Origin of the sequence: Polaribacter septentrionalilitoris (assembly GCF_009832745.1) — a bacterium.
In the GTDB taxonomy this organism is placed as follows: domain Bacteria; phylum Bacteroidota; class Bacteroidia; order Flavobacteriales; family Flavobacteriaceae; genus Polaribacter; species Polaribacter septentrionalilitoris.
Genome location: NZ_VRMJ01000014.1, coordinates 346,030 through 438,313, shown reverse-complemented (window position 1 = coordinate 438,313; position 92,284 = coordinate 346,030). Strand labels below are relative to the sequence as shown.

At 28.6% G+C, this 92,284-nt stretch carries 89 protein-coding genes, 1 tRNA gene and 1 other RNA gene (1 of these 91 cut by a window edge); 57 read left to right on the top strand and 34 right to left on the bottom strand.

Features of this window, described 5'->3' with window-relative positions; translation table 11 throughout:
* Positions 1–302: 302 nt before the first annotated feature.
* Positions 303–1,244: a hydrogen peroxide-inducible genes activator gene (locus tag FP421_RS04110; protein ID WP_159947859.1), complete on the bottom strand. Its 942-nt coding sequence runs from the start codon at positions 1,242–1,244 to the stop codon at positions 303–305.
* A 104-nt stretch (positions 1,245–1,348) separates the two neighbouring features.
* Between FP421_RS04110 and FP421_RS04105 the strand changes: the two genes are divergently transcribed.
* Positions 1,349–1,822, top strand: coding sequence for a Dps family protein (locus FP421_RS04105; RefSeq protein ID WP_159947857.1), 474 nt, complete (start codon positions 1,349–1,351; stop codon positions 1,820–1,822).
* A gap of 60 nt (positions 1,823–1,882) precedes the next feature.
* Here the strand turns inward: FP421_RS04105 and FP421_RS15185 are convergent, their stop codons facing one another.
* From FP421_RS15185 to FP421_RS04085, 3 genes are all read right to left on the bottom strand, one after another.
* Positions 1,883–2,518: an acyloxyacyl hydrolase gene (locus tag FP421_RS15185; protein ID WP_236548025.1), complete on the bottom strand. Its 636-nt coding sequence runs from the start codon at positions 2,516–2,518 to the stop codon at positions 1,883–1,885.
* A gap of 22 nt (positions 2,519–2,540) precedes the next feature.
* A complete protein-coding gene (locus FP421_RS04090; RefSeq protein ID WP_159947855.1) occupies positions 2,541–3,428 on the bottom strand; it encodes a 3-hydroxyacyl-CoA dehydrogenase family protein in 888 nt (295 codons plus the stop codon).
* Between the two features lie 175 nt (positions 3,429–3,603).
* The gene (locus FP421_RS04085; protein WP_159947853.1) at positions 3,604–4,563 is read right to left on the bottom strand and encodes a Gfo/Idh/MocA family protein; all 960 of its coding nucleotides are present in this window, start codon (positions 4,561–4,563) and stop codon (positions 3,604–3,606) included.
* Between the two features lie 117 nt (positions 4,564–4,680).
* On the opposite strand from FP421_RS04085, the gene FP421_RS04080 reads away from it, so the two are divergent.
* Positions 4,681–5,322 carry a protein-L-isoaspartate(D-aspartate) O-methyltransferase gene (locus FP421_RS04080; RefSeq protein WP_159947851.1) on the top strand — a complete coding sequence of 214 codons (642 nt, stop codon included), beginning with the start codon at positions 4,681–4,683 and terminating at the stop codon, positions 5,320–5,322.
* A gap of 6 nt (positions 5,323–5,328) precedes the next feature.
* Here the strand turns inward: FP421_RS04080 and FP421_RS04075 are convergent, their stop codons facing one another.
* From FP421_RS04075 to FP421_RS04060, 4 genes are read right to left on the bottom strand one after another with little or no spacing between them, the layout of a single operon-like run.
* Positions 5,329–5,871: a DinB family protein gene (locus FP421_RS04075; protein WP_159947849.1), complete on the bottom strand. Its 543-nt coding sequence runs from the start codon at positions 5,869–5,871 to the stop codon at positions 5,329–5,331.
* 18 nt (positions 5,872–5,889) lie between these two features.
* Positions 5,890–6,315, bottom strand: coding sequence for a DUF2147 domain-containing protein (locus FP421_RS04070; RefSeq protein WP_236548024.1), 426 nt, complete (start codon positions 6,313–6,315; stop codon positions 5,890–5,892).
* Positions 6,316–6,341: 26 nt separating this feature from the next.
* On the bottom strand, positions 6,342–6,872 hold the full coding sequence (locus FP421_RS04065; RefSeq protein ID WP_159947847.1) for a KdsC family phosphatase: 531 nt from the start codon (positions 6,870–6,872) through the stop codon (positions 6,342–6,344).
* A complete protein-coding gene (locus tag FP421_RS04060) occupies positions 6,862–7,557 on the bottom strand; it encodes a Rossmann-like and DUF2520 domain-containing protein (RefSeq protein WP_159947845.1) in 696 nt (231 codons plus the stop codon). Before FP421_RS04060 ends, FP421_RS04065 begins: the two co-directional genes overlap by 11 nt.
* Before the next feature lie 72 nt (positions 7,558–7,629).
* Here FP421_RS04060 and FP421_RS04055 point away from each other — a divergent pair, with 72 nt between their 5' ends.
* The gene (locus FP421_RS04055) at positions 7,630–8,787 is read left to right on the top strand and encodes a trans-sulfuration enzyme family protein (RefSeq protein ID WP_159947843.1); all 1,158 of its coding nucleotides are present in this window, start codon (positions 7,630–7,632) and stop codon (positions 8,785–8,787) included.
* Positions 8,788–8,829: 42 nt separating this feature from the next.
* Here the strand turns inward: FP421_RS04055 and FP421_RS04050 are convergent, their stop codons facing one another.
* Positions 8,830–10,668 carry an SLC13 family permease gene (locus FP421_RS04050; protein ID WP_159947841.1) on the bottom strand — a complete coding sequence of 613 codons (1,839 nt, stop codon included), beginning with the start codon at positions 10,666–10,668 and terminating at the stop codon, positions 8,830–8,832.
* A gap of 287 nt (positions 10,669–10,955) precedes the next feature.
* Between FP421_RS04050 and bshB1 the strand changes: the two genes are divergently transcribed.
* Positions 10,956–11,672 carry a bacillithiol biosynthesis deacetylase BshB1 gene (gene bshB1, locus FP421_RS04045; RefSeq protein WP_159947839.1) on the top strand — a complete coding sequence of 239 codons (717 nt, stop codon included), beginning with the start codon at positions 10,956–10,958 and terminating at the stop codon, positions 11,670–11,672.
* Between the two features lie 56 nt (positions 11,673–11,728).
* A tRNA-His gene (locus tag FP421_RS04040) sits at positions 11,729–11,804 on the top strand.
* A 221-nt stretch (positions 11,805–12,025) separates the two neighbouring features.
* Here FP421_RS04040 and FP421_RS04035 read toward each other — a convergent pair.
* The 6 genes from FP421_RS04035 to uvrA form a co-directional block, all read right to left on the bottom strand.
* Positions 12,026–12,394: a helix-turn-helix domain-containing protein gene (locus tag FP421_RS04035; RefSeq protein WP_159947837.1), complete on the bottom strand. Its 369-nt coding sequence runs from the start codon at positions 12,392–12,394 to the stop codon at positions 12,026–12,028.
* A gap of 65 nt (positions 12,395–12,459) precedes the next feature.
* Entirely contained in the window at positions 12,460–13,209 is a 750-nt protein-coding gene (locus tag FP421_RS04030; protein WP_159947835.1) for a LytR/AlgR family response regulator transcription factor, read from the bottom strand.
* An 8-nt stretch (positions 13,210–13,217) separates the two neighbouring features.
* Positions 13,218–15,182, bottom strand: a complete 1,965-nt coding sequence (locus FP421_RS04025) for a sensor histidine kinase (protein WP_159947833.1) — start codon at positions 15,180–15,182, stop codon at positions 13,218–13,220.
* An 85-nt stretch (positions 15,183–15,267) separates the two neighbouring features.
* On the bottom strand, positions 15,268–16,362 hold the full coding sequence (locus tag FP421_RS04020) for a hypothetical protein (protein WP_159947831.1): 1,095 nt from the start codon (positions 16,360–16,362) through the stop codon (positions 15,268–15,270).
* Positions 16,363–16,483: 121 nt separating this feature from the next.
* Positions 16,484–17,638 (bottom strand): MauE/DoxX family redox-associated membrane protein, encoded by a 1,155-nt coding sequence (locus FP421_RS04015; RefSeq protein ID WP_159947829.1) that lies wholly within the window; start codon positions 17,636–17,638, stop codon positions 16,484–16,486.
* A gap of 16 nt (positions 17,639–17,654) precedes the next feature.
* On the bottom strand, positions 17,655–20,447 hold the full coding sequence (gene uvrA / locus FP421_RS04010; protein ID WP_159947827.1) for an excinuclease ABC subunit UvrA: 2,793 nt from the start codon (positions 20,445–20,447) through the stop codon (positions 17,655–17,657).
* Between the two features lie 218 nt (positions 20,448–20,665).
* Between uvrA and FP421_RS04005 the strand changes: the two genes are divergently transcribed.
* On the top strand, positions 20,666–21,253 hold the full coding sequence (locus FP421_RS04005; RefSeq protein WP_159947825.1) for an RNA polymerase sigma factor: 588 nt from the start codon (positions 20,666–20,668) through the stop codon (positions 21,251–21,253).
* 461 nt (positions 21,254–21,714) lie between these two features.
* On the opposite strand, the gene FP421_RS04000 is transcribed toward FP421_RS04005, so the two are convergent.
* Positions 21,715–22,377: an endonuclease III domain-containing protein gene (locus FP421_RS04000; RefSeq protein ID WP_159947823.1), complete on the bottom strand. Its 663-nt coding sequence runs from the start codon at positions 22,375–22,377 to the stop codon at positions 21,715–21,717.
* A 123-nt stretch (positions 22,378–22,500) separates the two neighbouring features.
* On the opposite strand from FP421_RS04000, the gene bcp reads away from it, so the two are divergent.
* A complete protein-coding gene (bcp, locus tag FP421_RS03995) occupies positions 22,501–22,950 on the top strand; it encodes a thioredoxin-dependent thiol peroxidase (protein ID WP_159947821.1) in 450 nt (149 codons plus the stop codon).
* A gap of 56 nt (positions 22,951–23,006) precedes the next feature.
* On the opposite strand, the gene FP421_RS03990 is transcribed toward bcp, so the two are convergent.
* Together FP421_RS03990 and FP421_RS03985 are read right to left on the bottom strand one after the other, a co-directional pair.
* Positions 23,007–25,454, bottom strand: coding sequence for a TonB-dependent receptor (locus FP421_RS03990; protein WP_159947819.1), 2,448 nt, complete (start codon positions 25,452–25,454; stop codon positions 23,007–23,009).
* A gap of 8 nt (positions 25,455–25,462) precedes the next feature.
* Positions 25,463–27,166: a M23 family metallopeptidase gene (locus FP421_RS03985; protein WP_159947817.1), complete on the bottom strand. Its 1,704-nt coding sequence runs from the start codon at positions 27,164–27,166 to the stop codon at positions 25,463–25,465.
* Between the two features lie 146 nt (positions 27,167–27,312).
* Between FP421_RS03985 and FP421_RS03980 the strand changes: the two genes are divergently transcribed.
* The 4 genes from FP421_RS03980 (at position 27,313) to rny (ending at position 29,684) form a co-directional block, all read left to right on the top strand.
* Complete coding sequence (locus FP421_RS03980) at positions 27,313–27,603, top strand: hypothetical protein (RefSeq protein ID WP_159947815.1); 291 nt, start codon at positions 27,313–27,315, stop codon at positions 27,601–27,603.
* A 12-nt stretch (positions 27,604–27,615) separates the two neighbouring features.
* Complete coding sequence (locus FP421_RS03975) at positions 27,616–27,906, top strand: cell division protein ZapA (RefSeq protein WP_159947813.1); 291 nt, start codon at positions 27,616–27,618, stop codon at positions 27,904–27,906.
* 56 nt (positions 27,907–27,962) lie between these two features.
* Positions 27,963–28,070: non-coding RNA, 6S RNA (ssrS, locus tag FP421_RS03970), on the top strand.
* Between the two features lie 48 nt (positions 28,071–28,118).
* Positions 28,119–29,684 (top strand): ribonuclease Y, encoded by a 1,566-nt coding sequence (rny, locus tag FP421_RS03965; RefSeq protein ID WP_159947811.1) that lies wholly within the window; start codon positions 28,119–28,121, stop codon positions 29,682–29,684.
* A 46-nt stretch (positions 29,685–29,730) separates the two neighbouring features.
* Here the strand turns inward: rny and xerD are convergent, their stop codons facing one another.
* Positions 29,731–30,627 (bottom strand): site-specific tyrosine recombinase XerD, encoded by an 897-nt coding sequence (gene xerD / locus FP421_RS03960; protein WP_159947809.1) that lies wholly within the window; start codon positions 30,625–30,627, stop codon positions 29,731–29,733.
* Positions 30,628–30,668: 41 nt separating this feature from the next.
* On the opposite strand from xerD, the gene aroQ reads away from it, so the two are divergent.
* On the top strand, positions 30,669–31,082 hold the full coding sequence (aroQ, locus tag FP421_RS03955; protein ID WP_159947807.1) for a type II 3-dehydroquinate dehydratase: 414 nt from the start codon (positions 30,669–30,671) through the stop codon (positions 31,080–31,082).
* On the opposite strand, the gene FP421_RS03950 is transcribed toward aroQ, so the two are convergent.
* Positions 31,077–31,544, bottom strand: a complete 468-nt coding sequence (locus FP421_RS03950; protein ID WP_159947805.1) for a GNAT family N-acetyltransferase — start codon at positions 31,542–31,544, stop codon at positions 31,077–31,079. The two genes, aroQ and FP421_RS03950, sit on opposite strands and share 6 nt — an antisense overlap.
* 119 nt (positions 31,545–31,663) lie before the next feature.
* Here FP421_RS03950 and FP421_RS03945 point away from each other — a divergent pair, with 119 nt between their 5' ends.
* From FP421_RS03945 to FP421_RS03790, 32 genes are all read left to right on the top strand, one after another.
* A complete protein-coding gene (locus FP421_RS03945) occupies positions 31,664–32,512 on the top strand; it encodes an ABC transporter permease (RefSeq protein ID WP_159947803.1) in 849 nt (282 codons plus the stop codon).
* A 1-nt stretch (position 32,513) separates the two neighbouring features.
* Positions 32,514–33,764 (top strand): ABC transporter ATP-binding protein, encoded by a 1,251-nt coding sequence (locus tag FP421_RS03940; protein ID WP_159947801.1) that lies wholly within the window; start codon positions 32,514–32,516, stop codon positions 33,762–33,764.
* The gene (gene glf, locus FP421_RS03935; protein WP_159947799.1) at positions 33,743–34,900 is read left to right on the top strand and encodes a UDP-galactopyranose mutase; all 1,158 of its coding nucleotides are present in this window, start codon (positions 33,743–33,745) and stop codon (positions 34,898–34,900) included. Before FP421_RS03940 ends, glf begins: the two co-directional genes overlap by 22 nt.
* Complete coding sequence (locus FP421_RS03930; protein WP_159947797.1) at positions 34,900–35,982, top strand: glycosyltransferase; 1,083 nt, start codon at positions 34,900–34,902, stop codon at positions 35,980–35,982. Before glf ends, FP421_RS03930 begins: the two co-directional genes overlap by 1 nt.
* Before the next feature lie 65 nt (positions 35,983–36,047).
* The gene (locus tag FP421_RS03925; protein WP_159947795.1) at positions 36,048–36,872 is read left to right on the top strand and encodes a glycosyltransferase family 2 protein; all 825 of its coding nucleotides are present in this window, start codon (positions 36,048–36,050) and stop codon (positions 36,870–36,872) included.
* A gap of 14 nt (positions 36,873–36,886) precedes the next feature.
* A complete protein-coding gene (locus FP421_RS03920) occupies positions 36,887–37,786 on the top strand; it encodes a glycosyltransferase family 2 protein (protein ID WP_159947793.1) in 900 nt (299 codons plus the stop codon).
* Positions 37,783–38,922, top strand: a complete 1,140-nt coding sequence (locus FP421_RS03915; RefSeq protein WP_159947792.1) for a glycosyltransferase — start codon at positions 37,783–37,785, stop codon at positions 38,920–38,922. Before FP421_RS03920 ends, FP421_RS03915 begins: the two co-directional genes overlap by 4 nt.
* A gap of 47 nt (positions 38,923–38,969) precedes the next feature.
* Positions 38,970–39,863, top strand: a complete 894-nt coding sequence (locus tag FP421_RS03910; RefSeq protein ID WP_159947791.1) for an alpha-1,2-fucosyltransferase — start codon at positions 38,970–38,972, stop codon at positions 39,861–39,863.
* 39 nt (positions 39,864–39,902) lie between these two features.
* On the top strand, positions 39,903–40,751 hold the full coding sequence (locus FP421_RS03905; RefSeq protein ID WP_236548023.1) for a glycosyltransferase: 849 nt from the start codon (positions 39,903–39,905) through the stop codon (positions 40,749–40,751).
* Complete coding sequence (locus tag FP421_RS03900) at positions 40,744–41,655, top strand: glycosyltransferase family 2 protein (RefSeq protein WP_159947790.1); 912 nt, start codon at positions 40,744–40,746, stop codon at positions 41,653–41,655. Before FP421_RS03905 ends, FP421_RS03900 begins: the two co-directional genes overlap by 8 nt.
* Positions 41,656–41,739: 84 nt before the next feature.
* A complete protein-coding gene (locus FP421_RS03895) occupies positions 41,740–42,666 on the top strand; it encodes a beta-1,6-N-acetylglucosaminyltransferase (protein ID WP_159947789.1) in 927 nt (308 codons plus the stop codon).
* Between the two features lie 2 nt (positions 42,667–42,668).
* On the top strand, positions 42,669–43,904 hold the full coding sequence (locus FP421_RS03890) for a glycosyltransferase family protein (protein WP_236548022.1): 1,236 nt from the start codon (positions 42,669–42,671) through the stop codon (positions 43,902–43,904).
* Positions 43,904–44,806 carry a glycosyltransferase family 2 protein gene (locus FP421_RS03885; RefSeq protein ID WP_159947788.1) on the top strand — a complete coding sequence of 301 codons (903 nt, stop codon included), beginning with the start codon at positions 43,904–43,906 and terminating at the stop codon, positions 44,804–44,806. The genes FP421_RS03890 and FP421_RS03885 overlap by 1 nt, the downstream gene beginning before the upstream one ends.
* Before the next feature lies 1 nt (position 44,807).
* Entirely contained in the window at positions 44,808–45,803 is a 996-nt protein-coding gene (locus tag FP421_RS03880) for an N-acetylneuraminate synthase family protein (RefSeq protein WP_159947787.1), read from the top strand.
* A gap of 5 nt (positions 45,804–45,808) precedes the next feature.
* On the top strand, positions 45,809–46,441 hold the full coding sequence (locus FP421_RS03875) for a hypothetical protein (RefSeq protein WP_159947786.1): 633 nt from the start codon (positions 45,809–45,811) through the stop codon (positions 46,439–46,441).
* A 3-nt stretch (positions 46,442–46,444) separates the two neighbouring features.
* The gene (gene neuC, locus FP421_RS03870; RefSeq protein WP_159947784.1) at positions 46,445–47,602 is read left to right on the top strand and encodes a UDP-N-acetylglucosamine 2-epimerase; all 1,158 of its coding nucleotides are present in this window, start codon (positions 46,445–46,447) and stop codon (positions 47,600–47,602) included.
* Positions 47,602–48,300 carry an acylneuraminate cytidylyltransferase family protein gene (locus tag FP421_RS03865; RefSeq protein ID WP_159947782.1) on the top strand — a complete coding sequence of 233 codons (699 nt, stop codon included), beginning with the start codon at positions 47,602–47,604 and terminating at the stop codon, positions 48,298–48,300. Before neuC ends, FP421_RS03865 begins: the two co-directional genes overlap by 1 nt.
* Positions 48,301–48,303: 3 nt before the next feature.
* Complete coding sequence (gene asnB / locus FP421_RS03860; protein ID WP_159947780.1) at positions 48,304–50,010, top strand: asparagine synthase (glutamine-hydrolyzing); 1,707 nt, start codon at positions 48,304–48,306, stop codon at positions 50,008–50,010.
* Entirely contained in the window at positions 50,010–51,404 is a 1,395-nt protein-coding gene (locus tag FP421_RS03855; protein WP_159947778.1) for a CDP-glycerol glycerophosphotransferase family protein, read from the top strand. Before asnB ends, FP421_RS03855 begins: the two co-directional genes overlap by 1 nt.
* A complete protein-coding gene (locus FP421_RS03850; RefSeq protein ID WP_159947776.1) occupies positions 51,401–51,994 on the top strand; it encodes an acyltransferase in 594 nt (197 codons plus the stop codon). Before FP421_RS03855 ends, FP421_RS03850 begins: the two co-directional genes overlap by 4 nt.
* A 2-nt stretch (positions 51,995–51,996) precedes the next feature.
* Complete coding sequence (gene wecB / locus FP421_RS03845) at positions 51,997–53,106, top strand: non-hydrolyzing UDP-N-acetylglucosamine 2-epimerase (RefSeq protein ID WP_159947774.1); 1,110 nt, start codon at positions 51,997–51,999, stop codon at positions 53,104–53,106.
* Positions 53,107–54,168 (top strand): glycosyltransferase family 4 protein, encoded by a 1,062-nt coding sequence (locus FP421_RS03840; protein WP_159947772.1) that lies wholly within the window; start codon positions 53,107–53,109, stop codon positions 54,166–54,168. It begins immediately after the preceding gene.
* On the top strand, positions 54,168–55,304 hold the full coding sequence (locus FP421_RS03835) for a glycosyltransferase family 4 protein (RefSeq protein ID WP_159947770.1): 1,137 nt from the start codon (positions 54,168–54,170) through the stop codon (positions 55,302–55,304). The genes FP421_RS03840 and FP421_RS03835 overlap by 1 nt, the downstream gene beginning before the upstream one ends.
* Positions 55,301–56,854 (top strand): glycosyltransferase family 2 protein, encoded by a 1,554-nt coding sequence (locus tag FP421_RS03830; RefSeq protein WP_159947768.1) that lies wholly within the window; start codon positions 55,301–55,303, stop codon positions 56,852–56,854. The genes FP421_RS03835 and FP421_RS03830 overlap by 4 nt, the downstream gene beginning before the upstream one ends.
* The gene (locus FP421_RS03825; RefSeq protein WP_159947766.1) at positions 56,844–57,836 is read left to right on the top strand and encodes a glycosyltransferase family 2 protein; all 993 of its coding nucleotides are present in this window, start codon (positions 56,844–56,846) and stop codon (positions 57,834–57,836) included. Before FP421_RS03830 ends, FP421_RS03825 begins: the two co-directional genes overlap by 11 nt.
* Positions 57,833–58,960: a glycosyltransferase gene (locus FP421_RS03820; RefSeq protein WP_159947764.1), complete on the top strand. Its 1,128-nt coding sequence runs from the start codon at positions 57,833–57,835 to the stop codon at positions 58,958–58,960. Before FP421_RS03825 ends, FP421_RS03820 begins: the two co-directional genes overlap by 4 nt.
* Positions 58,953–60,029 carry a glycosyltransferase gene (locus tag FP421_RS03815; RefSeq protein WP_159947762.1) on the top strand — a complete coding sequence of 359 codons (1,077 nt, stop codon included), beginning with the start codon at positions 58,953–58,955 and terminating at the stop codon, positions 60,027–60,029. Before FP421_RS03820 ends, FP421_RS03815 begins: the two co-directional genes overlap by 8 nt.
* A 2-nt stretch (positions 60,030–60,031) precedes the next feature.
* Entirely contained in the window at positions 60,032–61,354 is a 1,323-nt protein-coding gene (locus tag FP421_RS03810) for an O-antigen ligase family protein (RefSeq protein ID WP_159947760.1), read from the top strand.
* A complete protein-coding gene (locus FP421_RS03805; RefSeq protein WP_236548020.1) occupies positions 61,344–62,360 on the top strand; it encodes a glycosyltransferase family 4 protein in 1,017 nt (338 codons plus the stop codon). Before FP421_RS03810 ends, FP421_RS03805 begins: the two co-directional genes overlap by 11 nt.
* Positions 62,360–63,649, top strand: a complete 1,290-nt coding sequence (locus tag FP421_RS03800; RefSeq protein WP_159947758.1) for a phenylacetate--CoA ligase family protein — start codon at positions 62,360–62,362, stop codon at positions 63,647–63,649. Before FP421_RS03805 ends, FP421_RS03800 begins: the two co-directional genes overlap by 1 nt.
* Positions 63,642–64,397, top strand: a complete 756-nt coding sequence (locus FP421_RS03795; RefSeq protein WP_159947756.1) for a glycosyltransferase family 2 protein — start codon at positions 63,642–63,644, stop codon at positions 64,395–64,397. Before FP421_RS03800 ends, FP421_RS03795 begins: the two co-directional genes overlap by 8 nt.
* Positions 64,387–65,769, top strand: a complete 1,383-nt coding sequence (locus FP421_RS03790) for an exopolysaccharide biosynthesis polyprenyl glycosylphosphotransferase (protein ID WP_159947754.1) — start codon at positions 64,387–64,389, stop codon at positions 65,767–65,769. The genes FP421_RS03795 and FP421_RS03790 overlap by 11 nt, the downstream gene beginning before the upstream one ends.
* Here FP421_RS03790 and FP421_RS03785 read toward each other — a convergent pair.
* The 3 genes from FP421_RS03785 to FP421_RS03775 form a co-directional block, all read right to left on the bottom strand.
* Positions 65,749–66,933: a lipoprotein N-acyltransferase Lnb domain-containing protein gene (locus FP421_RS03785; RefSeq protein WP_159947743.1), complete on the bottom strand. Its 1,185-nt coding sequence runs from the start codon at positions 66,931–66,933 to the stop codon at positions 65,749–65,751. The two genes, FP421_RS03790 and FP421_RS03785, sit on opposite strands and share 21 nt — an antisense overlap.
* 5 nt (positions 66,934–66,938) lie before the next feature.
* A complete protein-coding gene (locus tag FP421_RS03780; protein ID WP_201288784.1) occupies positions 66,939–68,009 on the bottom strand; it encodes a putative type IX sorting system protein PorV2 in 1,071 nt (356 codons plus the stop codon).
* Positions 68,010–68,083: 74 nt separating this feature from the next.
* The gene (locus FP421_RS03775) at positions 68,084–69,064 is read right to left on the bottom strand and encodes a YheT family hydrolase (RefSeq protein ID WP_159947739.1); all 981 of its coding nucleotides are present in this window, start codon (positions 69,062–69,064) and stop codon (positions 68,084–68,086) included.
* 98 nt (positions 69,065–69,162) lie between these two features.
* On the opposite strand from FP421_RS03775, the gene FP421_RS03770 reads away from it, so the two are divergent.
* Complete coding sequence (locus tag FP421_RS03770) at positions 69,163–69,900, top strand: CDP-alcohol phosphatidyltransferase family protein (RefSeq protein ID WP_159947737.1); 738 nt, start codon at positions 69,163–69,165, stop codon at positions 69,898–69,900.
* Positions 69,878–70,249, top strand: coding sequence for a VOC family protein (locus FP421_RS03765; RefSeq protein WP_159947735.1), 372 nt, complete (start codon positions 69,878–69,880; stop codon positions 70,247–70,249). The genes FP421_RS03770 and FP421_RS03765 overlap by 23 nt, the downstream gene beginning before the upstream one ends.
* Here the strand turns inward: FP421_RS03765 and lptB are convergent.
* Genes lptB through FP421_RS03745 form a run of 4 tightly spaced genes read right to left on the bottom strand, consistent with a single transcriptional unit; the run spans position 70,243 to position 73,150 of the window.
* Positions 70,243–70,983: an LPS export ABC transporter ATP-binding protein gene (gene lptB, locus FP421_RS03760; protein ID WP_159947733.1), complete on the bottom strand. Its 741-nt coding sequence runs from the start codon at positions 70,981–70,983 to the stop codon at positions 70,243–70,245. The two genes, FP421_RS03765 and lptB, sit on opposite strands and share 7 nt — an antisense overlap.
* 43 nt (positions 70,984–71,026) lie before the next feature.
* The gene (locus tag FP421_RS03755) at positions 71,027–71,377 is read right to left on the bottom strand and encodes a carboxymuconolactone decarboxylase family protein (RefSeq protein WP_159947731.1); all 351 of its coding nucleotides are present in this window, start codon (positions 71,375–71,377) and stop codon (positions 71,027–71,029) included.
* Positions 71,367–72,182 carry a twin-arginine translocase subunit TatC gene (tatC, locus tag FP421_RS03750; RefSeq protein ID WP_159947729.1) on the bottom strand — a complete coding sequence of 272 codons (816 nt, stop codon included), beginning with the start codon at positions 72,180–72,182 and terminating at the stop codon, positions 71,367–71,369. The genes FP421_RS03755 and tatC overlap by 11 nt, the downstream gene beginning before the upstream one ends.
* On the bottom strand, positions 72,182–73,150 hold the full coding sequence (locus FP421_RS03745; RefSeq protein WP_159947727.1) for a KpsF/GutQ family sugar-phosphate isomerase: 969 nt from the start codon (positions 73,148–73,150) through the stop codon (positions 72,182–72,184). Before FP421_RS03745 ends, tatC begins: the two co-directional genes overlap by 1 nt.
* 140 nt (positions 73,151–73,290) lie before the next feature.
* Here FP421_RS03745 and FP421_RS03740 point away from each other — a divergent pair, with 140 nt between their 5' ends.
* Complete coding sequence (locus FP421_RS03740) at positions 73,291–75,474, top strand: ATP-dependent DNA helicase RecQ (protein WP_159947725.1); 2,184 nt, start codon at positions 73,291–73,293, stop codon at positions 75,472–75,474.
* On the opposite strand, the gene FP421_RS03735 is transcribed toward FP421_RS03740, so the two are convergent.
* The 5 genes from FP421_RS03735 to FP421_RS03715 form a co-directional block, all read right to left on the bottom strand.
* On the bottom strand, positions 75,471–76,112 hold the full coding sequence (locus tag FP421_RS03735) for a response regulator (RefSeq protein ID WP_201288783.1): 642 nt from the start codon (positions 76,110–76,112) through the stop codon (positions 75,471–75,473). The genes FP421_RS03740 and FP421_RS03735 overlap by 4 nt on opposite strands.
* Positions 76,113–76,173: 61 nt before the next feature.
* The gene (locus tag FP421_RS03730) at positions 76,174–77,865 is read right to left on the bottom strand and encodes a sensor histidine kinase (protein ID WP_159947723.1); all 1,692 of its coding nucleotides are present in this window, start codon (positions 77,863–77,865) and stop codon (positions 76,174–76,176) included.
* 1 nt (position 77,866) lies between these two features.
* On the bottom strand, positions 77,867–78,349 hold the full coding sequence (locus FP421_RS03725) for a hypothetical protein (RefSeq protein WP_159947721.1): 483 nt from the start codon (positions 78,347–78,349) through the stop codon (positions 77,867–77,869).
* Between the two features lie 96 nt (positions 78,350–78,445).
* Positions 78,446–79,123, bottom strand: coding sequence for a ZIP family metal transporter (locus tag FP421_RS03720; protein WP_159947719.1), 678 nt, complete (start codon positions 79,121–79,123; stop codon positions 78,446–78,448).
* Entirely contained in the window at positions 79,120–79,845 is a 726-nt protein-coding gene (locus FP421_RS03715) for a class I SAM-dependent methyltransferase (RefSeq protein ID WP_159947717.1), read from the bottom strand. Before FP421_RS03715 ends, FP421_RS03720 begins: the two co-directional genes overlap by 4 nt.
* A gap of 110 nt (positions 79,846–79,955) precedes the next feature.
* Here FP421_RS03715 and FP421_RS03710 point away from each other — a divergent pair, with 110 nt between their 5' ends.
* The 9 genes from FP421_RS03710 to hisIE all read left to right on the top strand — a co-directional run bounded on the left by FP421_RS03710 (position 79,956) and on the right by hisIE (position 88,920).
* Positions 79,956–81,131, top strand: coding sequence for a THUMP domain-containing class I SAM-dependent RNA methyltransferase (locus FP421_RS03710; protein WP_159947715.1), 1,176 nt, complete (start codon positions 79,956–79,958; stop codon positions 81,129–81,131).
* Positions 81,132–81,548: 417 nt separating this feature from the next.
* Positions 81,549–82,406, top strand: a complete 858-nt coding sequence (gene hisG / locus FP421_RS03705; protein ID WP_159947713.1) for an ATP phosphoribosyltransferase — start codon at positions 81,549–81,551, stop codon at positions 82,404–82,406.
* 1 nt (position 82,407) lies between these two features.
* Entirely contained in the window at positions 82,408–83,691 is a 1,284-nt protein-coding gene (hisD, locus tag FP421_RS03700) for a histidinol dehydrogenase (RefSeq protein WP_159947711.1), read from the top strand.
* A 36-nt stretch (positions 83,692–83,727) separates the two neighbouring features.
* Positions 83,728–84,783, top strand: a complete 1,056-nt coding sequence (hisC, locus tag FP421_RS03695; RefSeq protein ID WP_159947709.1) for a histidinol-phosphate transaminase — start codon at positions 83,728–83,730, stop codon at positions 84,781–84,783.
* A complete protein-coding gene (gene hisB / locus FP421_RS03690; RefSeq protein ID WP_159947707.1) occupies positions 84,783–85,919 on the top strand; it encodes a bifunctional histidinol-phosphatase/imidazoleglycerol-phosphate dehydratase HisB in 1,137 nt (378 codons plus the stop codon). The genes hisC and hisB overlap by 1 nt, the downstream gene beginning before the upstream one ends.
* A 77-nt stretch (positions 85,920–85,996) precedes the next feature.
* Positions 85,997–86,578 (top strand): imidazole glycerol phosphate synthase subunit HisH, encoded by a 582-nt coding sequence (hisH, locus tag FP421_RS03685; protein ID WP_159947705.1) that lies wholly within the window; start codon positions 85,997–85,999, stop codon positions 86,576–86,578.
* Between the two features lie 75 nt (positions 86,579–86,653).
* Positions 86,654–87,412 carry a 1-(5-phosphoribosyl)-5-[(5-phosphoribosylamino)methylideneamino]imidazole-4-carboxamide isomerase gene (gene hisA, locus FP421_RS03680; protein WP_159947703.1) on the top strand — a complete coding sequence of 253 codons (759 nt, stop codon included), beginning with the start codon at positions 86,654–86,656 and terminating at the stop codon, positions 87,410–87,412.
* 69 nt (positions 87,413–87,481) lie between these two features.
* Positions 87,482–88,237, top strand: a complete 756-nt coding sequence (gene hisF / locus FP421_RS03675; protein WP_159947701.1) for an imidazole glycerol phosphate synthase subunit HisF — start codon at positions 87,482–87,484, stop codon at positions 88,235–88,237.
* Between the two features lie 35 nt (positions 88,238–88,272).
* Positions 88,273–88,920 (top strand): bifunctional phosphoribosyl-AMP cyclohydrolase/phosphoribosyl-ATP diphosphatase HisIE, encoded by a 648-nt coding sequence (gene hisIE, locus FP421_RS03670; protein WP_262885936.1) that lies wholly within the window; start codon positions 88,273–88,275, stop codon positions 88,918–88,920.
* Between the two features lie 627 nt (positions 88,921–89,547).
* On the opposite strand, the gene FP421_RS03665 is transcribed toward hisIE, so the two are convergent.
* On the bottom strand, positions 89,548–90,495 hold the full coding sequence (locus FP421_RS03665; RefSeq protein ID WP_159947697.1) for a hypothetical protein: 948 nt from the start codon (positions 90,493–90,495) through the stop codon (positions 89,548–89,550).
* Between the two features lie 93 nt (positions 90,496–90,588).
* Positions 90,589–91,404: a LytTR family transcriptional regulator DNA-binding domain-containing protein gene (locus FP421_RS03660; protein ID WP_236548018.1), complete on the bottom strand. Its 816-nt coding sequence runs from the start codon at positions 91,402–91,404 to the stop codon at positions 90,589–90,591.
* Positions 91,405–91,513: 109 nt separating this feature from the next.
* On the opposite strand from FP421_RS03660, the gene FP421_RS03655 reads away from it, so the two are divergent.
* A protein-coding gene (locus FP421_RS03655; protein ID WP_236548016.1) for an EamA family transporter crosses the window boundary here: on the top strand, positions 91,514–92,284 show its 5' portion. Its footprint extends 126 nt past the window's final position; only the first 771 of its 897 coding nucleotides appear in the window; the start codon lies at positions 91,514–91,516; its stop codon lies beyond the right edge, outside the window.

Below are 92,284 nucleotides of genomic sequence, written 5' to 3'. Positions count from 1 at the left end.
AGAACATCTTTTTACCATGAAGTACTTTGGCATAATAATCTACTTTAGTAGTTACTGATAAGTTGGATAAAAGAGCTTCTGGTATAACTCTCAATAATTGATTTACTGAAATTTTATGATCTTTAAAGACTGACATAAATAGCTGATTATCAGATAAAAAGATACGTAAATATTATCAAATAAACAAGCTAAATAGTTGATTTTAACTTTCTTAAATAGTAATTTATAAAACAAAAAAGTCGGAAGAAAAATCTTCCGACCATGACTAGCTAATTAGCTCCCTTTTTTGTCTTATATCGTTGTTATTTTTTTTGCAAAGGACTGATAATCTTTACATCAGAAAAAGCGATTGCTCCTTTTATAACTCCATCTATGGTTTTCTTTAAAGCTTCTATCAATTGCATTTTTAATTGCGATTTATGATAAATTAGACTTACTTCTCTAGCTGGTGGAGGATTAGTGAATTCGCGTAAATGTTTTTTATCAACATCATTCAAATCTAAAGTATGTAGATAAGGCAGTAAAGTCATACCTAAACCTTCTTTAGAAAGTTTTATCAAGGTATCAAAACTTCCACTTTCTAGTTGAAATCCTTTCTTATTATCAATCTTATAGGCTCTACACAAGTTGATAACACTATCTTTAAAACAATGTCCATCCTCTAGCAATAAAATATCTTCCATTTCTAATTCTTCAGAAGTAATTTGTTTGTTATTAAAAAGACGATGACTTTGCGGAATTAACCCCACAAAAGGCTCATAATACAATGGTCTTTCTTTAATTGCTTCATTTTCAAGAGGAGTTGCAGCAATACCAGCATCTATATGTCCGTCAGTTAATTTTCTAATGATTTCTTCAGTTGTTAATTCTTCTATAATCAACTTTACTTTAGGATACCTTTTTGTAAAATTTTGCAAGAACATTGGTAGTAGAGTTGGCATGATTGTAGGGATAATTCCTAATTTAAATTCACCACCAATAAAACCTTTTTGTTGATGAACAATATCTAAAATTCTATTGCTTTCATCAACAATAACTTTTGCTTGTTCTACTATTTTTTTTCCAATTTCAGTAAGTTCTATCGGTTTTTTAGAACGGTTAAAAACTTTTACATCCAACTCATCTTCTAATTTCTGTATTTGCATACTTAAGGTAGGTTGTGTTACAAAACTGTGTTCTGCTGCAACTGTAAAATTTTGATATTCAGCAACAGATAAAACGTATTTTAATTGTGTGATTGTCATTGTAGATAAGAAATTTTGATAAAGATATTAAATCTATCAATAATAGCTAGGATTTATTTAAAATATTTTGGAATAAATTTGTTCTATATAAAAATAATAACAAAATGAACAAAACAATATTAGGATTAGACAAACAAGATACTGCGAATTTAGTAGATGATTTAAATTATTTATTAGCAAATTTCCAAATTTATTATCAAAATTTAAGAGGTTTACATTGGAATATTAAAGGTAAGAATTTTTTTGAGTTACATGTTAAATTTGAAGAGTTTTATACAGATTCTCAGGTGAAAATTGATGATATCGCAGAACGAATACTTACCTTACAAGGTAAACCTTTACATACGTTTTCAGATTATATCTCTAAAGCTTCAGTACCAGTAGGTAAAGACATTTCTAATGATGTAGAAGGTGTAGAGCTTGTTGTAGACTCTCTTTCAGAATTATTAAAAATTGAAAGATTAATTTTAGACTTATCTGATAAAGCAGATGATGAAGGAACAAATGCAATGATGAGCGACTTTATAGCTGAACAAGAAAAAACAATTTGGATGTTAAATTCTTGGTTGGGTAAATAAAAATTAATAAAAAACATTTAATAAACAAACCTCTCTAAATCAATTTAGAGAGGTTTGTTTTTATATTTTAAAAGAGTATCCAATTTCTAGCCCCAAAATATTATAGCCATCATTAGGTTTTTGAAAATTTAAATTCGAAACATGACCAAAATTTGAACCTATATATACAAATGATTCCTTAAAAATGGCGTAAGATAATCCAAATGAAAAATTCTCAATAAATGTAAACCCTCTTGCCAAACGTTCTGTTCTAGTATTTATATAAGAAAACCCAAGACTTATACCTCCTTGCAAATCAAGTTTATTAGTAATTCTTTTTTTTGCAGCAAAACCAAACTCAACACCATATAAATTCATTTTTTTGGGTTGCGTGAATTCAGCAATTTTTTCATCTACATTATCTTGATCTGGTGTAACAAACCATTTATTTAACAATTGATGATTTAAAAACTGAATCTGAGGTTGTAAAATCAATTCTATATTCAACTTTTTCCAAGTTCCTAGGTTATAAAAAGCTTGTGCTTTTATTGTATTTGTGGTGTAGGTATAATCAGGATCATCAAAAACAAAGTTTTCATTGGTTCCGTAATTATATAAAAAACCAATTTTTACTGGTTTTAACTTTGATTTTTTGATTTGACCATAACTAAATATAGAAGTAAAACCAATACATAATACTACAATTAGATGTTTCATTTGTTAAATCTCAAATCTATATTTAACTAAACATTTTAGCAACTTTCTCTGCTTTTCTACTTTTTGAATAATCATAAAAACCTTCACCTGATTTTACACCTAATTTTCCTGCCATTACCATATTCACCAATAACGGACATGGAGCGTATTTAGGATTTTTAAATCCATCGTACATCACATTTAAAATTGATAAACACACGTCTAAACCTATAAAATCAGCCAATTGCAATGGTCCCATTGGGTGTGCCATTCCTAATTTCATAACAGTGTCAATTTCTTCAACACCGGCAACTCCATTATATAAAGTTTCAATAGATTCGTTAATCATTGGCATTAAAATTCTGTTGGCAACAAATCCAGGATAATCATTTACTTCAACAGGAACTTTATGAATCTCTTTAGATAACGAAACAATAGATTCCATTACTTTATCAGAAGTAGTATAACCTCTAATAATTTCAACCAATTTCATAATTGGTACAGGATTCATAAAATGCATACCAATTACCTTATCTGGTCTGTTGGTAGCAGCTGCTATTTTTGTAATAGAAATAGAGGATGTATTTGTAGCTAAAATAGTTTCTTCTGCACAAAACTCATCTAAATCTTTAAAAATTTGGGTTTTTAATGTTTCGTTTTCTGTTGCAGCTTCTACTACCAAATCAACATTTTCAACCCCTTCATTAAGAGAAATAAAAGGAGTAATATTATCTAAGGTTTGGGTTTTATCAGCTTCAGAAATTTTCTCTTTTGCCACCATTCTATCCAAATTTCTAGCAATGGTATTCATCCCTTTTTCTAAAGAAGCTTCAGAAACATCAATTAGATTTACTTTGTAATTAAACTGTGCAAACGTGTGGGCAATTCCGTTTCCCATAGTTCCAGCACCAATAACTGCTATATTTTTCATCAATACTAAATTTTAGGATTATTATTTGGGCGTTTTAACAGGCTTTCGCTACTCGCTTTTTTGTTTTACAAAAAGAGCTCAAACAAACCGCTCAATCCTTAACGCACTTATTTGTTAACTTTTTGTGTACTTAGAAAGAGTAATTTTTTATCGAATTACTCAATTTCTTAGTGCACTAAAAACAATCAATCACCATTTGAGCTACTCTTAAAGCTTCTGTCCCTTGGCTTAACGTTACAACAGGAGTTGTGTTATTGTTAATTGCATCTGCAAAAGTTTCTAGTTCATCTAAAATTGCGTTGTTATTTTCAATCTCAGGATTCTCAAAATAAATTTGTTTTTTAACACCTTCTGCATTTTGTAAAACCATGGCAAATTCATCAGGATTTTCTGGAACATCTTTCATTCTTACAACTTCAGATTCTTTGCTTAAAAAGTTTACAGAAATATATGCATCTTTTTGAAAAAACCGTGATTTACGCATATTTTTCATAGAAATTCTACTTGCTGTTAAATTGGCAACACAACCATTTTCAAACTCAATTCTAGCATTGGCAATATCTGGAGTATCAGAAATTACAGCAACACCACTTGCGTGTACATTTTTTACTTCAGATTTTACAACAGAAAGAATAATATCAATATCATGAATCATTAAATCTAAAACCACAGGAACATCTGTGCCTCTTGGATTAAACTCAGCTAATCTGTGAGTTTCAATAAACATTGGGTTGTCAATCTTATCTTTAACTGCCGTAAATGCAGGGTTAAATCGTTCTACATGACCAACTTGCCCCATAATATGATATTGGCTTGCCAACGTTTTTAAAGCTTCTGCTTCTAAAACAGTTTTAGTGATGGGTTTTTCAATAAAAATATGACATCCTTTTTCTATCGCTTTTTTGGCACATTCAAAATGAGAAAGTGTAGGAGTTACAATGTCTACTACTTCAACAGCATCAATTAAAGCATCAATAGAATCAAAAGAGGTATAGCCAAATTCATCAGCAACTTTTTTTGCATTTTCTTTAGAAGGGTCATAAAAACCAACCAACTCAAATTTATTGGATTCTTGTAATAAACGTAAATGAATTTTCCCTAAGTGACCCGCACCTAAAACTCCGGCTTTTAACATAAATAATTGTTTTTGTGTGTTTTCCGATTTTGAAAAATCGACCGCTAACAAAGATACAATTTTATGCCTATTTATTAGGATTAATTACTATTTTTAGATTTCAGAAATTTTACACTATTGAAAGATACTTCTAAACATCAAGGACTTAGAAATCAGTTAGCTACTGTGTTGCAAGCAAAAGGAATTACCGATGAAAATGTATTAAACGCTATCAGAAAAATTCCAAGACACTTGTTTATTGATAGCAGTTTTGAGTCGCATGCATACCAAGACAAAGCGTTTCCAATTGCTGCAGAACAAACCATTTCTCAACCTTATACGGTTGCTTTTCAATCGCAAACTTTGGCTGTTCAAAAAGGAGATAAAGTATTGGAGATAGGAACAGGTTCTGGATATCAAACTGCAGTTTTATTAGAGTTAAAAGCAGAAGTGTACTCTATAGAAAGACAACATGAATTGTTTAAAAAGACATCTAACTTTTTGCCAAAATTAGGGTATAAGCCTAAGAAATTTATTTTTGGTGATGGATATAAAGGACTAACAGAGCAAGCTCCTTTTCATCACATTATTGTTACGGCTGGTGCTCCTTTTGTGCCAAAACCTTTATTAGCACAGTTAAAAGTGGGAGGAAAGTTGTTGATTCCTGTTGGAGATAAAACCCAAATAATGACACTGTTTATTAGAAAGTCTGCCAAAGAATTTGAAAAACATGAATTAGGTGATTTTGCTTTTGTGCCCATGTTAGAAGAGAAAAATTAGCTTTCTTTACTGATATAAAATATATCTTGGAGGTTTAAGGCCATTGAGTCTTAAATATACTAACATCTGTGCTCTATGATTTGTAATATGATCTGCAAGTAATAGAAAAATTTGTCGTTTTGTTCTATCTAAACCTAAATAGTCTAATCTGTCATTGAACTTAGACGGATCAAATTTTGAGATGAATTTAATAGTTTCTTTAAATGTCTTATCAACAGTTGTAATCATTTGTTTTTTAGATTTATCCGCAACTTTTAATTCATTATCTGTATTCCAGTCTCTTGCCTTACGACCTCCTAAAAGAGATTGACTGTGCCAATCCATTGCCCAAGCAATATGCATTAAGTTTTCTTCAAAACTCATTGATTCAGGAGATGCCTTAAATTTGTATTTATTTTCAGGCATTTCTTCAGCAACAAGAATTAAATATTTTCTTGAATTCTCTAACCTTTCTATATAATCTCTTATAAAATCGTTTTGTTGACCAAATGAAGGTAAAGCTAATGAAAATAAAAATATTAACAGAGTTAAATTGATAAAACGCTTCATAGGTTTGTGTTATTTAATTTATTTTGCTCTAGTCCAATAGGCCGTTTTTCCTATCAAAGCAAAACCAATATAGCCTCTAATTTTTAGCTTGTTAGGTTCTTCTAATTTGATGTAACATTTATAAACTTTACCATTTCTTGGGTCTAAAATTTTACCTCCAGACCATTCGTCATCATCTTTTTCTAAACCTGTAAGTATGTTTAAACCTAAAATGGGTTTGTTCTTGTTTTTACCTTCGCATAAATCACAGAGAGCATTTTTTCTATCAGGGTTTTTAATCTCAACAACTTTTGCGAACGCTTTTCCATTTTTTTCATACACTTCTATAACAGAATCTACTTTTCCAGTTTCTTCATTAGTAGAATGCCATTTTCCAAAAATAGTTTGAGAATTCATTGAAATTGAAAAAAGAAACAAAGTAAAAGTTAAAATTGTTTTATTCATAATTTTATAAATTTTGAAAGTTGTTATTAAGATTGTAGTGTGGCATCAAAATAGTTATCCCATTTTTCTTGAACTTTTAAAACTTGTTCAATAACATCTCTAACACAGCCTTCACCGCCTTTTTTATTAGAAATATATTTTGCTGTTTTTTGAACTTCTGACACTGCATCATTTGGGCAAGAAGGCATACCTACTTTTTGCATTACAGGTATATCAGGAATATCATCGCCCATATATAAAATATGCTCAGGATTCAAATTGTATTTTTCAACAATTTCATTGTATTGTTGTATTTTGTTATGTGCTCCTAAATAGATGTCAGAAATTCCTAAGGCTGCCAATCTACTTTTTACAGCTTGATTCGTTCCACCAGAAATAATACAAACTCTAAAGCCTGTATTTAAAGCTATTTTTATAGCATAACCATCTTTTACATTCATGTGCCTTACCAACTCTCCATCTGGCATTATTGTAAGCATTCCGTTTGTTAAAACACCGTCAACATCAAAAATAAAAGTGGAAATATTGGGTAATAATTGTTTGTAACTAATGTCCATTTTGGATTGATTTTGTTAAGATTTTATAAATTATTTCTTGATTGCAATTCAGCAAATCTAAATGATTTTTAATTGTAACCATATCATTTCTAATTGCAGGTCCTGTTTGTGCTTTTTCAGGGGGTAAAGTATTGATTTTATGGGCAGTTTCTTCAATTAATGGTTGTAAAATTTCAAAAGGAACCTTATGCTCTTTACAAATGTCATTACCAATTTTATACAAATGATTGGTGAAATTATTTACAAAAACAGCAGCAACATGCAATGCTTTTCTTTGCTTAGAATCAATTGTAAAAATTTTTGTTCCAATAGATTTCGCCAATTTTTCGAGTAATTGTAAGTCTTTTTGATTTTGTGCTTCTAAACAAAATGGAACTTCAGAAAAGTCGACTTTTTTATCTTTAGAAAACGTCTGCAACATGTAAAAGACTCCTTTTTGAGTATGGTTTTTCAACTCGTTAATTGCACATCCACCAGAAGTATGCACCACAAAAGAATTGTTAATTTTTGAGGAAATTTCTGCAATGGCATCATCAGAAACTGCAATAATGGTGATGTCAGCTTCAGGGACATGATTTAATTTTCTTGAACTAATTTGGGTAACATTAACTTCATCAGCTTGTAAAAAAGCGTTATGTAAATGAGTTGCTACGTTTCCGTTACCAACAAGTAAAACTGATATCATATCACGAAGATATTGAAATTTTAAGAAAAGATAATTTAAGAATTGTTAATTTAGCGAACAGAAATAGATCAAATGAAAAAAAATAAAAAACTCGGAATAAATACAACCTGTGTTCATGTTGGTGAAGTTAAAGACGAACAGTTTAAAGGGGCAGTTTCTCCTATATATATGTCTACTTCATACGCTTTTGATAATGTTGATGTAAAACGTTATCCACGTTATTACAACACACCAAATCAAGAGATGTTACACAAAAAAATTGCAGCATTAGAAAAAACAGAAGATGCTTTGGTTTTTACTTCTGGTATGGCTGCAATTTCATCTGCGCTAATGGCTTTTTTGCAAAAGGGAGATCACGTAATTGTGCAGCAAGTCATTTACGGAGGTACATATAACTTTATTGTTTCTGAATTTGATAAATACGGAATAGAATATTCGTTTACAGAATCTGATAAAGTAGATGATTTTAAAAGTTTGATTAAAGAGAATACCAAAATTTTATATATAGAAACACCTTCAAATCCATTATTAGGAATAACGGACATGCAAGCCATATCATCCTTAGCAAAAGAACATGACATTTTAACAATGATTGATAATACGTTTGCTTCACCAATCAATCAAAATCCTGTTGATTTTGGAATTGATATTGTATTGCATTCTGCTACAAAATATATGGGAGGTCATTCTGATATTTCTGCGGGAGCCATAGCTGCATCAAAAAATCACATTGAGAAAATTTGGCAAACTGCTATTAATTTTGGTGGAAACTTAAGTGATCAAACAGTTTGGTTGTTAGAAAGAAGCTTAAAAACATTGAATCTTCGTGTTACAGCACAAACCAAAAATGCACAGACAATGGCTGAATATTTAGAGCAGAGTAATGATATTGATACAGTATATTATCCTGGGTTAAAAAGTCATCCACAGTATGCATTGGCTAAAAAACAAATGAAAGGTTTTGGTGCGATGTTGTCTTTTGAGTTGGAGGAAGGAATAAATCCAATGATTTTTCAGAATAATTTACAACTGATAAAACCTTCAATGAGTTTGGCAGGTTTGGAAAGCACAACTGTGAGTCCTACACAAACTACACATGCGCTTTTAAGTGAAAAAGAACGTTTAGAAAGAGGAATTAAAGAGGGGTTAATTCGTTTTTCTGTTGGTATTGAAGAACCAGAAGATTTAATTGAAGATATAGAACAAGCCATAAAAAAAGCGAAACATTAGTGTTTCGCTTTTTAATTAAAAATCAATTTATTAAAAAAAACTCTAGAAAGGCCAAATGATAGGAACCAATATCATTGTTACGATAAAGAACAATAACAATAAAGGTAACCCTACTTTTAAGTAATCCATAAATTTATAACCTCCAGAACTCATAACCATTGCGTTAGTTGTTGTTCCAATAGGGGTAAGGAATGCTGTAGAAGCACTAATAGCAATAGTAATTAATAATGGTTCTGGTGATATGCCTAATGTTCCAGCTGCTAAAATTACAATTGGTGCCATTAAAACGGCTGTTGCAGAATTGTTGATAAACTGACTAAATGTTGTTGTTAGAATAAAGATTCCTCCTAATAATAATGTAGGGTTTTCTTTACCTAAGAAACTTATTAATGTGTTAGATATTAATTCTGCTGTTCCTGTTTTTTGAATGGCAACTCCCATAGGTATCATGGCTGCAATCATTACAACACTGGTAAAACTTATGCTTTTATATGCTTTTGTGAAAGGAACACATCCAGAGAATAATACAATTCCTGCACAAATTAAAGCGGCAATTGCTCCTGGAACTGCCTTAATGACTAAAAGAACAATCATTAAGACTAAAGCACCTAATGCAATATAAGATTTCGGAGTTAACTCATCCACATCTTTTACCATTTCTTCTGGGCTACCCACAACAACAATGTTTTTGTGCTGGTTTTTTAAATTTTCAATGTCTTCCCAAGTACCTCTAATAATAAAACTATCACCAGCATTTACTCTCATTTCTTCTTCTAAAAAAGGTTCTCTTTTTCTAGAAGCAGCTAGTAATTGAATTCCATATCTTTTAAAATATTCTTTCAGTTTTATTCTTCGTCCAACTAATAAAGATTTAGGAGTTACTAAAACTTCTGCCATACCAACCTCTTGGTTTATCAAGTTGTGTCTTAACTCGGTTTTTGCAGATTCTTTTGGTAATAAACCTAATCTAAATTCAATCATTAATCTATTAATATCTTCTGTTGTTCCTTTTACAGTAATAATATCATGGTATCTAAGATCTGTTTCTGGTTCTGGAAACTCTATAAAGGGTTGCGTTCCTTTTAATCTATTAGGATGTCTTCTTTTTAAACGAATAACATTAATACGATACTTGTCTTCAAGGTCCCAATCACTTAAATTCGTATTAATCAAAGGAGATATAGAACGAATTCTAAGTCTGTAATAGTCATTATCAATTTGATAAGCTTCTATCCATTCGTGCAAAGTAGTATCAATATTAACAGGTTTGTTATTGGTTTTGTTTTTTGGTAAAATTTTATATCCTACATATCTAAAATAAACCAATGCAATAATTAAAAGAGGTAGCCCAATAAGCCCAAATTCAAAGAAAGAAAACCCTTCAAAACCTGCATCAATTAATGCATTATTTGCGATAATGTTTGGTGGTGTACCCGTTAAAGTCAATAATCCTCCTGTGTTAGAACCAAACGCTACTGGAATTAATATTTTAGAAGGCATTGTACCAATACTCCAAGCAGAAGAAATAGTAGCAGGTAATAAAGTAGCTACTGTACCTGTGTTACTCACAAAACCAGATAAAACTCCAGATCCTAAGGTTATAATAACTAATAATTTTGGAACACTTTTTCCTGCTAAAGCAATAAGTTTTTTACCAGCTAAGGCTGTCCATCCTGTTTGTGATAAACCTTCACCTATAATAAATAGTCCAGCAATCATAATAACAGTAGAGTTACTAAATCCGCTTAATGTTTCAGGTAAATCTAGAATTCCGCACAAAAATAAACTCAGCATAGAGACAAGTGCGACAACGTCTGGTGAGTATTTACCCCAAACAAATAACCCAATGGTGATTGTTAAAATAACGAGCATTAAAATCATAATTTCTATTTATTATAGTGTTGTTTTGTTTTACAAAGCTAAATTATTACCAATACAAATGGTTTAACCTGACATATATCATACTACCATTTATAATGTAATTTTTACGATTCTATTAAAAAACAATTCAATATTTCTTTAAAAACAAATACGAAATCGAAATAGAAATAACACCTTCTCAATTATTAGGTTTAAAAAGGTTATTTTTGATGAATAGAATTCGATTTTAAATTGAAATTTAGTTTAAATTTCTTTAAAAATTGATGTTTACACTAAAAAAAGTATCCATGAAATTAGATGTTTTGGCATTTGGAGCGCATCCAGATGACGTTGAATTAGGTTGTGGAGCAACCATAGCAAAAGAAGTTTCTTTAGGTAAAAAAGTTGGAATTATAGATTTAACAAGAGGTGAGTTAGGTACCCGTGGTTCTGCTGAGTTACGTGATAAAGAAGCTGAGAAATCTGCTAATATATTGGGAGTTAAAGTAAGAGAGAATTTAGCTTTTGCTGATGGTTTTTTTACAAATGATAAATCACATCAAATAGAAATTGTTAAAATGATTCGAAAGTATCAACCAGAAATTGTACTGTGTAATGCAATTGATGATAGACATATAGATCATCCTAAAGGAAGCAATTTGGTTTCTGATGCTTGTTTTTTAAGTGGTTTATTGAAAATTAAAACAGAAATAGGAGGTAAGCCTCAAGAAAAATGGAGACCAAAACTAGTGTATCATTATATACAATGGAAAAATATAGAACCAGATTTTGTTATAGATGTAACTGGATTTATTGATAAGAAAGTAGATGCTGTTTTAGCGTATAGTTCTCAATTTTTCAACCCTAATAGTGATGAGCCTCAAACCCCTATTTCAAGTAAGAATTTCACAGATAGTGTAGAATACAGAGCTAGAGACTTAGGAAGATTAATTGGTGTAGCTCATGCAGAAGGCTTTACAACAGAACGTTATGCAGCTGTTGAGTGTTTAGATAAATTAATTTAAAATTTTCTTTTCGTAGAAATTAAAAATAAATTATATTTGCAACCGCTAACGCAAATGGTGATTGTAGCTCAGCTGGTTAGAGCGCCGGATTGTGGTTCCGGAGGTCGCCGGTTCGAAACCGGTCTTTCACCCAAAACACAAAGCCTACTCTTTTGAGTAGGCTTTTTTTGTATATATCAGTTTTTGGTAAAAATGTGACGTCCTGAAATAAAAAAAACATCTCAATTGAGATGTTTTTTTTATTTTTTAGCGAAGCGTAATCAAATATTGAAGGTCTTACAACGAAACGATTATCTTTAATTAGGGGACGATTCTCGTTTTAAGAGTTGTTATTTTATATTCTGTGGGGAATATTAGTTAGATTGATTAACAGACTCTTCAATATTTGATATTTTCTGAAGAATTGTATTTGATAATTCTTCAAATTGCTTCCTGACTATGCGTTTTATCTGAAATTCTATAGGGGATCGAACTTCGCTTAGGGGTACATAGTTTATGTTATATTTTCCTTTTCCAGTCAGTAACCATAAAGGGTCAATTTCTGGGATGTTATCGATGATGGCAAACAAAATAGTTTCATTAGGTTTTTTAGTATAGTTGACAATGGCACTTATTAATTGCTGTGAAACTCCGATTAATTCTGAAAATTGCCTTTGGTTCAATCCACTATCTTTAAAAACCTTAATTATCCTATCTGATCTTTGTCTATCTTCACTTTTCATTTTAATTAATTACTCCAAATGTAGTAAAAAAATACTACAAAAAAAGTATTTTATAATAAATTTTTTTAGAAGGATTTTAAAATGTCTAAAACTTCAGCTTTCTTTCTTTTTGAAACAGGGATGTTAGTATTATTTTTTAAGACAAGGTATCCACCATCAGATTTGATAAATTCTTTTATTTGATATTTGTTAATTAAATGACTTTGATGAACTCTTATAAAGTCATTTTCTTTTAGTATATCAGCATAAAATTTAAGGGTTTTTGAAACTAATATTTTAGAACCATCTTTAAAGTAAAAAGTAGTGTAATTGTTATCTGATTTACAACGGATAATGTTTTTAATATCTACAACTATAATTTTTTCTTGAGTGTGTAATGATAGTTTTTTAAGTCTTTCACTAGGAGCTGTAACTGCTTGTTTTAAAATGGTTAACTGTTCATTTTGAGGAGTTATTTGTTGTTTGGCTTTTGTAAATGAGTTTTCTAAATCTTTAATACTATAAGGTTTTAATATATAATCTATAGCTGCAAATTTAAATGCTCTAATTGCATATGCATCACTTGCTGTTATAAAAATAATTTTTGAGACTAAGTTTGGAAAAATCTCTAATAAATCAAATCCAGTTCCGTCACCTAACATAATATCTAAAAATAGAATATCAGGCTGTTGGTTTTGAAGTAATTTTGCAGCCTCAATAACACTCTTTGCAGAGCCTATAATTTCTACTTCTTTAAAATGTGTATTAATATCATTCACTAGCATTTCTAAAGCAAGTGAATTATCTTCTACCACAATTGATGTAAGTTTATCCATGTTTGATGTTAGTAATCTGTTTTTAAAGGAATTTTAAAATATATCTTAGTTCCTCTAACTTCATTATTTTCTTTTATTTCAGAAATTTTAAATTTGTTACATGTAGTTAAGTTCTGAATTCGTTCTTTAGTTACGTTCAATGCTAAAGACTTATGACTGTTCTTTTTGTTTTTGGTTGCTGTAAAGCCAATTCCATTATCTGTTATTGTAAAATGTAAGAATTGATGTTTTACTTCAAATATTACATCAATCTTTGGGTTTTCTGTTGTTAAATTAAATGCGTGTTTGATGCTGTTTTCTATAAAGGGTTGAATTAACATTGGTGGAATCAAAATTTCTTCTGTATCAATATTATTTAATTCTTGTTTTATGGAGTAGGTGAAGTTAACTGCACTCATTTTTTGCTCTAATTCCAAGTAGTTTGTGAGCGTTTCTATTTCATCTTTTAGATTGATTTCCTCTAAACGAGAATTATTTAATACACTTCTTAATAAAATTGAAAACTGAGAAATAGTTGTGTTTAGTTCTTCTGATTTACCTGAGTTTCCTAAAGCTTTTATTCCGTTTAAAACATTAAATATAAAATGCGGATTCATTTGTAATTGCAATGCTTTCTGCTCTAAGCTCATCAAATGATTTTTCAATTCTAATTGATCTATTTTAAACTGATTATTCTTTTTAATACGCTTAATTCTTACTTCTATTATGTATGCTGAAATAAGACACAGTGTTGAAAAAATTAAGATATAAAACCAAGTTTCTTGGTAAAAAGGAGTTTCTATAGAAAAATCATAAGAAACTTTTTCGCTCAACAAACTTCTGTTTTTTGATTGAACTATAAACTTATAAAATCCAGGTTTAAGATTCGCAAATTCAACCTTACTTTGATTACTCCATGGTGAAAATTTTGTATTGAGTTTGTATCGATATTTTATACTTTCAGGACTTTTAAAATCGATACTTTTAAACGAAAATGAAATGTTGTTATCTGATGATGATAATTTTAATTTTTTAGATTTTGTGTGATTTATAGTTGTAAAATTCACAGCTATTTTTTCAATATTTAACTTAAGAGAAGAAGCTTTAGAGTTTGTGTTGCTACTGTATTTGTATATGCCATTACTGCTGCCAATCCAAAGTAAATTTTGCCTATCTACAAAGAGGGAAGTCAATTTATCTGAAACTTTTGAATTGTATTTATTGATTTTTCTAATAAATCGATATGTGTTTGAATTTATGATTTCAATTCCATTATCATTTGTGGTCATCCAAATTTCTTCATTAAACCTTATAATAGAATAAATATCACTGAACTCATAAATGGGTTGAATCTTTGAATTCTTGTTAATTTGATAGAGTCCGTTTTCGTTATTTACAGCTATAATGTTATTCTTGTTTTGTAAAAGTTGTTGAAAATTGAGTTCAGAAATTTTTTTAACTTTCTTTGGATTGATTAATTGATCAACCATCCAAAAACCTTTGTTAGAAGCAATATAGAAATGCTTATTTAAATATATAATATCATAAATAATAGAAAAATCTAACGTGGTATGAATTGATAGTGGCCGAATCAAATCATCTTTTACAATGTTTATACCTTCTATTGTAGCCAAAAAAATATTGTTTTGAATAGGAATGATTTTGTTTATTTTTTTATTTTCATAAAAAAAGTTGTCATCACCTTTCATAATAGTTAATCCTTTAGAATGACCTATGTATAAAGTAGATTTCTTTGCATAAATTGTCTTGGAATCTTCTTTGTGTCTTTTAGAGAAATGAATTCCATCAAATTGAAAAACACCTTGATTGGTTGCAAGCCATAAATACCCAATTTCATCTTGAACAATTTGATGAATTGACAAGTTAGAAGATCCATCAGAAATTGAATAATGTTGTAGTTCATTTTGTTGAGTAAACCCATCAACAGAAATAAAAAACAACAGCGTAAAAAAGATTTTCAATAATTTATGCATTTGTACAAACTTACTAATTAAAACGCCATTACTCTTTTAAAATTTTGAGTAATGACGCTAATCTACCTACAATTTCCATTCCATATTACTTCATTGCATACAAACGTTTGTTGCTGGTATCTGGTTGTATATGTTCTAAATCTCCATAAGGTTTAATTAATGGTTTTAATACTACCAAACCTGTTGTTCTTCCTCTTATAATTAATGTGCTGTTTTTTACACTCCAGTTCCATCTATATTTTTCAATCGGAATATTGTATTTATTCAACTCAAACATTAATTCATCATGTTGTTCTATCCAATCCATTACTTCTTCTTTCATAGTAAATATTGGCATTTCGTTATCTGTGTGATGGAAATCAAATTCCCATTTAATTGGAATAGAGAACTGAGTTGTATAAGCTTCTCCTACATATCTTTCTTCATCGTTATTTAAAGCATCATACCAATCTATATCTTTTTCTTCGGGATATTTTCTAGAAATTTCTTTTGCTAAATCTATTTTTCCTGGTGAATTTGCTGTAGGATAAAACACGTAATAAGGTTGAGCTAAATAGTGGTTTGAGAATTTTCCTCCAAAAATTGTATGATAAGGTGATGCCACAACTTTAGGTAACTTTTTTGCTGAAAATGCATCTTTTAAGGTTTTTAATAATTCTTTATTTTCTACTAAACCAGAAGCATGAAATACAATTTTTGTATTGTTATTTACGACATTCTTTAATGATGGTAAAGAACCTTGTGTAATGCTTTTTCTTAAGGTTTCTGTTGTAATTTTTTCTCCTCTAACAATGGTTTCTAAATTCATCCCCCTATAAGGATTACTTTGGTTTACAATATGAACTTCTCCATAAGGATTTTTAGTGGCATTTGTATTTAACCAAGTAATAATTTCTTCTAAAGAATATTGCCCATCAATAACTTTTATTCCTTTTTCTTGAAAATATGTTCTAGCATTAGAATAAAATGTTTCATTGCCTTTATCAAAACCTGCAATAAAAACAATGGGGGCTCTAGATGGAACTTTAACTTCAATTTCATTTTCTTCTGGAAAAATACTTTCTGCAGTTATTGGAGATGCTTTTTCTTCTTTAATTTTAGTATCATCGCAACTGATGAATGGAGAGCTTAATACAATTAATGCTGTTGCAAAGACTGATTTTTTTAAGAATGTTTTCATAATTTCTACTTTTTTTAATGATTAATACACCGTAAAAGTAGAGGTGAAGTTGACTTAAATTTGGTCTGTTTTAGAATTCGTATAAAGTAAATTAGAATTCGTATTAAAAGAGTAAAATCAATTAATAATCGTGATTGTAAACAACCAAATCTGTTAAACCTTTTTTGTTAGGGTTTGCTGTAAAAGAACGCAAATAGTTGTCCATGTATTTTATCATTCTTTCTTCTGGATAAAAAAGAACTTTATTATCATATTGCGCCCATTCATTCATATTTAAATAAGCTTTTCCGTTTTGATAACGATAAAAACGTTGAATATGTTCGGGTAGTTTTTCTTCCAATTCTTCATCTAAAAAAACATTATAATAGTTCAAATCTGCCGTAAAAAAATGGAAAGATAATAGGCTGTCATAAAAACCAGTTTGATTGTTTGCAAAAGGCAAGACAATGGTAAAAATTAGCATTGCTATTTTCTGTTTGTTGAAGAATTTTAGAAAGAAATCTAAAGCATTTGTCGTTTTTAACGTCCAGAAAATAATAACAACAGAAAACATATTCTGAATATTCCATGGCACAACATTGTATCCATAGCCCAAATAAAACAATAAAAAGGTTATAATTCCATGCATAGATAAGATAAATACAATCCCAAATTTTCTAGTTGTATTGAATAATAGCAAAACACCCATTAACGCTTCTAACCAAGGTACAGCATACGTAAATGCTTCTAAAAACCACTGAGGCAAACAAATTAAAGCGTTAGCAGAAGTATCTACACAACTAAAATGCTTGTTTAAAGCACTTAGCCATTGAATGTAAAAGTCTCCATTTACTTTCTGAATGCCGCTCCAAAAATAAGTTGCAAAAAACACTAAAATAATAGCGTATAAAACTTTCTTAGAATTGGCTTTTTTTCTAAAAATTTCAATGGCAAAAATGGTTAAGAAACTCTGGTAAAAATAAGGTTGTAGTCTATTTTGATCTACAAAAGCTAAGTATAGATAGAGTCCAAGAATTAACCAACCTTGCCATTTTTTATTTTGAAAAATGTACACTATTTGAATGCCAAAAAAGAAAATTCCTAAGATATAGTCTATGGGTGATGTTGGTATGGGTAACCAATCAAACAAAGGAACAACAGGAAAATCTTTAGTGGTAATCCATAATTTAGGAGCATAGACCATTAAGATTAAGACTGCTAGAATAGCAATAATTCTAACGTAATTTACTTTTTGTTCATCAGAAAGATTAGTTAGTTTTAACCAAATAGTTTTCATAAATGAGATTTAGACTTTAAAACTTCAATTTCTCTTTTAAATATTTAGCAGTAAATGATGTTGCATTTCTTGCTAATTCTTCTGGAGTTCCTTGAAAAATAAGTTCTCCACCATTTCTACCACCTTCAAGACCTAAATCTACAATATAATCTGCACATTTTATCAATTCGATGTTGTGCTCAATTACAATAATAGAATGACCCCTTTCAATCAATGCATTAAAACTTGCTAGTAGTTTTTTAATATCATGAAAATGTAATCCTGTTGTAGGTTCATCAAAAATAAATAAGGCTTTGTCTTTGGTGTTTCCTTTCACTAAAAACGAAGCCAATTTTATTCTTTGTGCTTCACCACCAGAAAGCGTAGAGGATGACTGACCTAAAGTTACATAGCCCAAACCAACATCTTGTAAGGGTTTTAACTTGTTAGCTATTTTAGTTACTAAATTTTCTGAGAAAAAAGTAACAGCATCATCAATAGTTAAATTTAGAATATCATCAATCGATTTTCCATCAAAAGTAACTTCTAAAACTTCTTTCTTAAAACGTTTTCCGTTACAAGTTTCACATTCTAAATGCACATCAGCCATAAATTGCATTTCTATGGTCACTTCACCTTCACCTTTACAAACTTCACAACGACCACCCTCTACATTAAAAGAAAAATGTTTGGGTTTGTAATTTCTTATTTTTGATAACTTCTGATTGGAAAATAAAGCACGAATATCATCATACGCCTTAATATAAGTTACAGGGTTTGAGCGAGAGGAGCGTCCAATAGGATTTTGATCAATAAACTCGACATGTTTTATAGACTCAAAGCTTCCTTTTATTTCTGTATGCTGACCAATTTTATCTCCATAACCAATGAGTTTTTTCTGCATTGATGGATATAAAATCTTCTTGACTAACGTACTTTTCCCAGAACCAGAAACCCCTGTAATTACAGACAAACAGTTTAAAGGAAAGGTGACATCAATATTTTTTAAATTATGTTCTCTAGCGCCAATAACTTCAATGCTGTTTTTTGAAGTTCTACGCTTTGTAGGAACTTCAATTTGCAACTCCTCATTTAAGTATTTCGCTGTTAATGAATCGGACTTTAAGATTTCTTGATAAGTTCCTTCTGCTACTACATTTCCTCCAAAAGTACCTGCTTCTGGGCCAATATCAATAATATAATCGGCTTCTTTCATAATGTCTTCATCATGCTCTACCACAACAACAGTATTTCCTAAATCTCGAAGATTTTTTAAAACACCAATCAAACGTTCAGAATCTTTGGGATGTAAACCAATGCTAGGTTCATCTAAAATATACATAGAACCTACCAAAGAACTTCCTAAAGAAGTTGCTAAATTAATACGCTGACTCTCACCACCAGAAAGTGTGTTAGAAGTTCTGTTTAAAGTTAAATAAGACAGGCCAACATCATTTAAAAACTGCAAACGGTTGTTGATTTCTGTGAGCAATCTTTTACCTATTTTCTCTTCGTATTTGTTTAGAGTAATATTTTTAAAGAAAACCGTCAATTCATCTAAAGGAAGCGTTACCAAATCAGAAATAGTTTTCTCATTTATTTTTACATAATTGGCTTCTTCTCTTAGACGTTTACCATGACAAGTTGTACATTTTGTTTTTCCGCGATAACGAGAAAGCATCACTCGATTTTGAATTTTATAACTTTTTTCTTCTAAAGTTGTAAAAAAGTGATGAATTCCGTTAAAAGATTTATTACCGTTCCAAACCAATTCTTGTTGTTTTTTGGTCAATTCAAACCAAGGTTTGTGAATAGGAATGTCATATTGATACGCAACAGCAATTAAATCTTCTTTATAATGCACATAAGAAGGAGTTTTAAACGGAAAAATAGCATCTTCAAAAATAGATAAACCCGTATTTGGGATTACTAAATCTTCATCAACACCAATAACATTTCCATAACCTTCGCAAGTTGGGCAAGCCCCATAAGGGTTGTTAAAACTAAACAAATGCGTATTGGGTTCTAAAAAAGACATTCCGTCTAAATCAAACTTATTGCTAAATTCAGAAACTTTGTTGTCTGCTAAGTTTTCTATAAAACAAATTCCTTTACCTTCAAAAAAAGCAGTTTGTATAGCATCTGCTAATCTGTTGTAAAAATCTTCATCATTTTTAGTTACAATTCGATCTACAACTAAAAAAACAGCTTCATTTTTATAGTCTTCTTGAGGAAAATCGGAAATTCGATACACAGCATCCTTCCATTTTAAACGAGCATAACCTTGTTGTTCTAGAACTTGTAAAACGGTTTTTAAATCACGATTTTCATCAATAGTAATAGGTGCAAGGAGTAATAATTTTGTTCTATCTTCAAATTCTTTTACAAAATTGACAACATCAGAAACGGTATCTTTTTTTACTTCTTTACCAGAAATAGGAGAGAAGGTCTTGCCAATTCTAGCATATAATAATTTGATATAATCATAAATTTCTGTTGACGTACCAACTGTAGAACGTGGGTTTGTGGAATTCACTTTCTGTTCAATAGCAATAGCAGGTGCAATACCTTTAATATAATCTACTTTAGGTTTGTGTAGTTTGCCTAAAAACTGTCTTGCATAAGATGATAAACTTTCTACATAACGTCTTTGACCTTCTGCATACAAGGTATCAAAAGCTAAAGATGATTTACCAGAGCCAGAAAGCCCTGTAATAACAACCAGTTTATTTCTTGGTATTACAACATCTATGTCTTTTAGATTGTGGAGTTTTGCTCCTTTTATAATAATGTTTTCTTTAGGATTTACAGTAGAAATATCAGTCTTCATTCACATAAAATATAAGCGTTAAAAATACTGCTTTTTTCATCCATTTTAAAAAGATTATAAAATGATTTTTGTTAAAATATTTGTTGTTTTAAAAATTATTAATCATATTTGGTGCTCATAAGAACCACAAAATTATACGCATATACTTGAAAACTACGTTATAAATTATTAATAAAATAATAAATAAGAAGAGCCCACTTGTTCTTCAAAAGGTAGTTATGATGCGAAAAAACTCAATAAAAGATAGTACTTTAGTTAGTGAGTATATTAACGGAAATGAACCAGCTTTAGAGGTCTTAATCAAAAGACATCAGCAACGATTATTTAGCTTTATTTACAGTAAAGTTCAGGATAGAGACATCACAGAAGATATTTTTCAAGATACATTTATTAAAGTAATTAAAACTTTAAAAAAAGGTAGGTATAATGAAGAAGGTAAGTTTTTACCTTGGGTAATGCGTATTGCACACAATTTGGTTATCGACTATTTTAGAAAGTCTAACAGAATGCCTTCTTTTAAAAATACGGATGAATTTGATATCTTTTCTGTGTTAGGTGATGGAAATTTAAATGCAGAGAAACAACTCATACAAGATCAAATATTTTCTGATGTCAGGGAGTTGGTTAAAGAATTACCCGAAGAACAGAAAGAAGTTTTGGTAATGCGTCTGTATAAAGATATGAGCTTTAAAGAAATTAGTGAAAATACAGGTGTTAGCATTAATACAGCGCTAGGTAGAATGCGTTATGCTTTGATTAATATGCGTAAATTAATAGAAAAACATAAAATAATTTTAGTAAATTAACAATATTGTTAAAAATGTATCGTTATACTATTGAAAAACAATTTTTTAAATATACTATATGATGCAACTTTACTCTAAAAAGTCATCTGAAATTCAGATGCAACCCAAACTAGAAACAGTTCAATTTTTGATTAATTTTTCCAAATCGCTAACTATTGTAAAAACCAAATCAAAAGATTTCATTGAATTGAATTTGAATTAAGAGTGGAAAAAGCTTCAACTTTGTTGGGGCTTTTTTTATTTATAATGTTTACGCTTAATACTATTGTCATTTCGATTACTACTGAAATCAAAATATATTTTGATTGAAAGTACCTTGCGTAGCAAATAGCGGAATAGAGAAATCTAGTAAGAGTAAACTCCCAACAACACCCAAGAACGAACAACGAAAAACCACCAACCAATAACCAACAACAAGATTCCTCCACAAGGTCGAGATGACAAGCTGAATGTCTTTTTAATTAAAACGTTTTTTTTGTTTTGTAATATGCGTTTAAAACTGATTTTCTTCCAATAGTTCTAGTAATAATATCTTTATCTAGATTCCAACCACGAGCAGGAGAATACTCTCGACCATACCAAATAATCTGTAAGTGTAAATCGTTCCATAATTGTTTAGGAAATAAACGTTTTGCATCTTTCTCTGTTTGTGCAACACTTTTTCCGTTAGATAAATTCCAACGATACATCAATCTTTGAATATGTGTATCAACAGGAAAAGCAGGAACATCAAATGCTTGACTCATCACCACACTTGCAGTTTTATGCCCCACAGCAGGCAATTCTTCTAAACCGTCAAAAGACTGGGGAACTTCACCATCATATTTTTCAATTAATATTTTTGACAAACCATAAATGCCCTTACTTTTCATTGGAGACAAACCGCAAGGGCGAATAATATCTTTAATTTCTTCTACACTCATTTTTACCATATCAAAAGGATTGTCTGCTTTGGCAAATAATAATGGAGTAATTTGATTGACACGAACATCTGTACATTGTGCAGAAAGCAACACTGCCACTAACAGTGTATACGGATCTTTATGATCTAAAGGAATTGGAATTTCTGGATATAGTTCTTGTAACGTGTTAATCACGAATTGAACTTTTTCTTGCTTGTTCATTCTTTGGTTCTTTAGGTTGTAAAGTTAAAAAGTTTATAAAGTTTAACTGTTTATTACATAAAAAGTTTTTCATTCAGTTTTTACTTTATAACTTTCCATTTTAAAACTTTTAAACAAATTAATATGACATCATTAAAAATAGGAGATAAGGCTCCACAATTTGAAGCCAAAGATCAAGAAGGAAATGTTATCAAATTATCAGATTACAAAGGAAAAAAGCTTGTTTTATTTTTCTACCCAAAAGCTAGTACACCTGGCTGTACAGCAGAAGCTTGTAATTTGAGTGATAATTATCAAACTTTTTTAGCAAAAGGATACGATGTTCTAGGAGTAAGTGCAGACTCAGCAAAAAGACAACAAAATTTCAAAAATAAGTACGAATTACCTTTTCCTTTATTAGCAGATGAAGATAAAGCAGTAATTGAAGCATTTAATGTTTGGGGACCTAAGAAATTTATGGGACGCGAATATGATGGAATTCATAGAACTACGTTTGTAATTGATGAAAATGGAGTGATTGAAGATGTGATTACAAAAGTTAAAACAAAAGCTCATGCAGCACAGATTTTGTAGATCACAAAACTTAACATCTTAAAAAAACGAGTTAATAAAAGTTGACTCGTTTTTTTTTATAGCTTCATTGCTAATTTAAAGTTTAGAATTCTTCCTGTCATAAAATTAGGAATACCATATTGACGTTTAGAATACACATCTCTTACCCAAGTGTTGGTTATTGAGTTTTGAATATCAAACATATTAAACAATTCTAAACCAGCACTTAATTCTTTAAATTTAGACAACCAACCAGAGGTATATCTTTTATTAGCATCAGTAAATATATAAGACACTCCAATATCTGCTCTTTTATAATCTCTTAATCTTTGTTGAAATTGATAAGAATCTGCATAAGCAGGTGACCCTCCAGGAACCCCAGTGTTGTAAACTAAATTTAAATATGCCTTTAAGTTTGGTAAATTAGGTACGTAGTCTTGAAATAGAATTCCGAATTTTAAACGTTGATCTGTAGGTCTTGAAATATTACCTCTATTGTCTTGATTTTCTTCTGTTTTTAAATATCCTAAACTTATCCAGCTATCACTTCCAGGAACAAATTCACCGTTTAAACGAAGGTCAATACCATTTGCATAGGCTGTTGCGTTGTTATTGGCTCTGTAGCGAATTCTAACATTATCAATGGTGTAGCTATTTACGTTTGTTAAATCTTTATAATAGGCTTCTGCTGTTAGCTTAAAAGGTCTTTCCCACATTTCAAAACTATAATCCATACCCAATACTAAATGAATGGATTTTTGGGCTTTTAAATCAACATTAATGTTTCCGTTAAAATCACGAAGTTCTCTGTAAGAAGGCGGTTGCGAATACCATCCACCAGAAGCTCTAAACAGCATGTCTTTTTCCCAATTAGGTTTTATGGCAAATTGTGCTCTTGGACTAATAATAGTTTGATTTTTAGAATTTAATCCATTTCCACTAACGCTCCAATTGTGCGCTCTAACTCCGATATTGTACCAAACTTCATTTTCACTCCAAAACAAACGTTCATTAAATTGAACAAAACCAGAAATTCTATTAATTTGTACGCTATTTTCTGTTCTAATATTTTGAAAGGGAGTTATTGGTCCTTCAAAAGGTTCATAAGGTTGATTGTTGGTTACTTGTCCTGGAGGTCTTATCGAAAAACCTAAAGAATCTACTATTTCCCATTCTCTAATTCGGTCTCTAATATCCTCTTTTTGATATTTAACACCAAACTCAAGTTGCATTCTATCATCTTTATAGTTTCCTTTAATTTCAGCATTGGTAAAAAGGGCGTCTAAATCATTACGAGCATGATTTAATTGAGAACCTATTCCTTGAGAAAACTCTACATCACCAAAATTTTCTGAGCCAATATCAGTATCAACTTCTCCTAAATTGTATGCAGCTGCAATGTCAAAACGTTCTTCTTCTTGCGTATTATATCTAGAAACGGTTCCTGTAAGTGTAAGATAATCATTAACTTCATATTCTGTAGAAAATGCTCCAAAAAGCGTTAAGTAATTATCTTCTTCTTGCCCAGTATAAAACACGACCAATTCTAAAGGGTTGGCAACTGTACCAAAACGAGTTCTTCTTGATAAAGGTTGATAGTTGTAATTGTTTAAAGAGAAATTACCTAAAAAATTAAATCGTAAATAATCTGAAGCACTGTAAGACAAATAAGTTTGGAAGTCGATAAATGTGGGTCTAAAGTTGGTTTCTATTTGTTTACTATTTACAAATAAACTGTTGTCTCTATATCTAAAACCACTAATAGAGGTTAGTTTGTCTTCGATTAAAGGAGCTTCAAAAGTAGCGCTAGCACCTAACAAACTTACATCAATACTTGTGGCAACTTCTTTAGGTTTTCTATAAGTGATATCTAAAACGGATGATAATCTATCTCCGTACTTTGCTTGAAACCCACCAGCAGAAAAGTTGATGTTTTGTACCATATTCGGATTGATAAAACTCAACCCTTCTTGTTGCCCAGATCTAATTAAAAAAGGTCTGTACACTTGAATTCCGTTTACATAAACTAAGTTTTCATCAAAATTACCCCCTCTGACATTATACTGTGTACTTAGTTCGTTATTATTGCTAACACCTGGTAAGGTCATTAAAATATTTTCTACACCAGCATTTGGGCCAATTACATTTTTTACAACATTAATATCAATTTTTTTAAGGCCTTCAGCATTTTTTTTATTGTCTTTAATTACAATTTCATTCAATAACTCAGTTTTAGATATTAAGGTTAGCGATAAACGACCGCCATTTCTACTTTTAGCTGTATATTTTCTAGAAACTGTTTTGTAAGAAATATGACTAAAAACGATAGTGATCTCTTCTTTAAAAGGAACTTTTAGAGAGTATCTACCATTTTTATCTGTGGTTGTTCCTGTTTTATTGTATTTGATAGAAACACCTTCAATAGGTTCTTTGTTTTTGTTTTTAATGGTTCCTTTAAGGATTGTGGTTTTTTGACTAAAACTAAAAAGGGGAATTAAAAATAAAAAAAGAAAGATATTTTTCACGGAATAAGTTAATTAGCTTGTTTTTTAAAGAACGTTGCAGAAAGTGAATTCGTATTTCCAACATTGTCCGAGACTACAATTTTAAAGATATGTTTGTTACCAACCAATTTTTTATCATTAAAATTATAAGTTAATACCTTTTTTTTATGATTATACTGCATTAAAATCCATTTTCCATCAATTGTTGCCCTCCAATTCTTAATTCCAGATCCAATATCACTTATTTTTACTTGTAGAGTTTTAAACTTCGAAATCCATTGTTGGTCTTTAAAATACAATAATTTTACTTTAGGTTTAATGACATCAGCAACTAAAGCATAATTTCCTAAAATTTTTGTTGTGGTGAAAAAAGTAGAATCTTTTTTTCTAGTATATTGATATCTTGGGTACTTGGGATATTCTAAATTTGCAATATAAAGATGTTGTTTTTCTGTTTCAGAATATTTAGAAACATTAAAAGTTAACGTAAAACGTTTGTCTAAAGGAATTGTTGGCGTGTGTATTTTAGCAATACCATTTTCTACTTTAAAATCTAAATAAACATCATTATAAAATGTGTTTTTAGGAAAAGCAATGGAGACATTCTTCTGCTTAAATTTATTGAAGTTTTTAGCAATAATTTTAAAATTAGTAGAGTCTTTTGGTTTAGAAAAAATAGAATTACTCTTTTTTCCTGAAACCGGAATTTTAATAGAAGTTGTATTACCTGCAAAATCTTTGGCAATAATTTCTACGGAATACGTAAATCCGTTTTTAACATTTATTTTTCCATTATTGATTAAATCGTGATAGGTGGAAAGCTTATTCTGAGTTTCTTTGTATGTTTTTTGATAACGTCTTCTATATTTTTTATAATGTTGATAATCAATGTGGAGATTAATGAATTTACTTTCGGAAAAAGAAAATGTTTCCACATCATGATAATAAAATCGTTTTCCATTTACAAGCATTTCTAGACTATAAATGCCATTTTTATTGGGTGCAAGGTTTAGTCTATCAAAGGTGCTAATTCCAAAACCAATACTACCAGAAGCAGAAATTCTATCAGCCACATATTTACCTTTTGCAATATTTTTAATCGGAATTATAAAATCTCTATTTTGATGATTAACTCTTGAACTATTGTTTAAAGGATATACTTTAATAGATTGAAAAACAGGAGGTTTTGCATCAGCTACTTTTAAACCAAAAAATAAAGGGTTGATAACATGTTCTGATTTAGTATCTCTAATTTCATAGTGCAGATGAGGTCCTCCAGAACTTCCAGTATCACCAGAATAGGCTATTAGTTGTCCTTTTTTAACAGGAAATTTAGCCTCCTTGAAAAACAAATTTCCAGTAGCGTAGCTTTCTTTTTTGTACTGAATGGCTTTTACATATTCCTGAATATCTTTAGCATATTTACTTAAATGAGCATAAACTGTAGTATAGCCATTAGGATGATTGATATAAAGTGCTTTTCCAAAACCAAATTGTGCAACTTTAATTCTAGACACATAACCATCTGCAGCAGCATAAATCTTAAAACCTTCTTTTCCTTGTGTTTTAATATCTATACCAGAATGAAAGTGATTGCTTCTAAGCTCACCAAATGTTCCTGCCAAGACAATGGGTATATTTAAAGGATTTCTAAAATAGTTCTTAGGATATTTTTCTTGACAAATCCCTTTAAAACCCAAGAATAAAATGAATACTAAAAATAGACGTTTCAAATTGCAATATTTTTCTGTAAAAATACTAAAAATACTCTTTTTTGTAATTGGCTATTATTCAGTTATATAGTAAAAAAGCAACAAAATGTTGTAATATTTAAAACAGAATGTTAACTTTGTAGAGATAGTTTATTCTAGAAGATGAGATGAATGATATGGTTGAAGCAATTCATTTACTGGAAGATAAGTTAAAAAACTTACTTTCTAATTATGAGTTTTTAAAAAATGAAAATGAAATTTTGCTTCAAGATACCACAAAATTGCGTCATCAACTTTTAGAAAAAGAGCAACTTTTAATCAATCAAAAGAAACAATATGATTTGTTAAAAATTGCGAAAACTATTGAAGGCAGTAGTAATAGTACAAGAGATACAAAACTAAAAATAAATACTTTAATTCGAGAAATCGATAAGTGTATCATTCAGTTAAATGAATAAGTTCTTTATAATGTGGGAAAATTAAAAATTAACGTAGTAATAGCTGGTAGAACATATCCTTTGAGTGTGAACAATACAAGAGAAGAGGAGGGGATGAGGAAAGCTGCAAATGCTATTAATAAGTTAATTTCTATGTACGAGCAAAATTATGCCGTGAGCGATAAGCAAGATGTCTTAGCCATGTGTGCTTTGCAGTTTGCATCTAAATTAGAAATATCGTCTTTAGAAAAAGATTCCACAAATGAAGAGTTAACTAATAAAATAAAAGAACTAACCAAAACAATTAGTTCTCATTTAGAATAAGTTCTTTAAAATATACATTAACAACACACTGCCTACGTTAGTAATTTGTTTGATAAACTCAACGAGAATCTATTATAAAGGATAAGTCTTAGTTGCTAAAGCGAGCCGTCTTAGAACGGATACTTGATCAGCTAGTTAGTCCTAAACCTGTAATAATGGAGTTTATATAAACCACACTAACGTAGGCTTTTTTTATATATTAAATTTAAATTATGGAAGGAATGGTACTTCCCTTATTGGGGGTCTTGATAGGTATTGCAATTGGTTTTATTATTGCAAAGGCTATAGAAAAATCGAAAGGAAAAAAATTGCTCAACGAAACCAGAAAGGAAGCTTCAGCAATTTTAAAAGAAGCAAAAATTGATGCAGATTCTATAAAAAAGGATAAAATACTTCAAGCAAAAGAAAAATTTATAGAATTAAAAGCAGAACATGAAAAAGTAATTCTTGCTCGCGAAAAAAAGATTTCTGATGTTGAAAAAAGAATTAGAGATCGAGAATCTAAAGCAGCCTCTGAGGTTGATAAAAATAAGCGCTTAAACAAATCTTTAGAGCTTAAAGAAAACGACTATAATAATAAGTTAGACTTTTTAGATAAAAAAGAGGACGAACTAGAAAAAATGCACAAACGTCATGTTGATATGTTAGAGCAAATTTCAGGTTTGTCTGCAGATGAAGCTAAGAAAGAATTAGTGGCATCATTAAAAGATGAAGCTAAAACCGAAGCTATGGCATTTGTACAAACCTCTATAGAAGAAGCTAAATTAACTGCAGAACAAGAAGCTAGAAAAGTAATTTTGGGTACAATTCAAAGAGTTGGTGTTGAACAAGCTGTTGAGAATTGTGTTTCTGTATTTAACCTAGAATCTGACGATGTTAAAGGTAGAATTATTGGTAGAGAAGGTCGTAATATTAGAGCTTTAGAAGCAGCAACAGGTGTAGAGATTATTGTTGATGATACTCCAGAAGCTATAATTTTATCTTGTTTTGATCCTGTGCGAAGAGAAATAGCACGTTTATCAATGCATAAATTGGTTACTGATGGAAGAATTCACCCAGCAAGAATTGAAGAAGTTGTTAAAAAAACAGAAAAACAAATTACTCAAGAAATCATTGAGGTAGGTAAAAGAACTGTAATAGATTTAGGAATTCACGGTTTACATCCAGAATTGATTAAAACTGTTGGAAGAATGAAATATAGGTCTTCTTACGGTCAGAATTTATTACAACACTCACGTGAAGTTGCCAACCTTTGTGGAATTATGGCTGCAGAAATGGGGCTAAATGCAAAAATGGCAAAAAGAGCTGGTTTATTGCACGACATTGGTAAAGTTCCAGATACTGAAAGCGAACTACCTCACGCACTTTTAGGAATGCAGTGGGCTGAGAAATATGGAGAAAAAGCCGAGGTTTGTAATGCTATTGGAGCCCACCATGATGAAATTGAAATGAAGAGCTTAATCTCTCCAATTGTTCAGGTTTGTGATGCGATTTCAGGAGCAAGACCTGGTGCAAGACGTCAAGTTTTGGACTCTTACATTCAACGTTTAAAAGATTTAGAAAGTATTGCTTTCGGGTTTAGTGGCGTACAAAAAGCTTATGCTATTCAGGCTGGTCGTGAGTTACGAGTTATGGTAGAAAGCACTAAAGTAAACGATGCTAAAGCAGCGGAATTATCTTTTGGAATTTCTCAAAAAATACAAAATGACATGACCTATCCTGGTCAGGTTAAAGTAACTGTAATTCGTGAAACAAGAGCAGTAAATGTTGCTAAGTAACAAATAGAATAAATATATATTGAATCCTGCTTTTTAGCAGGATTTTTTATTTTCTGGGATGAAAAGTTTCTACCACTTCTTTTAGATAACTTTTATCCAAATGTACATAAACTTCTGTTGTGGTAATACTTTCGTGACCCAGCATTTGTTGAATAGCTCTTAAATCTGCACCATTTTTTAATAAATGCGTAGCAAAAGAATGCCTAAGTGTATGTGGACTTATTTTTTTCTTTAAATTTATTGATACAGATACGTTTTTAAGAATTGTAAAAATCATTTGTCTGGTTAAACTTTTTCCTCTTCGGTTTAAAAAAACAATATCTTCAGAACCTTTTTGAGGATGAATATGACTTCTAATTAGGTTAAGATACATTAAAATGTACTTTTGTGCCGTTTTATGAATAGGAACAAAACGTTGTTTGTTTCCTTTTCCAATCACTCTAATAAAACCCTCTTCAAAAAACAAATCTGAAATTTTAAGTGTAATTAATTCACTGACACGCAAACCACAGCTATACATGGTTTCGAGAATAGTTCTGTTTCTTTCTCCTTGAGGATGACTTAAATCAATAGCACTAATTAATTCATTAATTTCATCTTCGGATAATGTATCTGGTAGTTTGCGTCCAATCTTAGGAGCTTCAATTAAATCGGTAGGATTGGTTTCTCTATAATCTTCAAAAATCAAATACTCAAAAAAACTTCGTAAACCAGAGATAATTCTAGCTTGACTTCTTGGGTTAACCTTCTTAGCAACATCATAAATAAACTGTTGAATAACCTCGTTGTTAATGACAATAGGAGAGAGGTTTAAATTATTATCGTTAAGAAATAGTATTAATTTATCTAAATCTCTTGTATAACTATCAATAGTATTTTGTGATAGTCCTCTTTCAATTTTGAGATACAATTGGTAGTCTTTAATTGCGTTTTGCCATTTCATTTGCTAAAAATAAAGTTATATTTACAACTTTAAAAAGAATTATGAAACTAATCATTATAAACGGTCCAAATTTAAATTTATTAGGAAAACGAGAGCCAGAAATTTATGGTTCTAAAACATTTAAAGATTTTTTTAAAGAACTTCAACTTAAATTTAAAGAGGTAGAATTGTCTTATTATCAATCTAACATAGAGGGAGAAATTATAGATAAATTACACGAAGTTGGTTTTGATTATGATGGCGTTATTTTAAATGCAGCAGCTTACACGCATACTTCTGTAGGTATTGGAGATTCAGTAAAGGGAATTACAACACCAGTTGTTGAGTTGCATATATCTAATGTACACGCACGTGAAGAATTTAGACACCATAGCTACATAGCACCTGCTGCAAAAGGAGTTATTTTTGGTTTTGGTTTAAAAGGATATGAATTAGCGATTCAGAGTTTTTTATAATTCTAAAATCATTTTAATATCTGCTCGCTCATAATGAACTTCTTTTTCTAACGGAATTTCTTTAAATCCGTTTTTACGATACAAATAGATGGCAGCTTCTAAAGTTCTATGCGAATATAAAGTAATGCTTTTCCACCTCTTTTTTTTAGCAAAATTTATAGTGTAATCTAATAATTTTTGACCAATTTTTAACCCTTGATATTTTGGACAAACTGCCATCTTACTCAATTCAAAAAATGTTTTTTGATGAATTAAAGAAACCACGCCAATAATCTCTTCATTGTACTTTGCAAAGAATATATATCCTCCAGGATTTATAACATATTTTTGTGGGTTACTTAACACCTTTTCATCATACGGTTCTACATAGAAGTATTTTTCTAACCACTCTATATTAAGGTTGTAAAAATACTTAGAATATATTTGTTTAAAATGAACTATTTCTATGGAAGAATTATACAAAATTTGGTGGTTATTTAACTAGTCGTGAAACTCATCGTAAAAATAAAACGATTCAACGAAAGATACTATGAATTCTGTTAAATTAAATTATATTTGTATAAATACCTATAATTTTTAAGATGCAGAAAGATAAATGGCTTTTTGAAATTACCCCCAAAAACAATTTATTAGATTTAAACTTAAAAGAAGTTTGGCAGTATAGAGATTTGTTGATGCTTTTTGTTAAACGTGATGTAGTTACTTTATATAAACAAACTATTTTAGGCCCTTTATGGTATTTAATTCAGCCTTTGTTTACCTCGATTGTATTTACATTAATATTTAATAAAATTGCAAATATTAGTACAGGAGGTATACCTCCATTTTTATTTAATTTAGCAGGAGTTACAAGTTGGAATTATTTTAAAGAATGTTTGACAGGAACTTCAGACACCTTTAAAAAAAATCAAGCAATTTTTGGCAAGGTGTATTTTCCTAGAATTATAATGCCAATGTCAACGGTGATATCAAACTTGATAAAGTTTGGCATACAATTTTTAATATTTCTTTGCTTTTATCTGTATTATGTTTTTGATGGTAGTGAAGTAAGGCCAAATAACCTTATTTTAACTTATCCTTTAGTTCTTTTATGCATGGCAATGTTGGGTTTAGGAGCAGGAATGATCATATCATCAATGGTAACAAAATATAGAGACCTAACTTTTTTGGTTTCCTTTGGTGTACAATTACTAATGTATGTTTCTTTAGTTAGTTTACCTTACAGTTTGTTTGAAAAAAACAATTTAGCTTGGGCAGTTGATTTTAATCCGGTTGCACATATTGTTGAATATAGTAGATATGTGTTGTTAGGAGAAGGAACTGTTAGTCAATTTGGAGTTATTTATACATTAGTATTTTCTGTAGTTATTTTTTTATTCGGAATTTTAGTTTTTAACAAAACAGAAAAAAGTTTTATAGATACGATATAGTATGGAAAAAGATGTTATTTTAAAAGTAGAAAATATATCCAAACAATATCGTTTAGGAACTTTAGGGACAGGTACAATTACGCATGATGTAAATAGATGGTGGCATTTGATAAGAGGGAAAGAAGATCCTTACTTAAAAATTGGAGAAATCAATGATAGAAGTACCAAAGGTTCTTCTGAGTATGTATGGGCATTAAAGGATATTTCTTTTGAGGTTAAGAAAGGTGAGATTTTAGGAATTATCGGAAAAAATGGAGCAGGAAAATCTACCTTGTTAAAAATACTTTCTAAAGTAACAGGTCCAACAACTGGGGCTATAAAATCTAAAGGTAGAATTGCTTCCTTATTAGAAGTAGGTACTGGTTTTCATCCTGAAATGACAGGTAGAGAAAACATTTTCTTAAACGGGGCAATTTTAGGAATGACAAAAAAAGAAATTCAATCTAAGTTAGATGAAATTATTTCTTTTTCTGGTTGTGAACGTTATATAGATACACCTGTAAAACGTTATTCTAGTGGAATGACCGTGCGTTTGGCTTTTGCTGTAGCCGCTTTTTTAGAACCTGATATTTTGGTGGTAGACGAAGTTTTAGCTGTAGGAGATGCAGAGTTTCAAAAAAAAGCCATAGGTAAAATGCAAGATATATCTAGTACAGATGGAAGAACTGTTTTGTTTGTGAGTCATAATATGGCAGCTGTAAAAAACCTTTGTAGTAGAGGAGTGGTTTTAGGTAACGGAAGAACATTGTTTTCTGGAGATATTGATAGTGCCGTAAATTTTTATTTAAAAAACACAAAAAGTGTAAAAAAATATAAAAATAATAAAACTACAAAGCTAAATTATATTGCAGAAGTTTTTATATCAGATATCAATGGCAAAAGTATTTTAAATTCATTAAAAAAGAAAAAAGAATATTTTTTAAATTTTATATTAGATTTAAATAAAGTAGAAGGTGTAAAGTTTGGAACTACTTTAATCTCTGAGATGAATGAGCCTATTATTTCATTTCCCTTTGAAGAAGAGTTTAAAAAGACTAGCAAATATCATCTTAAAATAAAATTACCAACAACAATTCTCAAAGGTGGAAGTTATTTCGTAGAGGCGGCTTTGTGGAACGCTGGCGAAGTTTATGATAAGTCAGAAGAATATATTTCTTTTGATTTGTTAGGAGATTCTAAATTAGAAAAATCTGGAGAAAAAATTAAAGGAATCGTATTAAACAAGGAAGAATGGCTGACAAAAAATATTTAGTAGTAGGTGCAGGTTTTTCAGGAGCTGTTATTGCTAGGAAATTAGCAGAACAAGACAATCAGGTTTTGGTGATAGACAAGAGAAATCATGTTGCTGGTAACTGTCATACAAAAAGAGACTCTGAAACAAATATTATGGTTCATAAATACGGACCTCATATTTTTAATACAAATGATAAAAATGTTTGGGAGTTTATAAATATTTATGGCAATATGAAGCCTTTTGTAAATAAAGTTATTGCCAATACAGAAAAAGGTGTTTTTTCTATGCCAATGAATTTACTAACGCTAAATCAATTTTTTAGCGTAAAATTATCTCCTTCTGATGTTGAGAGTTTTATTGAGATAAAACAAGAAAACATACCAAATCCAAAAAATTTTGAAGAACAAGCTCTGTCATATTTAGGGAAAGAATTGTATTATAATTTTTTTTATGGTTACACAAAAAAACAGTGGGGTTGTGATCCAAAAGAGTTGCCAGCTTCAATTTTAAAAAGGTTACCAATACGTTTTAATTATGATGATAATTACTACAATTCAAAATATCAAGGAATACCAGAAAATGGTTATACAGAAATCGTAGCAAACATTTTAAATCATAAAAATATTACATTAGAATTAGGTAAAACCTATGATAAACAAATTAATTCAGATTTTCATCACGTATTTTATTCTGGCGCATTAGATGAATATTATGATTATAAATTTGATAGATTAGGGTATAGAACTGTTTTCTTTGAAGAAAAAATCACAAAAGGAGATTATCAAGGAAATGCTGTTATCAATTATTGTGAAGAAAATATACCCTTTACAAGAATTCATGAACACAAACATTTTGCACCTTGGGAAACTCATGAAAAAACAGTTGTAATAAAAGAGTTTAGTAAAGAAACTAAAGTAAACGACGAACCCTATTATCCGAAAAGGTTAAACAAAGACAAAGAAATTTTAGAAAAATATAGAACTTACGCTAAAAGGTGTAAAGAAAATGTTTCCTTCGTTGGGAGATTAGGGACATATAGATATTTAGATATGGATAAAGTAATTGCAGAAGCATTAGCATACGTAGATTACTATCTTCAAAATTCAATAGACAAAGAAAACTTTAAGGGAGAAATATTTTCAGACGATATTTAATGATTGATGATAAAATTTTAATGGTTTGTGACTATCCACTTTTAAAAAACGAAGGTGGTCCTAAAGGTTATTTTAATAAATGTATTGTAAACAATTTACCTCATAACGTTCACTTACTAAATGAGGTTATTCCTAAAAAAATAAGTATTCAAAAAAAAGTACTCTTAAGATTAGATAAACTTTATATAATATTAAAAAGGAAAAAATATAGTAATAAAAACCTAGCTAATAAGTTTATTAAAATAGAAAAATATAAATTTCTATATTTTCATGATATGTATTCGTTTTATGATGTAATACATCTTATAAAAAAAGACCAGGTGGTTTTATTTCAGTCTCATGCTCCAGAAATTCCATCTTTAGAAGTTTATAATATTGGGGTAAGAGGAAAAAAATTAGAATTTGTAAAACTTGTAGAAAAGAGAGCTTTTGAAAGGGCTAATTATTTAATATTACCTAATAAACAATGTTTAACTATTTACAGCAGTTTACTATCAAAAAATATTAGAGTTAAATATTTAAGAACAGGTATAAAACCGATAGGTAAATTGCAAGAGATTTATATAGATGAAAATAAAATCAATTTATTTTATATTGGAAGAAGAAACGAAGTGAAAGGTTTTCCTTTATTATTAAAAACTTTTAAAAAAGTTTTAAAAGAAAGAGATGATATTAGGCTTTATATTGCTGGAAATGGAGAAAAAATAGATTATGAAGATAATATTATAGACCTAGGAGCCACTAATATTGCCCATGATTGGATTAACAACATGGACTATGTAATTTCTCCAAATAAAACTAGTTATTTTGATTTAAATATAATTGAATCAATAGCCATAGGCACTCCTTTAATTATGACAACTACTGAAGGACATAGTTTTTTTAAAAATAAAATTGGAATAATTCCAATAACATACAATAATTTTTATGAAGTTTTAATAGATAAAAGTTTAATTAATAAAAATTATAAAAAAGAAGTCAAAAAAAAATTATTAAAGTTTTACAAAAACGAATTGTCAAGTGAGGTTTTTAAAAAACAATTGAGAAATTTATGTGATGAAATTATTTCAATAAATAATTAAGTTTTACCTTTTTTTGTAATTACAATTTTTGTAAATAATGTTTTTAGATTATTAATAAATTAGACATGTCTTCAAATAACATAATTTCAGTAATCATTCCTTGTTATAATCAAGGAATATATTTAGATGAATGCTTACAATCTGTTTTAGATCAGATATACACAAATTGGGAGTGTATTGTTGTAAATGATGGAAGTACAGATAATACTGAAGAATTAGCTTTAAAATGGACAAAAAAAGACTCTCGATATAAGTATCTTTATAAAAAAAATGGTGGGCTTTCTAGTGCAAGAAATGCAGGAATAGAAAAGGCTAAAGGAGAATTTATTTTGCCTTTAGATGCAGATGATAAAATAAGTTCAGATTATATAAAATTAGCTTTAGAGGCTTTCCAGAAAGATTCCGAATTAAAACTGGTCTATTGTAAAGCAGAAAAATTTGGTAAAATAAATTCATTATGGAAGTTAGAACCTTTTTCATTGAAAAACCTCGCTGAGACTAATATCATATTTTGCTCAGGAATTTATAAAAAAAAGGATTGGAATAATATAGGAGGATATGATACGAATATGATATATGGTCTTGAAGACTGGGAATTTTGGATACATTTACTCAAAAATGGAGGAGAAGTTTTTACAATAAATAAAATATGTTTTTTTTATAGAGTAAAAAATGTTTCTATGATTACTAATTTAAATCAATTTCAACAAAAAGAAATGATAAAATATATAAGCATTAAACATGTTGATTTTTTTATAAAATACCTAGGAACTTTTCATGATTTAAATAACAAAATAAATATTGAAAAGAAGCTTTTAGAAAGTAAGTTGAAAAGTAAAAAATATGTATTAAAGCTATTTCTTAAAACTTTTTTTAAAATAAATATTTAGTTCTAATAATCATAATGCTAGCAATTGTAATTCCATATTATAAATTAAGTTTTTTTGAAGAAACTTTAGAATCTTTAAATAAGCAAACTAATAAGCAGTTTAATGTTTATATAGGGAATGATGCTAGTCCAGAAAACCCAGAAGAAATAATTAAAAATTTTACTTCAAAACTAAATATTACCTATAAAAAATTCGAAAATAATATCGGGGGGGGATCTTTAGTAAAACAATGGGAGCGTTGTATTGAGTTGATTAAAGATGAAGAATGGATAATGGTCTTAGGAGATGATGATTTTATTGGAGAAAATGTTGTAGAGGAATATTATAAAGCTGTTGAATTATATAATGATGAAACAAATGTAATTAGATTTTCTAATGTGGTTATTAACGGGGAAGGAGAAAATATATCTAAGAAATTTAAATTTTTAGAATGGCAAACTGCTGAAGAATCATTATCAGATAAATTATTAAAAGGAAAAAGGAGTTCTTTGTCTGAATATGTTTTTAAAAAAGTAGTTTATGAAAAATATAGGTTTAAAGAATATCCATCTGCATTTCATTCTGATGATCAAGCATGGTTAGATTTTTCAAATGATAAGCCTATATATTCAATTAACACAGCCACTGTATCTATTAGAGTATCAGAGCAAAGTTTATCAGGTAACATTGATAACAGAATTATAATAGATCAATCAGCAATCAAGTTTTTTAATGATATAATAAAAAGCAGTAAGTTCAACAGATTTTCTAGCGAAGCTAAGTATAACATTTTAAAAAGATTAGAACATTTATATCAAAAATATAATAGATTTAATTTTTTCATTTATATAAAACTTTTATTATATCATTTTAAACATAGTGATAATCATAAGATTTTAAAATTTATTTATCAATCTTTTAGAAGATTATTATGAAAAATATATTAGTATGTACTCCTTATTTTAATAGTGTTGGAGGAACTGAATTAGAAGCTGTTTATACAGCTGTTTTTTTATTTGATTCAAATAAATTCAAAAAAGTTACAATTTTCACACCTATTGGTTTTAACAAGGAACTTTTCAATCAAGTAATAGGTAGTAGAGACATTACTTTTTTTACTTACCCAAAAATCCTTTCAAATCCATTGATATTATATTTAGATAGATTTTTTTTAAAGCTAAAATTAAACTATAGTTTTTCAGAATATTTATATTGGAAATATAAAAGTTTATTTTTTTCATCTTTGTACATATTATCATATCCTCGAAGTAAATATTTTTTCTCTATTTTAAAAGGTTTTGCCAGAAGAAAAAAAAGTACCACTAAAATAACAATGTATCACTTTGAAGCTATAAAAAAATCAGATAAACTATTTTATAAGATGTTAAATTCTATTATTGTTTTTAACAAAAAACAAAGTGAATTTTGGAGAGAAAAAAATAAACTTGATAACATTTGTGTAAATGACATTATTATTCCTAATGAAAAGAATTTACTAAAAATTAATGTCCTGAAATTTAATGAGAATAAGATTTTAAAGTTTGGCTTTTTAGGTAGAATAGCTAAAGAGAAAAATATAGAATCTATGATTAAATTAATTGCTTATTTATATCATAAAGAAAACCTTATTACATCTTTATATATTCAGGGAACTGGAGAAGAAAACTATATTGAATCATTAAATGAGTTAGCTAAAAAATTAAATGTTACAGATTTTGTTACTTTTAAAAATAAAGTTATATCTCCTTTAAATACGCATTTTTTCTATGAAAAAATTGATGTTTTTTTAGTAACTTCTTTGCATGAAGGAGGTCCAATTACAGCATTAGAAGCAGCAGCAGCTGGTAGAATGATATTGGGGTATGATGTTGGTGCAATGTATGATCGTTTTAATTCTTTTCCTTTAATTGTAAATGAATCATTTGAAGATTTATGCATGTCAGCTGTTAAATTCATAAAACTAAAAAGTGAAGAAAAAAATAATATTGTTTTAGACATTAACAAATACTATAAGAAAAAATTGTCAAATTATTACAAAGGAAATGAGTTGTTAAAAATTTTAAAATTGTAATAAGTAATTACTATGTAAGCATGATAAATTTAGATTTGATAAAAAAAATGTTAGGTAAGAAAGTAGTTGTATATTTAAAAGGTGGCTTAGGTAATCAAATGTTTCAATACGCTTTTGCTAGTATTATAGCTAAAAAAAACAATACAATTTTAAATATTGATAAAAGTTTTTTTAATGAAAAAAATCAAGTTAATAATCATGTGATACGATTTTTTGAATTAGATATTTTTAATTTAAAATATGATTTATATGATTCTGAAAAAAACAATTACTTTGTAAAAAAACTAAAGTCCCTGCTTAGAAAATTGAAAATAGTTAAAGATAGAAAATACAAAGAATCTACTTTTGAATTTTCTAAAGATGCTTTGAGTTTAAAAAAACCAGTTTATATAAATGGCTATTTCCAGAGTTATAAATATTTTATTGGTTATGAAGATTATATTAGGGATTTGTTTACCTTTTCATTTGAAAAAATGGGTAGAGAAAATAGTATGATTCTTAATGATATTAGATCTTCAAATTCTGTATCTATACATGTTAGAAGAGGAGATTATATAGAGCACAAATCTATAAATGAAGCTCACGGTCTTTGTAGTTTAGATTATTATCACAAAGCCCTTAATACTATATTAGAAAAGGATCATAAGGTGAAGATATTTTTCTTTTCTGACGATATAGAATGGGTACAATCTAGTTTTAATAATTTAGAACAAAAAAAAGTTTTTATTAACAAAAATACAGGGTATAATAGTTGGAAAGATATGTGTTTAATGAGTTTTTGTAAGCACAATATTATTGCAAATAGTTCATTTAGTTTTTGGGGTGCTTGGTTAAACTCTAATCCAGAAAAAATAGTTATAGCACCAAAAATATGGTTTGCTAATCCTGAAATACAACAAAAAACAAAAGACTTAATTCCTCAAGAATGGATTAGGTTTTAATTATATTACCCTCAATAAATAAATTTAAGAATAACATTAGTGAATGAATATATAAATAACAAAATTTCTGTAGTAATTCCTGTATACAATACAGCCCAATATCTTGAAACGTGTATAAATTCTGTACGTAAGCAAAGTTATACTAATATTGAACTCATAGTTGTTGATGATGGTTCAGATTCTGAAACCAAAAAGAAATTAAAAGAGTTATCTTCTAAAATAGATATTTTAATTCATCAAGAAAATAAAGGACAAAGTTCTGCAAGAAACCTCGGTATTGCAAATACTACCGGAGAATTTGTATTAGTTTTGGATAGTGATGATTATTTTGTGTCTACATTTTGTGAAAAGGCTTTTAAAATTTTTAAAGAGAATAAACAAGTAAAAATTATTACATGTCAATCAAACTTAATTAATAAAGATAATGATGTTATTGGTTCTTACACACCATCTGGTGGTGATATTTCAAAAATGTTATTAAATAATACGGCAATGGGGAGTTGTATGTTTAAAAAAACAGACTGGGCTAAAGTTGGTGGTTATGATGAAAATATGAAAAAAGGATTTGAAGACTGGGAGTTTTATATAAGGTTACTTTCAGATGGAGGAGAAGTAATTGTAATTTCAGAAATTTTATTTAACTATAGAATAGGTGGTGTATCTACAACAACTAAAGCCAATAAGGTAAAATATGAGTTACTTGAATATATTTACTTTAAACATGAAGAAATATATAAGCAATATTTTAATGATTTTATTTCATTTTTATTGTTAAGAATAGAAAAAGAAGAGCAAGAAAAAAATAAAATGTATACTCGTTTAGAATATAGAATAGGGTATTATATTCTAAAACCATTTAGGTTTGTAAAAAGAATTTTAAATGGATAATCAACCTTTAATTACCATAATACTAACCACCTACAATAGAGCTCATTTGATAGATCAAATGTTAGACTCTTTATTATTGCAATCGTATAAAAATTGGGAGTGTATAATTATTGATGATAATTCTAAAGACGATACTAGTAAAGTAGTTTCTAAAATTACAGATAAAGATCACAGGTTTCAGTTTATTATCAAGTCAGAAGAGATAAAACAAGGTTTACCAGCTAGTAGGAATATAGGTATTAAAAAGGCAGAAGGTGATTTTTTAGTTTTTTTTGATGATGACGATATACTTCACCCACAACTTTTAGAAATTTGTATTAATGAATTTATAAAAAATAAAAATATTGATTTTGTTCATTACCAAAAAAAATCTTTTCAAAATGAATTCTGTCACGAATCAATAGAGTTTATAGACGATTATAGTTGCGAAACTTTAAACGAAAATGTATATGAAAATGTAATTATAGGTAAGTTACCTTTGGCATCTTGTACTGTAATGTGGAAAATTAATTTATTACAAAATAATTTATTTAACGAGAATTTAATGTATGCAGAAGAATGGGAGTGCTACTCAAGAATATTAATAAGTAACCTTAATATTAGAGGACTCAATGTCAAAATTCCGCTTTATTTTAATAGAAAACACATAGAATCTAACACAGGAGAGTTTTGGTCAAATAATCCTATAAGACTTGAGTCTTATAAACTTGCACATCAATTGACATGTGAATTTCTTCTGATTCATAAAAAAATGTCAACCCAATTGGCTCACTATTTTATTCAGAAAGCTTATCAATTAAAATCAAAAAAGATAACAAAAGTATTACTATCTAAATATCTCAAATATAAATTTTACAGTTTGTTTTTTCCCATAAAGTATAAATTTTATAAATTACAAAAATAATTTAAAACTAAATTTTTAAGATGTTTTGATTAAGAAAAATAAAAAAAATACTCAAATAAATTTATTAGGTGAATAGGTTTTCAAATGATTAAAAAATATATAATTACGGTTCATACTAACCCAAATCATTTAAAGAGGTTGATAAATAAATTAAATGATAAGAATTCTGAATTTTATATTCACTTAGATTTAAAAAGTGAAATTAATCATTTCAAAAAAATAGTTAAACTTCCAAATGTAGTGTTTATAGAAAAAAGGGTTAAATGCATATGGGGAGATATTTCTCAAGTAATGGCAACTATTAATTTATTAAAAAGAGCTATTCATAATAAAAAAGAAAATTCAATAATTATATTTTTAAGCGGTCAAGATTATCCAATAAAATCTTTAAGTTTTATTGATAAATATATTCAAGAAAATAATAAAAATGAATTTATTGATATGATGCCTTTTAAAAACTCTATTATATACAACCAAAGAGTTAATCAATATAAAATAAATAATTCAGAAAAAAGAATGGATTTTGTATACTTATCACCAATACTATCCTCTGGATTAAAGAATTTTAAATTATTTATTAAATTAATTTTAAAAAAGAAAATAGATATAATTGAAGCACTTCGTTTTGTAAAGAGAAAACGTGTCTCAATTTTTAAAAAGCATTACAAAGGTTCTAATTGGTTTGCCTTACAATATGATACTGTTCGTGAAGTCTTAAATTATATAGAAGTCAATGAAAATAAATTATTCAAGTATTATAAATATACTGCGTGTGCCGATGAGCAATTTTTTCATACTATACTTAACGAAATTTCATCAAGAAAAAAAACATTAAATTTCTCTAGTTCTTTACATTTTGTAGATTGGAACAGAAAAAATGTTCCTCTACCTGTCACTTTTACAGTTGATGATATTAATTTATTACTAAATCAACCAAAAGGAAAATTATTTGCTCGTAAATTTAATGAAGACGACGAGTTGTTAAATTTATTAGATTTAAAGCTGAATTAACATTGAAAAAAATCTTAATCATATCAGAGTCTATAGATATAGAAGATAGTAGTGCTTCTAAAGTTAACGTAGCGCTTATCTTTAATTTAAAAAAAATAGGGTATGATGTTAAAGTTTTACACTATACTCGAAAAAATATTGAATTAAAAAATGGAATTGAATGTATTAATATACCAGAAATTAAATGGTCAATTCATTATATATTAAGTAGAACACAAAGAGTGTTTCAAAGAATAACCAATATTAATGTATCAAAACCTTTAGAAAATATTTTTGGACACTCTTTTACTTTTTTTAATGACTCTAAAAGTATATCAAAATCGGTAAAAAAAAATTACAAAGAAGAAGAGTTAATTATAACATTAAGTAAAGGAGCTAGTTTTAGACCACATCATGCCATGTTAAGTTTACCAGATTTATATTCTAAATGGTTGGCCTATGTACATGACCCTTATCCTTTTCATTATTATCCTAGACCTTATAATTGGGTAGAATCTGGATACAAACAAAAAGAAGACTTCTTTAAGAAAGTATCTGAAAAAGCTGAATATAGTGGGTTTCCAAGTTTATTATTAAGAGATTGGATGGGAAGTTATTTTCCAAATTTTTTAAAAACAGGTTTTATAATACCACATCAAAATTTAGAATTAGAGTATAAAAAAGAAGTTAAACCTCCTGATTATATAGATATAAATAAGTTTAATTTACTGCATGCAGGTAATTTAATGAAACAAAGGAGTCCAGCCGCATTAATAGAAGGATACCAATTGTTTTTAGAAAAAAATTCTAAAGCAAAAAAACAATCGAAGCTAATATTACTTGGAAATGCAGGTTATCATAAAGATTATTTACTTCAAAAAATAAATAACAACATATATTGGAGTAAAGGTAATGTATCATTTAAAGAAGTAGACTTAGTTCAGAAAAAAGTCTCAGTTAATATTATTTTAGAGTCAAAATCTGAAATAAGTCCTTTTTTACCAGGGAAATTTCCTCATTGTGTTATGGCTAATAAGCCTATTTTATTGCTAAGTCCATTCTATAGTGAAACAAAAAGGTTGTTAGGAGAAAATTATCCATATGTTTGTGAAGCAGATAATGTGTTAAAAATTGCTGAACTAATAGAACAATTATACAAAGCCTGGAATCAAAATTCAGAATTACTTTTGAATAGGTTAGATCTAATAAATTATTTAGGTCTAAATTACTTAAAAGAAACTATTAATAAATTAACTTAATGAGTTTTTCTATTGTTATACCTACAAAAAACAGAGATAGTAAATTGGAAAAAACGCTTTCGGTTTTATTCAATATTTTTGATTTTAAGTTAATTAAAATATTTGTTTTAGATGATGGATCTAGTGATAATACAAAACAATTAATCACTCAAAACTACCCAGATATTACTTACATTAGAAATAGAAAATCTAAAGGAATACATGCTGTAAGAAATAAACTATTTAGTTTGGTAACCTCAGATTATATTATTAGTATAGATGATGATGCTCATTTTTTAACAAAAGAAATAATTCCTTTAATAGAAAGGTATTTTAAAAGTAACACAGAAGTAGGGCTCTTGTATTTTAGAAGTTTTTGGAGTATATATCCACCAATACAAACTTCACATAATGAAGTGGCTCATCGAACTAAGAGTTTTGGAGCAGTTTCATTTGCATTAAAAATGTCAGATTGGAAAAAAATACCAAACTTATTAGAATGGTTTTTATTTTATGGCGAAGAAGATTTTATAGCCTATCAATTATATAAAAAAAATATAGAAATACATTATTTCCCTGATATTTTAGTTCATCACAGAGTAGATATTAAATCAAGAAAAAAAAATAAAGATTACAGACTTAGATTAAGAAGATCTTTACGATCAGGATGGTATTTATATTTGTTATTCTATCCTATAAATCAAATACCTAGGCGTTTTTTTTATACCTTATGGGTACAAATTAAAATGAAAGTATTTAAAGGAGATTTAAAAGCTACTTTGGCAATTTTACAAGCTTTGCTAGATTTTTTTGTAAATTCACCCAGGCTAATAAAGAATAGTAATAGATTAACTGAAAAAGAGTTTAATACTTTTCAAAAGTTGCCTGATACAAAACTTTATTGGGTACCAGAAGAAGATTAATATGGATATTATAGCAGAAATAGCACAAGCCCACGATGGTAGTTTAGGAATGGCTCATGCGTATATTGATGCGGTTGCTAAAACAGGCTGTAACGTTATTAAATTCCAAACTCATATTGCAGCAGCAGAAAGTAGCATTCACGAACCTTTTAGAGTAAAATTCTCCAAACAAGATGCTACCAGAATGGAGTATTGGAAACGTATGGAATTTACCTTAGACGAATGGAAAGACATCAAACAACATTGTGATCAGGTAGGCTTAGAGTTTATGAGTTCTCCGTTTAGCAACGCAGCAGTTGATTTGTTAGAAGAATTAGGGGTACAAAGATACAAAGTAGGTTCTGGAGAAGTGAATAATTTTGTGTTGTTAGAGAAAATTGCACAAACGGGGAAACCTGTTATTATTTCTTCTGGAATGAGTTCTTTTGAAGAGTTAGATAAAACAGTATCATTTTTAAAGTCTAGAGGAGTAGATTATTCCATTTTACAATGTACTACAGCATATCCAACTCAGCCCAAAGAATTTGGTTTAAACGTCATTCAAGAATTAAAAAGTAGATATCAAGTCCCTATTGGTTTTTCAGATCATTCCTCTTCAATAGAAGCCTGTATTGCAGCCACTGCTTTAGGAGCAGAAACATTAGAGTTTCATGTAGTGTTTGATAAAGAAATGTTTGGTCCTGATGCAAAAGCTTCATTAACGATGACTGAAACCACGCAATTGGTAAAATCGGTGAAAAATATAGAAACAGCGCTTCAAAATCCTGTTGATAAATCGGACAATTCAAAGTTTGATTCTTTAAAATCAATTTTCGAAAAATCATTAGCAGTCAATAAAAATTTAAAAGTAGGATCTGTGCTTACTTTTTCAGATTTAGAGACCAAAAAGCCTAAGGGATTTGGTATCTTGGCAAGTGAATATGAAAAAGTTTTAGGCAGAAAAATCAATAAAGCCTTAAACAAATGGGATTTTTTGAATGATGATGATTTAAGCTAAAAAAAATGAATATCAAAAGAATTGCAAAAGACAAATATATAGAGTTCTCTAAATATGAAGGAAGTCAACATATAGCTACAGAGCATGCCATATATCGAATCTTATCACTAGTAAAAAAACAGAAAGCAAAAAATGTACTAGAAGTAGGTTTAGGAATAGGTACTATTTACAGTGCGGTTAGAGAGTATAGTAAAGACATAATATATTACGGAACAGAAAAAAATGATTTTTGTTTAAAAAGTCTAAAATTAAATTTAGCAAAAAAGTATTATGATTTAGTAATATATAACTCAATTCAGGAAATAAGATTTAATAATAAGTTAGATATTGTAATAGTTGATGGGAAAGATGAGTCTTTTAATTATGTAAAAGAAAATATTCAGGCTAATGGTGTAATAATTATTGAAGGTGATAGAAAAGATCAGCAAAAAGAAATTAAAAAAATATTTCCAAAGGCTAAAGATGTTCACGTAATAAGTTTAAAAAAAAATAATAGTGATGGTTTTTTTGATTCAAATCATTATCAGGGAGGTGTAAAAATTATATATACAAATCCTACTAGAAAACAAACTGTTAATTGGTTCTTTCAAAAAATAAGAACCAAGATAAAATATATAATAAGAATTATAAGAAAATAATTAATGTCTGTAAAAAAAATATGCATAGTGGTTACTGCACGTCCTTCTTATAGTAGAATTAAAACCGCTTTGACGGCCATCAAAAATCATCCAAAATTAGAATTACAATTAGTTGTTGCAGGTTCTGCATTGTTGGGTAGATATGGTAACGCAGTTGATTTTATTGAAAAAGATGGCTTTAAAATTGCTGAAAAAGTCTTTATGGTTTTAGAAGGGGAAAATCCTACTTCTATGGCCAAAACCACAGGTTTAGGGGTGATGGAATTAGCAAATGTTTTTTATCGATTACAACCAGATGCAGTGGTTACTATTGCTGATAGATTTGAAACCATTGCTACTAGTATTGCAGCTTCATATCAAAATATTCCTTTAATACATCTTCAAGGAGGTGAAGTTACTGGAAATATAGATGAAAAGGTTAGACATGCAAATACCAAATTAGCAGATTTACATTTGGTTGCTTCAGAAGATGCTAAAGAAAGAGTTATTAAAATGGGAGAAAACCCAGAAATGGTTTTTAATACAGGTTGTCCATCTATAGATTTGGCTAATGAAATTAGAAACAATCCTACTTTAGATTTTGATCCTATCAAAAAATATGGAGGAGTTGGGTCAGCAATTAACTGGAAAGATGGTTATATAGTGGTAATGCAACACCCTGTAACTACAGAGTATAAATCTGCAAGAAAAGATGTGGAAGAAACTTTAAAAGCTGTTTCTGATTTAAATATGCCTACATTTTGGTTTTGGCCAAATGTTGATGCAGGATCTGATGGAACTTCTAGTGGTATTAGATCTTTTAGAGAAATTAATAAACCTGAAAATATTCACTTTTTTAAGAATATGGAACCTAACGATTTTTTAAAGTTATTAGTAAATAGTAAATGTTTAATAGGGAACTCTAGTGTAGGAATTAGAGAATGTTCTTATCTAGGTGTGCCTGTGGTAAATATTGGAACGAGACAAAATAGAAGAAAAAGAGGAAGTAATGTGATAGATACGGTTTATAATCAGCAAAAAATTGTAAAAAGTATTAAAGATAGAATTACAAGCTCAACTATTGTTTCTGAAAATATTTATGGAGATGGAGCTTCTGGACAAAAAATAGCTAATATTCTAGCAGATATAAAATTACCGTTTCATAAAACCATAATGTATTAATGAGAATTTTAGGTATTATACCTGCCAGAGGTGGTTCTAAAGGAGTTCCTAGAAAGAACATAAAAATATTAGGTAACAAAACCTTGTTGCAATACACCTCGGATGTAGCTTTAGAAACTAGCTTTATAGATACGCTGGTATTGAGTAGTGATGATGATGAAATTATAGAAGTTGCAAAAGGTTTAGGTATCGAAGTTCCTTTTAAACGTCCAAAAAATTTGGCAATAGATTCGTCACCCACGTTACCTGTTATTCAGCATACTTTAGAGTATTACAAAAGTATAGGACAGGAGTTTGATGCTGTTTGTTTATTACAAGTAACAAGTCCGTTTAGAACAATATCTTTTTTAAATAATGCTATTCAAAAATTTATAAATTCTTGTACTGATTCTTTGGTCTCAGTACAAGAAGTACCTCACGAATACAATCCACATTGGGTATTTGAAGAAACTTCTAATGGAAATTTAAAAATAGCAACAGGAGAAAAAAAAATTATAAGTAGAAGACAAGAGTTACCAAAAGCTTATCATAGAGATGGGAGCGTATATTTAACTAAAACCAAGGTCGTTCTAGAACAAAATTCTTTATATGGTAATAGTATTACTTATATAGAATCTCCCAAAGAATGGTATGTAAATATAGATACCATGGAAGATTGGAGAAAGGCAGAAGAAAAACTAAAAGAACTAAGCATATAATATATGTGTGGTATTGCAGGAATTATTGGAGGTAAAGTAGCTAGAAATAGTTTAAATAAAATGCTAGATAAACAGCATCATCGAGGGCCAGATGCTACTGAGATTTGGGAAGGTGATGCAGTTTGTTTAGGGCATAATAGATTGGCTATTATTGATTTGTCCAAAGAATCAAATCAACCTTTTAAAAGTAATTGTGGAAATTTCATACTTGTTTTTAATGGAGAAATTTATAATTATTTAGAGTTAAAAAAAGAACTTAATTTTTATCAATACAAAACAAATTCTGATACAGAAGTTTTACTAGCGGCATATTTACATTGGGGCAAAGATTGTTTACATCACTTAAACGGAATGTTTTCTTTTGCGGTTTGGAATGTAAAAGAACAAAGCCTTTTTGCAGCTAGAGATAGATTTGGAGTAAAACCTTTTTATTATCATTTTTCTAAAAATTCATTTTGTTTTGCTTCTGAAATAAAGGCTTTACATACTCTAGAAATAGAAAAAAAACACAATCTAAAAGTATGGGCAGGTTACTTTGTTTATGGTTCTTATGGAATGCCTAACGAAACTTTCTGGGAAGACATTCATCAATTACCTGGAGGACACTGTTTAGAATACAAAAACAATAAGATAGAGATTCAAAAATGGTATGTTTTTGAAGAAGAAATAAAAAAACATCAACAAAAAATCCAATCATTTGATGAGGTAAAAAAGAAATACAAAAATTTATTATTAGATAGTATAAAGCTTAGGTTTAGAGCTGATGTTTCTGTTGGATTTAATGTAAGTGGAGGATTAGATAGTTCTGCCTTATTAGCTTTTATCAATCAAACACAGTCTATTAAAAATATAAAAGCATATACATTTTACACTAATGATAAAAAATATGATGAATTGCCATGGGTAGAAGAAATGATTGCTTTGACTCAGAATCCATTGCAAAAAGTTTTATTAAGTATTGATGAAGATTTTAAAGATAAATTAAATCATATTGCTCATATTCAAGATGAACCCTTTGGAGGTATACCAACGTTGGCCTATAGTCAAATATTTAAAAAAGCTAGAGAACAAAATACTTTAGTGTTGTTAGATGGTCAGGGAATGGATGAACAATGGGCGGGATATGATTACTACACACAAAATAATCAAAATACAATCCAAGGGATTTCAAAATCTCCTTTTAGGCCCAATGTTTTAAACGAAGACTTTGTGAAAAAAGCAAAAAAAACAATCTATCCAAAACCTTTTGATAGTGAGCTGCTAAACAAACAATATAGGGATTTATTTTATACAAAAATACCAAGGGCGTTAAGGTTTAATGATAGAGTTTCCATGACATATAGTACAGAGCTAAGAGAACCTTTTTTAGATTATAGATTGGTAGAATATGCTTTTGCTCAACCCTTAGAATATAAAATTAATGGAAAGGTTCAAAAGTATTTGGTAAGAGAGTTGGTCTCAGAACTGCTTTCAGACGCCATTACCTATGCACCAAAAAGACCATTACAAACTCCACAAAGAGAATGGTTGGGAGATAAATTGTATGATTTTGTATGTAAACATATTAATCAACTAAAGACTTCTGACATTGGAGATTGGTTTGATTTTAAAGAAATAGAAAAGGAATTGAATAGTTATAAAAATGGTGACAGAGATTCTAGTTTTCATATATGGCAATGGTTTAATACAAGTTTGTTAATAAAACAATAATGAATAATAAAACAATTGGTATAGTAATTACAGATGGAGTAGGGAGCAGAAATTTTCTATTAAGTAATTTTATTGAGGAAGTTTGTAAAGAGTTTAAGAATGTAATTATCTATTCTGGGATTCAGATATCTTCTATAGATACAGCCGTTTTTCCGGCCAATATAAAAGTTGTTGAATTGCCTCTGTACAAAGAATCTAAGACTGTTTGGTTTTTTAGAAAACTAAAAGAGGTAGCTCATATGTTTAAACACAAAACTTTCTATGGTATAAATGATAATTTAAAAAGAGGATACCCTAAAAACAATAGTTCAAGAGCTTTATTAATTAAGTTGTGTTATGCCATTGCTAAAATACGTAGCTCAGAACGAAGTATTCAGTTTTATGAAAAATTACAGTTCTTGTCTTTTAAAAATGATGAGGTAACCAAGCAGTTTAAAGTTTTACTACAAAAAGAGGACCTAGATATTATATTTTTTACACATCAAAGACCTCCATTTTTAGCACCTCTTTTATATTTAGCTCAACAACTAAAAATAAAAACTACCTCTTTTATTTTTAGCTGGGACAATTTAGCATCTAAAGGAAGAGTGTTAGGAGAGTTTGATGGTTATATGGTTTGGAGTGATTTGATGAAAAAAGAACTACTTTATTTTTATCCGAACACTCAAAAAAATAACGTTAAAGTTGTGGGAACTCCTCAGTTTGAACCTTATGTGATGGACAAGTATTTTGCTTCTAAAAATGAGTTTATGACTAAATTTAATTTAGATCCTAATAAAAAAATTATTTGCTATAGTTGTGCGGATGCTGATATTGGTAGAAATGACGAAGTTCATATTAGAGCTATTATTGGTTATATTGAAAAAGATAATAACTTACAGCTATTAATAAGAACATCTCCAGCAGAAGATGGTAAGAGGTTTGTAAATTTAATGGAAGAATATCCAAATATTGTATGGAACATTCCCAAATGGCATTCAACCAGAGAAAATCATGCAGAGTCATGGTCACAGCGTTTACCTTCTGTAGAAGATGTAATAGATTTAAGAGCAATTTTAGCTTATTCTGATGTAAATGTAAATATGTTGTCTACCATGAGTTTAGATTTTATGTTATTTGATAAGCCTGTGATAAATACTGTTTTTGGAAATAAAAAAAATGATTTGTATGATGATCAACGTTTTTTAAATTACGTACATTACCAATATGTAGTGGACAGCAAAGCAGTGACCATTGCTAAAAATGAAGAGGAATTACATCAACAATTAAAGGAAGCTTTTGAACAACCGCAATTAAGAACAAAACAAAGAAAAGCTTTAATAGATTTAGAAATTGGTGGAGAGCTAAAAGGAACGAGTAAAAGAATAGTAAAAGCGTTAAAAGAATTGGCATGAAAAGAATGTTGTTTTTTGTTATAACAAGAATTCCATTTAATTCTTTAAGAGTGTTTATATATGAGTACTTTTTTAAATATAAAATTGGAATAAATGTTAAAATAGGTAAATGTGTAATCAATGCTAAAAGTGTTACAATAGGAAACAATGTGATGATAAGGGATGATAACCATATTGCATGTAAAACATTAAAAATAGGTGAAAATGTAAGTATTCACAGTGGTAATAGATTTATGGGAACAGCAAATTTTACCATAGGAGACAATAGTAGAATTATAAATAATCATTTTATAGATTTATATAACAATGTAACTATAGGAAGTAATTCTTGGCTAGCTGGAAAGAATAGTCAAATATGGACTCATGGTTCTCTAAGTACTAAACAAGGAAAAAAGCTAGATGTAGAAATTGGAGATCATGTATATATAGCATCTAATGTTAATATCGCTCCAGGTGTTAAAATTTCAGACGTTAATTTAGTAGGCTTAGCAAGTGTTGTAACTCAAAGTTTTAATGAATCAGAAACAATTATATTAGGTAATCCATCTAAGGTTGTTAAAAATAATATTGATTGGAGGAAAAATTGGTAAAAATGAAAAAAATACTAGTAGTTTTTGGTACCAGACCTGAGGCAATTAAAATGGCTCCTTTGGTAAAGGAATTGTATCAGCATGCTGAATTTGAGGCCAAAGTTTGTGTAACGGCACAGCATAGAGAAATGTTAGACCAAGTGTTGGCATTTTTTTCCATTCAACCCGATTATGATTTGGACTTAATGAAAGCCAATCAAACCTTAAATCAACTTAGTGCAAGAATACTAACAGCCATTGATGAGGTGTTGGTAGATTTTAAACCAGATTTAGTTTTGGTTCACGGAGATACTTCTACGAGTAGTATGGTGGCTTTAGCAGCTTTTCATTTAGGAATTAAAGTAGGTCATGTAGAAGCAGGTTTAAGAACTTATAATAAATTTGCTCCATTTCCAGAAGAAATCAATAGACAGATAACAGGAAGGTTGGCAGATATTCATTTTGCTCCAACCAAACAATCTGCACAAAATTTGTTAAATGAAGGGGTATCACCCAATGCAGTTCATATTACAGGAAATACAGTGATTGATGCTTTGTTATGGGGAATTAAGCATGTAAATAAAGATAGAAAAGATATAAAAGAAATTAAACAATTTGTTGATATAAATAAAAAACTAATTGTTGTTACTGGCCATAGAAGAGAAAATTTTGGAGATAAATTTTACGAATTTTGTAATGCTCTAAAACAATTAGCAAATAGAGAAGATGTTCAATTAATATATCCAGTTCATTTAAACCCTAACGTACAAAAGGTAGTGTATGATACTTTAGGAAAACACAAGAATATATTATTAATTGCACCTTTAGATTATGAAGCATTTATTTGGTTGTTAAATCAATCATATTTAATTATTACTGATAGTGGAGGTGTGCAAGAAGAAGCTCCTTCATTAAAAAAACCAGTTTTAGTTACAAGAGAAGTTACAGAAAGGCAAGAAGCTGTTATTGAAGGTACTGTAAAATTAGTTGGAACTGATCAAAATAAAATTGTTAAAGAAGCAACACTTTTATTAGATGACCTAGTGGCTTATAATATTATGATTGGAAATAAAAATCCATATGGAGATGGTACAGCAGTATTACAAATAGTAGATGTTCTAAAATCATTTTAAATGAAAAAGATAGCAGTAATTTGTAATTATGTTTTAAAACCAGATAGAATTGGAGGAATGGACCGTTTTTTTTACTTATTTGATAAACAAGCAAAAGAAAAAGGGTATAATTTAGACTGGTATTTTACAGATTATAGTATTTTTAATTTTTATAAAAATTTAAATATATATAGTGCAAATAATTCTTCTGTAGAACAAAAATTTTTAGAAATGTCTTCCAGTAATAAATATGATGTTGTTATTACACATTTTACTGAATTATGCACAAAGTTTTATAAACAGGTTAAATTAATTAACCCTAATTGTTATTCAATTGCAGTAGATCATAATCCAAGACCTTTAAATGGTTTTTCTTTAAAAAAGAAAATTAAAAAAAGAATAGAAGGTTTTTTATACAGTAAATATATAAATCAATTTGTTGGAGTTTCTCAATATACTGTAAATCATATTTTAAATGATTATGGTATGTTTTTAAAAAAGAAAACAAAAGTTGTGTATAATGGAATTGATACAGGTGTTTTTATTAAAAGAAATAAAGAAAATAAAAATAAATTTATTGTAGCTTCTCATTTGCGGCCATCAAAAGGAATTCAAGATTTGTTAAAAGCATTAAGCTTTATAAAACCTGAATTATTATTTGAAGTTGTAATTGATATCTATGGAGAAGGAGCCTATAGAGAAGAGTTACAAAGATTAACTAATAAATATAATATACAAGAGGTTGTATCATTTAAAGGAAGTTCATCTAAATTAAATGAATTATTTTGTAACTACAGTTATATGATTCAACCAACTTACATGGAATGTTTTAGTTTGTCTATTTTAGAAAGTTTATCGGCTAATGTGCCTGTAATTACAACTACTGTTGGAGGAAATTTAGAAGTAATACAGGATGGTGATAATGGTTATATATACCAGCCAGGAGATTGCAAAGAACTTGCAAGTATTTTAAATGATATTATTAGTGGAGAGAAGGGAATTAAAACGAATACGTCTCTATTAATTGAAAATGAATATTATTTGAATAAAATGGTTAATGAGCATATAAATTTGTTAACTTAATGCACATCGCTTTTATCACACCAGAATTCCCTCATACCCATTTTCAAGGAAATATTGGAGGAATTGGAACGTTTACTAAAAACATAGCAAAGCAGTTGATTAGGTTAAATCATACTGTAACTATTTTTGTGCACAGTCAAGCTAAAGAGTTTGTATTAAAAGAAAATAGAGTTACTATTCATTTTGTAAAATTAAAAAAAGTAAAAGGAATTACTTGGATTACCAACAGGAGGTATTTTAATCAGTATGTAAATAAGGTAATTAAAAAAGATAATATTGAAGTTATAGAAGCTCCTGAATGGACAGGTTTTACCGCTTTTATGAAATTTGATTGTCCGTTGATTGTTCGTTTACACGGATCGGACACCTATTTTTGTCACTTAGAAAACAGAAAAGCAAAAGCAAAGAATCAATTTTTTGAGAAAAAAGCCTTAAAAGGAGCAAATGCTATTGTTGGTGTTAGTAAATTTGTGGCTGATAAAACAAAAGAGTTGTTTGGTTTAACTCAAGAAATTATAACTATTTATAATACGATTGATGTCACTGATTTTGTTCCTAATCATCAATATATAAAACCAAAAACACTATTGTATTTTGGAACCATTGTTCGTAAAAAAGGAGTATTAGAAATAGCAAAAGCATTTAATAAAATTGTAGCACAAGACAAAAAAGTTCAGTTATGTTTTGTAGGTAGAGATAATAGAGATGTTTTTACAGGTAAATCCACTTTAAAAATGGTTGAAGAATTATTATCAACAAATGCTCTTAAAAATTTTAAACATATAAATGCAGTACCATATACAAAAGTAAAAAAAATCATAAATAACGCAGAGGTAGTATTGCTACCTAGTTTTGCAGAAGCTTTCCCTATGACTTGGTTAGAGTCCATGGCTTTAGAAAAGAGATTGATAACCTCTAATATTGGATGGGCAAAGGAATTGATGATAGATGGAGATACAGGTTTTATGGTAAATCCAAAAAATACTGAAGAATTTAGCTTAAGAATTTTAAATTTGCTAGAAGATGAAGCTAATGCAAAAACAATGGCAATAAATGCGAGAAAAAGAATTATAAGTAACTTTAATATGGATAACATTATAATTCAAAACATTAAATTATATAAAAGTGTTTTATGATTATATTGTATCATAATAGAAATAAAGCCTTATACTACTACAATAGTAAAAACAATACAATAAAAAACTGTAGCGAGATAAATATTCAAAAATGTTTATTAAACTTAGCTCAGCAATTTCCCAAAACATTATTAATATGGTGTCACAATACTTTAAAAGATGAGTTAAATATAGATAAATTATCTCATATTTTTCATCATAAATTAATAATGGCTAGTTATAGTGTTAGTGGAGATTATGTAATTGCAAAAGAAATAGGATATGTTGACCAGCATTGTTTTATCAATGTAAAGAAAAATGTTACCTACCCAACATGGTTGATGTCTTCAGATGTTGGAGGTTTATATGCTGAGGTAATTATAAAATTTACCTCTCATTTAAATAAAAGAGTATCATTTGATGAGTTTTTGTGCGGTATAGCTAAATTAACAATGTGTAAAGGTTTGATTTGTTATTCAGAGCCTAATTTAATAGTAAACAAAAAAAACAACAGTAAATTAAAGGTTGATAACAATTCTTATAAACTATTTAGATTTGTAAAAAAATATTACAAAATTAAATGGGTATTTTTACTTTTTTTAAATCAAATTCTTTACAATAATAGGCTTAATATAATTTCTCTTTTGAAGAGTTTATTCTTTATAAATAATGAAAAAATAGATATAAATTTAAATGATATAAAAGTCTCATCTATAAAAAATAAGGTAAATAAAACAGATTTTAAAGTAGATGTATTAATACCAACTTTAGGCAGGAAAGAGCACTTATACAATGTGTTAAAAGATTTAGCAAAACAAACATTACTTCCAGAAAAAGTAATTATTGTTGAGCAAAATGGAGTTGAAAACAGTACTTCAAACCTTGACTACTTAAGTAGTGATTGGCCTTTTAAAATAGACCATACATTTGTTCATCAATTAGGTGCTTGTAATGCTAGAAATTTAGCTTTGAAAAAAGTGACAGGAAACTGGGTGTTTTTTGCAGATGATGATGTAAGGTTTGAAGGAGATTTATTGGAAAAAGCATTTGCTTATATTAATCAATATAATACTTCAAGTATTACAATAAGTTGTTTGCAAAATGGAGAAATTGAAAAAAACACAACCCCACTACAATGGTATGGTTTTGGAACAAATGCATCATTAGTAGAAAGTAAGTATGCAAAAAAATGCTTTTTTAAACAAGAACATGAGTTTGGTTATGGAGAGGATACAGATTATGGAATGCAATTAAAGAATAATGGATGTGATACTATTTACATACCTAATGTTAAAATGTTACACTTAAAGGCTCCAATTGGAGGTTTTAGGTTTAAATTTAAACCATTATGGAATAATGATAAAATTATACCCAAACCTTCTCCAACTATCATGGCATACAATTTAAAGCATTTAACAAATCAACAGTTTTACGGGTATAAAACGATTTTATTTATTAAATTTTATTCTAAACAAAAAATTAAAAACCCGATTAAGTATATTAAGAATATGGCTTTAAACTGGAATAAAAGTGAATATTGGGCAAAAAAAATAATGGGTAATGAAGTTTAGTCTTATTATTTGCACCTATATGCGACCAAAAGCTTTAATAACGTTGTTAAATACAGTTGCTGTACAAACATTATATCCAAATGAAATTTTAATTATTGATGGATCATTGAATCACGAAACAAAAGAAGCTATAGAAACACATAATTACAAGAATCTGAGTTATTATTTAGTTTGTAATGATAATAGAGGCTTAACTAAACAACGTAATTTTGGAATTAAAAAAGTTTCACCTTATTCTGATATAATTTGCTTTTTAGATGATGATACAGTTTTAGAAGCTGATTATTTTGAAAAACTTATAGAAACTTACACTGTTTATCCAAAAGCATCTTCAGTAGGTGGATATATTACTAATGAAGTTGAGTGGAAAGAAGCACAAGAGGGCAATGCAGATGAATTTTTTTATGATGGTTGGGTAAGAACAGAAAGTTCTAGATTCAAGTTAAGAAAAAAACTAGGATTACTAGACTCCACACCTCCAGGATGGATGCCTAGGTTTTCAAATGGGAGATCTGTTAGTTTTTTACCACCAAGCGGAAAAGTGTATAGGGTAGAACAAATTATGGGGGGTGTATCATCCTATAAAAAGGAAGTGTTTTTAGATCAAAAATTCTCTAAATACTTTGAAGGGTATGGTTTGTATGAAGATGCAGATTTTTCACTGAGATTAGCAAAAAAAGGAAAATTGTATATCAATACTGCAGCTCGTTTAGAACATCATCATAATGTTGCTGGTAGACCCAATCAGTTTGATTATGGAAAGATGGTGACGAGAAATGGATGGTATGTATGGAGAGTGAAGTATAAGTCACCAAAATTACTAGCTCGACTAAAATGGAATATGATTGCTATTCTTCAAATTAAATTACGTTTACTAAATGTAATTACAACCACTAAAAGATTAGAATCTTTAACAGAAGCTTTAGGTAGAACTTACGGTTTGTGTACACTTATTTTTAACAAACCTAAAGTACAAAGATGAAATTTGGAATTATAACACATGCTGTGCATAAAATAAAAGATGGACAAATTTATGCATACGAGCCTTATGTACGAGAAATGAATTTATGGGCAAAGCATGTAGATCAAATTCTAGTGTTAGCTCCTGTTTCTACTGACAAGATTAGTTCTATTGAAATTGCTTACCAACATAACAATATTAAAGTTATAGAAATACCAAATTTTGATATTACAACAGTAAAAAACTTGTTGAGATCGTTATTAGTAATGCCTATAATTTGTTGGCAAATCTATAAGGTGATGAAACAAAGTGATCACATTCATTTGCGTTGTCCAGGTAACATTGGTTTATTAGGTTGTATAGTACAAATATTATTTCCATCAAAGCCTAAAACAGCTAAGTATGCAGGGAATTGGGATCCAAGTAGTCATCAACCTATTACATATAAATTACAGAAATGGTTATTGAGTAATACTTTTTTTACTAAAAATATAAAAGTTTTGGTTTATGGTGAATGGCCAAATCAAACAAAAAATATTGTGCCTTTTTTTACAGCTTCTTATGCTAAAAATGAAATAGAACAAGTACCAGAAAAAAAATTAAATTCTATTGTTAAATTTATTTTTGTAGGTACTTTTTCTGAAGGTAAACAACCATTATTAAGTGTAAAAACTATTGAAAAATTATTGTCTCATAATTATGATGTTCAATTAGATATGTATGGTGAAGGTTCTGAGTTTAATTCTGTAAAAAAATATATTAACGACAAAGAATTATCAAATCGTATTAATTTGCATGGAAATAAATCAAAAGAAATTGTAAAAAATGCTTTTCAAAAAGCACATTTTTTGATTTTTATATCAAAATCAGAGGGTTGGCCTAAAGTTGTTGCAGAAGCTATGTTTTGGAGGTGTTTACCAATTTCTACTGATATTTCTTGTGTAAATTATATGTTAGATTTTGGTAATAGAGGTGAAATCTTAAATCCTAATTCTTCAGTGGAAGAAATTTCTGAAATTATTTTAAATTATATTCATAAAGAAAAATCTTATCAAGAAAAGGTGTTGAGTGCTCAACAATGGTCTCAAAATTTTACTTTAAATAAACTTGAATCTGAAATAAAAAAAATATTTAAGAATGAATAATTTGAGAGTTTTACAAATAATAGATTCTTTAAATACCGGAGGTGCAGAAGTATTGTCTGTAAATATAGCTAATTTGCTATCTAAAAAAGGTTTAGAATCTCATCTATGTTCCACTAGGTTAGAGGGGGATTTATTAAGCAGTATTCATAAAAATGTAGGATATATTCATTTAAATAAAAACAAGAAAATAGATATTCAAGCATTAAAAAAAATAAAAAAATACATCAAAATGCATAAAATAAATATTATTCATGCACATTCTTCTTCTTATTTTTTTGCTTGCTGTATAAAAATAATACATCCCAGAATTAAGATAATCTGGCACAATCATTTTGGTTTAATAACTAAAATAAAAGGTAAAAATTTATATGCTATTAAATTATTTTCCTATTTCTTTTCTTCAATTATTGTTGTAAATAAAAATTTACTAAATTGGTCTTTAGAGAAATTAAATTGTAAAAAGGTTTTTTATCTAAATAATTTTGCACTGATAGATAACAAAGAAAAAACAACTGTTTTAAAGGGCGAAAGCGGTAAGAGAATTGTCCATTTAGCAGGTTTTAGACCTGACAAAGATCATGAAACTTTATTAAAAGCTTTTAATTGTTTTTTAAATGAACACAAAAGCTGGTCGTTACATTTTATTGGTAAAGTTTATAATGATGATTATTCAAAAAAAATAAATTATCTAATTAAAGAAAAAAAACTAGAAAAACATACATTTGTATACGGTTCTTGTTTAGATATACCGAATATTTTATCCCAGGCTACAATAGGTGTATTATCCTCTAAATCTGAAGGTTTGCCTCTAGCTTTATTAGAATATGGTCTAATGAAACTACCAGTAATTACAACAAATGTTGGAGATTGTAATAAGGTTATTATAAATAATAAAACAGGTTTTGTTGTTTCTCCAGAAAAAATCACTGAGTTTACAGATAAACTTAAGATTCTGGTTAATTCAGAAGAATCAAGAACAAATTTTGGCGAAAGTTTATATAATCATGTTCAAAATAATTTTTCACCAAATGTTTTTATTAATAAGTTGATAAAAATTTATAAACAATAATTTTGATTAAATATATATTAGATAATAAGCTATTAATTATTATCATCCATTTAATTTTTGGTTACTTAGCAACTCAAGCTATATTTCCAAAATTTTACGGTATTGTAATAGTTGTTTTACCAATATTTCTTATATACGCAAGCAATAATGAAAATGAAGAAGCTTTTACATTAGCTTCATATTTAGTAGGTGGTGAGGTTTTTATAAGAATGACAGGAGGACTTATTCTATATGAAACTGGTAAATATGGTGTTATATTGTTTTTGATGTTAGGTATTCTAGTAGGTAGATTCAAACAAAATTTTTCTCCACATTATGTTTTTTATATACTATTATTACTTTTGGGTATTGTTTTTACTCAGGTTCCGGAGGGGGAATCTTTGAGGACAAATATTGCTTTTAATCTAAGTGGCCCAGTAGTTTTAGGTGTTGCTTCTTTTTATTTTTACAAGAGACCAATTACCAAGCAACAGTTATATGATGCTTTATTCTTTATGTTGTTACCTCTTTTTTCTATGATAAGTTACCTTTATTTTAGGACACCAGATTTAAAAGAAATAGTTTTTAACTCAGAAGCAAATTTTACGACTTCTGGTGGTTTTGGACCTAATCAGGTTGCAACAGCAATAGGTATGGGTATGTTTGTATTAACCATATTTGTTTTGCCAAAAAAAAGACTCACAGGTTACTATTTTTTAGATGCTATTTTTTTAATATACTTCTCCTATAGAGGGTTGTTAACATTTTCTAGAGGTGGAATAATTACGGCTTTTATATCACTAATTTTATTTTCGTTCTTTTATGTAATTTATAAAAGAATTTCTTTCAGTGTTATTTTAAAATATCTACTTATAATTTCGTTTTTTTTGGTGTCTATTTGGGTTTATACCTCTGGTATTACTGGAGGTATGTTAGAAAATAGATACACAGGAAGGAATAAGATAGGAGTTAAAGAAGATATTTCTTCAGGAAGAATTAAGATATTTGAGGTGCAATTCGAAAACTTTTTAGATAACCCACTTGGAATAGGGGTGGGAAATGGAAAATATCAAAGAAGAAAAGAAATTAACATGGTAACAGGTGCTTCCCATAACGAGGTAGGTAGGCTGTTAGAAGAACATGGTTTCATTGGTTTTTTTTTGTTAATTTTATTACTTGTAATGCCCATTTTTAATTTTTTCAGATCAGATTTTTATGGTAAAGCTTTTATAGCTGGGTTTTATGTCATATGGTTTTTAACCATTAATCATTCTGCAATGCGAATTGCCTTACCTGGTTTTGTGTATGCATTAACATTGATTAGGATTTATGATGATGAAGAATAGAAAAAAAATATTGTACATAGGTAATAATTTAACTAAAAAGACCAAGTATAATACAACCCTTATTTTACTATCTAATTTATTACAAAAAGAAAGTTTTCAAGTTATCATTTCATCTGATAAAATAAATAAATCGTATCGTCTTGTAGATATGTCTTATGCTGTTTTTAAGTGTAGAAAAAAAGTAGATTATATTTTGATAGATACCTACAGTACTAGTAATTTCTATTATGCGCTTATTACATCTCAGTTAGCTAGAATTTTTAAAATTAAGTATATACCAATTTTACATGGGGGAAATCTTCCAGAAAGATTAAAATCAAACACTTTGTTATCAAGTCTTATTTTTAAAAACTCCTACAAAAATATAGCACCATCAAACTATTTAAAAGAGGCTTTTGAAGGTTATGGATATAAAACAGAATTCATACCTAATATTCTAGAGATTGAAAATTATAATTATAAAATAAGAAAAATTATCAAACCAAGATTACTTTGGGTTAGAGCTTTTAAAGAAATTTATAATCCTACAATGGCAATTAGAGTTTTAAAACTGCTTAAAAAAAAATATCCTGATGCAACCCTTTGTATGGTTGGTCCTTTTGTTGATGATACTTATGAACAGACTAAAAAATTAATTAATAAATTTAATTTACAAGACTCAGTAGAATTAACAGGTGTTCTTTTAAAAGAGCAGTGGCATAAGAGATCTGAAGAATTTGATATTTTTATAAATACAACAAATTTTGATAATACACCTGTTAGTGTTATGGAAGTAATGGCTTTGGGCTTACCTGTAGTAAGTACTAATGTTGGAGGTTTACCCTTTTTAATTAAAGATAAATTTGATGGTCTTTTAGTTCCACCTTTATCTCCTCAGTTAATGGTAGCGTCAATTATAAATATTCTTAATGCTGAACATCCAAACATAAGTTTAAATGCCAGAAAAAAAGTAGAACAATTTAGCTGGGAAAATAATAGAGAAAAATGGCTTAAAATTCTTAAGTGATGTTCAATAAATATATATACATACTGGGAGAAAAAATTAGAAATCCTTCTTTAAAGAAAATTTTTGTTTTCTTAAAAAAAAGCGAGTATTGGTCTTTAAAAGAACTTGAAGAATATCAACTAAAAAAGTTAAAAGAACTATTAAATATAGCATATAATCATTCAGATTACTACAAGAAAAAGTTTGATGATTACAAATTAAACATCAGAACAATAAAGAGTTTAGAAGATGTAAAACACATTCCTACCACTTCTAAACAAGATTTGATTGATTTTACACCCCAAATACATAACAACTTAAAGTTTAAAAAAACATTTTTAGCAACAACTTCTGGAACTTCTGGTGAGTCGCTTAAATTTTATAGAGATGAGCATGCAGACTCATTTAACAGGGCTGTAATTCAAAGAGGATATTCTTGGTATGGTGTTAAGCCATGGGATAGAAATGGTTATTTTTGGGGAGTCAATTTTTCGTATCTCCAACAACAAAAAAATAAAATTTTAGATATACTTCAAAACAGATTTAGAATATTTAGTTACCAAGAAAAATCGTTAAAAAAATTTGTAAAAAAATCAAGAAAAGCAAGATATATTCATGGATATTCTTCTATGATTTACCAAACAGCTGTATTAATTAATAAATTAAATTTAGAACGGCCTAAAAGAATAAAAATGGTTAAAGGGACTTCAGAAAAAATCTTTGATAATTATCAAAAAGAAGTCAAAAAAGCTTTTGGTCTTAAAATGATTAGCGAATATGGTGCAACAGAGTCTGGCATTATCGCATTTGAGTGTAATGAAGGCAAAATGCATATTAATATGGAAGGAGTTTTAGTAGAAAATATTAATAATGAAATTATAGTTACTAACTTACAAATGCAATCTTTTCCTGTCATAAGATATAAGTTAGGAGATTATATTCGATTAGCTTCTAGAGATGAAAAATGTAAATGTGGAAAAAGTCACTTAATATTAGAAGAAGTTACTGGTAGAATAGGAGAGAGTGTTTATGGATACAAGGATAAATATCCAAGTTTATATTTTTATTATATTTTTAAAAATATATCAAAAAAGTATAATATTGATTTAAACTATCAAGTAATTCAAGATAAAAAAGGAGAATTGGTGTTTTTAATTGAGAAGAAATTAACCACTTCAATTAAGGGAAAATTACAAAAAGAGATTAAAAATTATTTTAAAGAAGATGTTAATTTCAAAGTTAAAGAGCAAGCCAGCTTTAGATATTCAAAAGGAAAATTAAAAAACTTTATTTCTAACTTAGATGAATAATTTAGTTTCAATAATTACAGCAAATTATAATTCTGAACAATTTATTTCTAATACTATTGAAAGTATTTTACGTCAGTCTTATCAAAATTGGGAATTGATTATTGTTGATGATTGCTCCAATGATAAAAGTATAGATATTATTACCTTATATGCTAAGAAAGATTCTAGAATTAGATTGTTTGTGTTAGATGTAAATTCTGGAGCTGCAATTGTTAGAAATAAAGGAATAGAAATGTCAAAAGGTAATTTTATTGCTTTTCTAGACAGTGATGACCTATGGTTGCCTAAAAAGTTAGAATTGCAAATGAATTTTATGATAGAAAACAAATTTTTATTAACACATACTTCTTATGAAATTATTGATGAAAAAGGTATACCAATCAATAAAATAATTAAATGTAAAGAAAAGTTGGATTATAATAGAATGTTGTACTCTAATGAAATAGGCTGTTTAACAGCAATGTATAATAGTGATGTTTTAGGTAAAATTTTTATGCCAAATATTAGGAAAAGGCAAGATTATGCCTTGTGGTTAAAAATATTGAAATCAGAAAAATATGCCTATGGATTGGATATTGTTTTAGCACAATACAGAGATAGAAGTAAATCTATATCTAATAATAAGATAGAAATGCTAAAATGGAATTGGAATTTGTTTAAAGAAATAGAAAAATTATCTTATTTTCGAGCTACAATATCAACTGTTTCATGTGCTGTTCATAAAACTCTAAAATATTTTGGCAAGTAAAAAAACGTATTTAGATATCTCAGAAAGAAAGTTTTTTTTAAGGCTTTTCGATGTTTTAATTTTAATACTTAGTATATGGTTTTCATATGTGTTTCTTGACTTTAAATATTTTAAATTTAATAATCAATTAATATTAAATTGGTTTATTCTTTTAATTTTTTATTACGTTTTATTCGGTGAAATTTTTCAACTATATAATTTAAGTGTTTCTAATAATAGATATTTAATTTTACGAAGTGTTGTACTCACTGCATTTGCAACAACTATATTCTATGTTTTTACCCCTTATATTTCTCCTGTATTACCAGAAAATAGACTACAAATTGTCTATTTTTTCTTAATTATATCTACACCAATTATTATTTGGAGATTTATTTATTCTTGGTTAATTTTTTCACCAAAATATTTTAAAACAATATTATTCATAGGACACTCTTCTTTGGTAAAGAAACTATTGACTCATATTAAAAATGATAATTTTCATCATGTAACTGGTTATGTTTCTGAGCAGAAAATTGATGGTTTAAAAGGATATCATGATATTAACTCTTTTGATTTATCATATTTAGTAGAAAATAATCCGATAACAGAGGTGGTTGTTTCGGAAAAAAATCTAACTAATGATAATGTTTCTTTTTTAAATCAAGAATTAATAGCTAACTTTAAAAAAGGGGTTAATATTATTAGTTATGAAACATTTTATGAAACGGTAACTTCTAGGGTTCCTAAAGAGTATTTAGATCATACTTTTTATAAAAATCTAAATTTTAGTAAAAATAATTCCAATAGATTTTACCTTTTTGGTCTAAGATTTATTGATATTGTTATTTCCATTTTAGGTTTACTAGTTTTTACTTTCTTAATACCAATCTTACTTATATGTAACTTTATTGGAAATAGGGGGGCTCTTTTTTATACTCAAGAAAGAGTTGGTCAAAACACAAAACCATTTACTATTTATAAACTTAGATCTATGGTCAAGAATGCCGAAAGTAATGGTGCTGTTTGGGCAGCTAAAAATGATGTTAGAATTACAGTGTTTGGTAAATTCTTAAGAAATACTAGATTAGATGAAATTCCACAATTTTTTAATATACTAAAAGGGGACATGAGCTTAATTGGCCCTAGACCTGAAAGACCTGAATTTGTAAAAGATTTAGAAAAAGAAATTCCTTTTTATTCGATAAGACATGTTGTTAGACCTGGTTTAACAGGGTGGGCACAAGTTAATTATCCTTATGCAAATAGTATTGAAGAACAAGAAACCAAATTACGTTATGATTTGTATTATATCAAAGAACGTGATACCTTGTTAGATTTTAAAATCTTAATTAAAACAATTACTACTGTTTTATTTTTCAAAGGACAATAAATTCTTGGACAAGAAATAATATCTAATCCAAAATAAGATCAATAGCGGTATAATAACTTTTGGATACACTTGTATTTGAATAATCCATAATATTGGAATAATTGCTATTAAAATTAATAAAAACTTAATGTAGATGTTTAACCATTTTGTTTTTATGTTCTTTTTTAGTAATAAAAAACCAATTACAAGATTAACGGGAAATGCCCAAAGAATATTAAAGTTATTGGGAGCTGTAGAATGACTGGAAAAAAACCAAAGAAAAAATAAGATGCAACCTATAAGACCAGTAGTAAAAAACAGCACAAAATCTAATAACTTAGTTCTCTTTTTTCTTTTATAATCTTTATACGTGATAAATATTCCAATAAGTGCAAGTAAGCAAAAGATTAAAAAAGGACTAAATGTTTCAGTTTTTGGTTGTTTTTCTTTAAAACTAAGTAAAGTATCTTCTTTTTTTACTAAATCTTGAGTTGTATTTTTTGATATTAACTTTGCATTTTTGAATGCTTTGTAAGTATAATCAGGAAGAAATAGGTATTCATCAGGTTTTGCTTTTTTGTCTAATTTAATACCAGCAATTAGGTTCAATCCAAAACTACCCCAAGTGTTCCAATGAATTTCACGATTTGTTAATTCTCTAAAAGTTAATTCATTTTCTAAGTAATCATCTTTAAAACTAACTTTATCTCCTAAAACCATTTTTGTAATGTCTCTTAATTTAGTAGCACAATTATCAAAATAAGGATTGTATAAATAATCTCTGTTTTTTGGTAATGCCTTATTTTCTAAGAAAGAGAAAAAAGCATGTTTTTCTTGTTGTGATAGATTTAAAATTTGTTGTTTTAACCAACGATTATCTCTTTTGTAACTTGCTAAAAAATATTTAAAATCATAACGAGCAAGACTATAAATCATATTTCCTTTGGCAAAATCGGTATAGAAATTAGGTCTGTTAAAATCAAACACACCATAGTTGTAAATCAAATCTAAATTTAAATTAGGATCTTTAATTCTTATGGCAGAATGACCAAAGGCCTCATAGAGCTCTTCTCCAGGACCAGCAGTAACAATACTAATTTCTGCATTTTCAGAAAGTTGAGCTTGAGCTTTTATAGGCAAAAAGAAAAAAAATAGTAATAATAGAAAAGTGTATTTTTTTATCATAATAATTATCGTCTAAAAAAACTATAATCAAAAGTAATTGAAAAAATATTAGAGAATAAAGCATTTCCAACACTACCAATATTGGTTAAAGCATAATCTATTTGAATTCCATTGTATTTAAAACCTAATCCAAAATTTGGTTGTAATGATAGTGATTTTGAATTATCAAATTCGGTTATATATTGAAAATTACCAACACCTGCTCTTAAATACACCAATTGATCATAATCTAATTGAAAACCCAAAGCAGGATCTACACTTGCAAAATCTGATGAAACAATGTCATTTGTTTTAGAAAATCGAATATTTGCATTTGCTTCTGTCAATAAATTAAATAAACGACCAATTCTCCAACTTTTAGCAACTCCTAATTGTAACTTAGGTTTTGTAATTTCAGTGCTTTCTGGTGCTTCTTGATTCTGACCAGGAATAGCATTTTTAATCTTATTGAATTCATCTTCATCTATTGCCCAACTATTAAAAGTTGTGGTGATGTCTCTAGCCATCAATCCAAATCTCCAATCATTTCTTTCAAATTGGATTCCTACATCAAAACCAAAACCCCATGAAGAAGCAAAATCACCAATAATTCTTCGAACAATTTTAGCGTTCACACCAAATGTAACATCTTTAAAGAGAAGGTTTCTTGCATACGCAATATTAAAAGCATAATCTACAGAAGAAAATAAACTAATTCTATTAAAATCTATATTTCCTTGACTGTCAATTAATTCTGTTGTATTTAAAATATCGTCAACCCCAAAACGAATTATAGAAATACCTAAAGCACTTTGTCTATCAATAGGCATTGCAAAAGCAGCATGATTGTAGTTTGCTATTCCTGCAAAATAAGAAGCATGCATTAATGAGCCTTGATAGTCTTCTATTCCCACTAATCCTGCAGGATTCCAATAGATTGCATTTACATCATTAGTAGTGGCAACAACACTTTTACTCATTCCTAAACCAGCTGCATCAACTCCAATAGATAAAAATTCATTGGAATAATTTCTAAATGCTTGTGCAGATAAAAATAATGGAGTAATCAATAAAAAAAGTATTATTTTTTGTTTCAAAAGGATGAAAATTATCAATAACAAATATCTAAAAACATACTAAAATAACAGCTATTTTTTAAAGTTATTGTTTGTTAAATATCAATCTTGATGTTTTGTTTGATGAATCTTTCTATTCGATGTTCTAACCATCTGTTTTCAGCAGGTTTAAAAGACGTCATAAATCCAACATGACCTCCATAATTAGGTGCTTCTAAAAAAAAATAATCAGAGTTATGGGCCTCATCAAAAGGATAACATTCATTAGCCAAAAAAGTATCGTCTTTAGCATTAATCAGTAAAGTTGGTCTTTTAATTTGAGATAAATAGGGTTTTGAACTTGCTTTTTGCCAATAATCTTGAGGACTTTTAAAACCAAAAACAGGAACTGTATACAAATGTTCTAAATGTCTAAATTTAGTGGCTTTAAACAATTTGTCTTTGTCTAAATTATATTCTGGAAATTTGTGAGCTTTCTCTAAAACTTTATTTTTCATGGTCTTAAAAAAAACTTCCATATACAATTTGTTTTTTAACTTATCCATTTCTTCTTCAGAAGAACCAATATCTACAGGTACAGAAACTGCAATGCCACCTTTTACTTTTGGCGATAAGTTATTGCCATTTTCACCCAAATATTTAAGAGTTAAATTGCCTCCTAAACTAAATCCAACAATAATGATATTCAGATAATCATAATTTTCTAATAAATAATTGATGACAAAAGCTACATCATCTGTTTTTCCACTATGATAGGTGGCTAATAACAAATTGTCTTCACCAGAACAACCTCTTAAATTAAAGCAAACTGTATCTACATCTTTTTTGTTTAAATGTTTTGTAGTTGATGCCATATATCGAGATTCAGAGCTACCCTCTAAACCATGAATCAAAACAACTAAAGTTTCAGAACCTACTATAGAAAAATCTAAATCAATAAAATCGTTATCCCAAGTTCTAATTCTTTTTCTCAAATAACTACAAATATCTTTCATAAAAAGCGGTCTGTACATGGTGTTAAAGTGACCATTTTTAAAGGGCAAAGTAGGTGAGAAATCTGATGTAAATACGGGCATAAAGTTTTTCTTATTCTTACAAATATGACAAAATTTTGACAATAATGAAAACTACCCAAGTTTGATTTCTTATTTTAGCTTTTTCAATTTGATGATGCATGAACATAAAAAAACACATTCCTAATTTATTAACACTTGGAAATTTATTTTGCGGAACAGTTGCAACAATTTTTGCAGTACAAAGTAATTTCTTTGCTGCAGCTTTTTTTGTTGTATTAGGAATATTTTTTGATTTTTTTGATGGATTTGCAGCACGTTTACTAAATGTTTCTGGAGAATTAGGTAAACAACTAGATTCTTTAGCTGATATGGTTACAAGTGGGGTTGTGCCAGGAATTATTATGTTGAAATTATTTGGAGATACAGAAATTGGAGTTGAGAACTTTAGTGACGAATTTGTATTACCTTCCTTCCTTTCTTTTTTTGGGTTATTGTTGACTCTTGGTGCTTGCTACAGGTTAGCCAAATTTAATATTGATACAAGACAATCTGAATCTTTTATAGGTTTACCAACGCCTGCCATGAGTTTATTTGTCATCTCATTGCCATTAATTCTTGAATATTCTGATATTGAATTTGTTCAAAACTTAATTACTAATAATTATTTTTTAATTGCTGTAACTATTTTGTTAACCTATTTGATGAATGCTGAAATACCTCTCTTTTCTCTAAAGTTTAAAGATTATTCAGTTAAAAAGAATGTGATAAAATATATGTTTTTATTGATATCATTAGTACTAATCATCACTTTACAATATCTTTCAATTCCATTAATTATTATCCTTTATGTGATCCTTTCAATTGTAAATAATTATGGAACAAAAACACCAATTTAAATCGATTAGAAGCTTTATAGGAGCAAAAGATTTTGAAACATCAAGCAATTTTTATAAAGATTTAGGTTTTTCAGAAACCATATTATCAGAAAACATGTCCGTTTTTAAGGTTGATGATAAACTAAGTTTTTATTTACAAAAAGCCTATGTAAAAGATTGGATAGATAATTCCATGATTTTCTTGGAAGTAGAAAATCTAGAAGCTTATTTAGAAACACTAAAAGCTAAAAAATTAACTGAGAAATATCCTAAAGTTAGGATTTCTGAAATTGTAAAAAATGATTGGGGTAAAGAATTCTTTGTGCATGACCCATCAGGAATTCTATGGCATATTGGTTGTTTTTATTGAAAAATTTTCTTCCTTTTCAATTCAAAATCTTTCCCTAAATATACTTTACGAACCATTTCATCAGCAGCTAATTCTTCTGGAGTTCCGCTTTTTAAAATGCTTCCTTGATACATTAAATACGTTTTATCTGTAATGGCAAGGGTTGCTTGTACATCATGATCTGTTATTAAAATACCTATATTTCTGTGTTTTAAATGGGCAACTATACTTTGTATATCCTCAACAGCAATAGGATCTACTCCTGCAAAAGGCTCATCTAATAATATAAAATTAGGATCAGAGGCTAAACAACGTGCAATCTCAGTTCTACGTCTTTCTCCACCAGACAATAAATCACCTCTATTTTTACGAACGTGACCAATATTAAACTCTTCAATTAAAGATTCTAATTTAATTTTTTGTTCTTTTTTTGATAAGCCAGTGAATTGTAAAACAGACAAAATATTATCTTCTACTGATAATTTTCGAAATACAGAAGCTTCTTGGGCAAGATATCCTATTCCTTTTTGCGCACGTTTATACATGGCATCTTCAGTAATTTCTTCATCATTTAAAAAGATTTTACCAGCATTAGGTTTAATCATACCAACAATCATGTAGAAAGAAGTCGTTTTTCCAGCTCCATTAGGACCTAAAAGTCCAATAATTTCACCTTGCTGAACTTCTAACGAAATTCCTTTTACCACTTTTCTACTTCCGTAGATTTTCTGAATGTCTTCTGCTCTTAAAATCATGAATCAAATATAGTAAATGATTGAGGTAGATGTCTTAAATAAATTATAAATCGCTTTCTTCTAAAGCTTCCCAATATTCAACAGCACGTCTTAAATGCGGAATCATTATTGTACCTCCAATTAAGTTGGCAATAGACATAGTTTCCATCATTTCTTCTTTAGTTACACCTAGTTTGTAAGAAGATTCAAGGTGATATTGAACACAATCATCACATCGTAAAACTGCAGAAGCCACCAAACCTAAAAGCTCTTTTGTCTTAACAGGTAAATGTCCTTCTTTAAAAGCATTGGTATCTAAATTAAAGATTCTTTTGATTACTTTATTGTCAGAAGCTAAAATTTTCTCGTTCATTTTAGAACGATACTCATTAAATTCGTTTACTTTATTTGGCATTTTTTTGTTGTTTTTTAATCACTCTTTTAGAAACTTTAATACCTATTTCGTATAGTATAAGTATTGGAATTGCAACTATAATTTGACTCATAACATCAGGAGGTGTAATAATTGCAGCAAGAATTAGTACAACCACTAAAGCATGTTTTCGATATCTTTTTAAGAATTCTGGAGTAATCAATCCTATTTTGGTCAAAAAGAATATTAAAACAGGAAGTTCAAATAAAATTGAAACTCCTAATAACATATTTGTAACTAGACCGATGTGAGATTCTAGTGTAAAACTATTTTCAATAGCATCTGTTATTTGGTAATTATACAAAAAGTGGATTGAAATAGGAGCAATTACATAAAAACTAAAAAGTACTCCTAAGAAAAATAAAAATGAGGCTATAAGAATAAAACCTCTAGATCTTTTCACTTCATTATCTGTTAACCCAGGAGCTACAAAACGCCAAATTTCCCATAAAATATAGGGAAAAGCAATGATAATTCCTAGTATTATTGAAGACCAAATAGAGTTCATTAATTGTGAAGTTACCTTGATACTTTGCAATTTTTTATCTGCAAAATTTATATCACAAAAAGCACTTTCTAATCCAAATAGATTAAAGAAATCACAAAAAACTCTGTAAGTAACAAAGTCTGGTTTAATGTGAGCTAATAAAAAATGGGTGTAAACATACTCAGCAAACACAAAAAAGATGATTGCTAAAATAAATATTGCAGAAGCACTTCTTACCAAATGCCATCTTAATTCCTCTAAATGTCCTAAAAAAGACATTTCTTTTTGTTGACTTGCCATTAGAAAATTCCTTCTTTAATTAAATCATGTAAATGTACAACTCCAACATAGTTTTTCTTGTCATTAATCACTAATATTTGTGTAATATTATTGTTTTCTAAAGTTTCTAAAGCCTCAATAGCCATTGCATCTTGATGAATAGTTTTTGGAGTGTTTCCCATTATATCTTTTGCTTTAAAATTAGCTATTTGTGTGGTTTTAGACAGCATTCTTCTAATATCACCATCAGTTATAATTCCTATAATTTTTTCTTTGCTTACAACGGCAGTAACCCCTAATCTTTTTTCAGAGATTTCAACAATTACTTTAGCAATAGTGTCTGTTTCAGAAACTTTTGGAATTTCATTTTTTGCCATTAAATCAGAAACTCTTAAATATAAACGTTTTCCTAAAGCACCTCCAGGATGGTATTTTGCAAAATCTTTACTGGTAAACCCTTTTAAATTTAATAAACAAATTGCAAGTGCATCACCTAAAACTAGTTGAGCAGTGGTACTTGTGGTAGGTGCTAAGTTATTAGGACAAGCTTCTTTTTCTATATATGCATTTAAGGTAAAGTCAGCATGTTCACCCAGATAGGAGTCTACATTTCCAGTAATAGCAATAATTTTATTTCCATAGTTTTTAATTAAAGGAACTAAGACTTTGATTTCTGGTGTATTACCACTTTTTGATAAACAAATTACAACATCATCTATTTGTACATTACCCAAATCACCGTGAATTGCGTCTGCAGCATGCATAAAAATAGCAGGAGTTCCTGTAGAATTTAAAGTGGCTACAATTTTTGAAGCAATATTTGCACTTTTTCCAATTCCGGTAACAATAACTCTCCCTTTTGAATTTAAAATAAATTTAACAGCTTCTTCAAAATCATTATCAACTAAATTTGCTAAGTTAGCTAAGGCATTACTTTCTATTAAGATTGTTTCTTTTGCTGTTTGTATTATTGAGTTTGTTTTTTTCAATAGTCAAGTATTTTATTAGAATAAAAAAAAGTTATATCTTTAGATTAACAAAGCAGGCAAATTTACTATAAAAAATAGTTTTAAAAAATATTATAGAAGGTTTGTGAATTGTTTTGATTGTTAAACAAATATTTACGTTAATGGATTTATATAGTCCTCTAAAAAAATTCTTTGGCTTTACTAAGTTTAAAGGGTTACAAGAGCAAGTAATTAAAAGTATCGTTAGTAATAATAACACTTTTGTAATTATGCCAACGGGTGGTGGTAAATCTCTTTGCTACCAATTACCAGCTTTAATGAAAGAAGGTACTGCAATTGTGGTTTCACCTCTAATTGCCTTAATGAAAAATCAAGTTGATGCAATTCGTGGTATTTCAGAAGATAATGGTGTAGCCCATGTGCTGAATTCTTCTTTAAACAAAACAGAAATTAGTCAGGTTAAAGAAGATATTGCAAATGGTATTACAAAATTATTATACGTAGCTCCAGAATCTCTAATAAAAGAGGAATATGTTACTTTTTTAAGAACTCAAAAAATTTCTTTTGTTGCCATTGATGAAGCACATTGTATTTCTGAATGGGGTCACGATTTTAGACCAGAATACAGAAATTTAAAACACATAATTAAAGCCATTGATAATGTGCCAGTGATTTGTTTAACAGCAACTGCAACAGAAAAGGTACAAGAAGATATTCTAAAAACGTTAGGAATTACTGATGCTAACAGATTTAAAGCTTCTTTTAATAGAGCTAATCTATTTTATGAGGTTAGACCTAAAACAAAAGAGGTAGAAAAAGATATTATTAGGTTTGTAAAACAAAGAATTGGAAAGTCAGGAATTATCTATTGTCTGAGTAGAAAAAAAGTTGAAGAAATTGCACAGATATTACAAGTCAATGGTATTAAAGCAGTGCCTTATCATGCAGGTTTAGATGCTAAAACTAGAGTAAAACATCAAGATATGTTTTTGATGGAAGATTGTGATGTAGTGGTAGCTACTATTGCTTTTGGTATGGGAATTGACAAACCAGATGTTCGTTATGTAATTCATCATGATATTCCTAAAAGTTTAGAAAGTTATTATCAAGAGACAGGTAGAGCAGGACGTGATGATGGAGAAGGATATTGTTTAGCTTTCTATTCATATAAAGATATTGAAAAGTTAGAAAAATTTATGTCTAGCAAACCTGTAGCAGAACAAGAAATTGGTCATGCTTTATTACAAGAAGTTGTTGGTTATGCAGAGACTTCTATGAACAGACGTAAATATTTATTGCATTATTTTGGTGAAGAATTTGATGAGAAAAACGGTGAAGGTGCTGATATGGATGACAATTCTCGTAATCCCAAAAAGAAACACGAAGCCAAAGATGATGTCATTAGGTTATTAAAAGTAATCAAAGATTCACTTCAAAAATATAAAGCCAAAGAAATTGTAAATACTTTAATAGGGAAAGAAAATGCCTTATTAACATCTCATAAAACACATCTACAACCTTTCTTTGCAATTGGTAAAGACCACTCAGCATCTTATTGGATGGCTTTAATTCGTCAGGTTTTGGTGGTTAACTTAATTCGAAAAGAGATTGAACAATATGGAGTAATTAAGTTGACTAAAGAAGGTGAAAATTTCATTGAAAACCCAACTTCATTTATGATGACTGAAGATCATGAGTACAATGAAGAAAATGATAACTCAATCATTACAAATTCAAAATCTGCAGGTGGTGCAGCTGATGAAAAGTTGGTGAAATTATTAAAAGATTTACGTAAAAAAGTAGCCTCAAGACAAGGTGTTCCTCCTTTTGCTGTTTTTCAAGACCCTTCTATCGATGATATGGCTTTAAAATACCCTATTTCTTTAGAAGAATTATCTAAAGTTCATGGAGTAGGAGAAGGTAAAGCTAGAAAATTTGGTAGAGATTTTGTTAAATTAATTGCAACTTATGTTGATGAAAACGATATTTTAAGACCAGATGATTTAATTGTAAAAAGTACTGGTGTTAACTCTGGATTAAAGTTATTTGTAATTCAGAATACTGATAAAAAATTACCTCTAGAAGATATTGCTAAATCGAAAGGGTTAGAAATGAGTGAGTTGATTAAAGAAATGGAAAGAATTATTTTTTCTGGAACTAAAATTAATATCGATTATGCTTTAGATGAATTATTAGACGAAGATCAGCAAGAAGAAATTCATGATTATTTTATGGATGCAGAAACAGACAATATTCAAGAAGCATTAGATGAATTTGATGGTGATTATGATGAAGATGAATTGCGTTTAATGCGAATTAAATTTATTAATGAAGTTGCAAATTAAAACTGGTATTTTTTATCAATAGCATATTTAACTAACTCATTTCCAGAAGATAATTCTAATTTCCGTATCATATTTTTTCTATGAGTATCAACAGTAGTTTTTGCTATAAATAAAGTGTCTGCAATATCTTTAGATGTTTTTCCTTCTGCAATTAAATTTAAGATTTCTTTTTCTCTGTTTGATAAAATTACTTTCTCAGATTTACCAATAGTCACATTATCATCAATATAATTATTCATAAAATTAAAGGCAACGTTAGGATCAAAGAAAGTTTCACCTTTAGCAACAGTTATTATAGCTTTTGAGAGCATTTTAATACCTGAATTTTTTAAGATATAACCTGTAGCACCTGCATCTAACATTTGTTTGATTGCATCTGGTTGATCAAACATAGTCATTGCTAAAACATTAATATGTGGCAACTTCTTTTTAATGATTCTTGTTGCTTGTATTCCATCCATAATTGGCATTCTAATATCAGTAATTACTAATTTTGGCTGTTTAAGAGAAACTAATTTTACCAATTCTTCTCCATTATTTACGGCACCAATAATATTGATATTCTCATCATACTCAAAAAAAGACTTTACCCCATCAATTAACATTTGATGATCTTCTGCCATTACAATTGTGATCATAAATTATTTTTAATAAAAATACTATTTATAAATTTTGTAAAAGTCACTACATATAAGGATTTTAAGAAATTGGAATATCTATAATTATTGAAGTTCCTTTTCCTTTGGTAGAATCCACTTTAAATGTACCTCTTAAATGTTCTATTCTAGTTTTTATAGAACTGATTCCCATTCCGTTTTTTAAATCAACTTTTTTAATATCAAAACCTTTGCCATCATCTTCTATAATTATATTTAAATTGTTATCATAAGCCGCAATATTTATGGTTCCATTATTAGCATCAGCATGTTTTATAATATTGGTTACTAATTCTTGAATAATTCTAAAAACACTAATTTCTAAACTGTTTTCTATGCGTTTGTCTAAACCAAAATCAATGACTTTAATTTTTATTTTATCTGAAGATGATATTTTTTCAGCCATCATTTGTATCGCAACTAATAAACCTTGGTTTGCAATTACACCTGCATTTTTAGCATGCGCTATGCTACGAACTTTTAAATAGGCTTCATCAATCAAATTTTCAGTTTTATCAAATAGCGTTTCTTGGTTTATTTTTTTCTTCTCTCTATTGATTTTTAAATTCTCGAAATGCAATTTTAATGTGGCTAAAACCGAACCCAAATTATCATGCAAATCTTCAGCAATTAGTTTACGTTCTTTTTCTTGCCCATCTACCATTGCATTAATTGTCGTAATTTCTTGTTCTTTTAAAAGTGTAAGGTTTTTTTGAGTTTGAATTTCTTTTTGTTGTTCTGCAAGTTTTCTTTTTCTCTTAGAACTTTTAACAGCTAAAATTGATATAATACCACCCAAAAATATAAATAGGAGAGAAGCTATAAAAAGATTTCTATTTTTTTCCTTATCTATTTTTAATTCTAGATTTTCTTTTTCTTTTTCTGCGGTTTGATATTTTTTATCTAAATCTGAAATAGCAATATTTTGTAATGTATTGTTTAAACTATCTCTAGTAATGTTATATCTTTCATAATATTTATATGCATTTTTATAATCTCCAATCTCTTTATAGCAATTTGCAAGTTTTCCGAAGATAATTTTATTGTATTTTAATTGATATTTATCTAACTTAATAGCTTCAGCCTTTTTTAATTGTATTAAAGCTTGAGTATGTTTATTTTGATTTGTTAAAAAGAATGAATAATTGATAAAAGTTCCAACCAACTGAGCATCATTCATAAGTTCTTTTAAATTTAAAACTTTATCAAAATAATAAGCAGCTGTATCTGGATATTTCTTAGTATGTAAATACGCTAAATTAGAATATGTACTAACTTTATATTTTGAAAGCTTTTTACTACTTGTGAGTTGTAAAGCTTTTAAGTAATATGATTTTGATGCTTTTATAGAATCAGTATTCCAATAATATTGAGCATATCTATTCAACGATTTTAAAATTAGAAAAGAATCCTTTTTTTTTAAAGCATATTGATGGTAATCGTCTAAATAAGGTTTAGAGTTGCCTTCTAAATTATTCTGAGATGTAATTAATTCAAAGATTTCTAAGTTACATTTTGCAATACTATCTTCAAGATTTAGTTTTTTATATAAATCTAGAGACTTTATATAGTTTTTATAGGCTTTAAAATGCTTATTCTCGTAGTCAAATTGTTTTGCTTTTTTATGGAAGAAATATGCAGAATCTAATGTAGAATTTTGAGAATAACAAAAACTACAAACCAATAAAAATAAGATTTGTAGTTTTACATGCTTTATGTATTTAAAAAAATACATTTTATGGGCCTTCTACAATTACACCACCTCCGGTATCATCGGGTAAAACTATACTTCTTTTAAAGTCAAAAATATCTGGACCAAATACAGGGAGATCTTCAGGAGATGATAATATATCTGTACTATTAAAAATGATAACTTTAATTTCATTATAATTAATTAAATCATCTCTATTGGCATGATATTCAATATCTGCTAAATCAAAAGTTATTTCTCCAATAAAAACTTTATGATCATGTCTTCTTTTAATTATTTTGTCATCTGTTATGTGTATAAAAATGCAATCTTTCCCAATTACTTCATATAAAAATATTTTTTCTACTCTAAAACGATCATTTGGCAGAGGTGTTCTTATTTTAAATTTTTCACCTTTTTTATTTACATAACTATGCTTTTTTTTCTTATCAGCTAAATAAAAATTCAATAAATTTTTAAAAATAATTTCTTCATTTGGGGTAATTAATTTTGATTTTAATTCTTTCATAAATATTAAACTTTATATTTTCAAATATCAAAAATATTTGAAGCAATTGGTATACCTACAAATAGGCATTTATATTTCACTAAATATAATAAAAAACTAAAGAGTAACTACTGTAAGTAATATCCCAAAAAGAATTGCAATAAACTTTTGTAAGTTAAATTTATGGTTTTCAGTACTTTCAAAAAGAATAATGGTAGAAATGTGTAAGAAAACTCCAATAATTAGGGCGGTAATTTCACTAGAATATGTACTAAAAAACAGTACTTTATCACCTAATAAAACTCCTAGAGGACTCATTAATGCAAATAAACTCAAGAATACAAAGATTATTTTTTTTGAGTATTTGGTATGAATTAAAAAAGTAGTTAATACAATAGCAATAGGTATTTTATGTACTATAATAGCCCACAATAAATTATCATCAGAATTATGTATTGGTAATCCTTCTGAAAAAGCATGAATGCATAAACTTACAAATAATAAGGTTGGAAATTCTTTTCCATCCGAATGAATATGGATGTGTCCATGTTCTGCCCCTTTAGAGAAGGATTCTAAAACAGATTGAATAATGATTCCCATTAAAATAAAAACCCCTATTGTTTTGTACTCAGTTGTTTCTTGATATACTTCTGGTAATAAATGAAGAATAGTAACAGATAAAAGGTAGGCTCCACTAAATGCCAATAATAAACGAACAAATATTTTTTGAGGTTTTATGGTGTAAACCAATAAAGATCCTATTAAAACAGAGGCTATTAGTAATATGTAACTCATTTGGCAACTAAAATTAATCGGTCTGAGGTAGTTGTATTATAATCATTCAAATGATAATCACCGAAAACGTTGGTAATTGTAAAACCTACTTTTTTAAAGAACAATTGCATTTTTTCTAAATTCAAATATTTTACTTGTTCTGTATATGAATGATCTTTTCCATCTGCAAAAAAAGAAATATGCTTTAAAATAAAACCATCTGTAATTTCTCTTTGAATGTAAAACGTAATATTATCTACAATTTTAGTTTCTTTTTCAACCAAATTTAGTTTTACTTTATCAGCATTTAAAAAATCAAATACAAATGTTCCCTCATTATTTAAACCATTTTTAATGTTTTGTAAGACTTGAATATCTTCTTTGTCGTCATCAAAATAACCAAAACTTGTAAACAAATTAAAAACTGCATCATAACTGTTATTAAAAGGTTTACGCATATCATGGATTTTAAAATTTAGTGTTTCAGTTTCGAATTTTTGAGCTTCCTGAATACTGTTTTTAGATAAATCTCCACCAGTAACTTTATAGCCTAAAGAATTTAAAAAAACAGAATGGCGCCCTTTACCACAAGGTAAATCTAAAATATGAGTTGATAATGGTAATTTTAAAAATGATGTAATATTCTTCATAAAGAATTGCGCATCTTCATCATTTCTCTCCTTATACAAAATGTGATAATAAGGTGTGTTAAACCAATCTGTAAACCAATCTTTTTGCTTCATGTTCAAAATAAGTCTGTAAAAGTAACCAATTCTTACTTTAGAAAAAATGAAATTCAGTATTTCTGAAATATCCTATTTTAAAATGTATTTTTGCAAACAATTATATGAGTATGGATAGAGATTTTAAAATGGTTGCGACAACACTTTTTGGTTTAGAAAATGTGTTAGCAACAGAGCTAAAGCAGTTAGGAGCACAAGATATAAAAGAAGGTGTAAGAAATGTTTCTTTTAGAGGCGATAAGGGGTTTATGTATAAAGCTAATATTACATTAAGAACAGCTGTTCGTATTTTAAAACCCATTAAAACTTGTAAAATTTACGATGAAGAAGATTTATACGAATCTATTCAGAAAATAAAATGGGAAAAATATTTAGATCCAGAAGGTACTTTTGCCATTGGAGCAGTGGTAAATTCTAAAAACTTTACTTCTAATTCTCATTATATTTCCTTAAAATCTAAAGATGCAATTGCAGATTATTTTCGTCATAAATACCATAAAAGACCTAATGTAGATTTAAAATATCCTGATGTAAAAATCCATGTTCATATTCAAAAAGAATGGTTAACAATTTCTTTAGATTCTTCTGGAGATTCTTTACATAAAAGAGGATATAGAACAGCTACAAACATAGCGCCAATAAATGAAGTTTTGGCTGCAGGTATGGTTTTGTTATCTGGTTATACAGGCGATGAAAACTTTATAGACCCCATGTGTGGTTCTGGAACTATTTTAATTGAAGCAGCAATGATTGCCAATAATATTCCAGCAAACATCAACAGAAAACTTTTTGCTTTTGAGAACTGGAAAGATTATGATGAGGATTTGTATTTTATCATTCAAGATTCGCTGTTAAAGAAAATACGAAGTTCTCATTTTAAAATTATGGGATTTGATAAAGCGCCATCAGCAGTCCAAAAAGCAAAAGCAAATATAATTTCTGCTAATTTAGAGGAGTTTATTGGGGTACATCATGTTAACTTTTTTAACTCTACTAAAGAAGTGTTTGGAAATACAACAATATTGTTCAATCCACCTTATGGAGAGCGTTTAAATATTGATATTCCAGAATTCTATAAGAAAATAGGAGATACATTAAAACATAATTACCCAGGTTCTACAGCGTGGTTAATTACATCAGATATACAAGCACTAAAGCATGTAGGTTTACGAACTTCTAAACGTATTCCGTTAAAAAATGCTGATTTAGAATGTCGATTTGTAAAATACGAATTGTACGAGGGGTCACGTAAAATTAAAGAACATAAAGAAGGCGAAGAAAATTAAACCTTTGCTTATAACAAGTAGCTAGCTTTTTTTTTAGAAGCTGTTTCCTGCTTTCGGCAGTCGCTCTTTGCAAGGAGCTCCAACAATGCCTCTATCAGGGCTAAACTTGCTTGCAAGCTATTAGAATAGAGATTTATTTTTTAATTTTAAACAAAACTTCAAAATTTGATAAAAATTTTAAATTCTAATATTTTTTTATGAACTTATTTTGGTTTTTAACCAATAAATTATAGATATTTGCAACATAATAACAAAGACATGACTTTTATTCAAAATCATCATCATTTTTACAATTGCTCTCAAGCGATTTAGAAATGTATTGAATAAAATCAAGATATTTATAAACCCGTTTGAGCAAATCGAACGGGTTTTTTTAATTTAAAACCAAATTTGCTCAAACATAATACAAAGCTAAAAATGAGTAACTTAAGAATTGCAGTACAAAAATCAGGGAGATTAAATGAAGATTCAATGAGAATCTTAAAAGACATTGGTATTTCTATAGATAACGGAAAAGACCAATTAAAAGCAGCTGCTAGAGATTTTCCAGTTGAAGTATTTTATTTACGTAATGGAGATATACCTCAATATTTGAAAGACGGAGTAGTAGATGCAGCCATTATTGGTGAAAATGTTCTAATAGAAAAAGGAGATGACATCCAATTTGTAGAACGTTTAGGATTTTCTAAATGTAAAGTTTCTATAGCAGTACCTAAAGAATCAGATGCAAATTCATTAAAAGATTTAGATGGTAAACGTATAGCGACTTCTTACCCAGAAACCGTAAAAAAATACTTAAAAGAGCAGAATATAGATGCGCAATTACACAAAATTAATGGTTCTGTAGAAATTGCTCCAAATATTGGTTTGGCAGACGGAATTTGTGATATTGTTTCAAGTGGAAGTACATTATTTAAAAACGGCCTAAAAGAAATTGAAGTTTTATTAAAATCTGAAGCTGTTTTAGCGGTTTCTCCTCAAATCTCTGAAGAAAGAAAAGCCATTTTAGAAAAAATTCAGTTTAGAATTCAATCAGTTTTAAAAGGAAGGCAATCTAAGTACATTTTGTTAAATGCGCCTAACAATAAATTAGATAACATTTTAAAATTATTGCCAGGAATGAGAAGTCCAACTGTTTTACCATTAGCACAAGAAGGTTGGAGCTCTGTACACACTGTAATTAGTAAAAATCAATTTTGGGAAATTATTGATGAGTTAAAAATTAATGGTGCTGAAGGTATTTTAGTATGTCCTATAGAGAAAATGGTATTGTAAAATGAAAACAATTCTTAATCCACTAAAAAAAGATTGGTCTCAAATTTTAGAAAGACCAACAAAAACGGTTGATGATATTGAAACTACAGTAACTCAAATTTTTGAGGATATACAAAAAAACGGAGATACAGCTGTAAATAAATATACTGCTAAATTTGATGGAATAACCATAGATAATACAATTGTTTCTAAAGATGAAATTGACGAGGCAATCAGTTTAGTTTCTGATGAATTAAAATCTGCAATATCATTAGCCAAAGAAAATATTTACAATTTTCATAAGGCACAAAAAACGTATAAAGTATTTGTTGAAACGGCTAACGGAGTAGAATGTTGGCAAGAAAAAAGACCAATTCAAAAAGTTGGTTTATACATTCCAGGAGGTACAGCACCTTTATTCTCAACAGTATTAATGTTAGCGGTTCCTGCTCAAATTGCAGGTTGTAAAGAAATTGTGTTGTGTTCTCCACCTAATAAAGAAGGTAAAATTCACCCAGCAATTTTGTATGCAGCTAATTTATGTGGAGTAACCAAAATTATTAAAGTTGGCGGAATTCAAGCGATTGCAGGATTTACTTTTGGTACAGAAACCATTCCACAGGTTTATAAAATCTTTGGACCAGGAAATCAGTTTGTAACTGTTGCAAAACAATTGTCAACAAAATACGGAGTTGCTATTGATATGCCAGCAGGTCCAAGTGAATTGCTAGTTGTTGCAGATGATTCTGCTAAAGCGAGTTTTGTCGCATCAGATTTACTAAGTCAGGCAGAACATGGTGTAGATAGTCAAGTTATCCTAGTATCAACTTCTTTAAGTTTAATTGATGAAGTTTCTAAAGAGATTGAAAAACAAGTTTTAGGCTTGCCTAGAGTTGAAATTGCGAAACAGGCAATTGCAAATTCAAAATCAATTTTGGTAGAAAATGATAAAATTGCGCTAGAGTTAATCAATGAATATGGTCCTGAACACTTTATTGTTTGTACAAATGATACTGATTTTTATATTGATAATATAGAAAATGCTGGTTCAGTCTTTATTGGGAATTATACACCAGAAAGTGCAGGTGATTATGCATCTGGAACAAATCATACCTTACCAACAAATGGATTTAGTAAAGCTTATTCTGGAGTGAATTTAGATAGTTTTACTAAGAGTATTACCTTTCAAAAAATATCAAAAAAAGGAATTCAAACTATTGGTAATGCAATTGAGTTAATGGCGGATGCAGAAGGATTACAAGCACACAAAAATGCGGTAACATTGCGTTTAAAAGAGGTATTATAAATGTAACGAAAAGACTACTTTTGGAGTCATTAAAGTATGAAAACAGACTTTAACATCAATAATTTAGTTAGAGAGAACATTAAATCTCTACAACCATATTCATCAGCTAGAGATGAATATAAAGACGCAACGTCAAAAGATATGATTTTCTTAGACGCGAATGAAAATCCTTTCGAAAACGGAGTAAATCGATATCCAGACCCGAGACAAAATAAGGTTAAAGATTTGTTATCAGATATTAAAACAATACCAAAAGAACTGATTTTATTGGGTAATGGAAGTGATGAAGTATTAGACCTTATTTTTAGAGCTTTTTGTGAACCTAATAAAGACAATATTATTACATTACCACCAACTTATGGAATGTATTCTGTTTTGGCTAATATTAATGCAATTGAAAACAGAAAGGTTTTATTGAATACTGATTTTGAGCCTAATGTTGATGAAATTTTAGCTGCTGCAGACAACAATAGTAAAATTCTTTTTTTATGCTCTCCAAATAATCCTACAGGAAATAGTTTTTCAAATGGAGCTGTAGAAAAATTAATAAAAGAGTTTAATGGGTTAGTCGTAATTGATGAAGCTTATATTGATTTTTCAACCCAAAAAAGTTGGCTAGAAAAATTGCAAAAGTTCTCTAACTTAATTATCACACAAACCTTGTCTAAAGCTTATGGTTTAGCAGGAATTCGATTGGGAGTTTGTTATGCTTCTAAAGAAATTATCAATATATTAAATAACATCAAACCTCCCTATAACGTCAATGAATTAACTCAGCAAAGAGCAATTACAAGATTGCAAAGGTTGAATGAAGTTAAAAATGAAATTGCGCAACTTATCAGTGAAAGAAAACGTCTAAAAAAAGAGTTGGAATGCTGTGTAAGTTATATCGAAAAAGTATATCCTTCAGATGGCAACTTTTTATTATTAAAGGTTGATGACGCAAACAAAAGATATAAGCAATTAATAGACTATGGAGTGGTAATTAGAAACAGAACCACACAACCTTTGTGTGAAAATTGTTTGCGAATTAGTGTTGGAGTATGTGAAGAAAATCAAAGATTAATAAGAGCTTTAAAGGAAATTCAGTAATGAAAAAAGTATTATTTATAGATAGAGACGGAACTTTAGTGTTAGAACCACCTGTAGATTATCAATTAGATAGTTTAGAAAAGTTAGAATATTATCCAAAAGTTTTTCAATACATGGCTAAAATAGCCTCAGAATTGGATTACGAATTGGTAATGGTTACCAATCAAGATGGTTTAGGAACCGATTCTTTTCCAGAAGACACCTTCTGGCCAGCTCAAAATAAAATTATTGCTGCTTTTGAAAAAGAAGGCGTTGTTTTTTCGGCAGTTCATATAGATAAAACTTTTCCGCATGAAAATGCTGAAACCAGAAAACCAAGAACAGGTTTGTTAACCAACTATTTTTCTGAGGAATATGATTTAGAAAATTCTTTTGTTTTAGGTGATAGAATTACAGACATGGAATTGGCTAAAAATTTAGGCGCAAAAGGAATTTATTTGTCTGAAAATCCAGAGTTAGGTGCAGACGAAATTGAAACTTCAAAACAAGAGGTTCTTGATTGCATTGCTTTAACAAGTACAGATTGGTCAGAAATTTATCAATTTTTAAAATTAGAAGATAGAGTTGCAGAAATCACCAGAAATACCAATGAAACAAAGATTTATATCAAATTAAATTTAGACGGTTCTGGTAAAAATGATATCAGTACAGGATTGTCTTTTTTCGATCATATGTTAGACCAAATAGGGCGTCATGGAAATATGGATTTGACCATAAAAGTAGATGGAGATTTAGAGGTTGATGAGCATCATACTATAGAAGACACCATGATTGCTTTTGGTGAATTATTCAACAAAGCTTTAGGTAATAAATTAGGTATTGAAAGATATGGTTTTTGCTTGCCTATGGACGATTGTTTAGCACAAGTTGCTGTAGATTTTGGAGGAAGAAATTGGTTGGAATGGGATGCAGAATTCAAGAGAGAAAAAATTGGAGATATGCCAACAGAAATGTTTTTTCACTTGTTTAAATCGTTTACAGATGGTGCAAAATGTAATTTAAATATTAAAGCAGAAGGTGTAAATGAACATCACAAAATAGAAGGCATTTTTAAAGCTTTTGCAAAAGCAATGAAAATGGCAGTAAAAAGAGATGCTAATAAGATGTTTTTACCATCTACAAAAGGACTTCTTTAGTTGACAGATGATAATTTTTAGTCGTTAGTTTTTTTTGATCCATCAACCAAAAACTATCAACCAAAACCAATAGAAAAATGAAATTAGTGATTATAAATTATGGAGCAGGAAACATTAAAAGCATTCAATTTGCTTTTAAGCGTTTAGGTATTGATGCTGTTTTAACAAATAATGTTGATGAAATTAAAGCTGCTGATAAAGTAATTTTTCCAGGAGTTGGAGAAGCAAGTTCTGCTATGAAAATGTTACAAGAAAGTGGCTTAGACAAAGTGATACCTACATTAAAACAACCCGTTTTAGGCATTTGTTTAGGAATGCAGTTAATGTGTAACCATTCAGAAGAAGGAAACACCCAAGGTTTAGGTATTTTTGATGTGGCTGTAAAACGTTTTTCTAATGAGGTTAAAGTGCCACAAATGGGTTGGAATGTAATTGCTGACTTAAAATCTGATTTATTTAAAGACATTAAAGAAAAAGAGTTTATGTATTTGGTACATAGTTTTTATGCAGAAAAATGCGATGATATGATTGCCAAAACAGATTATGAAATTGAGTATGCATCTGCATTACAGAATAATAATTTTTATGGAGTGCAGTTTCACCCCGAAAAATCATCTCTTGCAGGAAGTAAAATTTTAGAAAACTTCTTGAATTTATAAATACTGTCAGTTCGAGTGATTTTGAGGAACGAAAAATTGTATCGAGAACAATTAAACTAAAAACTAAAAACTATTTTGAGAATAATTCCAGCCATAGATATTATAGAAGGTAAATGTGTTCGTTTAACCAAAGGCGATTACAATACCAAGAAAATATATAATGAAAACCCATTAGAAGTTGCCAAAGAATTTGAAGCTGCAGGTATTGAATATTTGCATGTTGTAGATTTAGATGGTGCCAAAGCAAGTCAAATAATTAATTATAAAGTATTAGAGCAAATTGCAACGAAAACCAATTTAAAAATTGATTTTGGTGGTGGGTTAAAGGCTGATAAAGATTTAGAAATTGCTTTTAATTCTGGAGCCAATCAAATTACTGGAGGCAGTATTGCTGTAAAAAATCCTGAGGTTTTTAAAAGTTGGATTACCAAATTCGGGGCAGAAAAAATTATTTTAGGTGCCGATTTTTATCCTGATAATTCAGGAGGAAAGATAGCTACCAATGGCTGGCAAGAAGAAAGTAGTTTAGAATTGATTCCGTTTATTGCTGATTATCAACAAAAAGGAATTCAATATGTAATTTGTACAGACATTTCTAAAGATGGTATGTTACAAGGCCCTAGTTTTGAAACGTATTCAAAAATACTTAACGAATGTCACGTTGAGCCTGTGGAAACGTCTTTAAAACTAATCGCTTCAGGAGGAATATCCACTTTTGATGAATTGCCAAAATTAGCAGCATTAGGTTGTGAAGGTGTGATTATTGGAAAAGCAATTTATGAGAATAAAATCAGCTTAAAACAATTAGAAAATTATATAGTTGATGGTTTATAGTTGTTAGTGTTTGGTTATTATTTTAACCTAAACCAACAACCAAAAACCACTAACCAACAACAAAATAAAATGTTAACAAAGAGAATAGTACCTTGCTTAGATATTAAAAACGGAAGAACTGTAAAAGGTGTCAATTTTGTAAATTTAATTGATGCAGGAGATCCAGTTGTTTTGGCAAAACAATATGCAGATTTAGGAGCAGATGAGCTGGTTTTTTTAGACATAGCAGCTACTTTAGAAAATAGAGGAACCACTTTAGATATGGTATTAAAAGTGGCAGAACAAGTAAACATTCCGTTTACAGTTGGAGGAGGAATATCTTCTGTAGAGCACGTAGATGCATTGTTAAAATGTGGTGCTGATAAAGTATCTATAAATTCATCTGCAGTAAAAAGACCAGAATTGGTAAGTGAATTGGCAGACAAATTTGGAAGTCAATGTGTGGTAGTTGCCATTGACGCAAAACAAATTGATGGAGAATGGTTTGTGCATTTAGCTGGAGGAACAATTCCTACAGAAATAAAGCTTTTTGATTGGGCAAAAGAAGTAGAACAACGTGGAGCAGGAGAGATTTTGTTTACTTCTATGAATCATGATGGAACTAAAGCTGGTTTTGCAAATGAAGCCTTGGCACATTTATCAGAATTGGTAAATATTCCTATTATTGCTTCTGGAGGTGCAGGAACTGTGCAGCATTTTGTTGATACATTTACCAAAGGAAAATCGGATGCAGCATTAGCAGCAAGTGTGTTTCACTTTGGTGAAATTCCTATTTTAGAGTTAAAACAAGAATTACAAAAACAGGGAGTGCCTGTAAGAATATAACAATAGTTTATAGTTGTTGGTTTGTGGTTGATCGTTTGAATAAGAACCAAAAACTAAAAACCAACAACAAAAAACCAAACAAAATGAATATCAATTTTAATAAAAATAACGATGGTTTAGTGCCAGCAATCATTCAAGATGCAACAACAAAAAACGTTTTAATGTTAGGGTATATGAATGAAGAGGCTTTTAACAAAACCAAAGAAACGTATTTGGTAACTTTTTTTAGTAGAACTAAAAACAGGTTATGGACAAAAGGTGAAGAAAGTGGAAATGTGTTGAATTTAGTGGATATGAAACTAGATTGCGATAATGATACTTTGTTAATTCAGGTGAATCCAAAAGGGCCAACTTGTCATAAAGGTTCAGATACTTGTTGGAACGAAGAAAATAATTCGAATTTTGGATTCTTTTCAACCTTAGAAAATGTAATTAAAGAACGTGTTGAGAATAAAGACACAAAAAAATCTTATGTAGCTAGTTTATTTGCAAAAGGAATTAACAAAGTGGCTCAAAAAGTAGGAGAGGAGGCTGTAGAAACGGTCATCGAAGCTATGGATAATAACGATGAATTGTTTCTATATGAATCTGCAGATTTACTATTTCATTATTTAATGTTACTACAAGCTAAAGGTTTCACTTTAAAAGATATTGAAGCAGAATTAAAAGGTAGACACAAATAGTTTTCTATAGATATTTATTAAAAATCCCTAAAACATCAGTTGTTTTAGGGATTTTTTTAATATGGATTATTTATGATATTTATACATTAAGATACCTTTTAAAGATCTCTTTATTGATATTACTCATAAATTGAAGTAAATAAAGTTTTATGAATTTATTAATATTAATTCAAGTTTGTGGTTAATATTTGTAAGGTTTGTTTTTTTATTCCTACTAAAAAAAAGTTAAAAGTATATTCTGTTTGATTTTTTAGTCAATTAGTTAAACGGTATGTTGTATTTTTACTTTTAATTAAAAAATTATTTATCGGATGGGAAGAAAATTAAATAAATGCTTTGGAATTAATAAATTGTGAAATTTTGTATCCAACAGATCAATTTTACGAATTCCATTTTTTAAAAATAACTGCAGTAAGTTTTTAAAACATTTATTTAATTTTTTTCAAAGCTCTTTGTATACTTTTTGTCTATTTTGCACCATATAGATGAAAAAATACAAATCTTAAATGTAGAAGCTGTTGTAGTTGTTATTATAATTATATAGGGCTATAGCGTTTAATAAAACTTACAACAAGTAAAACCCTCACTTAAAAAGTGAGGGTTATTTTTATTGGTGAAATTATATGTTTAATACTCATTCATTAGAATTACTTTTAAATTAGGGTAGTTTTTTTTCAATTCTTTTTCTATCCCTATAACATGAGAGGCACCAACCATAACAATATTCTTTGTTTTTCCTGATGCTAAAACTTGTGTGGCAATATTTTTAGCCATTCTCATATTACGTTCATTCCAATATTTTCTTCCTTCTAAACAACCCTCTGTATCTTCAGTAACATAATTAAAAGAACTCATTTTGTATAGTATATTTAAAGATTTTCTAGTATTAGTATGTTTTCCTAGTTTTCTAAAAATTGCAGGAATTTTTGCTGCATTATATTGTTTTTTGTTGATTTTTGAGCCTGCCAAATTACTTCCATTTTTGCTACCTTCTTTTACACATTTGTTCCAACCAATATGATATTCCTTATTTGTTTGTTGATCGTCCATATTGTTAACCTTTAAATTTTTACTCAGCGCTAATTTGTAAGTTAAATCTCCATCTTCGTGTCTTGTTGGTTTTTTAGCCCCATGAATTCCGTATTTCTTTAAATAAGTTAATAGTTCATGGTTGCCATTATCTCTTAAATACAAGTAAGATTTAATGAGATAATCAGTTTCTATTGATGACAACTCAACATATTTTTTATGAGCTAATACATTAAAATAAGCTTTATTAAAATTGAATACTTTTTTAATAGAATCTGATTTAGCATAAAATTTTTGATAACCTTTAGACCAACCTTTTTTTAAATATTCCCAAGATTCATTATCGTTTGCCATTGGTGATTCTACATAAATAGCCTCAGGATTGTATTTTTTTGCAAAACGCAACATGGGTTTATAGCTCTTTTTTACAATTTTGGGTACTGTGTGCATTGTGCCTACAATTATAATTTCTTGATTTTGATTTTGTGCAGATGTAACAAAATTTGAGGCTAATAAAATAAATAATAAAGTGATTTTAGTTTTCATAATTCTAAATTTTGTGATGAAACTTTCTGAGACAAAACTAGAAATGAAATACTAAAAAACTTAATAATTAAAGGGGTTTGGGGCGAAACTCAACTATTCTGTGGTAGAATTTAAAACTGATTTCACCTCATTTTTGTAAGTGTTAGATATTGGGATGAAAATAGAACTAGACAACTCTGCAAAAAGTTTTCCTTTTTCGGTTTTCCATTGTTTAAAATGATATGGGTTGATAATATAAGAACGATGTACCCTTAATAAATCTGAAAATTCTGCAGCAACTTTAGAAAGTTTATTTCGTATTAATGTTTTTTTGACATCTTTTCCAGAAACATAAAATACTTCTATATAATTATCTGAAGATTGAATGCAAATTAAATCATTTAATAAAACTCGTAAGCCTTCATAATTTCCTTTGCCTTTAATTTCTATTTTTTGTTCATCAATTTTTTTATTCTTGTATTTACCAAAAGCAAAACGCCCAAATATAACAATAGGTAAAATAGTAAGTAGAGCAGGAAAAATAATAGATTTTAAATGATACCAAAGTGTATATGGATTAGGTTCTCCAGGTACAATAACATACAGATAAAAAAGTCTAGCAGCTAAAATACTAACACTACTAAAAATTAAGAAGAATAATAATTCTGTTTTTACAAACCAATTTTTATCATTTTTATGAAATAAATAACTTTGTAGGGGTAAAAATAAGACATAACAAAATGCACCTAACAATCCATATAAAGGCAAGTAAATTAATTTCTCTGTATCTCTAAATTCATTAACATCTAAAGGTTCTGTAAAATAAAGAAAAATAAAAATCCACAAAGCTAAACCTAAAGCAATAATAATATGATGCTTTAAAGATGAGTCAAAAGGATATTTTGTATTTAAAATAGAGTTCTTCTTCATGAATCTTAAATCATTTCTATTTCAAATATAATAATTTAGAACCTCAGTTTAATCTAAATGTAAATTACTTTCTAACCATTTTAGTAGTACTTTCGCAGTCTAGATTAAAATGATGATTTTAAGAAATACAAAGCTACTCATTATCCTTTCATTTATAGCTATTTATGTAGTTTGGGGATCTACTTACTTATTCAATAAAGTTGCTGTAACTGAGTTACCTCCATTTTTTTTAGCCTCAATTCGTTTTTTTACTGCAGGATGTATAATGATTTCGATAGCTTATGTAACTAAAGCAAACTTAAAAATATCTAAAAAAGAGTTTAAAAACATTTGTATTACAGCATTTTTCTTTTTGGTTTATGGAAACAGTGTTTTTGTTTGGGCATTGCAGTTTGTAGATAGTGGTTTTGGATCTTTAATGGCATCTACAAATCCGTTATTTGTATTAGTTATGATGCGTATCATAGATCAAAAACCAATGAAAAAGAAATCAATCTTAGGTGTTGTTTTAGGTATTTTGGGTATGATTCTGTTGGTAAGTCAAGAAGAATTGACAACTTCACAAAATAGTTTAATTGGAGTTTTAGTAATGTTAACCTGTGTATTGAGCTGGAGTTATGGTAGTATTTTTGTTGCAAAAACAATTTTACCCAAAAACTTTTTAGTCAGTACTGGATATCAAATGGTTTTTGGAGGAATTTTTTTGGCTTTAATTAGCTTTGTATTTCAAGAACATTGGTCTTCTCCTTTAAACTGGACTCCCAACGTACAACTCTCAATGTTTTTATTGGTTATTTTTGGCGGTATTATAGCTTTTACTGCCTTTAATTACTTGCTTAAAGTTGTTTCTACAGATAAAGTATCCACATCTGCATATGTG

Excerpts from the sequence above, each read along its gene's own strand:
- rny (WP_159947811.1), top strand. The coding sequence starts at position 28,119 with ATGGAAGGAATGGTACTTCCCTTATTGGGGGTCTTGATAGGTATTGCA.
- FP421_RS03925 (WP_159947795.1), top strand. The coding sequence starts at position 36,048 with ATGTCTTCAAATAACATAATTTCAGTAATCATTCCTTGTTATAATCAA.
- FP421_RS03835 (WP_159947770.1), top strand. The coding sequence starts at position 54,168 with ATGCACATCGCTTTTATCACACCAGAATTCCCTCATACCCATTTTCAA.
- FP421_RS04035 (WP_159947837.1), bottom strand. The coding sequence starts at position 12,394 with ATGAAAAGTGAAGATAGACAAAGATCAGATAGGATAATTAAGGTTTTT.
- FP421_RS04105 (WP_159947857.1), top strand. The coding sequence starts at position 1,349 with ATGAACAAAACAATATTAGGATTAGACAAACAAGATACTGCGAATTTA.
- FP421_RS03815 (WP_159947762.1), top strand. The coding sequence starts at position 58,953 with ATGAATAATTTGAGAGTTTTACAAATAATAGATTCTTTAAATACCGGA.
- FP421_RS03865 (WP_159947782.1), top strand. The coding sequence starts at position 47,602 with ATGAGAATTTTAGGTATTATACCTGCCAGAGGTGGTTCTAAAGGAGTT.
- FP421_RS03915 (WP_159947792.1), top strand. The coding sequence starts at position 37,783 with ATGAAAAATATATTAGTATGTACTCCTTATTTTAATAGTGTTGGAGGA.
- FP421_RS03665 (WP_159947697.1), bottom strand. The coding sequence starts at position 90,495 with ATGAAAACTAAAATCACTTTATTATTTATTTTATTAGCCTCAAATTTT.
- FP421_RS04005 (WP_159947825.1), top strand. The coding sequence starts at position 20,666 with ATGATGCGAAAAAACTCAATAAAAGATAGTACTTTAGTTAGTGAGTAT.
- FP421_RS04020 (WP_159947831.1), bottom strand. The coding sequence starts at position 16,362 with ATGAAAACATTCTTAAAAAAATCAGTCTTTGCAACAGCATTAATTGTA.
- FP421_RS04015 (WP_159947829.1), bottom strand. The coding sequence starts at position 17,638 with ATGAAAACTATTTGGTTAAAACTAACTAATCTTTCTGATGAACAAAAA.
- tatC (WP_159947729.1), bottom strand. The coding sequence starts at position 72,182 with ATGGCAAGTCAACAAAAAGAAATGTCTTTTTTAGGACATTTAGAGGAA.
- FP421_RS04055 (WP_159947843.1), top strand. The coding sequence starts at position 7,630 with ATGAAAAAAAATAAAAAACTCGGAATAAATACAACCTGTGTTCATGTT.
- FP421_RS03850 (WP_159947776.1), top strand. The coding sequence starts at position 51,401 with ATGAAAAGAATGTTGTTTTTTGTTATAACAAGAATTCCATTTAATTCT.
- FP421_RS03725 (WP_159947721.1), bottom strand. The coding sequence starts at position 78,349 with ATGAAAGAATTAAAATCAAAATTAATTACCCCAAATGAAGAAATTATT.
- FP421_RS04050 (WP_159947841.1), bottom strand. The coding sequence starts at position 10,668 with ATGATTTTAATGCTCGTTATTTTAACAATCACCATTGGGTTATTTGTT.
- hisH (WP_159947705.1), top strand. The coding sequence starts at position 85,997 with ATGAAATTAGTGATTATAAATTATGGAGCAGGAAACATTAAAAGCATT.
- FP421_RS03855 (WP_159947778.1), top strand. The coding sequence starts at position 50,010 with ATGAATAATAAAACAATTGGTATAGTAATTACAGATGGAGTAGGGAGC.
- FP421_RS03805 (WP_236548020.1), top strand. The coding sequence starts at position 61,344 with ATGAAGAATAGAAAAAAAATATTGTACATAGGTAATAATTTAACTAAA.
- hisF (WP_159947701.1), top strand. The coding sequence starts at position 87,482 with ATGTTAACAAAGAGAATAGTACCTTGCTTAGATATTAAAAACGGAAGA.
- FP421_RS03930 (WP_159947797.1), top strand. The coding sequence starts at position 34,900 with ATGATTGATGATAAAATTTTAATGGTTTGTGACTATCCACTTTTAAAA.
- FP421_RS03800 (WP_159947758.1), top strand. The coding sequence starts at position 62,360 with ATGTTCAATAAATATATATACATACTGGGAGAAAAAATTAGAAATCCT.
- FP421_RS03710 (WP_159947715.1), top strand. The coding sequence starts at position 79,956 with ATGGATAGAGATTTTAAAATGGTTGCGACAACACTTTTTGGTTTAGAA.
- FP421_RS04075 (WP_159947849.1), bottom strand. The coding sequence starts at position 5,871 with ATGAAGCGTTTTATCAATTTAACTCTGTTAATATTTTTATTTTCATTA.
- FP421_RS03910 (WP_159947791.1), top strand. The coding sequence starts at position 38,970 with ATGTTAGGTAAGAAAGTAGTTGTATATTTAAAAGGTGGCTTAGGTAAT.
- FP421_RS03720 (WP_159947719.1), bottom strand. The coding sequence starts at position 79,123 with ATGAGTTACATATTACTAATAGCCTCTGTTTTAATAGGATCTTTATTG.
- asnB (WP_159947780.1), top strand. The coding sequence starts at position 48,304 with ATGTGTGGTATTGCAGGAATTATTGGAGGTAAAGTAGCTAGAAATAGT.
- FP421_RS04070 (WP_236548024.1), bottom strand. The coding sequence starts at position 6,315 with ATGAATAAAACAATTTTAACTTTTACTTTGTTTCTTTTTTCAATTTCA.
- FP421_RS03900 (WP_159947790.1), top strand. The coding sequence starts at position 40,744 with ATGGATAATCAACCTTTAATTACCATAATACTAACCACCTACAATAGA.
- aroQ (WP_159947807.1), top strand. The coding sequence starts at position 30,669 with ATGAAACTAATCATTATAAACGGTCCAAATTTAAATTTATTAGGAAAA.
- FP421_RS03980 (WP_159947815.1), top strand. The coding sequence starts at position 27,313 with ATGAATGATATGGTTGAAGCAATTCATTTACTGGAAGATAAGTTAAAA.
- glf (WP_159947799.1), top strand. The coding sequence starts at position 33,743 with ATGGCTGACAAAAAATATTTAGTAGTAGGTGCAGGTTTTTCAGGAGCT.
- bshB1 (WP_159947839.1), top strand. The coding sequence starts at position 10,956 with ATGAAATTAGATGTTTTGGCATTTGGAGCGCATCCAGATGACGTTGAA.
- hisC (WP_159947709.1), top strand. The coding sequence starts at position 83,728 with ATGAAAACAGACTTTAACATCAATAATTTAGTTAGAGAGAACATTAAA.
- neuC (WP_159947784.1), top strand. The coding sequence starts at position 46,445 with ATGTCTGTAAAAAAAATATGCATAGTGGTTACTGCACGTCCTTCTTAT.
- FP421_RS04000 (WP_159947823.1), bottom strand. The coding sequence starts at position 22,377 with ATGAACAAGCAAGAAAAAGTTCAATTCGTGATTAACACGTTACAAGAA.
- FP421_RS03840 (WP_159947772.1), top strand. The coding sequence starts at position 53,107 with ATGAAAAAGATAGCAGTAATTTGTAATTATGTTTTAAAACCAGATAGA.
- FP421_RS04090 (WP_159947855.1), bottom strand. The coding sequence starts at position 3,428 with ATGAAAAATATAGCAGTTATTGGTGCTGGAACTATGGGAAACGGAATT.
- FP421_RS03730 (WP_159947723.1), bottom strand. The coding sequence starts at position 77,865 with ATGTATTTTTTTAAATACATAAAGCATGTAAAACTACAAATCTTATTT.
- lptB (WP_159947733.1), bottom strand. The coding sequence starts at position 70,983 with ATGATTTTAAGAGCAGAAGACATTCAGAAAATCTACGGAAGTAGAAAA.
- FP421_RS03755 (WP_159947731.1), bottom strand. The coding sequence starts at position 71,377 with ATGCCAAATAAAGTAAACGAATTTAATGAGTATCGTTCTAAAATGAAC.
- FP421_RS03875 (WP_159947786.1), top strand. The coding sequence starts at position 45,809 with ATGAATATCAAAAGAATTGCAAAAGACAAATATATAGAGTTCTCTAAA.
- FP421_RS03945 (WP_159947803.1), top strand. The coding sequence starts at position 31,664 with ATGCAGAAAGATAAATGGCTTTTTGAAATTACCCCCAAAAACAATTTA.
- xerD (WP_159947809.1), bottom strand. The coding sequence starts at position 30,627 with ATGAAATGGCAAAACGCAATTAAAGACTACCAATTGTATCTCAAAATT.
- FP421_RS03885 (WP_159947788.1), top strand. The coding sequence starts at position 43,904 with ATGAGTTTTTCTATTGTTATACCTACAAAAAACAGAGATAGTAAATTG.
- FP421_RS03895 (WP_159947789.1), top strand. The coding sequence starts at position 41,740 with ATGATTAAAAAATATATAATTACGGTTCATACTAACCCAAATCATTTA.
- FP421_RS03785 (WP_159947743.1), bottom strand. The coding sequence starts at position 66,933 with ATGATAAAAAAATACACTTTTCTATTATTACTATTTTTTTTCTTTTTG.
- FP421_RS04060 (WP_159947845.1), bottom strand. The coding sequence starts at position 7,557 with ATGATATCAGTTTTACTTGTTGGTAACGGAAACGTAGCAACTCATTTA.
- FP421_RS03920 (WP_159947793.1), top strand. The coding sequence starts at position 36,887 with ATGCTAGCAATTGTAATTCCATATTATAAATTAAGTTTTTTTGAAGAA.
- wecB (WP_159947774.1), top strand. The coding sequence starts at position 51,997 with ATGAAAAAAATACTAGTAGTTTTTGGTACCAGACCTGAGGCAATTAAA.
- hisG (WP_159947713.1), top strand. The coding sequence starts at position 81,549 with ATGAGTAACTTAAGAATTGCAGTACAAAAATCAGGGAGATTAAATGAA.
- FP421_RS03775 (WP_159947739.1), bottom strand. The coding sequence starts at position 69,064 with ATGCCCGTATTTACATCAGATTTCTCACCTACTTTGCCCTTTAAAAAT.
- bcp (WP_159947821.1), top strand. The coding sequence starts at position 22,501 with ATGACATCATTAAAAATAGGAGATAAGGCTCCACAATTTGAAGCCAAA.
- FP421_RS04025 (WP_159947833.1), bottom strand. The coding sequence starts at position 15,182 with ATGCATAAATTATTGAAAATCTTTTTTACGCTGTTGTTTTTTATTTCT.
- FP421_RS03660 (WP_236548018.1), bottom strand. The coding sequence starts at position 91,404 with ATGAAGAAGAACTCTATTTTAAATACAAAATATCCTTTTGACTCATCT.
- FP421_RS03770 (WP_159947737.1), top strand. The coding sequence starts at position 69,163 with ATGAACATAAAAAAACACATTCCTAATTTATTAACACTTGGAAATTTA.
- FP421_RS04085 (WP_159947853.1), bottom strand. The coding sequence starts at position 4,563 with ATGTTAAAAGCCGGAGTTTTAGGTGCGGGTCACTTAGGGAAAATTCAT.
- FP421_RS03740 (WP_159947725.1), top strand. The coding sequence starts at position 73,291 with ATGGATTTATATAGTCCTCTAAAAAAATTCTTTGGCTTTACTAAGTTT.
- FP421_RS03830 (WP_159947768.1), top strand. The coding sequence starts at position 55,301 with ATGATTATATTGTATCATAATAGAAATAAAGCCTTATACTACTACAAT.
- FP421_RS03715 (WP_159947717.1), bottom strand. The coding sequence starts at position 79,845 with ATGAAGCAAAAAGATTGGTTTACAGATTGGTTTAACACACCTTATTAT.
- FP421_RS04030 (WP_159947835.1), bottom strand. The coding sequence starts at position 13,209 with ATGGATAAACTTACATCAATTGTGGTAGAAGATAATTCACTTGCTTTA.
- FP421_RS03765 (WP_159947735.1), top strand. The coding sequence starts at position 69,878 with ATGGAACAAAAACACCAATTTAAATCGATTAGAAGCTTTATAGGAGCA.
- FP421_RS03825 (WP_159947766.1), top strand. The coding sequence starts at position 56,844 with ATGAAGTTTAGTCTTATTATTTGCACCTATATGCGACCAAAAGCTTTA.
- FP421_RS03940 (WP_159947801.1), top strand. The coding sequence starts at position 32,514 with ATGGAAAAAGATGTTATTTTAAAAGTAGAAAATATATCCAAACAATAT.
- FP421_RS15185 (WP_236548025.1), bottom strand. The coding sequence starts at position 2,518 with ATGAAACATCTAATTGTAGTATTATGTATTGGTTTTACTTCTATATTT.
- uvrA (WP_159947827.1), bottom strand. The coding sequence starts at position 20,447 with ATGAAGACTGATATTTCTACTGTAAATCCTAAAGAAAACATTATTATA.
- FP421_RS03820 (WP_159947764.1), top strand. The coding sequence starts at position 57,833 with ATGAAATTTGGAATTATAACACATGCTGTGCATAAAATAAAAGATGGA.
- FP421_RS04065 (WP_159947847.1), bottom strand. The coding sequence starts at position 6,872 with ATGGACATTAGTTACAAACAATTATTACCCAATATTTCCACTTTTATT.
- hisB (WP_159947707.1), top strand. The coding sequence starts at position 84,783 with ATGAAAAAAGTATTATTTATAGATAGAGACGGAACTTTAGTGTTAGAA.
- FP421_RS03880 (WP_159947787.1), top strand. The coding sequence starts at position 44,808 with ATGGATATTATAGCAGAAATAGCACAAGCCCACGATGGTAGTTTAGGA.
- FP421_RS03795 (WP_159947756.1), top strand. The coding sequence starts at position 63,642 with ATGAATAATTTAGTTTCAATAATTACAGCAAATTATAATTCTGAACAA.
- FP421_RS03735 (WP_201288783.1), bottom strand. The coding sequence starts at position 76,112 with ATGATCACAATTGTAATGGCAGAAGATCATCAAATGTTAATTGATGGG.
- FP421_RS04110 (WP_159947859.1), bottom strand. The coding sequence starts at position 1,244 with ATGACAATCACACAATTAAAATACGTTTTATCTGTTGCTGAATATCAA.
- hisD (WP_159947711.1), top strand. The coding sequence starts at position 82,408 with ATGAAAACAATTCTTAATCCACTAAAAAAAGATTGGTCTCAAATTTTA.